This is a genomic window from Marinobacter sp., assembly GCF_048269445.1.
In the GTDB taxonomy this organism is placed as follows: domain Bacteria; phylum Pseudomonadota; class Gammaproteobacteria; order Pseudomonadales; family Oleiphilaceae; genus Marinobacter.
The window spans coordinates 286,221-400,853 of sequence record NZ_JBLXIQ010000004.1; the positions used below are offsets into that span (position 1 = coordinate 286,221).

The 114,633-nt window shown below is 56.7% G+C and carries 112 protein-coding genes and 3 tRNA genes (2 of these 115 running past the window's edge); 48 read left to right on the top strand and 67 right to left on the bottom strand.

Annotated elements, in window-relative coordinates; genetic code table 11:
* The 8 genes from prpC to ACN0XM_RS10350 all read right to left on the bottom strand — a co-directional run.
* Positions 1-7 carry the beginning of a bifunctional 2-methylcitrate synthase/citrate synthase gene (prpC, locus tag ACN0XM_RS10315; RefSeq protein ID WP_417566852.1) on the bottom strand. 1,124 nt of this gene lie to the left of the window's left edge, so 7 of the gene's 1,131 nt are visible here — the first part of the coding sequence; the start codon lies at positions 5-7; its stop codon lies beyond the left edge, outside the window.
* Between the two features lie 73 nt (positions 8-80).
* Positions 81-971, bottom strand: coding sequence for a methylisocitrate lyase (gene prpB, locus ACN0XM_RS10320; RefSeq protein WP_417567084.1), 891 nt, complete (start codon positions 969-971; stop codon positions 81-83).
* 58 nt (positions 972-1,029) lie between these two features.
* Positions 1,030-1,710, bottom strand: a complete 681-nt coding sequence (locus tag ACN0XM_RS10325; RefSeq protein WP_417566853.1) for a GntR family transcriptional regulator — start codon at positions 1,708-1,710, stop codon at positions 1,030-1,032.
* 106 nt (positions 1,711-1,816) lie between these two features.
* Positions 1,817-2,992: an AI-2E family transporter gene (locus ACN0XM_RS10330; protein ID WP_417566854.1), complete on the bottom strand. Its 1,176-nt coding sequence runs from the start codon at positions 2,990-2,992 to the stop codon at positions 1,817-1,819.
* Positions 2,993-3,047: 55 nt separating this feature from the next.
* Positions 3,048-5,180 carry a glucans biosynthesis glucosyltransferase MdoH gene (gene mdoH / locus ACN0XM_RS10335; RefSeq protein ID WP_417566855.1) on the bottom strand — a complete coding sequence of 711 codons (2,133 nt, stop codon included), beginning with the start codon at positions 5,178-5,180 and terminating at the stop codon, positions 3,048-3,050.
* Positions 5,173-5,421 carry a hypothetical protein gene (locus tag ACN0XM_RS10340; protein ID WP_417566856.1) on the bottom strand — a complete coding sequence of 83 codons (249 nt, stop codon included), beginning with the start codon at positions 5,419-5,421 and terminating at the stop codon, positions 5,173-5,175. The genes mdoH and ACN0XM_RS10340 overlap by 8 nt, the downstream gene beginning before the upstream one ends.
* Positions 5,422-5,439: 18 nt before the next feature.
* Positions 5,440-6,993: a glucan biosynthesis protein G gene (locus ACN0XM_RS10345; RefSeq protein ID WP_417566857.1), complete on the bottom strand. Its 1,554-nt coding sequence runs from the start codon at positions 6,991-6,993 to the stop codon at positions 5,440-5,442.
* A 91-nt stretch (positions 6,994-7,084) separates the two neighbouring features.
* Positions 7,085-8,260 carry a ShlB/FhaC/HecB family hemolysin secretion/activation protein gene (locus ACN0XM_RS10350; protein ID WP_417566858.1) on the bottom strand — a complete coding sequence of 392 codons (1,176 nt, stop codon included), beginning with the start codon at positions 8,258-8,260 and terminating at the stop codon, positions 7,085-7,087.
* Between the two features lie 367 nt (positions 8,261-8,627).
* On the opposite strand from ACN0XM_RS10350, the gene galU reads away from it, so the two are divergent.
* A complete protein-coding gene (gene galU, locus ACN0XM_RS10355) occupies positions 8,628-9,464 on the top strand; it encodes a UTP--glucose-1-phosphate uridylyltransferase GalU (protein ID WP_417566859.1) in 837 nt (278 codons plus the stop codon).
* A gap of 15 nt (positions 9,465-9,479) precedes the next feature.
* Here galU and ACN0XM_RS10360 read toward each other — a convergent pair whose 3' ends face one another.
* Positions 9,480-9,722: a hypothetical protein gene (locus ACN0XM_RS10360; RefSeq protein ID WP_417566860.1), complete on the bottom strand. Its 243-nt coding sequence runs from the start codon at positions 9,720-9,722 to the stop codon at positions 9,480-9,482.
* A gap of 138 nt (positions 9,723-9,860) precedes the next feature.
* Here ACN0XM_RS10360 and ACN0XM_RS10365 point away from each other — a divergent pair, with 138 nt between their 5' ends.
* Positions 9,861-10,796: a RibD family protein gene (locus tag ACN0XM_RS10365; RefSeq protein ID WP_417566861.1), complete on the top strand. Its 936-nt coding sequence runs from the start codon at positions 9,861-9,863 to the stop codon at positions 10,794-10,796.
* On the opposite strand, the gene ACN0XM_RS10370 is transcribed toward ACN0XM_RS10365, so the two are convergent.
* From ACN0XM_RS10370 to ACN0XM_RS10385, 4 genes are read right to left on the bottom strand one after another with little or no spacing between them, the layout of a single operon-like run.
* Positions 10,731-11,684, bottom strand: coding sequence for a lysylphosphatidylglycerol synthase transmembrane domain-containing protein (locus ACN0XM_RS10370; protein ID WP_417566862.1), 954 nt, complete (start codon positions 11,682-11,684; stop codon positions 10,731-10,733). The genes ACN0XM_RS10365 and ACN0XM_RS10370 overlap by 66 nt on opposite strands.
* Entirely contained in the window at positions 11,672-13,627 is a 1,956-nt protein-coding gene (locus tag ACN0XM_RS10375; RefSeq protein WP_417566863.1) for a glycosyltransferase, read from the bottom strand. The genes ACN0XM_RS10370 and ACN0XM_RS10375 overlap by 13 nt, the downstream gene beginning before the upstream one ends.
* Positions 13,614-14,012, bottom strand: a complete 399-nt coding sequence (locus tag ACN0XM_RS10380) for a 6-pyruvoyl trahydropterin synthase family protein (RefSeq protein ID WP_417566864.1) — start codon at positions 14,010-14,012, stop codon at positions 13,614-13,616. Before ACN0XM_RS10380 ends, ACN0XM_RS10375 begins: the two co-directional genes overlap by 14 nt.
* Before the next feature lie 42 nt (positions 14,013-14,054).
* A complete protein-coding gene (locus tag ACN0XM_RS10385) occupies positions 14,055-14,966 on the bottom strand; it encodes a zinc-dependent alcohol dehydrogenase (RefSeq protein WP_417567085.1) in 912 nt (303 codons plus the stop codon).
* A gap of 269 nt (positions 14,967-15,235) precedes the next feature.
* Here ACN0XM_RS10385 and ACN0XM_RS10390 point away from each other — a divergent pair, with 269 nt between their 5' ends.
* The 8 genes from ACN0XM_RS10390 (at position 15,236) to ACN0XM_RS10425 (ending at position 21,473) form a co-directional block, all read left to right on the top strand.
* A complete protein-coding gene (locus tag ACN0XM_RS10390; RefSeq protein ID WP_417566865.1) occupies positions 15,236-15,970 on the top strand; it encodes a CDP-alcohol phosphatidyltransferase family protein in 735 nt (244 codons plus the stop codon).
* Complete coding sequence (locus tag ACN0XM_RS10395; RefSeq protein ID WP_417566866.1) at positions 15,957-16,574, top strand: YceI family protein; 618 nt, start codon at positions 15,957-15,959, stop codon at positions 16,572-16,574. The genes ACN0XM_RS10390 and ACN0XM_RS10395 overlap by 14 nt, the downstream gene beginning before the upstream one ends.
* Positions 16,575-16,706: 132 nt before the next feature.
* Positions 16,707-17,780, top strand: a complete 1,074-nt coding sequence (locus ACN0XM_RS10400; RefSeq protein WP_417566867.1) for a hypothetical protein — start codon at positions 16,707-16,709, stop codon at positions 17,778-17,780.
* Positions 17,781-17,882: 102 nt separating this feature from the next.
* Positions 17,883-18,971 carry a hypothetical protein gene (locus ACN0XM_RS10405; RefSeq protein WP_417566868.1) on the top strand — a complete coding sequence of 363 codons (1,089 nt, stop codon included), beginning with the start codon at positions 17,883-17,885 and terminating at the stop codon, positions 18,969-18,971.
* A 156-nt stretch (positions 18,972-19,127) separates the two neighbouring features.
* On the top strand, positions 19,128-20,078 hold the full coding sequence (locus ACN0XM_RS10410) for a DMT family transporter (protein ID WP_417566869.1): 951 nt from the start codon (positions 19,128-19,130) through the stop codon (positions 20,076-20,078).
* A 55-nt stretch (positions 20,079-20,133) separates the two neighbouring features.
* Positions 20,134-20,210 (top strand) — tRNA-Val (locus tag ACN0XM_RS10415).
* A gap of 249 nt (positions 20,211-20,459) precedes the next feature.
* Complete coding sequence (locus ACN0XM_RS10420) at positions 20,460-20,651, top strand: hypothetical protein (RefSeq protein ID WP_417566870.1); 192 nt, start codon at positions 20,460-20,462, stop codon at positions 20,649-20,651.
* A gap of 21 nt (positions 20,652-20,672) precedes the next feature.
* The gene (locus ACN0XM_RS10425; RefSeq protein WP_417566871.1) at positions 20,673-21,473 is read left to right on the top strand and encodes a hypothetical protein; all 801 of its coding nucleotides are present in this window, start codon (positions 20,673-20,675) and stop codon (positions 21,471-21,473) included.
* Positions 21,474-21,517: 44 nt separating this feature from the next.
* Here ACN0XM_RS10425 and ACN0XM_RS10430 read toward each other — a convergent pair whose 3' ends face one another.
* From ACN0XM_RS10430 to dapA, 6 genes are all read right to left on the bottom strand, one after another.
* Positions 21,518-22,051 carry a lipocalin family protein gene (locus ACN0XM_RS10430; RefSeq protein WP_417566872.1) on the bottom strand — a complete coding sequence of 178 codons (534 nt, stop codon included), beginning with the start codon at positions 22,049-22,051 and terminating at the stop codon, positions 21,518-21,520.
* Between the two features lie 65 nt (positions 22,052-22,116).
* On the bottom strand, positions 22,117-23,124 hold the full coding sequence (locus ACN0XM_RS10435; RefSeq protein ID WP_417566873.1) for an NAD-dependent epimerase: 1,008 nt from the start codon (positions 23,122-23,124) through the stop codon (positions 22,117-22,119).
* 27 nt (positions 23,125-23,151) lie between these two features.
* Positions 23,152-23,883 (bottom strand): TIGR04219 family outer membrane beta-barrel protein, encoded by a 732-nt coding sequence (locus tag ACN0XM_RS10440; protein ID WP_417566874.1) that lies wholly within the window; start codon positions 23,881-23,883, stop codon positions 23,152-23,154.
* A gap of 32 nt (positions 23,884-23,915) precedes the next feature.
* The gene (gene purC / locus ACN0XM_RS10445; protein WP_417566875.1) at positions 23,916-24,629 is read right to left on the bottom strand and encodes a phosphoribosylaminoimidazolesuccinocarboxamide synthase; all 714 of its coding nucleotides are present in this window, start codon (positions 24,627-24,629) and stop codon (positions 23,916-23,918) included.
* A 45-nt stretch (positions 24,630-24,674) separates the two neighbouring features.
* Entirely contained in the window at positions 24,675-25,772 is a 1,098-nt protein-coding gene (gene bamC, locus ACN0XM_RS10450) for an outer membrane protein assembly factor BamC (protein WP_417566876.1), read from the bottom strand.
* Between the two features lie 35 nt (positions 25,773-25,807).
* Entirely contained in the window at positions 25,808-26,686 is an 879-nt protein-coding gene (dapA, locus tag ACN0XM_RS10455) for a 4-hydroxy-tetrahydrodipicolinate synthase (protein WP_417566877.1), read from the bottom strand.
* Positions 26,687-26,760: 74 nt separating this feature from the next.
* Here dapA and ACN0XM_RS10460 point away from each other — a divergent pair, with 74 nt between their 5' ends.
* The gene (locus ACN0XM_RS10460) at positions 26,761-27,228 is read left to right on the top strand and encodes a peroxiredoxin (RefSeq protein WP_417566878.1); all 468 of its coding nucleotides are present in this window, start codon (positions 26,761-26,763) and stop codon (positions 27,226-27,228) included.
* Between the two features lie 7 nt (positions 27,229-27,235).
* On the opposite strand, the gene ACN0XM_RS10465 is transcribed toward ACN0XM_RS10460, so the two are convergent.
* Positions 27,236-28,315: an AI-2E family transporter gene (locus ACN0XM_RS10465; RefSeq protein WP_417566879.1), complete on the bottom strand. Its 1,080-nt coding sequence runs from the start codon at positions 28,313-28,315 to the stop codon at positions 27,236-27,238.
* Between the two features lie 16 nt (positions 28,316-28,331).
* Positions 28,332-28,559 carry a sulfurtransferase TusA family protein gene (locus ACN0XM_RS10470; RefSeq protein WP_417566880.1) on the bottom strand — a complete coding sequence of 76 codons (228 nt, stop codon included), beginning with the start codon at positions 28,557-28,559 and terminating at the stop codon, positions 28,332-28,334.
* Positions 28,560-28,799: 240 nt separating this feature from the next.
* On the opposite strand from ACN0XM_RS10470, the gene ACN0XM_RS10475 reads away from it, so the two are divergent.
* Complete coding sequence (locus ACN0XM_RS10475) at positions 28,800-30,203, top strand: M48 family metalloprotease (protein ID WP_417566881.1); 1,404 nt, start codon at positions 28,800-28,802, stop codon at positions 30,201-30,203.
* Here ACN0XM_RS10475 and nadA read toward each other — a convergent pair whose 3' ends face one another.
* The 14 genes from nadA to aspS form a co-directional block, all read right to left on the bottom strand.
* Positions 30,204-31,265: a quinolinate synthase NadA gene (gene nadA, locus ACN0XM_RS10480; RefSeq protein WP_417566882.1), complete on the bottom strand. Its 1,062-nt coding sequence runs from the start codon at positions 31,263-31,265 to the stop codon at positions 30,204-30,206. It abuts the gene before it with no gap.
* Positions 31,266-31,456: 191 nt separating this feature from the next.
* Positions 31,457-31,532, bottom strand: a tRNA-Lys gene (locus tag ACN0XM_RS10485).
* Between the two features lie 69 nt (positions 31,533-31,601).
* Positions 31,602-31,677: transfer RNA gene (locus tag ACN0XM_RS10490), tRNA-Lys, on the bottom strand.
* Between the two features lie 85 nt (positions 31,678-31,762).
* A complete protein-coding gene (gene ybgF / locus ACN0XM_RS10495; RefSeq protein ID WP_417566883.1) occupies positions 31,763-32,509 on the bottom strand; it encodes a tol-pal system protein YbgF in 747 nt (248 codons plus the stop codon).
* A 16-nt stretch (positions 32,510-32,525) separates the two neighbouring features.
* Complete coding sequence (gene pal, locus ACN0XM_RS10500) at positions 32,526-33,095, bottom strand: peptidoglycan-associated lipoprotein Pal (protein WP_417566884.1); 570 nt, start codon at positions 33,093-33,095, stop codon at positions 32,526-32,528.
* A gap of 68 nt (positions 33,096-33,163) precedes the next feature.
* A complete protein-coding gene (tolB, locus tag ACN0XM_RS10505) occupies positions 33,164-34,477 on the bottom strand; it encodes a Tol-Pal system beta propeller repeat protein TolB (protein WP_417566885.1) in 1,314 nt (437 codons plus the stop codon).
* A gap of 16 nt (positions 34,478-34,493) precedes the next feature.
* The gene (tolA, locus tag ACN0XM_RS10510) at positions 34,494-35,474 is read right to left on the bottom strand and encodes a cell envelope integrity protein TolA (RefSeq protein WP_417567086.1); all 981 of its coding nucleotides are present in this window, start codon (positions 35,472-35,474) and stop codon (positions 34,494-34,496) included.
* Positions 35,475-35,553: 79 nt separating this feature from the next.
* Positions 35,554-36,000, bottom strand: a complete 447-nt coding sequence (tolR, locus tag ACN0XM_RS10515) for a protein TolR (protein ID WP_417566886.1) — start codon at positions 35,998-36,000, stop codon at positions 35,554-35,556.
* 46 nt (positions 36,001-36,046) lie between these two features.
* Positions 36,047-36,736, bottom strand: a complete 690-nt coding sequence (gene tolQ / locus ACN0XM_RS10520; protein WP_417566887.1) for a protein TolQ — start codon at positions 36,734-36,736, stop codon at positions 36,047-36,049.
* A 3-nt stretch (positions 36,737-36,739) separates the two neighbouring features.
* Positions 36,740-37,210, bottom strand: coding sequence for a YbgC/FadM family acyl-CoA thioesterase (locus ACN0XM_RS10525; RefSeq protein ID WP_417566888.1), 471 nt, complete (start codon positions 37,208-37,210; stop codon positions 36,740-36,742).
* On the bottom strand, positions 37,194-38,225 hold the full coding sequence (gene ruvB / locus ACN0XM_RS10530; RefSeq protein ID WP_417566889.1) for a Holliday junction branch migration DNA helicase RuvB: 1,032 nt from the start codon (positions 38,223-38,225) through the stop codon (positions 37,194-37,196). The genes ACN0XM_RS10525 and ruvB overlap by 17 nt, the downstream gene beginning before the upstream one ends.
* A 132-nt stretch (positions 38,226-38,357) precedes the next feature.
* Positions 38,358-38,987 (bottom strand): Holliday junction branch migration protein RuvA, encoded by a 630-nt coding sequence (ruvA, locus tag ACN0XM_RS10535; protein WP_417566890.1) that lies wholly within the window; start codon positions 38,985-38,987, stop codon positions 38,358-38,360.
* Positions 38,988-39,017: 30 nt separating this feature from the next.
* Positions 39,018-39,545 (bottom strand): crossover junction endodeoxyribonuclease RuvC, encoded by a 528-nt coding sequence (ruvC, locus tag ACN0XM_RS10540; RefSeq protein ID WP_417566891.1) that lies wholly within the window; start codon positions 39,543-39,545, stop codon positions 39,018-39,020.
* Between the two features lie 79 nt (positions 39,546-39,624).
* Positions 39,625-41,433: an aspartate--tRNA ligase gene (gene aspS / locus ACN0XM_RS10545; RefSeq protein ID WP_417566892.1), complete on the bottom strand. Its 1,809-nt coding sequence runs from the start codon at positions 41,431-41,433 to the stop codon at positions 39,625-39,627.
* 335 nt (positions 41,434-41,768) lie between these two features.
* Between aspS and fabR the strand changes: the two genes are divergently transcribed.
* Complete coding sequence (fabR, locus tag ACN0XM_RS10550; RefSeq protein WP_417566893.1) at positions 41,769-42,401, top strand: HTH-type transcriptional repressor FabR; 633 nt, start codon at positions 41,769-41,771, stop codon at positions 42,399-42,401.
* Here the strand turns inward: fabR and ACN0XM_RS10555 are convergent.
* From ACN0XM_RS10555 to tadA, 4 genes are read right to left on the bottom strand one after another with little or no spacing between them, the layout of a single operon-like run.
* Positions 42,398-42,826: an HIT domain-containing protein gene (locus tag ACN0XM_RS10555; protein ID WP_417566894.1), complete on the bottom strand. Its 429-nt coding sequence runs from the start codon at positions 42,824-42,826 to the stop codon at positions 42,398-42,400. The genes fabR and ACN0XM_RS10555 overlap by 4 nt on opposite strands.
* Before the next feature lie 20 nt (positions 42,827-42,846).
* Positions 42,847-44,190 (bottom strand): UDP-glucose dehydrogenase family protein, encoded by a 1,344-nt coding sequence (locus tag ACN0XM_RS10560; RefSeq protein WP_417566895.1) that lies wholly within the window; start codon positions 44,188-44,190, stop codon positions 42,847-42,849.
* Between the two features lie 30 nt (positions 44,191-44,220).
* Entirely contained in the window at positions 44,221-45,216 is a 996-nt protein-coding gene (gene galE / locus ACN0XM_RS10565; RefSeq protein WP_417566896.1) for a UDP-glucose 4-epimerase GalE, read from the bottom strand.
* 9 nt (positions 45,217-45,225) lie between these two features.
* The gene (tadA, locus tag ACN0XM_RS10570) at positions 45,226-45,696 is read right to left on the bottom strand and encodes a tRNA adenosine(34) deaminase TadA (RefSeq protein ID WP_417566897.1); all 471 of its coding nucleotides are present in this window, start codon (positions 45,694-45,696) and stop codon (positions 45,226-45,228) included.
* A 224-nt stretch (positions 45,697-45,920) separates the two neighbouring features.
* On the opposite strand from tadA, the gene ACN0XM_RS10575 reads away from it, so the two are divergent.
* Genes ACN0XM_RS10575 through treY form a run of 4 tightly spaced genes read left to right on the top strand, consistent with a single transcriptional unit; the run spans position 45,921 to position 52,669 of the window.
* Positions 45,921-46,613, top strand: a complete 693-nt coding sequence (locus tag ACN0XM_RS10575) for a DUF5752 family protein (protein WP_417566898.1) — start codon at positions 45,921-45,923, stop codon at positions 46,611-46,613.
* Positions 46,610-47,848: a glycosyltransferase gene (locus ACN0XM_RS10580; protein WP_417566899.1), complete on the top strand. Its 1,239-nt coding sequence runs from the start codon at positions 46,610-46,612 to the stop codon at positions 47,846-47,848. The genes ACN0XM_RS10575 and ACN0XM_RS10580 overlap by 4 nt, the downstream gene beginning before the upstream one ends.
* A 16-nt stretch (positions 47,849-47,864) precedes the next feature.
* Complete coding sequence (gene treZ / locus ACN0XM_RS10585; protein ID WP_417566900.1) at positions 47,865-49,757, top strand: malto-oligosyltrehalose trehalohydrolase; 1,893 nt, start codon at positions 47,865-47,867, stop codon at positions 49,755-49,757.
* Entirely contained in the window at positions 49,754-52,669 is a 2,916-nt protein-coding gene (gene treY, locus ACN0XM_RS10590; RefSeq protein WP_417566901.1) for a malto-oligosyltrehalose synthase, read from the top strand. The genes treZ and treY overlap by 4 nt, the downstream gene beginning before the upstream one ends.
* Before the next feature lie 33 nt (positions 52,670-52,702).
* On the opposite strand, the gene glgX is transcribed toward treY, so the two are convergent.
* The gene (gene glgX / locus ACN0XM_RS10595) at positions 52,703-54,844 is read right to left on the bottom strand and encodes a glycogen debranching protein GlgX (protein ID WP_417566902.1); all 2,142 of its coding nucleotides are present in this window, start codon (positions 54,842-54,844) and stop codon (positions 52,703-52,705) included.
* A gap of 215 nt (positions 54,845-55,059) precedes the next feature.
* Between glgX and gap the strand changes: the two genes are divergently transcribed.
* Together gap and ACN0XM_RS10605 are read left to right on the top strand one after the other, a co-directional pair.
* Positions 55,060-56,055 (top strand): type I glyceraldehyde-3-phosphate dehydrogenase, encoded by a 996-nt coding sequence (gap, locus tag ACN0XM_RS10600; RefSeq protein ID WP_417566903.1) that lies wholly within the window; start codon positions 55,060-55,062, stop codon positions 56,053-56,055.
* A 44-nt stretch (positions 56,056-56,099) separates the two neighbouring features.
* On the top strand, positions 56,100-57,134 hold the full coding sequence (locus tag ACN0XM_RS10605; protein ID WP_417566904.1) for a hypothetical protein: 1,035 nt from the start codon (positions 56,100-56,102) through the stop codon (positions 57,132-57,134).
* A 17-nt stretch (positions 57,135-57,151) separates the two neighbouring features.
* On the opposite strand, the gene ACN0XM_RS10610 is transcribed toward ACN0XM_RS10605, so the two are convergent.
* The 6 genes from ACN0XM_RS10610 to guaB all read right to left on the bottom strand — a co-directional run bounded on the left by ACN0XM_RS10610 (position 57,152) and on the right by guaB (position 63,693).
* Entirely contained in the window at positions 57,152-58,129 is a 978-nt protein-coding gene (locus ACN0XM_RS10610; RefSeq protein ID WP_417566905.1) for a ribose-phosphate diphosphokinase, read from the bottom strand.
* Between the two features lie 14 nt (positions 58,130-58,143).
* Positions 58,144-58,809, bottom strand: coding sequence for a dienelactone hydrolase family protein (locus ACN0XM_RS10615; RefSeq protein WP_417566906.1), 666 nt, complete (start codon positions 58,807-58,809; stop codon positions 58,144-58,146).
* Positions 58,806-59,492, bottom strand: coding sequence for a phosphoribosyltransferase (locus tag ACN0XM_RS10620; RefSeq protein ID WP_417566907.1), 687 nt, complete (start codon positions 59,490-59,492; stop codon positions 58,806-58,808). Before ACN0XM_RS10620 ends, ACN0XM_RS10615 begins: the two co-directional genes overlap by 4 nt.
* Positions 59,493-59,598: 106 nt before the next feature.
* Complete coding sequence (locus ACN0XM_RS10625; RefSeq protein WP_417566908.1) at positions 59,599-60,315, bottom strand: Crp/Fnr family transcriptional regulator; 717 nt, start codon at positions 60,313-60,315, stop codon at positions 59,599-59,601.
* 273 nt (positions 60,316-60,588) lie between these two features.
* Positions 60,589-62,166: a glutamine-hydrolyzing GMP synthase gene (guaA, locus tag ACN0XM_RS10630; protein WP_417566909.1), complete on the bottom strand. Its 1,578-nt coding sequence runs from the start codon at positions 62,164-62,166 to the stop codon at positions 60,589-60,591.
* Positions 62,167-62,229: 63 nt separating this feature from the next.
* Positions 62,230-63,693, bottom strand: a complete 1,464-nt coding sequence (guaB, locus tag ACN0XM_RS10635) for an IMP dehydrogenase (RefSeq protein ID WP_417566910.1) — start codon at positions 63,691-63,693, stop codon at positions 62,230-62,232.
* 192 nt (positions 63,694-63,885) lie between these two features.
* Between guaB and xseA the strand changes: the two genes are divergently transcribed.
* The 3 genes from xseA (at position 63,886) to ACN0XM_RS10650 (ending at position 67,779) form a co-directional block, all read left to right on the top strand.
* Positions 63,886-65,274 carry an exodeoxyribonuclease VII large subunit gene (gene xseA / locus ACN0XM_RS10640; RefSeq protein ID WP_417566911.1) on the top strand — a complete coding sequence of 463 codons (1,389 nt, stop codon included), beginning with the start codon at positions 63,886-63,888 and terminating at the stop codon, positions 65,272-65,274.
* A gap of 103 nt (positions 65,275-65,377) precedes the next feature.
* A complete protein-coding gene (locus tag ACN0XM_RS10645; protein ID WP_417566912.1) occupies positions 65,378-67,252 on the top strand; it encodes a propionyl-CoA synthetase in 1,875 nt (624 codons plus the stop codon).
* 317 nt (positions 67,253-67,569) lie between these two features.
* Positions 67,570-67,779 (top strand): cold-shock protein, encoded by a 210-nt coding sequence (locus ACN0XM_RS10650; RefSeq protein ID WP_099616515.1) that lies wholly within the window; start codon positions 67,570-67,572, stop codon positions 67,777-67,779.
* Positions 67,780-67,873: 94 nt separating this feature from the next.
* On the opposite strand, the gene leuA is transcribed toward ACN0XM_RS10650, so the two are convergent.
* Positions 67,874-69,568 carry a 2-isopropylmalate synthase gene (leuA, locus tag ACN0XM_RS10655; protein ID WP_417566913.1) on the bottom strand — a complete coding sequence of 565 codons (1,695 nt, stop codon included), beginning with the start codon at positions 69,566-69,568 and terminating at the stop codon, positions 67,874-67,876.
* Between the two features lie 145 nt (positions 69,569-69,713).
* Here leuA and ACN0XM_RS10660 point away from each other — a divergent pair, with 145 nt between their 5' ends.
* A complete protein-coding gene (locus ACN0XM_RS10660) occupies positions 69,714-70,211 on the top strand; it encodes an Lrp/AsnC family transcriptional regulator (RefSeq protein ID WP_417566914.1) in 498 nt (165 codons plus the stop codon).
* A gap of 1 nt (position 70,212) precedes the next feature.
* Here the strand turns inward: ACN0XM_RS10660 and ACN0XM_RS10665 are convergent, their stop codons facing one another.
* Positions 70,213-70,827: a TetR/AcrR family transcriptional regulator gene (locus ACN0XM_RS10665; RefSeq protein ID WP_417567087.1), complete on the bottom strand. Its 615-nt coding sequence runs from the start codon at positions 70,825-70,827 to the stop codon at positions 70,213-70,215.
* A 127-nt stretch (positions 70,828-70,954) separates the two neighbouring features.
* On the opposite strand from ACN0XM_RS10665, the gene ACN0XM_RS10670 reads away from it, so the two are divergent.
* Positions 70,955-72,688, top strand: coding sequence for a proline--tRNA ligase (locus ACN0XM_RS10670; RefSeq protein WP_417566915.1), 1,734 nt, complete (start codon positions 70,955-70,957; stop codon positions 72,686-72,688).
* 56 nt (positions 72,689-72,744) lie between these two features.
* Here ACN0XM_RS10670 and murB read toward each other — a convergent pair whose 3' ends face one another.
* The 9 genes from murB to ACN0XM_RS10715 form a co-directional block, all read right to left on the bottom strand.
* Positions 72,745-73,785 (bottom strand): UDP-N-acetylmuramate dehydrogenase, encoded by a 1,041-nt coding sequence (gene murB / locus ACN0XM_RS10675; RefSeq protein ID WP_417566916.1) that lies wholly within the window; start codon positions 73,783-73,785, stop codon positions 72,745-72,747.
* A complete protein-coding gene (locus ACN0XM_RS10680) occupies positions 73,782-74,261 on the bottom strand; it encodes a low molecular weight protein-tyrosine-phosphatase (RefSeq protein WP_417566917.1) in 480 nt (159 codons plus the stop codon). The genes murB and ACN0XM_RS10680 overlap by 4 nt, the downstream gene beginning before the upstream one ends.
* Positions 74,254-75,048, bottom strand: coding sequence for a 3-deoxy-manno-octulosonate cytidylyltransferase (gene kdsB / locus ACN0XM_RS10685; protein ID WP_417566918.1), 795 nt, complete (start codon positions 75,046-75,048; stop codon positions 74,254-74,256). The genes ACN0XM_RS10680 and kdsB overlap by 8 nt, the downstream gene beginning before the upstream one ends.
* 28 nt (positions 75,049-75,076) lie before the next feature.
* Positions 75,077-75,265, bottom strand: coding sequence for a Trm112 family protein (locus ACN0XM_RS10690; RefSeq protein WP_099616522.1), 189 nt, complete (start codon positions 75,263-75,265; stop codon positions 75,077-75,079).
* A 19-nt stretch (positions 75,266-75,284) separates the two neighbouring features.
* The gene (gene lpxK, locus ACN0XM_RS10695; RefSeq protein ID WP_417566919.1) at positions 75,285-76,310 is read right to left on the bottom strand and encodes a tetraacyldisaccharide 4'-kinase; all 1,026 of its coding nucleotides are present in this window, start codon (positions 76,308-76,310) and stop codon (positions 75,285-75,287) included.
* Positions 76,307-77,989, bottom strand: coding sequence for a lipid A export permease/ATP-binding protein MsbA (msbA, locus tag ACN0XM_RS10700; protein ID WP_417567088.1), 1,683 nt, complete (start codon positions 77,987-77,989; stop codon positions 76,307-76,309). Before msbA ends, lpxK begins: the two co-directional genes overlap by 4 nt.
* 92 nt (positions 77,990-78,081) lie before the next feature.
* Positions 78,082-78,507 carry an ExbD/TolR family protein gene (locus tag ACN0XM_RS10705; protein WP_417566920.1) on the bottom strand — a complete coding sequence of 142 codons (426 nt, stop codon included), beginning with the start codon at positions 78,505-78,507 and terminating at the stop codon, positions 78,082-78,084.
* 5 nt (positions 78,508-78,512) lie between these two features.
* Complete coding sequence (locus ACN0XM_RS10710) at positions 78,513-79,139, bottom strand: MotA/TolQ/ExbB proton channel family protein (RefSeq protein WP_417566921.1); 627 nt, start codon at positions 79,137-79,139, stop codon at positions 78,513-78,515.
* A gap of 72 nt (positions 79,140-79,211) precedes the next feature.
* Positions 79,212-81,644: a DNA internalization-related competence protein ComEC/Rec2 gene (locus ACN0XM_RS10715; RefSeq protein WP_417566922.1), complete on the bottom strand. Its 2,433-nt coding sequence runs from the start codon at positions 81,642-81,644 to the stop codon at positions 79,212-79,214.
* Positions 81,645-81,725: 81 nt separating this feature from the next.
* Between ACN0XM_RS10715 and ACN0XM_RS10720 the strand changes: the two genes are divergently transcribed.
* Positions 81,726-82,271 (top strand): DUF2062 domain-containing protein, encoded by a 546-nt coding sequence (locus ACN0XM_RS10720; RefSeq protein WP_417566923.1) that lies wholly within the window; start codon positions 81,726-81,728, stop codon positions 82,269-82,271.
* Here the strand turns inward: ACN0XM_RS10720 and lolD are convergent.
* The gene (lolD, locus tag ACN0XM_RS10725) at positions 82,259-82,948 is read right to left on the bottom strand and encodes a lipoprotein-releasing ABC transporter ATP-binding protein LolD (protein WP_417567089.1); all 690 of its coding nucleotides are present in this window, start codon (positions 82,946-82,948) and stop codon (positions 82,259-82,261) included. The two genes, ACN0XM_RS10720 and lolD, sit on opposite strands and share 13 nt — an antisense overlap.
* 13 nt (positions 82,949-82,961) lie before the next feature.
* Complete coding sequence (locus ACN0XM_RS10730; protein WP_417566924.1) at positions 82,962-84,203, bottom strand: lipoprotein-releasing ABC transporter permease subunit; 1,242 nt, start codon at positions 84,201-84,203, stop codon at positions 82,962-82,964.
* 121 nt (positions 84,204-84,324) lie between these two features.
* Here ACN0XM_RS10730 and ACN0XM_RS10735 point away from each other — a divergent pair, with 121 nt between their 5' ends.
* The 9 genes from ACN0XM_RS10735 (at position 84,325) to infA (ending at position 91,346) form a co-directional block, all read left to right on the top strand.
* The gene (locus tag ACN0XM_RS10735) at positions 84,325-84,912 is read left to right on the top strand and encodes a PilZ domain-containing protein (protein WP_417566925.1); all 588 of its coding nucleotides are present in this window, start codon (positions 84,325-84,327) and stop codon (positions 84,910-84,912) included.
* A 108-nt stretch (positions 84,913-85,020) separates the two neighbouring features.
* Positions 85,021-85,323 (top strand): hypothetical protein, encoded by a 303-nt coding sequence (locus ACN0XM_RS10740; protein ID WP_417566926.1) that lies wholly within the window; start codon positions 85,021-85,023, stop codon positions 85,321-85,323.
* Positions 85,324-85,430: 107 nt separating this feature from the next.
* On the top strand, positions 85,431-86,483 hold the full coding sequence (locus ACN0XM_RS10745; RefSeq protein WP_417566927.1) for an agmatine deiminase family protein: 1,053 nt from the start codon (positions 85,431-85,433) through the stop codon (positions 86,481-86,483).
* Positions 86,480-87,403: a carbon-nitrogen hydrolase gene (locus ACN0XM_RS10750; protein ID WP_417566928.1), complete on the top strand. Its 924-nt coding sequence runs from the start codon at positions 86,480-86,482 to the stop codon at positions 87,401-87,403. The genes ACN0XM_RS10745 and ACN0XM_RS10750 overlap by 4 nt, the downstream gene beginning before the upstream one ends.
* A 7-nt stretch (positions 87,404-87,410) precedes the next feature.
* Complete coding sequence (locus tag ACN0XM_RS10755; protein ID WP_417566929.1) at positions 87,411-88,322, top strand: AAA family ATPase; 912 nt, start codon at positions 87,411-87,413, stop codon at positions 88,320-88,322.
* Positions 88,323-88,462: 140 nt separating this feature from the next.
* Positions 88,463-89,416, top strand: a complete 954-nt coding sequence (gene trxB, locus ACN0XM_RS10760; RefSeq protein ID WP_417566930.1) for a thioredoxin-disulfide reductase — start codon at positions 88,463-88,465, stop codon at positions 89,414-89,416.
* 203 nt (positions 89,417-89,619) lie between these two features.
* A complete protein-coding gene (aat, locus tag ACN0XM_RS10765; protein ID WP_417566931.1) occupies positions 89,620-90,333 on the top strand; it encodes a leucyl/phenylalanyl-tRNA--protein transferase in 714 nt (237 codons plus the stop codon).
* A complete protein-coding gene (locus ACN0XM_RS10770) occupies positions 90,334-91,047 on the top strand; it encodes an arginyltransferase (protein ID WP_417566932.1) in 714 nt (237 codons plus the stop codon).
* Between the two features lie 80 nt (positions 91,048-91,127).
* A complete protein-coding gene (gene infA, locus ACN0XM_RS10775) occupies positions 91,128-91,346 on the top strand; it encodes a translation initiation factor IF-1 (protein WP_008169200.1) in 219 nt (72 codons plus the stop codon).
* A 104-nt stretch (positions 91,347-91,450) separates the two neighbouring features.
* Here infA and clpA read toward each other — a convergent pair whose 3' ends face one another.
* Positions 91,451-93,721 (bottom strand): ATP-dependent Clp protease ATP-binding subunit ClpA, encoded by a 2,271-nt coding sequence (gene clpA / locus ACN0XM_RS10780; protein WP_417566933.1) that lies wholly within the window; start codon positions 93,719-93,721, stop codon positions 91,451-91,453.
* 18 nt (positions 93,722-93,739) lie between these two features.
* Positions 93,740-94,099 carry an ATP-dependent Clp protease adapter ClpS gene (gene clpS / locus ACN0XM_RS10785; protein ID WP_117620266.1) on the bottom strand — a complete coding sequence of 120 codons (360 nt, stop codon included), beginning with the start codon at positions 94,097-94,099 and terminating at the stop codon, positions 93,740-93,742.
* Positions 94,100-94,406: 307 nt separating this feature from the next.
* Between clpS and ACN0XM_RS10790 the strand changes: the two genes are divergently transcribed.
* The 8 genes from ACN0XM_RS10790 (at position 94,407) to ACN0XM_RS10825 (ending at position 101,588) form a co-directional block, all read left to right on the top strand.
* The gene (locus ACN0XM_RS10790) at positions 94,407-94,718 is read left to right on the top strand and encodes a cold shock domain-containing protein (RefSeq protein ID WP_417566934.1); all 312 of its coding nucleotides are present in this window, start codon (positions 94,407-94,409) and stop codon (positions 94,716-94,718) included.
* Positions 94,719-94,892: 174 nt separating this feature from the next.
* A complete protein-coding gene (locus ACN0XM_RS10795) occupies positions 94,893-95,531 on the top strand; it encodes a pseudouridine synthase (protein WP_417566935.1) in 639 nt (212 codons plus the stop codon).
* Entirely contained in the window at positions 95,528-95,983 is a 456-nt protein-coding gene (locus tag ACN0XM_RS10800) for an NUDIX hydrolase (RefSeq protein ID WP_417566936.1), read from the top strand. The genes ACN0XM_RS10795 and ACN0XM_RS10800 overlap by 4 nt, the downstream gene beginning before the upstream one ends.
* Before the next feature lie 44 nt (positions 95,984-96,027).
* Positions 96,028-97,215 carry a tRNA 2-thiouridine(34) synthase MnmA gene (gene mnmA, locus ACN0XM_RS10805; RefSeq protein WP_417566937.1) on the top strand — a complete coding sequence of 396 codons (1,188 nt, stop codon included), beginning with the start codon at positions 96,028-96,030 and terminating at the stop codon, positions 97,213-97,215.
* A complete protein-coding gene (hflD, locus tag ACN0XM_RS10810; RefSeq protein WP_417566938.1) occupies positions 97,212-97,856 on the top strand; it encodes a high frequency lysogenization protein HflD in 645 nt (214 codons plus the stop codon). Before mnmA ends, hflD begins: the two co-directional genes overlap by 4 nt.
* 89 nt (positions 97,857-97,945) lie before the next feature.
* Positions 97,946-99,313 (top strand): adenylosuccinate lyase, encoded by a 1,368-nt coding sequence (gene purB / locus ACN0XM_RS10815; protein ID WP_417566939.1) that lies wholly within the window; start codon positions 97,946-97,948, stop codon positions 99,311-99,313.
* 16 nt (positions 99,314-99,329) lie between these two features.
* Positions 99,330-100,481 (top strand): JmjC domain-containing protein, encoded by a 1,152-nt coding sequence (locus ACN0XM_RS10820; RefSeq protein WP_417566940.1) that lies wholly within the window; start codon positions 99,330-99,332, stop codon positions 100,479-100,481.
* Positions 100,482-100,622: 141 nt separating this feature from the next.
* Positions 100,623-101,588 carry a GNAT family N-acetyltransferase gene (locus tag ACN0XM_RS10825; RefSeq protein ID WP_417566941.1) on the top strand — a complete coding sequence of 322 codons (966 nt, stop codon included), beginning with the start codon at positions 100,623-100,625 and terminating at the stop codon, positions 101,586-101,588.
* Here ACN0XM_RS10825 and ACN0XM_RS10830 read toward each other — a convergent pair.
* A complete protein-coding gene (locus ACN0XM_RS10830) occupies positions 101,577-102,587 on the bottom strand; it encodes a LysR family transcriptional regulator (protein WP_417566942.1) in 1,011 nt (336 codons plus the stop codon). The two genes, ACN0XM_RS10825 and ACN0XM_RS10830, sit on opposite strands and share 12 nt — an antisense overlap.
* 238 nt (positions 102,588-102,825) lie before the next feature.
* Here ACN0XM_RS10830 and ACN0XM_RS10835 point away from each other — a divergent pair, with 238 nt between their 5' ends.
* Together ACN0XM_RS10835 and ACN0XM_RS10840 are read left to right on the top strand one after the other, a co-directional pair.
* The gene (locus tag ACN0XM_RS10835) at positions 102,826-103,599 is read left to right on the top strand and encodes a hypothetical protein (RefSeq protein WP_417567090.1); all 774 of its coding nucleotides are present in this window, start codon (positions 102,826-102,828) and stop codon (positions 103,597-103,599) included.
* 56 nt (positions 103,600-103,655) lie between these two features.
* Entirely contained in the window at positions 103,656-105,683 is a 2,028-nt protein-coding gene (locus ACN0XM_RS10840; RefSeq protein ID WP_417566943.1) for an ATP-binding protein, read from the top strand.
* Here the strand turns inward: ACN0XM_RS10840 and ACN0XM_RS10845 are convergent.
* The gene (locus ACN0XM_RS10845; protein ID WP_417566944.1) at positions 105,634-106,113 is read right to left on the bottom strand and encodes a MarR family winged helix-turn-helix transcriptional regulator; all 480 of its coding nucleotides are present in this window, start codon (positions 106,111-106,113) and stop codon (positions 105,634-105,636) included. The genes ACN0XM_RS10840 and ACN0XM_RS10845 overlap by 50 nt on opposite strands.
* Positions 106,110-106,601, bottom strand: a complete 492-nt coding sequence (locus tag ACN0XM_RS10850; protein WP_417567091.1) for a glutathione peroxidase — start codon at positions 106,599-106,601, stop codon at positions 106,110-106,112. The genes ACN0XM_RS10845 and ACN0XM_RS10850 overlap by 4 nt, the downstream gene beginning before the upstream one ends.
* 254 nt (positions 106,602-106,855) lie before the next feature.
* Between ACN0XM_RS10850 and ACN0XM_RS10855 the strand changes: the two genes are divergently transcribed.
* From ACN0XM_RS10855 to htpX, 3 genes are all read left to right on the top strand, one after another.
* Positions 106,856-108,070, top strand: a complete 1,215-nt coding sequence (locus ACN0XM_RS10855) for a pyridoxal phosphate-dependent aminotransferase (protein ID WP_417566945.1) — start codon at positions 106,856-106,858, stop codon at positions 108,068-108,070.
* Positions 108,071-108,080: 10 nt separating this feature from the next.
* Complete coding sequence (locus tag ACN0XM_RS10860; protein WP_417566946.1) at positions 108,081-108,551, top strand: hypothetical protein; 471 nt, start codon at positions 108,081-108,083, stop codon at positions 108,549-108,551.
* A gap of 95 nt (positions 108,552-108,646) precedes the next feature.
* Positions 108,647-109,528 (top strand): protease HtpX, encoded by an 882-nt coding sequence (htpX, locus tag ACN0XM_RS10865; RefSeq protein WP_417566947.1) that lies wholly within the window; start codon positions 108,647-108,649, stop codon positions 109,526-109,528.
* 48 nt (positions 109,529-109,576) lie between these two features.
* Here htpX and pdxB read toward each other — a convergent pair whose 3' ends face one another.
* Genes pdxB through ACN0XM_RS10880 form a run of 3 tightly spaced genes read right to left on the bottom strand, consistent with a single transcriptional unit; the run spans position 109,577 to position 112,596 of the window.
* A complete protein-coding gene (pdxB, locus tag ACN0XM_RS10870) occupies positions 109,577-110,728 on the bottom strand; it encodes a 4-phosphoerythronate dehydrogenase PdxB (RefSeq protein WP_417566948.1) in 1,152 nt (383 codons plus the stop codon).
* 17 nt (positions 110,729-110,745) lie between these two features.
* Positions 110,746-112,035, bottom strand: a complete 1,290-nt coding sequence (locus ACN0XM_RS10875) for a DEAD/DEAH box helicase (RefSeq protein WP_417566949.1) — start codon at positions 112,033-112,035, stop codon at positions 110,746-110,748.
* Between the two features lie 6 nt (positions 112,036-112,041).
* Complete coding sequence (locus ACN0XM_RS10880) at positions 112,042-112,596, bottom strand: elongation factor P hydroxylase (protein ID WP_417566950.1); 555 nt, start codon at positions 112,594-112,596, stop codon at positions 112,042-112,044.
* A gap of 183 nt (positions 112,597-112,779) precedes the next feature.
* Between ACN0XM_RS10880 and dsbD the strand changes: the two genes are divergently transcribed.
* Positions 112,780-114,633: the 5' portion of a protein-disulfide reductase DsbD gene (dsbD, locus tag ACN0XM_RS10885; RefSeq protein ID WP_417566951.1), read on the top strand. Its footprint extends 45 nt past the window's final position; the window shows 1,854 of its 1,899 coding nt (coding positions 1-1,854); the start codon lies at positions 112,780-112,782; its stop codon lies beyond the right edge, outside the window.

Sequence of the window (114,633 nt, forward strand, 5' to 3'; positions counted from 1 at the left end):
CAGCCATTGTTGTATTCCCCCTCATCTTGAAACTTGAAGACGGAGTCAGATGAAATTTTCATCTGACTCCAATTTCATAATTAACCTTTGCTCTGCTGGAACAGCTGGTCCAGCTTCTGCTCGAAATCGTGGTAGTTCAGGAAATCGTACAGCTCCATCCGGGTCTGCATGAGATCAATCACGTCTTTCTGGTCGCCCTTCTCCAGGATGTTCTGGTAAACAGTCAGAGCGGCTCTGTTCATGGCGCGGAAGGCACTGAGTGGGTACAGCACCATATCGGCGCCGGCTTCGGCCAGCTCTTTGCGGTTATACAGCGGCGTGGCACCGAATTCGGTGATGTTGGCCAGAATGGGCACATCCAGGGCTTTGGAGAATGCCTTGTAGTGCTCCAGTTCGGTAACCGCTTCGGCGAAGATGCCGTCTGCGCCGGCTTCAATGCAGGCTTTGGCGCGCTCAATGGCCGCTTCCAGGCCTTCTTTCTGGAAGGCATCGGTACGGGCCATAATGAAGAAGTCTTTGTCTTCACGGGCATCAACGGCGGCTTTGATGCGGTCTACCATTTCTTCCTGGGAGACAATTTCTTTGTTCGGACGATGGCCGCAACGCTTCTGGGCGACCTGGTCTTCAATATGGACCGCTGCCGCGCCAGCGCGTTCCATTTCACGAATGGTTCGGCCGATGTTGAAAGCGCCGCCCCAGCCGGTGTCGATGTCGACCAGCAGAGGTACGTCAGTGGCGGCGGTGATGCGGCGAACATCTTCCACCACGTCGTTCATGGTGGTCATGCCCAGATCCGGCAGGCCGTAGGAGGCGTTGGCCACGCCCCCACCGGAAAGGTAGATTGCCTGGTGACCGACTTTTTCGGCCATCATGGCGGCGTAGGCGTTAACGGTTCCTACGATCTGCAGGGGCTGGTTTTCTTTCAGGGCCTTGCGGAAGCGGGCGCCGGGGCTGAGTTTTTTGGACATGATGTTGGCCTCTCTTCGTTATTCGTAAAGTTGTGCGTGAAGTTGGGGTCTGACCCCATTTTCAGATCGTCAGTTCGCCTTCCTCAATCTTTTTCTCGATGTTAAGGCGGGCGGCGTTTATGTGTCTTTTCATCAGGAATTCGGCGAGCTCTCCATCGCGCTGGGCAATGGCTTCGACGATACGGCGGTGTTCACCCAGCGCCCGATGGGGGCGACCGGTGGAGGTGCTTAACCGATAACGGTACATCCGCACCATGTAGTAAAGATCGCCCAGTAACATCTGGGCCAGCTTGGTGTTGCGGCTGCCAGTGGCGATCCGGTGATGGAAGTCGTAATCCCCTTCAGCCTGGTAATAGGCCTGCCCCTGGGCTTCGTCGATCATTCGCTCGTGGGTGTCGAGGGTGGCCTGCAGGTCTGCAATCTCCTGGTCGGTCATGCGTTCGGCGGCCTGGCGCGCCGCCAGCCCCTCCATCACTTCCCGGATGCGGTAGAGTTCGATCAGTTCCGAGGCGCTCACGGACACCACCTTTACCCCGGCATGGGGGCGGCGAACCAGTAATCCGCGGGATTCAAGTCGGCCAAGCGCCTCTCTCAAGGGTCCTCGGGTAAGGTTGAAGCGGGAACAAAGTTCCACTTCGCCGATTTTCTCGCCAGGGATGAGATCGCCTTTCACGATAGCCGTTTGCAGACAATCAAAGGCTTCATCGGCGCGAGTGTAGGTTTGGAGGTTAGCTTCGGACATAGCTTTGTCAACAATAGTGACTGGAATGATCCGAAATCTACGCCTGAGAGATAGTATTGTCAACAATCCGTCGAACAAAACTTGCTCAATTGTTGACATGACAGCCTCACTTACCCAGCAACTCCCCTACCACCCTCAAATTGCTGACGTGGTCGCACAGGGTTTTGATGATCATCAACAGCGGTGTCGCGATGATGAGTCCTATCGGGCCCCAGAGCCAACCCCAGAACAACAGGCCAAGGAAGATAGCCACTTCATTAAGGCTGGAAACGCGGCTGGTGAGCATCGGGAGTAGCAGGTTGCCCTGGATGCTGGTAACCATCAGCGAGGCAAGGGCGACAATGATGGCCATATCAATTGAGCCAAACTGAATGAATGCGGCCACTCCGGAACCGACCATGACCAGAAACGGCCCAAGATATGGCGCGACGCTTGCCACACCGGCCACCACGCCCCAGAAAACTGCCTGCTCCATTCCCAGTAAAAAAAACGCCAGCCAGGTGAAAAACCCGACAAACAGACCACCCAGCAGCATCACAAAGAGGAAACGTCGCACCTGGCTATGGAACTCGTTCATGATCCGCGCAGCCTTGCGCATGGCATGAAATGACGGCCCCGACAATTTGACGACTTTGCGCTTGTAGAGCCGACCCGCCGAGAGCATGAAAAACACCAGTAACAATGCGGAAAACGCCTGGGATATAAGTACCAATATCGTCGACGACTCCTGCATCAGGTATTGCCAGACTTTGAACGGCTTGTCCACCACCCGGACCCGCATCACGTCGGGCTGCTGCGCCGCCGCCTCCGCCTCTTCATCCGCGGCTGTGTCTTCGATTTTCTTGGCCACATCCTGAGCCTTCTCCATGACGCCTTCTTCCTGCGGCGTCGAGCGCGCTTCGCTGCGCTGGAACCGCTCAATGGCGAGTGGTGCCTTGTCCAGTATCGCCATGGTTTCGCGTTTCAGGGGGATGCTCGCTCCGGCAATGGCGGCTACGACAACGGTCAACACCAGTGCAGCACTGAGCGCGCGAGGAAACCGGAATTTTTCCAGCCCGGACACCAGTGGATCCAGGGCGTAACTGATGAGAATGGCCACCACCAGAGGTACCAGCACCGCCTGGGCCCAGGAGATGAAATACAGCGCCGCGACGCAGGTGAGAACGATCAGAGATGTACTGCGAACATCCACCATTGGAAGCAGGCTGCGTTCAAACTGGTCGCCATCCTCCCCGGGCTCGCCACCCCCTTCGCCCTTTTGGTTTTGTTCCTGTTTTGCCATGGCTATGCCCTTTATTGCGCCGGCGGCGGTTTGTATTGGTCCAGCCAGGTTTCTGTCAGTACCTGGTCGCCCGGCTCCAACTGGTTCTGCCTAGAAAATTGATGCGCCGGCCCCAGAAGCTGTCTGGTGGAGCCTGCCAGGCAAGTTTGTGCAGTTCCGCCAGCGACTGCCTGTCTCGGAATAACTGGCTGAGTTCGCTCCGCGACAGTGACTCGGGCCCTTCGCTGCTAAACCGCTCCACCAGGGGCGCCAGCAACTCCGCCCTTCTGGTGAGACGGACATTGCGGGCAAGGGCCTGGTGTAGCCGGTTGAGCCTGGGCCGGACCACCGCAGCTTCCACCGCCGTCAACAATGATCTTTCTTCACCATTACGCCTGGCTGCACGGGCGTCTTCCAATACCTTCACGGGCACTCGTTCTTCCGGTATCAACAGTATGCCCCAGCTTCGCAGGGCCCGGCCCGCCCCAACTCGGCTCAGTAATACCGAGGTGGGCGCTGCCAGCACCAGCGGAACAGCGACCGGCAGTGACCAGAGGAAGAACATGGGGTCCAGGCTCCAGGCAAAGGCGGACCAGCCCACCGCGACCACCATTCCAGGAAGCTGGGTCAGAAAGGCATCCCGCCAGGTGGTCTCCTGTGTGCGGTTCTGGCCGGCCCAGGTCAGCGACAAGTTCAACAAGGCACCAAGGACATAGCGGCTATGGGCCATCATCCTAATAGGCGCGAGCAGGACCGAAACCACGATTTCAGCGAGGACACTGATAAACAGCCTCAAAGCCCCGCCAAACTGTCTGGCTGTACCGTGAATAACCGAGTCCAGAATGGCCAGGAATTTCGGGATAAACAGCAGCGAAAGCGTACTTAACGCAAGCCCGAGTGCCCATTCCGGTCGCCATTCCGGCCACAGCGGGAACAACCCCTGATGCCCCTCGGGGAAGTAATCGATTCTGGCGACAGTCATCTGTACCGCTTCCACGGTGGTCAGGATCAGGAACGCCAGCCAGAGCGGCGACGCCATGTAAGCCATGACCCCGTTTAACAACGCCATCCTGTGTGCCAGTCGAAGCCGGCGCCCGAACAGCAGAATCCACAAATGCTGGAGATTCCCCCGGGACCAGCGATTGTCGCGCGAGAGTTCGTCCGACAGCGTTGGCGGAGACTCCTCGAAACTGTTGCGAAGGCCAGGCTCCAGCCAGACTTCATAACCGGCTCTGCCCATATAGGCCGCCTCCACAAAGTCGTGGCTCATGATGGGTCCCCGGAACAGGCCGAACCCGCGCAGTTTGCGCAGACCGCAATGCTCCATGAAGGGCTTGACCCGGATAATGGCGTTGTGCCCCCAGAATGCGGCGTCGCCCATCTGGATAGCGGCGAGGCCAGTGGCAAACAGAGTGGAATAAAGACGGTTGGAGAATTGCTGCACTCTGGCAAACAATGACTCACCGTTGATGATGGAAGGGGCCGTTTGCAGAATGCCAACCTGCGGCTCACGCTCCATCAGTTGCACCATGCGAACGATGGTTTCTGCGCTGAGCAGGCTGTCGGCATCAAGAACCACCGTATAGCGGTAGCGGCGACCCCAGCGGCGCAGGAAATCTGCCACATTGCCGCTCTTGAAATTGAGGTTCACCCGCCGCCGGCGATAAAACAGCCGCCCTTCCGCCCCAAGTTCACGGCACAACTGATGCCAGGTGGCCTGCTCCTCAAGCCACACATTCGGATCGCGGCTATCCGAGAGAATATGAAACTCAAACTGGCCCAGGTGACCAGACCGCTCAAGGTCCTGATAGACCGCCTTGAGCCCGCTGAGGGTCCAGTATACGGGCTCGTGATAGACCGGCATGATGATGGCTGTTCTGGCCAACGGTGTGGCCTCCAGATCCTTCCCGGCATGCCGCTTCAGCAGGCTGTAACGGTCACCCCCCACCAGCCTGAGCAGAAAACCGAAAACCGCCGTCCAGAAGCCAACGGCAATCCACATGTACAGCAGCGCGAACAGTACCAACAACCCCAATTCGACCTTTGTGCCGCCATGGTACGGTAAAATCCAGAGCAGAAAATAACAGGCGGTAAGGGTTTGCCCCAGCACGAAAATGGTCAGTAGCAAGCGCCTGAACGTTGCGACTCTGCGCCAATCGCCTGAAAGGCTCCGAGTCAGCGTAGCCTCCCTGTTGGCCATGTCACTCATAGCCGATGTGCCCGCGCTTCAGTGGTGGGTTGGCATCCGGAATGCTCTCATGAGGGAGCTCGAAATAACCGGGAATATTGTCGATACACCGGGCAGGCAGGTCCGGCCCGGCGCCCTCAGCCATTGAGGTTTCGACCAGTCGAAGGGCTTGTCTGCAGGCGTCCGCTGTCAATGCAACACCATAGTCTTCCAGGTAGGTCAGTACCCTTTCCAACGCTTGCTGACAGAGGATCTCGGGCATAATCAGGGTTCCCTCCCGTCATGGTCTGGTCTGAGCAGCCCTGGAAGCCTCGAACAACGGGTAGGTCCAGACTTCCGTCAGGGGCTTGTCATCCAGCAGTAACTGGCCGCGAAGAACCGTATCCTTTCCCTTGCCGGGCCTTACCAGCATGGACAGCCGCCAGTTGTTATCCGCCTCAACGAATTCGACGTAATGCTCAATGATTTCGGAGCCGTCGGCACCGTTGCCGGCACTGACGCTACCAATCACCGCGGCATCCGGTTTGAGTTCGTCCAGTGAGCCACCGGCAAAATCAACAATGATTCGGTAGGCATTTTCTGCATCACCACCTCCGGTGCGGTTGCCGTCCCCCACGAACGTTTCCACCACCTGCCCTGTGTCCTGACCTGCCACGTCACTGCCACCAAAGCTGAGCGTATAGGCGAATTGGTGATGAGAGCCTGCACTGGCGGCTTCCCCTGGTTTCCAGAACGCGACGATGTTGTCGTTGGTTTCGGAATCGGTTGGGATCTCAACCAGCACGACTTCACCATCAATCCAGCCTTTGCGGGGTGTTATCCAGGCACTGGGGCGCTTGTCATAGCGGGCCTCGGCATCTTCAAACTGATGGAAGGCTGTGTCTCGCTGAATAAGGCCAAAGCCTCCCAGACGGTTCACCTGCAGATATCCAAGGGTGAGTCGGGAGGGATTGACCAGTGGGCGCCACAACCATTCATCACTGCCCTCGTCGTGAATCAGCAGACCGTCTGAGTCGTGAACCTGTGGCCGCCACTCCCCGAGCGGGCGCGCCGTGTTTTCGCCGTAGTAGAACATGGAGGTAAGCGGTGCAAACCCCGGCTGATCCACTGCATTTCGGAAAAACACCTCGGCCGTGATATCAATCCGGGTCGTTGGCCCGGGTTGTATGTCAAAGCTGTAAGCCCCGGACACGCTTGGGCCGTTCAGCAACCCGTATACTCGCATACGATCACTGCCGCCGCCGGGCCGCTCAAGCCAGAATTCAATAAATGAGGGAAACTCTTCGCCGGATGGCAGGCCCGTGTTGACCGCGATGCCTCTTGCGGAGAGGCCGAACCGGTTATCCGCCCCTACTCCACGGAAGTAACTCGCTCCGGCAAAAACCAGAAACTGGTTCTGCTCCGTTCCCTCGCCCAGAGGATAGGTGAGCTTAAAGCCGGCGTGACCGAGATTGGCGGGTATTCGTTTGGCAAGGTCACTATTGGGAAAACTGTAGGCAGACTTGTCAAACGGGATGGGCTCTACACCCTCCGCGTCAATTTCATTCAGCTGCACTGTGTGGGTGTAAAAATTGCCCGGCGGCACCGTCATGACCTGAAAACGGGAACGACCTTCCCGCCACAGACTCGCCTCGGGATTGAATCGAATGGCCTGATAATTCTGGTAATCGAGGTCTCTGAGAAATCCCGGCACCTCTGTTGGCGGCTCATATTTGGCTTCAGCCAGGGCCCTGGCCTTATCGACCACATCTGAAAACTCAAAAGCCTGAGTGGCACCAGTGTAGAAAAAGCACTGCAGCGTAAGCAGCGTGAGCAATCCTGTCCCTGAGCGCATGGTTCTCCAACCTCGATCACATCCCTTAGATGTACTAATGTAGCACCTGCGATCGAAACTTACTCAAGTGACAACTTTTTAAGACGTAGCGTCAGATCCCCATGGACAGCGAGAAACGCACATCTGGATAATCGGGCACTGTGAGGGCCATGGTGGAGGCGCGGATCATCCGGCCGACGCTGACGTTGGCGGTAAAGGCCCGGCCCTGCATCTTCAGTGAGACCTGGCCAGCACTGGCGTTACCGTGGCGGTTTGCCTGGGTTCCGTAATCGGGAATCCAGCCCTGCAGCACGGCAAAGTTCACACTGGACAATACGCCGTCCAGGTATGGCATGGGCCATGCGGGGCTGGCGGTATCGAATCTCAGCCAGCCACCTCTGAACACTGAAATGGACTGGCCATTGAAACCGGTGAGCATGGACGGGCCGGCGACCGTCAGGTATTCCGACGAGGGAAGGTCTTCATCCGCAAACTGATACCGCCCGTTCACCCGCCAGTTCCACTGGAACAGTTCATGTTCAACAGAGGCGGATACGGCAACCTTATAGAATTCCCTTTCATCTGAAATGTCGTTATGAAGCGGGTAATCGGTCGCACGGAATTCTCGGCCACTCAATGCCAAAATCCGGGTGTTAGCGACCAGGCCAGCGCCCAGCTCATGACCTCCACTTGCCTTCAGGCCAACGGACGAAAGCTGGTAACGGGATTCCGATACCAGGTTGTCTTCCTCAAAGAATACGCTGTCTCTGCCCCGATGCCGGGCGATGCCATCGAAGGCAATGCCGAACCGGGAGAATAGTGGCCTGCTCGCCCCCAGACCGAGCACACGGGATTCACCACTGGCGTTAAAGCGACGGCCAGCATTGCTGGCCGCGTAATCGTAACGGGAGTTGCCCGCCTCAATCCGCACCTGACTCGCCCCTGCCGGGAAATGATAGCGGAATGACGCGGCACTGGAATCGGTCTCGTTTTTATAGGATCGGGCATCACGGTAGTCGAACCCAATGGCATCACTCTGACCGAGGAGTCTGTCTGCGGCTACGCCGACAGAGCCATCGATGCCATCATTGTTCAGTTCCGTCCTGCCGGAAAACTTCAGCCGCGACCTCAACCAGTGTTCGCGCTCTTTCTGGAACGCGTCCACACTGCCGGCAAAATTACTCGAATAGGGCTGCCAGCCAGTACGGAGCCACGAGCCACCTTCTTGGGCGTAGAGAGGCTGACTGCCTACGCACCACAAGAGTGCGATCAAAAGTGACGATTTCAATGTGATAAGTCCTGCCAGATAGCGCCGGCCACCGCATGAAAGGAAAGCCGCTTAATCTAAATAATTTTTCATGCGAGGGAATGTATGGCACCCGGGACTATAAATCCAGCAGCTGTTTCCAAACTTTACAAAGCAAATATGTCTAAAATACAGTCACTTAAAGATGTATTTGAAGGTTTTTTCTATGTAAATCAACAGGCAATCACGAAGGTGACGGATTGCCCGCTTTTACGATTCTTTACACTTCAGTACGGGGGCCTCCATTTAAACCAACAACTTGGTTACACTTGGCATGGTTAATGAGTCCCCCTTCACGGACGAATGACTGAAAACAGCGGTGACCCCAGCGAATAAAAGGACGAGCGTTATGATCAAGAAGTGTCTGTTCCCGGTGGCCGGATACGGCACCCGATTTCTTCCGGCGACCAAAGCCATGCCGAAGGAAATCCTGCCGATTGTCAACAAACCTCTGGTTCAGTACGGCGTTGAAGAAGCCGCCGAAGCCGGCATTCACGAATTTGGCTTTGTGACCGGGCGTGGCAAGCGGGCGATAGAAGACCATTTTGATATCAGCTACGAGCTGGAGCACCAGATTGCCGGTTCCGGAAAAGAAGATCTGTTGGCGTCAATCCGTGATCTCATTGATCACAACAGCTTTGCTTTTACGAGGCAGAATCAGATGAAGGGGCTTGGCCACGCCATCCTCACCGGTCGCAATCTCGTGGGGGACAACCCGTTTGCAGTAGTCCTGGCGGACGACTTCTGTATCGGCCCGGAAGGCGAAGACGGCATTCTGGCGCAGATGGTGAAGCTTTATAACCAGTTCCGATGCTCCATTGTTGCCATTGAGGAAGTGCCGGCAGACGAGACCCATAAGTACGGTGTGATTGCCGGTGAATCGATGAAGGATGGGCTTTACCGAATCACCGACATGGTCGAGAAACCGGCTCCGGAAGATGCGCCCAGCAACCTGGCCATTATCGGCAGGTACATTCTGACGCCAGACATTTTTGACATTATCGAGCGCACCCCAGCAGGAAAAAACGGGGAAGTACAGATCACCGATGCCTTGCTGGAACAGGCGAAGAATGGTTGTGTGCTGGCGTATCAGTTCAAGGGCCGCCGTTTTGACTGCGGCAGCATTGATGGCTTTGTGGAAGCCACCAACTACGTTTACGAGAATATTTACAAGAAAGGTAAGTAAGTCTTCAGGGGTGGCTTAGCGGCCCAGGATCTGAAGAATCATTCGCCGGTTTTCTGCGGTCGTTTTGCGGAACCGGCGAAGCAGTTCCACCTCCTCCACGGTCAGTTGCGCCCGCTCGAGTTCTTCCTCTAGCTCATCCAGCGACAACAGAAGATCATCGCTTTTATCGAGGGCAATCCCGGGAAGCTCAAGCTGCCCGTCGTATTCGGGCTCCTCTGGCTCCCAGTGCTGAATGGGTTGCAAGTCCTGCATGGCCATGTACCTCGTCATTCGAACCGCGGGACTGGTGTCCCGGAAAATGCCCTGCCAAGTGAATCAATCTGGAAATGTAACGTACATATAGCTTTATACACAATCTGCCTATACTGACTATGGCGACAACCGAACAGGATGTGTATGGCCGCAAGAACCCTGGATATCGACTCGGCGTGGGAGCTGGTGCTTAGCGCAGTAGATCGCAGTAATGTGACACTACCATTGCCGGGCACCGACACCGCTGCGATTACGCTCAACGGCCATGGGTCATGGCACCTGATTCAACCCGCCACCCCCGAGGCACAGGATCTCCTCTCGGTGTTTCTTCCCCTTTGTCGTCCCTTACCAGCGAATGGCAGCTCCAAAGTCATCGGTCAACTTGGCCAAAGCCTGGACGGACGCATCGCGACGGCCACCGGCCGTTCCCGATTCATTAACTGTGATGAAGGCATTACCCACCTCCACCGGATCCGGGCTTTGTCTGACGCGGTGATTGTTGGTGCCGGCACGGCTTGCGCAGATAACCCGCGCCTCACCGTTCGGCGCACCCACGGCCAGAATCCGGTTCGAGTTGTGATTGACCGCCATCGTCGGGTACCAGACGGCCATTTCATGTTCACCGATGGCGAAGCCCCAACTCTGCGCCTTGTCGCCGGCACCTATCAAAAGCAGGACCACACCGCTTTGGCGCCAGGCGTTACCGAAGTGCCCTGCCTCGGGGACGCAGGTTCGAGTGAACCCGTCAATCCCGGGCTGATTCTGGGGGTTCTGGCAGATTTCGGATTGAGAAAGATCTTCGTAGAAGGCGGCGGTGTGACGGTTTCGTCGTTCCTAAATGCAGGCTTACTGGACCGGCTGCATGTGATGGTCGCGCCCATGATTATTGGAAGCGGCCGGCCCGCCTTTTCACTCCCGGAAATCGATTTTCTGGACGATGCCCTTCGCCCACGGGCGCAGCTGGTCAATCTTGGCAGCGACATGCTGTTTGACCTGGATTTTTCGCGATCTGGCTCACGCCAAGCGCAACTTTCCAACGACTATGAAAACCATTCCCGGCAGGCTCGATACAAGCACTAGTGCGCCGTAACCTACACTGAGAGCGACCCCCTGCTCCGCCGGCAACCCCACCATAGGCCAGACCACAGCGGCGGCGCCTTCCCTGATGCCCCAGCCGGCAAGGGTCAGGGGAATGACCATGCTCAGCAGCAGAATACTGCCCAGTGCAACAATGACCGCCGCCGCTTCAAGGCTGTTCAGATACCCCGCCCCCCAGGCCAGGCACAGGAAAACGCCCAGATAACTGGCCAGCACCAGCAAGGAAGATCCAATCTGAACCGGCAGGACCGGCCAACGCAGTAATGATTGAAAAAGATCCCGGCGAAGGAGCCGAAGATAGTCTGCCAATCCTTTTAAGAGCCCCCCTGAAAGCCCCGTCCTTAGGGCCGCCCAGGCTGTAAATGCAAGGAATGCGATGCCTGTAACAACCCAGAGGCCGTTCTCGATTGCCCGGGGCGCAAACTGGCCAGCCTGAAATAGCCAGCTAACAGAGACGACAACGGCCAGGGCGAGCACGAGCTGGCCAGACAGACGCTCAATGGCCACCCCGTGCATCGCAGACAGCCGTTCGCCTGCTTCGCGCCCGTGTCTCCAGGCACGATTCACATCCCCAAGCACCCCGCCCGGCAATACCTGGTTCAGGAATGTGGCCAGATAATATTCCCGAATCGCAGCACTCAACGGCAGCGATAGCCCCAGTCGTTCCACGGTATACCGCCAGCGCCAGGCCGACAGGGCCACCTGCAACACGGTGAGAGCGAAAGCTGGCAATAGAACAAACGGGGAGATACGACCCAGCTCCTGCCACAGTGCGCTGCCGTCCACTGACCAGACCACAAGCCCGACCAGCAGAGCGGTAAATAGCCATCGAGCGGCTAATCGTGCCGTTCTGGTGTTCAGGTCGGCCAAGATGCCTCACCAGGCGGAAGTGCCAGCAAATCGATATGGTCCACCGAGACTCTCAGGCTCCCGTCCGCCAACTGGGTGTTTCGGACTTCCAGCCAGTCAGTCAGCGTTGGCCCGCAGTCAGAATCCTGCTCAATCGCCGCCTCTACCCAGCCTTCCATCAACATCCGGATCAGTTCCGCATCGCCGGCATCCAGGTGCCAGGGGGATGCGGCAAGTTCCACTTGATACCCCTGTTCGCCCAACACCTGCCGCAACACTTCGCACGCATCCGGACCCAGGGCCGCGCCTGTGCCCTTGTCGCCATGTTGATGGCGGTTTACCAGGTTCCGGAGCAACAAGTCATCGGGGTGTCCCGGGAATAGGTCAAAACGCCCGGCATAACTCAACACGATCAGCACCGCAGAATTGCGGGCAACCGCTACATCGGCCAACACCCTTAGCCAGGATTCAGGGACCAGGTCGATTAGAGCCGAGGCCGTGATCAACGAGACTTCCCGAGGTAGATGCTGCTCCATATTTTCCGGAGTCAGGAGGGCGATCTCCGTCTCAAGCGGCACATCCAGCGCTTCGACACGCTGTTTCGCTTCCCGAAGTAATCCGGCGTCCTGATCAATGGCCAGCCACACCTGAGGCATCTGCAGGGCAGGAACCAGAAACACCGCGTTGGAACCGCGCCCGGTACCGAGATCGACTATCTGCAGGGGCTTGTGCTGATTCTCGGGTTCCTGGTCTGCGTAGCGTTTACACAGCCAGCCGTTGAGAGTTTCAGTCAGCTGCCGGGAACGTGCCCGGTGGTCGGCGCTCTCTCTTGCCGCCAGCCAGGCACTGGCAAACTCGGAATGCTGGTGGCTGTCTCGCTGAAAACCTTTGAAATACCCTATCGCGGCCATGAAATCGGTGGCCGTGTCCTGCCATGACCGGATCCGTCTGGATTCCTTCCTCGCCAGCTTGCGGGCGTGTTGCAGCTCTTCCGGGGATTCCAGCCAGCATCTGATTCGCGAAGCCAGCGCTCTTACATCGCCGGCGCAATACTGAACCACACCCGGCCGCGCCCCAGTACTGGCCAAGGCCCCACCGTCCGAGGAGATAACAGGCAGGCCTGCCGCCAGGGCTTCATCGATCACCATGCCATAGCCCTCGTAGAGAGAGGGAAACACAAAAAAATCCGATTGCCGATACAGGTCCGTCAGCTCAGTTTCGCCCAGCTCGCCGGTCAGTTCGATGCGGCTTCCAAGGCCCGCTTCCCGGATCAACTTCCGCACACTCTTTCCATACACCGCATCTCGGGTGCCCGAACCAGCCAGTGTGCAGTGCCAGGGAATCGCCTTTAGGGATTTCAGCGCCTCGACCAGCTGGTGCTGGGCCTTTCTCGGCGAAAGATGAGCGACGCACAGAAGCCTGGGCACCCGGTTATGAGCCGGCTCGGTTTCAGGACTTGCCCGGGCTGCGACTCCGGTTACACCCGGCTCGGCAACTCGGACAGCTGCTGCCGGGACATCGTAATCCGCCAGCCGCGCTGCGGTAGGTCGACTGGTGGTGACAACGCCGCTTACGAAAGTGAGAGCTCGCTTTTCCGCCCCAAAAAGCCAATCCCTGTCAGCCTCACTCAGGCCGGTCTCATCCGCCAGTGGATGATGCACCAGCGCCAGCAACTGGAGCCGTTCGTGATGTTTATTAACGACCTCCGGGAGGCCGCCCATGGCAAGCCCGTCCAACACCACGCAAGCGCCATCCGGCATCGCGCCAAGTTGTTGGTCCAGAGCGTTCAGGGCGTCATAATCAGGGCGCGGGAACCGGCCCGGCAAGCCAGTCACGCGAGCCTTGTGGCCGCGTTCATTCAGCGCTTCCACCAGCTTTCGCACATAACGATAGCCGCCGGTGTTCTGTCCCGGGTCCCCCGGAACCAGAAACTCAATGAAACCCGGCGCTTCAGATTCCGGCATGGTAGCTGGCCCAGGCGACATGAGATTCAGCGAGGGTGACTTTCAGGCTGACTATGCCCTTTCCGGTCTCGCCCAGCTTGCCCTCGTGGATAGCTGCGGCCATGCGATCGAACACCATCCTGGCCATGAATTCGGTGGTGGTGTTCCGGCCTGACAGTTCCGGCAACTCATCCAGATTCTGCATGTTGAACTCGGCCAGGATCTCCTTGAGGACTTCGGAGGCCAGGCCGATGTCCACAATCAGATCATCCTTGTCGAGCTGATGGCGCTCAAAGGTAACGTCCACCACGTAGGTAGCGCCGTGGAGTTTTTGGGCCGGGCCAAAGATCTCTCCATGGAAGCTGTGGGCAATCATCATATGGTCCCGAACGGTCAGGCCAAACATAGCGTCTCCTCAGTAGGTGACAAGGTAGGTGGTCATTTCTGGTCAGTAAACGACCCGGTGGCACAGTGTCTCCCGGCCATCAATCAGAATTCGTGGCATGGATTTCGGCAGCTCATCAAACTGGCACTCACCGGTAATCAGGACGTCCAGGGCTTCGTCCTGCAGTAACTCCAGTGCGAGCGCCAGGCGTTTCCTGTAATCCCACCGAGGCACCCTGGCCGGGCTGATCTGGCCCACCTGGCTGGACTTCAGAGTCAGTCTGCGAGGGTGAAAGGCCGCACCGAGCGGCGCGGACACCGGCTGGTCCCCATACCAGCTCATTTCCACAATGGTGGCTTCCTGGCCTGCCAGACCCAGCGCCGTTTCAAGGCCGGATGGTTGCCCGCTGGCATGTATCACCAGATCGTGATCATCGGGACCAGATTCGCTGCTGAAGGTGAGCCCCAGAGCTTCGGCCACTGCCCGCCTGTCGGGATTGGTGTCGATGGCCGTAACCCGGGTGCCGGGAATACGGCTCGCAAGCCAGGCGACGAGAAGCCCGACCACCCCAAGACCAACCACGGCAACGCGGTCACCAACAGCGGGCGCACCGTCCCACAGCCCGTTGACGGCGGTTTCCATATTGGCTGCGAGTAACGCCCGCTCTGGCGGCAGGCCCGCAGGCAGCGGCGTCACTGCGGCCGCTGGCACCCTGTAGCGGTCCTGATGGGGGTAGAGGCAGAACACTACTTGCCCGAGCAGTTCGGCGGGCCCTTCGACAACACGACCGACGCTGGCGTAGCCATATTTGACTGGCCAGGGGAAGTCCCCTTCCTGAAAGGGCGCTCGCATGCGGCAGTACTCTGTTTTTGGCACCCGGCCATGAAACACAAGCGATTCGGTGCCTCGACTGATACCGGAGTAAAGTGACTCAACAGTAAGAAAATCGGCGCTGTCGCAAGTCCCCGGTGCCATTAGTGGCGTTTCCAGAATTTCGCCCTTGCCGGCACCGGTTACCCACCAGGCCCTGGCCAACTTCTCGGGGTTCTGACCATCGGAATTGGATTGCAATCGAAACTCCTTTTTTTCTGCGGCGCCGCTGCACAACCACATTGTGCCCGGCTGAACCTTGAGGTCTGAATGCGGTCTGCGCTCGTAATCACGGGAAGACATATCAACTATAGTCAGTGTACAACGCATCCGCGGTATCTGGTGCCTGCAAACCTATACGCTGGAGTTCGGTGATGGATTCTAACGGCCAATCAGCTTTAATCAGGATTCCGCTCCCGCTGGAGCTGGCCTGGGGATTTGGTCTTGTGCTCACCCTCAGCCTCGCAGCTGGCTGGATCACCGATCCACCGGCGTTGTTCTTTGCATTCGTGTTTGTGCTTTATGGCGCTGTTGCCAGCTGCGTATTTCGCTACTGGCCTCCAGCCAGGGATTTTGGCTGGGCTAACCGGGCAACCCTGCTAAGAAGCAGCCTGGTGATTATTCTGGTGGCCTTGGCCCCCTTTGCGAACCGGATCGAGGGCAGTCTCTGGCTATACGGCTGGGTGGCGTTGCTGGCCCTGATTCTGGACGGCGTTGACGGCAAGGTGGCAAGGGCCACCGGCTCCCAGAGCGAATTCGGCGCACGTTTCGACATGGAGCTGGATGCGCTGTTCATCCTTGGTCTGTGTGTCGCCGTTCTGGCTCTGGACAAAGCGGGCATCTGGGTGCTGGCTCTCGGCCTTGTGCGATACGCGTTTGTCGGCGCCGGCCGCTTTCAGGACTGGCTCAACCGCCCGCTTCCGGAAAGTTTCCGACGCAAAACGGTCTGCGTGTGGCAGATTGTGACCCTGTTGGTGGCGGTACTGCCGCCGGTAAATGACCTGTTTGCCAGTGCCACACTCGCAACGGCGCTTGCCCTGCTCCTGTGGTCGTTTTATCTGGATATCCGCTGGCTCTATCAAAGGAGAGACTCTCATGATGTTTCCTAATCGAAAAACCCTGTTCCGTTCGGCCCTCGCCCTCCCGGCAGCTCTGGCACTCAGCCCCGCAGCAATGGCAGAACCAAAAACCTTTGTGATTGACGACGAACATTTCTCCATCGTGTTCGAAATCATGCACATTGGCTATGCCCCGGTGATGGGAATGTTCCGGGAAGTTGAAGGCGAGTTCGTCTACGACGAAGAAGCCAGGGAACTCAGCTCGGGCCAGCTGGTGTTCAAAAGCAACAGTGTGTACACCAACCATGAGAAGCGGGATGACCATGTGCGCGGCACGGATTTCCTGAACAGCAAGAAATATCCGGATATCACCTATACCATCACTGACTTTGAAACCACCGGGGAGAATACGGGCACGGTTACCGGCAATCTGGAAATGCTCGGCCAGACACAGCCTGTGGTGCTGGACGTTACCCTGAACAAGGCCGCTGTTTACCCGTTCGGGCACGAGGAATACACCCTCGGCATCAGTGCTTCCACCACCCTGAAACGCAGTGACTGGGGCATGACTTACGGCATCGATAAGGCCATGGTTGGTGATGACGTCACCCTGCGGTTCGGATTTGAGGCGATTCGGGAATCCGGGATGTTCTGAGTCTCCACGCCCGAGAATGTGACTCGCATCACAACGCCGACACATTTTGTTACATGACCGGGCCTGATTATTGGGGTCCGGCTTAAAGCCCGTTATGTTTAGGAGGACAAAAAGCGAAAAGGAAACCGGCGCATGGCCCGAAAGGCACTGCTGCTTCTGACACTGTTATCCACCAGCGTGGTCGGGATGGGTTATATCCTGTCTGACGAGAATCGCTCAGCGTTTCGATGGTTTACCGACCTGGCCATCGGAGCGCCTTCCGCTATTGCAGAGAAAGCCGCCTCCGCCGCCCCTGACGTTTCACCGGCCATTGACCAGCCGCCCAAGCCACCCGCCGACAATGCCCTCGGGTTTATGCTGGCCAGTGTTGCTGAGCAGTACGAACAGTCTACCCGCTACCCGGCCTGGTCCGTCCCCCTCAGCGAAGCACAGGCGAAGGCCTACCAGGGTAACCGCTACGAGCCGGTCAGCCTTCCGCTGGAGGGTGACGGGCAGTTTACTGTCACGCTCGAGAAATACCGGTTCACCCGGGGCGAAACGATTCTTGTCGCCGCCGTCATTCAGGGCTCCCAGGTTGTTGGCCGCTCACTCACCGCAACTCTTGAAAAACCGGACAGTCGGGAGGCTGTTGCCAGTACCACCCTTGAGCAAGCCGGTTCGGCGGGCTATTTCGAGGGAACACTGGAGGCGAGCGAAGAGCCCGGCGAATACCGCCTGATCGTGGAGGCTCGCCTTGACGGGCGGCCCGTTCGTCACGCATCTCCGCTTACCATCGAGCCTTATCTCGGCGAATTCCGGGGGCTCGGTGAGCCTCACGTCAGTAACAATAATCTGATTATTCCGGTCAGGTTTTCGCCCGAGACGCCGGGTTTCTATGCACTCTCCGCCCAGCTGTACTCCGGTCAGCGCCCTGTTGCCCAGCTGCAGATGGAGCAGCGGCTGGACGGCACATCAGACACTATCAACCTCAAAGCCCACGGCACCGTATTGGCCAACAGGCCCGGGGTCGGTCAGCTCCAGCTGCGTCATATCCAGATACGCCAGCTGCCCGCCAGACCCGGCGACCGGACCAATTATGCGTTCGGACCCGAAAAAGGCTACGTATTCACACCACCGGATCTCGACGATTTGACCGATACCCCGGCGGTGGATCCCGAATCGGAACAACGGGCGGCGCTGCTCCGGCAGCTTGCCGACAAGTTCTGATGACAGGGCCCTGACCCTGCACCGGCTGACGCCGGGATGTACCGCCGCGAGCGGCGGAGAAACGTCTTGTGACAACAATAATTCAGCAAAGACGGAGCACGTATGAAAACAACAATGATCGGAAGTGCCTGTAAGGCCGCCTTGGCGGTCACCATAACGGGTGGTCTGTTTGCCGGAACCGCCCAGGCCCAGCTGGCCGGGCATAACGTCGTGCTGGTGCATGGCTTTCAACAGGAGGACCTGGCTAGTCCCCCTGCCAATCTGCAAGAGGTAAAGGACGCCGGCGAGGGCTACTGGCGAACGTTCTGGCTGTCCCGTTCGGAGGCCCGTATTGACTGGGCCAGTGACGGTCGGGTTGAGGGCAGCATCGCCCAGCAAGCCTATCAGCAACTGCGCCAAATCAGCCAGCAGGGCGTGTGCAACAACTACTGCATTATTGTCTCCCACTCCACCGGCGATCTGGTTGCCCGTTACCTACTGGAAAACCAGGCTCGCTGGCTTCAGTCTGAAGGGCTGCAACCACTGAGAATCCTGGCAGCCATAGACTACTCTGGCGCCGGCGGTGGTACTGAGCTGGCGAACCTGGCATTGAGCCTTGCCTATAACGACAGCTGGTACAACTGGCCCCTCCGCGCGGCGGTGGAGGCATTCACCGGCATCGAACCCGAACCCGGCAAACTGGGCGTGGTAAACGATCTGCAAACCAACACGGCCCGCAACCTGGCCGTGGGCCCGAATTCGATTCCGCGGTTGCGATTTGTGGCCGGTGGCTCATCCTACGGTGGTATCACCAAGCCATTTATTGCCGGGACCGACGATGGCGTGGTGCCCACACATTCTGCCTGCGGTGCCACCACCGCGGAAGGAATTGATTCCTGCTCCTCGAGCGTCAGCCTGGCCGGTAAAGTAACCAGTCAGAATGGTCCTGATGGTCTTTACTACAACCACTATCCGGTGCTGATGAACGAGGGCGTAACTCACAGTGGTGTGCTCGGATCCGAGACCGGCAACATCTCCGTACCAGTGGTTAACAACACCACCCTGAATGGACTGCGGGTGGATTTCGCCAGTCGTACCTACAATCAACGGGCCTGGTGGCAATGGTGGGGATCGGGTGACCGGTATATTGAGGTTCCGGGTTCAGACCAGACCGACATGTCGAACCTGGTGTACAGCACTCTTAACAACTGAAGCCACTGAAACAACGAATCAGCAAGGAAGGCTGGGCTCAGGGACGAGCTTTTTCCTGCCTTCGCATTTTCACCCATCTTTTCTTTTTAGTTCGCAAACTATACATTGACTCGCTTCTCCCACTGATTCACCGGTTGCCGGCAAAGCGATTACCCAATGTCTGACGCGCACAAATCCGATCTGTTACTGGTTGTCGTTACCCTGTTTGCGGCCATCAGCTGGATGTTTTCCAAAGAAGCCGTTCTGCTGATGCCGCCGCTGATGTTCATGGCTGCCAGATTCCTGATTGCCGGCGGTATACTCGCTTTCTTTGCCCGCCGTTCCCTGATGGCCCTCAGCCGGGATCAGGTCCGCCGCTGCGTCGGCGTGGGCCTGGTGTTTGGCACGGCCATGACCTGCTGGGTGATGGGTCTGTTTCATGGCACCAGCCTGGGTGAAGGCGCGTTTCTGACCAGCCTGGGTGTTGTTATTGTGCCCATCATTGCCCGGCTGGTATTTCGGGAAGCGCAGCCGCCCAGCACCTGGCTGGCAATACCCATCGCCGTTGCCGGGCTTGCCCTGCTCTCTCTGAAGAATGGTTTTCAGCCAGAGGCAGGCCAGATTTTCTTCGTGATGGCAGCGAGCATCTTTGCCCTGTATTTCACCCTCAACACCCGGGCGGCCAACCAGAGGACAGTGGTCAACCGGCGCGGCCAAACCGTGGAAAAGCACCGAGTGCCCGCCCTGCCCCTGACCGCCCTGGCACTGCTTACGGTAGGCCTGCTGACCCTTGTGGAATCCATGGTTCTTGAGCAATGGCAGCCAACTCTGAGCAACCCGGATCCTCTGTTGTTCTGGTGGGTTTTGGCCAGCGCAGTAGTTGGTACCGCCGGACGTTTCCTGATCCAGACCTTCGCCCAAAGCCTGTCCGCAAACAGCCATGGCGTAGTGATTCTGGTCCTGGAACCAGTTTGGGTAGCATTGTTCGCCGCAGGCTGGTTCGGCGAGACCATGACCGGCATTCAGCTGGCGGGATGCGGCCTGATCTTCGCAGCACTAATCGTGAACCGGTGGGCGGTGCTCAGCAGAGTCATTAAGGAAAAGCTGCGGAGCCGGAAAACCGCGTAAAAGTGGTTGACCAACATCAGAGGAATCAGTATATTTCGTCCCCGTTGCAGGAGACAGGACCATAGCTCAGTTGGTTAGAGCGCTGCCTTGACATGGCAGAGGTCGGCAGTTCAAATCTGCCTGGTCCTACCATTCCTGCAAGTAAAAAAGTCACTTAGAGCGCAAGCCGAGTGGCTTTTTTTGTGTCTGGTTACCTGCGCCCAAGACCAAATCTCATCTATCTTTGAATTCAAGAACAGACTGCTGACAAGACAAGGCACGACAACACCGCTAGTAGGCTCCGTGGATTGTATAAACTGGAGTAACCACGGGTGATCCTTTTATGCAAGTCGCAAAAAAATATGGTGTAATATAGTCAAATAATCGTGAATGGGAGGCGGTATGTCTCTGTTGAGTATGTTCTTCAGTGAAGAGGATCGTAAACTTCACCAGATGCGGAAAGAATACCCCAACCCTGATATGCACGTGGTTGGTGATGGTACGGTACGCCTAGACCCGAATAAGATTCGGGAGTCCAAGGAATACAAGGCGTTCTCTGTAAAAATGAAAGAGTTTGCCGGAACCGCGAATTAACATGCGTCCAGGGAGGGCCGGGTGCTTTTTCTTCTCATCTTTCCGGTCCTCGTAGCTGGCTACCGTGCCAGCCTGATCCATCCCGTAGAAAGCCTCGCTAACGCCCGCCATCAGGGCCAACGTCTATACCTATCCAGTGCCACAATGGGCCTCAAATGCTTTGCGTTGGCCGGAATAATCGTCTATCTCCTACACGAATGCCTGCCGGACGCAATCAGCTTTTGGGGATGGCACCTTTCACTCTCATTGGCTGATTATATCGGTAAGTCCATTGCCTCGATGGGGGTGGCTTCGACCGAGGTTGCCATGAATTGGACGTGGTTCATATTGCTGAGTATCGCCACTTGGTTTGCCGGAGATCTGCTCAAGATCCGGGCGTACCTATGGCAGGCGCTCTGGCACGGCACTTGGAACATCAAGGTGCCAGTCACCGGCAAGCTCCTCGCCGACTCGCCAATGGACTACCTACTGTTTAAGGCCATGCATTCGAGAAAAGCTGTAATGCTATCAATGAACGACCGAAAGGTTTACGTGGGTTACGTTGCAGCCTGTGCCGAACCATCCCAGAATGGCGGTGCATACCAGGAAGTGACCCTGGTGCCAATGATGAGCGGCTACCGGGATGAGAAAACACTGAAAGTTAACATCACTACCTACTACGAAGATGCCGATGAGTCCGTAGAGCTCATTGTGCGCCAGGACACAATCCTCTCGGCGGGAGAGTTCAACTGGGAGGCGTTCGAGAAGCTTCAGCCGAGAAAGCAAGCACCCACCAGAGTTCACATCGGAAGAAATCAGTTACAAAAGACACCAAACGCGTAATATCCTGGCTCCGTAAAGAACAGGCTTTTCGATGCGTGCAAGGTTTACTCTACCCGATCCTGTTCCACCATTATCAGCTCTTCCAGATCAAATCCCTCTGCCCTGGCCCGCTGCCTGAATGCCTCAATAGCTTCTTCACTGACCTCCGGGGTACGTGACAGGAACCATAAATATTCCCGGTTGTAGCCTGTTACGAAGGCATAGGAATAGTTTTCCTTGTCCAGCTCAAAGACGACGTAAGAGGCATAGAACGGCCCAAAGAACGACACTTTCAGGTGGCCGGTGTTTTCATCTTCCACGAACACCGCTCGACCGTCAGCTTCTTCCCATTTGCCCTCTTCGGCGTTGTAACCTCGATTGATGACTTTGATACTGCCGTCGTCGTTACGACTGTATTTGGCACGCACATTACTCAGGCCGCGTTCAAAAGAATGGTCCAGACGGGCAATCTCATACCAGGTTCCAAGATAGCGCTCCGCGCTAAAACCCGTCACCGGCTTGATCCCCTCAGGAACGCTGGTACAGCCGGCCAGACCGACGAGCAACCCAATCAGGAACCAGTTTTTTGCGACATGCATATCGTGAGTTTCTCCGTGACCGGGTGAAACATAAGCAAAGGGCCAGCGATTGCTGGCCCTTTGCTTTAAACGTTGTAGAAGTCCCGATACCAATCCACAAACCGGGCGATACCTTCGTCCACCGTCGTGGAGGGCTTGTAACCGACGTCATCAATCAGATCATCAACGTTGGCATAGGTGGCCGGAACATCCCCTGGCTGCAGGGGAAGCAGATTCTTCCGCGCTTTCTTGCCCAACCTTTCTTCGATGATCTCGATGAAACGGGACAGCTCCACGGGGTTGTTGCTGCCAATGTTGTAGAGACGGTATGGCCCCTTGCTGGTGCCCGGATCCGGTTTTGCGCCACTCCAGTCCTGGTTTGGCTCGGCCACGTGATCCAGGGTGCGGATCACGCCCTCGACGATGTCATCAATGTAGGTGAAATCCCGGCGGTGGTGGCCGTGATTGAATACATCAATGGGTTCACCTGCCAAGATTTTCTTCGTAAAAATGAACAACGCCATGTCCGGCCGGCCCCAGGGACCGTAGACCGTGAAAAACCGAAGACCGGTGGTCGGCAGGTTATACAGGTGGCTGTAGGTGTGGGCCATCAGCTCGTTGGCCTTCTTGGACGCCGCGTAGAGGCTCAGAGGATGGTCTACATTGTCATGCACCGAGAAGGGCATGGTCTCGTTGGCGCCGTACACGGAGCTGCTGGACGCGTACACCAGGTGCTTCACGCTGTTGTGACGGCAGCCCTCAAGGATGTTCATGAAACCAACCAGATTGGCGTCTACATAGGCGTTCGGATTCTCGATGGAGTAACGCACGCCGGCCTGCGCTGCCAGATGCACGACCCGCTCCGGCTTGTGCCTGGAAAAGAGCGCTTCCATGGCAGCCCTGTCAGACACATCCTCACGGACTTCGGTGAAGCCCGCTTTGCTGATCAGACGTTCCAGGCGGGCTTCTTTCAGGTTCACATCATAATAGTCATTGACGTTATCAACGCCGATCACTTCATCACCCCTGTCCAGCAGGCGGTGAGCCAGATGTGATCCGATAAAGCCCGCGGTACCGGTTACGAGAATCTTCAAGTGTCTCTCCTTAGATCAAAACCAGCCTCAGAATGCCACACCCGCGCTCACGAATGGACCGCCAATCTCGACATCCAGGCGGTCATTGCCGTCTTCGAAATCAATCGCCATCTGACGGTAGCCTGCCCGGAACTGGACCAGGGCAATCTCGTACTGGCCGAAGGCATTGAAATCGTGCATGGAATCGCCGTCGTAGCTGATGAAGTTGCCTTCTGCGCCGACGGATACACCGGTGAATGGCAGATCGAAGCGAGCGGCCACGTAGCCCATGGGAACGACGCCATCTACCTTGGTTTTGCTGACCTGCTGACCGCCTCCAATTTCCTGTACCAGCAGCTCACCAGAGAGATCCCGGGCAGTCAGACCCAGATCCAGATTGACCCAGTTATCGAGTACTTCGTAGTACAGGGTCAGGTCGAGCTGTTCCAGGTCAAGATCGGACTGAACATCACCGGTAACGCCGTCGAAGCCCGCCAGGCCAACTTCACCCCGACCACTTTGCTGAACCAGTGTGTAGTTGATGCGAACATTGGGCAACACCGGTACCGGATGCTCCAGATACAGTGAAGCGTTGGCATTGGAGTCGCTGTCCAGGTTCAGATCATTCTCGACATCAACCACGTCGTTGTTGGTTCCGGCCTCACCGGACAGATCAGAATCCCAGTAACTTACGCTGGCACCCAGGCCCACTACATCTGCCTGGGACAAAGGCGTCACCAGAATCAGTGAACCGCCTACAGCAAGCATCAGTTTACGCATTACACACCCTTATGATTTGTTGTCAGTTTCAATTAGTCGAACTGGATTCCCAGTCGACGGCCCACTTCCTCGTAGGTTTCGATAACCTCACCGAGGCCCTGCCGGAAGCGGTCCTTGTCCATTTTCTTGCGGGTTTCCTTGTCCCAGATCCGACAGCCGTCCGGGCTGAACTCGTCACCCAGAACAATCCCGCCGCCGCTGCGGCCAAACTCGAGTTTGTAGTCCACCAGCAGCATCCCGGCTTGGTCAAACAAGGCTTTCAAAACATCGTTCACTTTGTAGGTTAGCGCTTTCATCTGAGCCAGTTCTTCAGCGGTTGCCCAACCAAAGCTGATAGCCAACGACTCGTTGACCATCGGGTCATGTAGCGCATCATTTTTCAGAAACAGCTCATAAGTGGGCGGATTCAACTCCTGGCCTTCTTCCACGCCCAAGCGGCGGCACAGACTGCCGGCGGAGATGTTTCGAACCACACACTCAACCGGAATCATGTCCAGTTTCTTGACCAGTGATTCGGTGGAAGACAGCAGCCCTTCAAAGTGGGTGGGAACCCCAGCCGCTTCCAGCTTTTCCATGATGAAGGCATTGAACTTGTTGTTCACCATGCCTTTGCGGTTCAACTGTTCCTTTTTCTCGCCGTCAAAGGCAGAGGTATCATCGCGAAATACCATCACGAACCGTTCGGGGTCGTCTGTACGATAGACGGATTTCGCCTTGCCGGCATAGAGTTCTTCACGTTTTTCCATCAGGGGTCTCCGAAAAGCGGCCGCATCAGGCGGCCCCTTTCTGAATCAGTATAGGTAATCGAATAGTTGTAAGAGCAGATCCGGCGTCGTCCGGCTGCCAGTGTAACCCGATGCAGGTTCCGCAGAGACCACGATCGCCCCGTTTCGCTGGGTAAGGTTCACCGTATGAGTATGCTTGGGTGCATCCTTGTCGCTGAACCAGCTGAACCAGCCGGGATCCCGTTCGTCTTCAGTACGGAAATCCACCTGGAACCACCCCTCACTGCGATTCAGATCCACAACGGGGATGTCGGAATCCGTGAGCGCCCGGCTCACTTCCGCCCAGGAGCGACCGTAATCCAGCTCCATTCGAATAGCGACGGCCTCGTCGTTCTCCGAAATCAGCCGAACAAGCGGATCGCTGACCATCCCGGATGCGGCTCGGGAAAAGGATTTGCTCTCTTCCCGGGCCCTGAGAAACTCACCCATGTCGGCCAGAAGGCGTTTCTGCAAAGTCAGCGCCTGATCAGAAGGGTCAGAAACGCCGGTCCAGGGCATCAGGTCACCTGGCTCGTCCGCAACGTCGAGCTTCCGCACCTGTATTTCCGTGGTCTTGCGCCGAACCCCAGGCGCAATGCGAACCTGGACAACCACCTTCTGCTCTTCAGCGGAAGGATCATCGGGCAACTCCACCAACTGACGGGCTCGTTTGCTGAAGTTTGCCAGTTCACTCTGCAGAATGCCCAGTTGAGGACTTTCCAGGGCCACGCCAAGGCCGCGCTCGGCCATGTAGGCATTCACGGCCGGCCAGATCCGCCCAGGCACATCGTTCACCAGGAGCCAGGCTCTGCCATCAAGCTCTTCGATTACGTAGTTTTCATCAAGGATGTCGGACGTCATGTCCGGCGGACGCGGAATATCAGACGGATACATTTTGCTGGCATCAGCCGGTTTGACCTCACGGATCGGCATAGTCTGGCTGAACCGGGAATCATCAGCTGATTTCGGCAATTCGAGCGGCTGCCCCTCCTTCGCGCTTACATAACGCTCGGATCGGTCTTCAACCATACTGCATCCGGAAACTGTTGCCACCAGCAACAGCCCGGTCAATACAACAACGGGTTTCAACATCAAGGTATTACCGGTTCCTTGTAGAACCTGCATCAGGTTACTCCGGGTCGGGGACGATTTCAGCAAACTCAGAGTACACCTGAGGCCTTGAGGGCATCTTCCACTTCGCTGTGGAACTTTTCACTGAGCGGTGTCAGCGGCAAGCGGATGCCTTCTCCAATCATTCCCATGCGGTGCAGGGCCCACTTAACAGGAATCGGATTTGCCTCAAGGAACAATTTCCGGTTCAGAGGCATCAGCAACTCGTTGAGTCGTTCTGTTTCCTCACGATTGCCGGCAATCGCCGCCTCGCACATCTGCGACATGCCCTTTGGAGCAACGTTGGCGGTAACGGAAACATTGCCTTTGGCGCCGGCAAGCATCAGTTCAGCTGCTGTGGCGTCGTCGCCGGAGTAGACTGCAAGGCGCCCATCCAGAGCTTCAATCAGTTCGGCACCCCGGGGAATATTACCGGTGGCATCTTTGATGCCGACAATATTCGGGATGTCTGCCAGGCGCAGCACGGTCTCATTGAGCATGTCACAGGCGGTCCTGCCGGGTACGTTGTAGAGCATCTGGCTCATGCCCGGGACGGCTTCGGCAATGGCCTTGAAATGACGGTACAGGCCTTCCTGGGTCGGCTTGTTGTAGTAAGGCACGACCAGCAGGCAGGCATCGGCGCCCAGCTTGTGGGCTTCGGTAGTCAGTTCGATGGCTTCACGGGTGCTGTTACCACCGGTACCGGCGATAACCGGAATCCGCCCGTTCACACGTTTGATGATGTGCCCGATAACCCGGCAGTGTTCTTTCGGGTCAAGTGTTGCGGACTCGCCAGTAGTACCCACAGCTACGATACCGTGTGTGCCGTTTTCTAGATGGAAGTCTACCAGCTTGTCCAGATCCTCCCAGTGAATTTCACCGTCTGGATGCATGGGCGTGACCAGTGCGACAAGGCTACCCGTAATCATAAAAGCTCCGTCCGAATAAAACCGATATGGTAATGTTGGGCACGAACTGACACAAGAGAATTAAAGGAGATGTCATGCCATCCGTCGAGTTAAACAAACCTGTTCCGGATTTTGAAGCCGCCGCGACGGGCGACCAGACCATTCGCCTGGACGATCTCAGAGGCCGGAATGTCGTTATTTATTTTTACCCGAAAGACAACACGCCCGGCTGTACCACCGAAGGCGAGGACTTCCGGGACCGGATGAAACAGTTTGAAGAACTGGACACCGAGATCCTTGGGGTGTCACGGGATGGTCTGAAAGCACACGAGAACTTCAGGGCAAAGCATGAGTTTCCTTTCCACCTGATTTCCGATAAGGACGAGACGTTGTGCAAACTCTTTGATGTCATCAAACTCAAAAAGCTGTATGGCAAGGAATATATGGGGATTGACCGCAGCACCTTCCTGATCGATCAGGAAGGTGTGCTGAGAGCTGAATGGCGCGGCGTCAAGGTGAAGGGCCACGCGGAGGAGGTGCTGGAGGCTGTGAAGGCGCTGTAAGCGCCTTTCAGACCTTTCCGGGATCCGGCGGAGGAAGGGAGTCCTTCACCGGCCAGGCGGAAAACACGGCCTTGAGCATGGTGGCGAGCGGAATGGCAAAGAAGACGCCCCACAGACCCCAGATGCCCCCAAAAAAGAGAACTGCGACAATGATAGCGACCGGATGCAAATTGTTCACCTCCGAAAACAGCACCGGGACCAGCACATTGCCGTCCAGAGCCTGGATAATACCGTAAATGGCCATCACCCAGATAAAGTGGCTGCCCCAGCCGAAGGCAAACAGCGCAATCACCGCCACGGGAATAGTTACCACTGCCGCCCCGATGTAGGGAATTACCACACTCAGACCAACCAGCAAAGATAGCAATGCCGCATACGGCATGCCCAGCAGCTTGAAGGCAATATAGGTTGCGCCGCCGACAATGAGAATCTCCAATGCCTTGCCGCGGACATAATTAGCACACTGCAGGTTTACCTCGTGCCAGATGGTCAGCATCATCGGGCGCTGCGGCGGGAGCAATTTGGCGATCGCGCCAAGAAGCACCTCCCGGTCTTTCAGGAAGAAAAACACCAGGATGGGTACCAGCACCATGTAGATCAGTAATGCCACCAGATCCGGGATACTGGACAGCGAAAAGGACACCAGCCATTGAGTGAACTGACCCACTTCGGTGCTGACCTGCTGATAAACCGTACCGACAGCCTCAGCTGAAATTAGATGAGGGTATTGCTCCGGCAACAACTCAAGGTAGGACTGCAGTTCGCGGATAATCCGTGGCGCCTCGCCAGCGAGCGCACTGAGCTGGGCCCAGATCAACGGCAGCAGGCCAAACAGGAAACCGACAAGCACGCCAAGGAACACCAGGAACACCCCAAGGATGGAGACCGCCTCGGGAATTCCCAGCTTGTTAAGCTTGGTAACCAGCCCCTGCAGAATAAAGGCGATGATTAACGAAGCAATGGCCGGGGCCAACATGGCACCAAACCAGATGACGAAGACCGTTCCTGTTACCAGAATCAGGAACAGAATGACCGCCTCTTCATCCGAGAAATATTTATGCGCGAGACCGCGTAACGTCCTGATCATTTACAACTCCGAAAAATTAGCCGCCGCACTTTATCACAAACCGGTACTGCCCGGCGGTTTCAGAACTGCTCATCAGTGTATGCCGGGACAGCTGCAAAAACGCAGGGATGTCCCTGGCAGAACCAGCATCGGTCGCAATGACCTCAAGCTCCTCGCCGGGGGCCATGGTATTCAGTTCCAGTTTGGTTTTCAGCAGCGGCATGGGGCAACGCAGCCCGGAGGCATCAAGGTATCGGTCAACCATACAAACAAGGCACCATCACAGTAACTATAAGCGGATTTAACAGGCAGGCATTATGCCGACAGTGATAATGTAATGCATTACAATCCTCTTCAAGGCGGGAATCAGAACTTTTTACCGTAACCCGCTGTCAAACCGGCGATTCAGACCAAAGGCAACCGGCATTACATGATTGTTAACCAATTCCGAGCTCGGACACTCCCAGGATTACTAACCGCGATCTCACTGACGTTTGCGCTGCTGATGACCTCCCTGACCGTTCAGGCACAGGACAGCAGCTTGCCGAGCATTGGTGGCAGTGGCGGAGGCCTTATCGCGGGTCAGCAGGAATCAGACATCGGCCAGCAGGTGATGGTGTCCATTCGCCGCTCTGCGCCGCGCATCACCGATCCCCTGGTTTATGATTATCTGAGTGCCATTACCTATCGGCTGGTGCCCTCTGCCCCACTTCAGAACCGGGACCTGACTCTCGCACTGATCGACAGCCCTGCCATCAACGCTTTTGCCGTGCCCGGAGGCATTGTCGGGGTTAACGGTGGACTCTTCCTGAATGCAGCAACTGAACAGCAGTTTGCGTCTGTGCTGGCCCACGAACTCGCCCACCTCAGTCAGCGGCATTTCGCCAGACGCATGGAGCAGCAGGAAGCCAGCGCTCCCCTGACGCTTGCGGGGATGATTGCGGGCATCGTGCTCTCGGCTGTCACCCAGTCTGACATAGGAATTGCCGCCATTGCGGGAACCCAGGCGCTGGCGGCTCAGAATATGCTGGCCTACAGCCGGGCCCACGAACAGGAAGCAGACCGTGTCGGCCTGGACATTCTGGCCAATGCAGGTCTGGACCCTCGCGGCATGCCGGAAATGTTCGAAATCATGATGCGCCAAAACCGTATGCAGGGAAACCGCCTGCCCGAGTACCTGTCCACGCATCCCCTGACCCAAAGCCGCGTGGCAGACACCCGCAACCGGGCCGAGCAATACCCGGATGAGAAGATCCGGGACGGGCAGGAATATCACCTGATGCGCAGCCGTCTGCAGGTGCACTACGCGCCCTCACCCGAAGTCGCCGTCGAAACCTTCGAAGCCTACCTTGAAAAGCCGGACACACAGCAAAATGAAGCCATCCGCTATGGCTTGTCGGTTGCCTATCTGGAAGCCCGACAATATGAAAAAGCCGCCAATATCCTGAATGATCTGCTAGCGAAAAACCCGGGACGAATTACCTTCCAGGTGTCACTGGCGGAAGTTCGGCTTGCCCAGAACCGGCCAGACGACGCCAGGGCAATCCTCAGGGATGCCTTGGCAAGAAACCCGGGCAATTACCCGATTACCTACACCCTCGCCCAAACGGAAATTGCCGACGGCAATGGATCCGCGGCGGCCGAATACCTCAGGCAACTCACCCGAACCCGACCCGGCCAGGAAGACCTCTGGCTCAAGCTCGCAGAGGCTGAGGGCATGGCAAGGAACATCGTAGGTGTTCACCGGGCACGCGCCGAATACGACGTACTGATGGGCGATCTGGAGTCCGCTCAGCGGCAACTCAGACAGGCTCAGGAGAAATTGCCCGCTGGCGCACCCCAGAGACAGATCGTGACCGAACGGCTCGCAGAGATCACCAGCCGGTTACACGCTCGGGCCAACAGCTGATCAGGCGTTGCCGGCCGCTTTCAGGTTCATGTTGGCGGTGAAATCGAGCATACGCTGCAGTGGCTTCAATGCTCGTTCTCTGAGCGCAGGATCCACAAGTACTTCCTGATCCCCCTGCTCCAATACGTGCAGCAGGTTTTCGAGGCCGTTCATCGCCATCCACGGACAATGGGCGCAGCTACGACAGGTAGCGCCATTGCCGGCCGTTGGTGCTTCAATCAGCGTCTTGCTTGGTGCCAGTTGCTGCATCTTATAAAAGATGCCGTTGTCGGTGGCAACGATGAACTTTTCATTTGGCAGCGTCTGGACCGCACGGATCAACTGGGACGTTGAACCCACCACATCGGCCATTGCCACAACTGCATCCGGCGACTCCGGATGCACCAGTACTGCCGCATCTGGATAAAGCGCCTTGAGATCTTCGAGACCACGGTACTTGAATTCCTCATGGACGATACAGGAGCCATCCCAGAGCAACATATCGGCACCGGTCGTCTTCTGGACATAATGCCCCAGGTGTTTGTCCGGAGCCCAAAGGATCTTTTCGCCGCGGGCATCAAGATCTTCGACAATGGCCTGGGCACAGCTTGAGGTAACCACCCAGTCTGCCCTCGCCTTGACCGCGGCAGACGTGTTGGCATAAACCACCACGGTACGATCCGGATGCTGATCACAGAACTCCGAGAACTCATCCTCCGGACAACCGATGTCCAGCGAGCACGTCGCCTCAAGCGTAGGCATCAGCACTCGCTTCTCAGGGTTCAGGATCTTGGCGGTCTCCCCCATGAAGCGAACACCGGCCACCACAACCGTCGACGCTGGATGCTGATGACCGAACCGGGCCATTTCCAGGGAATCGGCGACACAGCCGCCGGTCTCTTCGGCGAGGCGCTGAATATCCGGATCCGTATAGTAATGCGCCACCAGCACCGCATCCTGCCTTTTCAGGGCGGACTTAATACGGGCTTCCAAGTCAGCCTTTTCGCTAGCGCTGAGGGGCTTCGGCTCGGCGGCATGGGCCAGGTGTTCCTGGACAAGGATACGGTCTTCAGCGTGTGTCATTCCAGCATCTCTGTGTTGCGTTAACGGGGGAAGTATACCATTTCAAACCCCGCTTTAATGATTCTGAAACAGGGGTGTCACAAACTTGAAGTGGCTTTCCTGTTGCCTGTTTACCTAGGTATGAACGTATACGCAAAAAAAAAGAGCCCGAAGGCTCTTTTTTCCACAAAAACCCGGAGGTTTCTGTTATTTGGTGGGTCGTGAAGGATTCGAACCTTCGACCAATTGGTTAAAAGCCAACTGCTCTACCAACTGAGCTAACGACCCATAACTGCCGATCAAAGCCTGTGGCCTCAATCCATACCGAACGATTCATCCCACCCGGTATTTCGTAATTGGTGGGTCGTGAAGGATTCGAACCTTCGACCAATTGGTTAAAAGCCAACTGCTCTACCAACTGAGCTAACGACCCAAACGAGGCGCATATAGTAATGATTTTTGGCCGCTGATCAACCCCTTTTTTTCAGGTTTCTCAACATTTTTCCCGTATCGAGGTCTCAGACGTTTCCGGACTCAAGATACTTCTTTGCCAGGTTTGCCGCGCTGCTGGCGGGGTAATCTTCGATCACCATTTTCATACGGCGCTGTGCTTCCGCCTTTTCACCCAGGCGATCATGCGTCACACCGAGCTTATAAAGTGCATCCGGCGCTTTCCGATGATCAGAAAACCGGGTGGCCACAATGGTGAATGCCTGCTTCGCCTGTTCCAGCTGCGGCTTGACCAGATAAACTTCGCCCAGCCAGTAATAGGCGTTTACGGTAAGGTCGCCTTCCGGGTACTTATCGATAAACTCGTAAATCCGGCTGATGGCCTCATCGTATTTTTTCTGATTGCGGATCAGATCCTGAATCTGTTCGTAGGCCTTGCGCTCTTCGGGACCGGGCTGGCGATATTCCTTGACTGCCGGCGCCGAGCTGGACGCGGCCGAATTCGAGCCTGCCGAGGTCTCAGGAGCTGGTTGCGAAGACAACTTCTCTGACAGGTCCAGGATACGCTGATCCAGGTCGATATACCGGTCGCGCCCTTGTTCCTGCAGGCGGTTAATCAGATGCCGTTGCTCCTCTACTTCACCCTGGAGCCGCCTGACTTCACCCTGAAGCTGCTGGATCATGTAGAACAGCTCCGCCGTAGCCTGGCTGTTATTGCCACTACGCTGAGCATCCTGAGCTGATTGCGCCAGCGCTGACCCCGCCTGCCCGAAGGCAAGCGGGAGCAACACTGTCGCCATGAGTGTTTTTCTCATGGACATTCCTGTGTGATTACTCAAATACGAGTTCGACACGGCGGTTCTGGGCCCACGCACTCTCGCTGGAACCCATCACTGCCGGCTTTTCTTCGCCATAGCTTACGGTCTCAAGCTGACCACGTGAAGCTCCATTCACGATCAGGAAGCGCTCAACCGCGTTAGCGCGACGCTCACCGAGGGCCAGGTTGTATTCCTTGCTGCCACGCTCGTCGGCATGACCTTCCAGACGAACATTCTGGCCCGAATTGTTGGCCAGGTAGCGGGCGTGGGCTACCAGAACGTCACGGGCTTCCGGCTTGATTTCCGCGGTATCAAAATCGAAATAGAACACCCTTACCTCACGCAGCGCTTCCCGCTCCGCCTGCTCACGAGCCGCCATGCGCTCTTCTTCTGTCATGGCTGAGGAGGAAACGCCACCCTGATCATCACCGCCATAGACGGTAGAGCCACCTTCCTGATCCACAGCCCCTACATCGGAGCCATACTGACCGTCTTCCGCGGTGCCGCCGGTCGAGCTACAGCCGGCGAAAAGGCCTACGGAGAGCAAAAGTGCAAATGCCTTGGATTGAGCTGAAAACTTCATAATCTTTTCCTTTCAGTTGATTGATGTTTTTTCCTGAACAATTACCGAAGCCTGTCGGGCTTCAGCAATCAGCGAACCAGAGGTCCCCAGACCGGATCCCGAACCTCGCCCTCAGAACCCGGAAGACTGTACGCTGCTCCACCGTCCGCCGATATGACGGTAAGTACGCTGATGCCATTCTGGTCGGTTGCATAGATCAGCATTCTTCCGTTAGGGGCAACACTTGGAGATTCGTCAGACTCCGTTCGGGTGAGAATGGTTTCCTCACCGGTTTCAAGGTCTGTACGGGCAATGTGAAACGCCCTGTCCCGTTGGTGCACGTAATAGACAAATTTTCCCTTGCTACCGGCCCGCGGGCGGGCGTTATAACGGCTGCCAAAGGTAATGCGCCGCGGCTCAGCGCCGGGCTTCGCCATGTAATAGATCTGGGGGCCACCCGAACGGTCGGAAGTAAAGAAGATCCCTTCGCCCCTGGCGTCCCAGTTCGCTTCGGTATCAATTGCCCAATGATTGGTCAGCTTGGTCAGCTGACTGGTCTCCAGGTCCATTCGGTAAATCTCGGCGTTACCATCCTTGGAAAGGGTCATCAACAGGGACCTGCCATCATCGGACCAGGCGGGCGCCGAGTTGAGTCCGGGAAAATCCGCAACCTTGGTGCGTTTGCCCGTGGAAAGTTCATGCACGAATATCACCGGCTTTCCGGTTTCGAAGGAGACATAAGCCAGTCTCTTTCCATCCGGTGACCAGGCCGGCGACAGGATCGGTTCCTTGCTTTCCAGCCGGATGCGGGCGCGCTTACCGTCCACATCGCTGACCTGCAAACGGTAGCGTGGCTTGCCATTGGCGGTATCCAGAGTCACGAAGGCAAGCTGAGTCGAAAATACTCCGGGGACTCCGGTAATGGCCTCGTAGACCTTGTCGCTGATGTGGTGGGCCAGGGAGCGCATATTGGAGGCAGGCGCTGCCGCCGTTTCCCCGAGAATGCGCTCTTCACGGTTTACGTCAAAAAGTTCGTACCGGGCCTGAACCCGATCGCCATTGCGTGTCAGCGATCCCACCAGAACATAACGCTGCCCCAGCAGCCGCCAGTCCCGGAAATACACTTCCTCCCGTCTGGACGGCAGGCTCAGCATTTTCTCAGGCGAAAGTGTGCGGAACTCCCCACTCATGGCGAGGTCCGCCTGCACGACGCTGGCAACTGTGTCGCCTGCCGGCATCTGACCTGATTCGGCGAACGGAACGACTGACACGGGTATGGCGGAATCCGCGCCTTCGGTGATCCGGATCAACAGTTCCGCTCGCACACCGGTAACCATCACAAATACAAGAGTGATGGCTGCCAGGAGTGTTCTTGACGGTTTGTACCAAATCCGCTGTGTCATGGTGTTATCCGTATCCTTATCTCAACCTGCGAGGGTTGAATTCAATCGTAAACTGCCGGAAATAGCGTTCAAACGTATCCCGGTCGCTTGGTATCGGGTAACGGCTCAGCGAGCGCACCGCGCCAAGAGCTGAGTTGTCAAAGGCCGTGTTACCACTGCTACCGACCAGCTTAACACTTGCCAGCTCCCCCGTTGGCAACAGGGTAATCTGAAGCCGGGCGGTCATCTCCTCTGTCGCCGAGGAGGGCGGATACCAGGCCTGACTCAGCCGTTCCCGGATCAGCGACTGATACTTCTCACTTTCCGACAGCATCTGCGCCTCTCTGGCCTTTGCGGCAGCAGCCTCCTGTTGGCGGCGGGCTTCTTCCTCACGGGCCTGGCGAGCAGCATCTGCCTGAGCCTCAAGCTGCTGCTCACGAAGCTTGCGTTCCGCCTCAAGACGCTTACGCTCCGCTTCCTGGCGCGCCAACTCTTCCTGCCGTTTGCGCTCCGCTTCTTGCTGTTTTTTCAGTTCTTCCTGTCGGCGTTTTTCTTCTTCCGCCTTCTGCCTGGCCTCTTCCTGTCGGCGCTTTTCTTGCTCGGCTTTCTGACGTTCGCGCTCTTTGGCTTCAGCTTCAGCCTTTTGCCGGGCGGCTTCCTCTTCACGAGCCTTGCGGGCTTGCCGCTCCTTCGCCTCGGCTTCCTGTCGCTCCCGTTCCTTTTGCTGCTGAAGCTTCTTCTGTTCTTCCTCACGCTTCTGCTCGGCGATACGTCGCTTTTCCTCTTCCAGACGACGCTGCTCCGCTTCTGCCTGCTGCCGCTGCTCCTCAGCCTTGCGCTCATCATCACGCTTTTGCTGGTCAACAGGATCCACCACCGGGCTTGGCTCAGGTTCCTGCTGCGTGATCAATCGGGCCGCTATGCTTCTGGGCGGCGGTTCATGTTCCGGCGAGGTCCAGGACCAGCCCGCCAGCGCAACGCCCAAAATCAGCACATGGAGCGTTACCGAAAGCATCACTGGCGACTTCCAGGGCGGCACTCCGGTTGTGGTTACTTCGCGCTGGTTATCTCTCACAACACTCCTGCCTGCACCGGCGTCACTTGTTGTCCCGGGGTGATTCAGTAATCAGGCCAATACTGCTGGCTCCGGCACCCTGCAATTCCGCCATCAGGCGCACAACCGTGCCGTATTCAACGTATTCATCGCCACGCACCAGAATTTCACTGGAGGAACGCTGAGACAGAATCTTGGCGATCTGCTCCCGGACTTCGGCCAGCGACATCGGATCGCTGCCCTTATCACCCACCTCTACGTAATAGGCACCGTTGGCGTCCACCGACACGATCACCGACTCGACGTCTTTGTCCGCCTGAATCGGATCAGAGGTGGTCTGTGGCAGGTCGACCTTAACGCCCTGAGTCAGCATCGGCGCGGTAACCATAAAAATAATCAGCAGCACCAGCATCACGTCAATGTACGGAACCACGTTGATTTCCGACATTGGCTTTCGCCGCTGTTCCGGCATCATTCCCGTGCCTTTCATAAGCTATCGCTCCTGCCCTGACTCCTGCCCGTAAAAGGTGCGGCCATCACGCGGCGCCCTTGTCAGTCTGGTGAACGCGGCGATGAAGAATACTGGAGAACTCATCCGCAAAGGTGTCATAGTTCTTCAGCAATACATCCGAAATAGCCGCGAAGCGGTTATAGGCAATAACCGCCGGAATGGCCGCAAACAGACCCATGGCGGTTGCAATCAGGGCTTCGGAAATACCTGGGGCAACGGTTGCCAGAGTCGCCTGCTGGACCTGGGCCAAGCCGCGAAATGAATTCATGATGCCCCACACGGTCCCGAACAGACCGACATAGGGGCTTGTGGAACCGACCGTTGCCAGAAACGGAAGATGGGCTTCCAGGCGTTCCTGTTCGCGGGAGAAGGCAACACGCATGGCGCGCTGGGTACCTTCCATGACCGCATCGGCATCACGGCTTTGCTGACGCAGACGGGAAAATTCCTTGAAGCCGGCCCGGAACAGCGCCTCCATTCCTGAAAATGGTGTCGGTTCGGCATTCACCTCCCGGTACAACTGACCGAGATCCATGCCGGACCAGAAACGCTCTTCAAACGCTAGCTGCGCCCGCTTGGCTTTTCGGAATACCTGAATACGCTGGAAAATAAGCGCCCAGGACATGATGGATGCCAGGGCCAGCAAAAGCATGACCAACTGCACCAATACACTGGCGTTTGCAATCAGGTACCAGACTGATAGTTCTGAATCCACCTCTTACTCCTGGCTCATTCTGTTTGTCGTTTCAGGAGACTGGACCTTTCTGGCCAGCAATTCCTGCATATTGTCCGGTAGGCGGCGAGGCCGACCGGTGTCCAGGGCGACACAGGCAACCCGCACATCGCCTTCACAGAGCAGTTTCCTGTCCGCCGCACGAAAGACTCTCTGCCTGAAATCCATCCACACCCGGCCGAAGGCCACCGGCTCCGCGGTTACCAGCAACTCGTCGTCAAGCTTCGCCGCCACGGTGTAGTGGATGGACAGTCTCTGCACGACATAGCTGATATTGTCGGCAAGACCCGCTCTCAGCCCGACGCCACAACTGCGCACCCACTCGGTCCGGGCTCTCTCCATGTAATGCAGATATTTGGCATGGAATACGATGCCGCCGGCATCCGTGTCTTCAATGTAGACACGAACCGGTAATCCAAAACTTGCGTCTGCCGCCTGGTCAACCAAAAAGATCATCCTCCCTGCCCGATTTCGGCGGGACAACCCCGAAATGCTGGTAGGCATTGGAGGTGACCATGCGGCCTCTGGGCGTACGCAACATGAAGCCCTGCTGAATCAGGAAGGGTTCCAGGACATCTTCGATCGTGCCCCGCTCCTCACTGATGGCCGCTGCGAGGCTCTCGACCCCCACCGGACCACCATCAAACTTTTCAATCATCGCCATCAACAGCCGGCGATCCATATGGTCGAACCCCTGGCTATCAACCTTCAGCATATTCAGGGCCTGATCGGCGATATCCGAGGTGATACGGCCATCCGCGCGGACTTCGGCAAAATCGCGGACCCGACGCAACAGACGGTTGGCAATCCGCGGGGTGCCCCGTGACCGGCGGGCAATTTCAAACGCACCAGCGTCATCGATTGAAACGGAAGACAGACGGGCAGACCGGATGATAATGCTGGTGAGATCTTCAGTGTTGTAGAACTCAAGACGCTGAACAATGCCGAAGCGGTCCCTCAATGGCGATGTCAACAAACCCGCCCGCGTAGTGGCGCCTACCAGTGTAAACGGTGGCAGATCCAGCTTGATGGAACGAGCGGCCGGCCCTTCACCGATCATGATGTCCAGCTGGTAGTCTTCCATGGCCGGATACAGCACTTCTTCTACGGCAGCGCTGAGGCGGTGAATCTCGTCGATGAAGAGAACGTCGCCTTCTTCGAGATTGGTCAGCATTGCCGCCAAGTCCCCGGCCTTCTCCAGAACCGGGCCCGAGGTTGTCTTGATGGACACCCCCATCTCGTTGGCAATGATATTGGCGAGGGTGGTTTTACCGAGACCGGGAGGACCAAAAATCAGGACATGGTCCAGTGCTTCCTGGCGGCCACGGGCAGCGGAGATAAATATGTCCATCTGCTCACGAACCGCAGGCTGACCAACGTATTCGGCCAGCAAGGTCGGGCGAATAGCCCTGTCATACACTTCTTCGTATTCACCGGCCCGGGCCGAAATCAACCGGTCGGATTCGATCATGGCATCACCCATAGTGTGGGAATCAACATCGTGCCTCGCCTTCTACCTGCTGTTCCAGGCTGCCCCAATTGTACAAAGGGGTTTGAGGGTGTCACGTTACGCTCTCTACAGGTTCGCGACAGGTATCGGTGATCAAGCCGGTATCATGTTGCGAAGGGCCAGCCGAATCAAGGCCTCACTGGTCATCCCATCCTCTGCCACCTTGCTTATGGCCTTGGCCGCTTCCTGAGGTTTGTAACCCAGAGAAATCAGAGCGGCTTCCGCCTCCTCTGTCGCCGCTGGCGCGCCAGAGACGGAACGTCCACCCACCTGGCCCGAGCCTGTCGTTTCAGGCGACGTTGGCACAAATTGTCCCTCAAGTTGCCCTATCCGGTCGGTCATTTCAATAAGAAGCCGTTCGGCCGTCTTCTTGCCGACCCCGGGCAGTTTAACCAAAGAGGTCAAGTCCCGGCCTTCCACGCAGCGGATAAACTGCTGGGCATCGAGGCCGGAAAGAATGCCCACGGCCAGTTTTGGCCCCACGCCATTCACCTTGATCAACTGGCGAAACAGATTGCGGTCCAGCCGAGAGGCAAAACCGTACAGACTCTGGGCATCCTCCCGGACGGCAAAATGAGTGTGAAGGGTAACTTCCTCGCCCGTTTCAGGCAGATGGAAGAAGGTGGTGTAGGGAATATCTATTTCGTAGCCAAGGCCGGCGCACTCTACCAGCGCCTGGCCCGGAGTCTTTTCAACCAGAATACCTCGGATACGACCAATCAAGGGGTATCTCCTGTGGCTCTTGTGAGCTGTTTACTGTTGTCGCACGCGACCGCTTCGAACCTTCCCGGCGCCGCCAGCGACCCGCAGGATACTCTGACTCATGTGGGCATGGCACATCGCAATGGCCAGGGCATCCGCGGCGTCCGCCTGGGGTTTGCGGGAAAGTGCAAGCAGCACCTGGACCATATGCTGAACCTGGGACTTGTCTGCCCCACCCTTACCAACAACGGCCTGTTTGACCTGCCGGGCGGAATACTCGTGAACCGCAAGGCCGCTGTTGGCAGCACTGACAATCGCTGCCCCCCGGGCCTGGCCCAGCTTCAGGGCTGAATCGGGATTGCGCGCCATGAATACCTGCTCAATGGCAAATTCTTCCGGACGATACTCGCCGATCAGCGTGGCCAGACTCTGAAAAATAGTCTGCAGGCGCTCGGCCATGGGCTTCTCACCCACGCGAATGCAGCCACTGTCGAGGTATTCGATGTGTCGGCCTTCCACACGGATGACGCCGTAACCGGTAATTCTCGATCCGGGATCAACGCCCAGAATTATCGCCACATCAGTGCCTCTGTCTGGTTGCAGCAGCGCTATTGACCACCCGGACGCAGCGCGACTGCCCTGGCCCGGTGCTCACGACTTACTCCTTTGCCTCACCAGCCTCAGCCTTGTTGCCTTCCACAGGTTTCGCCGGCTTGCGCAGGCGGATATGCAGCTCGCGCAGCTGTTTCTCGTCCACTTCGCCCGGGGCCTGAGTCATCAGACAGGTAGCGCTCTGGGTTTTCGGGAAGGCAATTACGTCACGAATGGACGTGGCACCGGTCATCAGCATCACCAGGCGATCCAGACCGAAGGCCAGGCCACCATGGGGCGGGCAGCCGAACTTTAAGGCATCCAGCAGGAAGCCAAACTTGGCCCGGGCTTCTTCTTCGCCGATACCCAGGATGCGGAAAACAGTTTCCTGCATTTTTTCATCATGGATACGGATCGATCCGCCACCCAGCTCGGTACCATTCAGGACCATGTCGTAGGCGCGGGACAATGCGTTGGCCGGATCCGCCGCCAGATCTTCCGGGCTGCAGGAAGGCGCCGTGAACGGATGGTGAATCGCAGTCAGGCCGCCGTCCGGAGTTTCCTCGAACATCGGAAAATCCACGACCCACAGCGGCGCCCAATCACAGGTCAGCATGTTCAGATCGTGACCGACCTTGATACGCAGCGCACCCAGGGCTTCGTTGACCACGGTTGTCCTGTCGGCACCGAAAAAGACGATGTCGCCGTCTTCTGCGCCCACCCGCTCCATGATCGCCAGGGCCACATCGTCGCCCAGGAACTTGATGATCGGAGACTGCAAGCCTTCCACGCCCTTGGCCAGGTCGTTGACCTTTATGTAGGCCAGGCCTTTCGCGCCATAGATACCGACGAACTTGGTGTAATCGTCGATCTGTTTGCGGGTCAGTTCACCACCTTTCGGCACGCGCAGGGCTGCAACACGACCTTTGGGATCCTTGGCGGGGCCAGCAAAGACTTTGAAGTCCACACCGGCTACCAGATCACCGACATCCAGCAGTTCCAGGGGGATACGCAGGTCCGGCTTGTCACTACCGTAACGCTGCATGGCCTCGGCATACGGCATTTGCGGGAATGACGGCAGTTCTACATCCAGCACATCCTTGAATAGGGAGCGAATCATGTCCTCATTCAGGCCCATCAGGATCTCTTCATCGATGAAGGAGGCCTCTATGTCTACCTGGGTAAATTCCGGCTGGCGATCCGCGCGCAGGTCTTCATCCCGGAAGCACTTGGCGATCTGGTAGTAGCGATCAACGCCAGACACCATCAGCAGCTGTTTGAACAACTGGGGCGACTGGGGCAGCGCAAAGAAGGAGCCTTCGTGGGTACGACTGGGCACCAGGTAATCCCGGGCGCCTTCCGGGGTCGCCCGCGTGAGGATGGGGGTTTCCACATCCATGAAGCCGTTGCTGTCCAGATAGTTCCGGATATAGCTGGTCACCCGGGAGCGGAAACGCAGACGATTGATCATCTCCGGGCGACGCAGGTCCACATACCGGTAACGCAGGCGAACGTCCTCACCCACATCGACGTGTTCGTCCAACGGGAACGGCGGTGTCGCTGCGGCGTTCAGGATGCTCACTTCCTTGCCCAGCAGCTCAACCTGCCCGGTAGGCATGTTGTTATTCTCGGTACCGGCAGGACGGCGGCGTACGCGGCCGGTGACTTTGATAACGAATTCGCTGCGGACTTTCTCTGCCAGGGCGAAGCTTTCAGGGGTGTCCGGGTCGACAACCACCTGAGAAATGCCATCCCGATCCCGCAGGTCCAGGAAGATTACCCCACCATGGTCTCGGCGACGGTGGACCCATCCGCAGAGTGTGACTTCCTGATCAATGTGGGATTCGTTGATCCCACCGCAATAATGACTGCGCATACCGGTTCCCGTTACGTTAAATGTGTTCAAATTTGGTGCTTTAAGTGCCGCGCCGAATGTGGTGAGCTTTTCCGAAACACGCTGTAAATACGTCCGTGTACGCTCTGCTCCGCCATCCATGGCTCCGCAAGGTTTCGGAAAAGCTCACCACACCCGGCGCTATGCTGTTCGTGCCCGCTCAAAAAATGTTGCGACCATAGCGGAAAAGGCGCCCATTATAAACACAATGGCTCTGAAAATCAGGCGTCCTGGAACGCAAATCACTTGGCCGGATGACTGAGGGTTGGCAGCCAGCTAGAATGCTCCCTTTTCTACCACCAGAGGGAGTCCTGAACTTGGCCACCAGAGCGGAGCAGAAACTGAAGACACGGCGTGCCCTGATGGATGCAGCCCTGGCTCAGTTAAGTGCCGATCGGGGCTTTGGCAGCCTTAGTCTCAGGGAGGTTGCCCGAGAGGCCGGTATTGCACCTACTTCGTTCTATCGACATTTCTCGGAACTGGATGAACTGGGCCTGGCTCTAGTGGACGAAGGAGGCGTTGCCCTGCGGCAGCTCATGCGGCAGGCGCGCAAACGGATTGCCCGGGACGGTGGCAGTGCCATTGCAACGTCTGTGGAGACTTTCATGGAGTATCTGGGCAACAACGCGAACCTTTTCCGGCTGATGCTGCGTGAACGAACGGGCGTTTCCACAACGTTTCGAACAGCGGTAAAAGCGGAAATCGATCATTTTGTGACCGAACTGGCCGATGATCTTCGGCGGATCGCGGAGGAACAGAACAAGCCGCTCTCTGAGGCGAAACTGGTGGCCGAGGCGATGGTCACGCTGGTGTTCAACCAGGGTGCGGAGGCGCTGGACGCGACTCCGAAGGAGCGAGAGGAACTCAAGGTCAAGCTGAAAACGGAGCTACGTATGATTCTGGTCGGTTCCCAGACGCTGGCAAAATACCAGTCTCGCTCAGGACGCTAGACGCCCGCCTTGAGCTGCTCGAGCACCGGACCAAGCTGTTTCCTGACCTGCTCCAGCCCCAGATCGGTATAGGGCACAGGAGCCTGCTTGCCCCATACCGGGCCTGGCCAGGCCGGGTCTCCCTCGAAGCGCACGATATGATGCAGGTGCAGCTGGGGCACCATGTTGCCCAAGGCGGCGACGTTCATCTTGTCGCCCCCGAACACGTCCATCATGGCCTGACTGAGCGCCGAGGACTCCCGCAAAAGTTGATGCTGCTGATCTGCCGACATCTGGTAGATCTCCCGAATTCCGGTAACGGCCGGCACCAGCAGCACCCAAGGCCAGGTGCTGTCGTTCATCAACCGGATCTCACACAACGAGCTGGAGCCGAGGCTGATGGTGTCGGCGCTCAGACGGTCATGCAACTCGAAATCCCCTGGCATGTTCACGATCGCTCCCCTAATTACTGCGAATGGAACTGAGTACGACCACGACCAATGGCGTAGTAGATCATCCCGTAACGCTCAAGCATTTCTGGTTCGTAAAGGTTGCGGCCATCAAACACCACAGGCTCGCGGATCGTGGCTGCAATCGATTCGAAATCTGGCGAGCGGAATTCCTTCCATTCAGTGCAAATTGCCAGCACATCCGCGCCCTTGAGCGCCTGCTCCTTGGTGCCGCAAAGGGTCAGGCCCGACTGGTCTCGGTAGATTCGCTGGGTCTCTTCCATGGCCTCGGGATCAAACGCCTGGACGACCGCCCCGGCTTTCCAGAGGTCTTCCATCAGGGTACGGGACGACGCCTCGCGCATGTCATCGGTGTTGGGTTTGAAGGCCAGCCCCCAGAGCGCGACCACCTTGCCCTTGAGATCACCACCAAAATAATGGCTGATCTTGTCGAACAGGACGTGCTTCTGAGCGTAGTTTACCGCCTCCACCGCCCTCAATAGTGGCGCGTCATAGCCACAGTCACTGGCCGTCCGGGCCAGCGCCTGAACATCTTTCGGGAAGCAGGAGCCACCGTAACCGCAACCCGGATAGATGAAGTGGTAACCAATCCGGGGATCGGAACCGATACCGCGCCGGACGGCCTCAATATCCGCCCCCAGCCGCTCGGCCAGGTTAGCAATTTCGTTCATGAAGCTGATCTTGGTGGCCAGCATGGAGTTGGCCGCGTATTTGGTCAGCTCCGCGGACCTCAGGTCCATGAAGATCATCCGGTCGTGGCTGCGGTTGAACGGGTAATAGACTTCCCGCAGGAGTTCCGCGGCTCGCTCACTGTCGGTACCCACTACGATCCGGTCCGGCTTCATGAAATCATTGATGGCCGCCCCTTCCTTGAGGAATTCCGGGTTGGATACCACGTCAAAGTCCAGCTCCAGCCCTCGATGATCAAGCTGTGCACGAACGGCAGCTCTGACCTTGTCGCCGGTGCCCACCGGCACAGTAGACTTGTCGACCACCACTTTGTAGTCGTCCATGTACTCACCGATTGACCGGGCAACAGCAGTCACGTACTGAAGGTCGGCAGAACCATCCTCGTCCGGGGGCGTGCCTACGGCAATAAACTGGAGGGTACCGTGCTGAACCGCCTCTTCTGCGTTCGTGGTAAACGACAGACGTCCAGCGTCAACAGTGTGCGTTACGATGTTTTCGAGGCCCGGCTCGTAGATAGGAATCTGGCCGTTCTTCAGCTTCTCGATCTTGTCCTGATCAACATCCATGCACAGAACGTTGTGACCAACATCCGCAAGGCATGCGCCGGTCACAAGGCCCACGTAACCGGTTCCAAAAATCGTAATTTTCATCCGTTAAATCCCGATACACATACAAAAAGATTATTGGGTGTTGCCCGCTTTTTTCCTCTGCCAGATCGCTTCCCAGGCCAGCGCCGTTCCAACAATGGTGTCCAGATTATCGTAATCCGGTTGCCAACCCAGGGTTTGCCTGATCAGGGTGTTATCCGCCATCAACGCTGCCGGGTCGCCCGCACGCCGGCCGGTTTCGGTAACCGGAAAATCGACACCGGACTGTGCCTTTACAACATCAATCACTTCCCGCACCGTAAAGCCACGACCATAACCGCAGTTCAGGACCTTCGAAGGACCACCATCTGCCATGTAATCCAGCGCCATGACATGCGCCTTGGCCAGATCCTCCACATGGATATAATCCCGGATGCAGGTACCGTCTCGGGTGTCGTAGTCGGTACCAAAGACGCTCATGCCTTCACGTTGGCCAGTAACACATTCAGAGGCCACCTTGATCAGATGGGTCGCCTCGGGGGTGGCCTGGCCGAGCAGTCCGTCCGGGTTGGCGCCAGCCACGTTAAAGTACCGAAGAATGACATAATGGAGGCTGGAGGCGGCGGCCAGATCCATGATCATCCGCTCGCTCATCATCTTGGAGGCACCATACGGATTGATGGGCGCCAGCGGCAGATCCTCGGTCAGCACCGTCTGCTCCGGCATGCCATACACGGCTGCCGTGGAGGAAAACACCATGTAGGGCACGCGGTGTTTCTCGACGGCTTTGAGGAGGTTCAGGGTGTTGCGGGTGTTATTGCTGTAATACTTCAGGGGATTGGCGACGGATTCAGGCACGACGATATTCGCAGCGAAATGAAGCACCGCTTCAAACCGGTGACCGGAGAACAGGTCCTCAATCGCCGCCTCATCTGCCAGATCCCCGACCACCAGTTCACCGGCCGTTACCGCCCAGCGATACCCAGTGGACAGGTTATCGAAAACCACAATATCGTGACCGGCCTGGCCCAACTGACGCACTACATGACTGCCAATATATCCGGCACCGCCGGTAACAAGTATTTTCATGACTGAAGTTTACCCCTTCCCTGATAGTTGCTTCCGCTGACGCCGGAGGTCTTCACGGCGCTGACTGAAAAAATCGCTTATTATCTGGCCACACTGCTCCTGGAGGAGGCCTGAAACAGCTGTCACGTTCCAGTTAAGGTATGGCTCCTCAAGCGTCCTCCGCGCCGACTCCACAGCACCCGCTTTTGGCTCAGGGGCACCGTAAACCAAACGACTTACGCGACTGTGAACAATGGCTCCCACGCACATGGTACAGGGCTCAAGCGTTACATAAAGAGTCGCCCCGGATAAACGGTAGTTGCCCACGCGCGCGGCTGCGTCTCTGATCGCCCGGATTTCAGCGTGCGCTGTCGGATCGCAGCCGGTAATGGGGGCGTTGAAACCGGCACCGACCTCGCGCCCGTCAAGAACCACAACTGCTCCAACCGGCACTTCTCCAATACTGGCCGCCTGCCCCGCCAGCGCCAGTGCCCGGCTCATCCAGTATTCATCTGACGCAAGAACACGATGTATCGTGGAATGACCACCCATACCGGAAACCCGTTAAAAACCGGAACTATAACAAGTGAGGTATCAGATCGTCACGGAATAACCGCCGGCTGGACCACGGTTTGACAAATTTCAATGCCCGAACCCGCGAGCCATGTCAGCGTTTAACCAAAGGTTAGCAAGGAAAGTATTGGGCAACAGGGAGGCGCTATCCGATGGCTCAACCCGAAACAACAGACACGGCGGAAAACGGGACGGCCTTTCGCATAAAAGATTGCGCTTTGGTTGTTCTGGCCACCGGAAGAAAAGCGAGAATGTTACAGGAGTTCCGCAGTGAGCTGGCCAGTATAGATACGGCGAGCATATACCATCATTTTTGGGGCGGATTACTTCAACCGCGCTTTGAAGAGCGTGAATATAACAACGACTTTGCCGCCTGGGTTAAACACGGCATTCACGACGCGGTACTTGCAGAACGACTCTCAGCTTTGGCGCCCACGAGCTTTTCTGATCTTGACACCCTCCGGCAGGAAATTAAGGAACTTGTCGATATCCGACTGGACGAAGTTGAATACTTGTTATGGGCCCGCGCCACCCAGCAATTTGAATTCGTCCGTTCCCAAATCGTCGTATTCAATACCGAAAAACAGTTGGAGGAGCCGCACGAACTGTCGTCCGCCATAAAAGACCTCTCCATAAGCAGTGTTTTTTACCATTTTATTGATGCCCGGCGACGGACCTCTGATGGTCGTGACGACTTCAGTGACTGGTTGACTGTTTTTGGTGACGAATTCACGCCACTGCAAGAACAGCTCGCGGGCATCGATCCCTATTTTGGTTCTCTAAGCGAATTACGGGATCAACTTGGAAGCCTGTTTACCTCGTATTTCGAGGGGGAATCACCATGAGTCTATTAGAGGACTATTCGGGCGTTGTCGGGCCAGATGTTATTGCCCATCTGCGGCAACTCGCCCGTCCCCTGGCGGGCGCGAAAGTCGTTCATGTCAATTCAACCCGTGTTGGCGGTGGCGTTGCAGAGATCCTGACCAAACTGATTCCGTTGACCCGTGAGTTGGGCATTGATGCTCACTGGGAAGTCATATCCGGAGAGGAGCAGTTCTTCGAGTGCACCAAGGGCTTTCACAATACCCTGCAAGGCAACCGCACTCCGATAAGTGACAGCCTGCTCAATGTCTTTGAAAAAACCAATGAACGTAATGCGGAAACGTTAAGGCCCACCCTGGAGGATGCGGATTTCGTGTTCATTCACGATCCGCAACCAGCGCCACTGCTGACATACTGCCCCGACCGAAAAGGTAAGTGGATCTGGCGCTGCCATATCGACGCAAGCCACCCTTACCGGCCCGTCTGGAAATATCTTCGGAATTTCGTCGCCCCTTACGATGCCAGCATCTTTTCCTTGGCAGCGTTTGCCCAGGAATTACCGCACCCGCAGTACCTTATACCGCCAAGTATTGACCCGCTGAGCGAGAAAAACATGGCGCTGGAAGCGGAATATATCCAGAGCATCTCAGCCCGTTACCAACTCGATCCACAGCGGCCCCTATTAGTTCAGGTCTCACGTTTTGATCGATTCAAGGATCCGTTAGGCGTCATCCAGGCCTATCAGCTGGCGAAGCGATTCCTGCCATCAATTCAGCTGGTACTTGCCGGCGGCGGTGCGTCGGATGACCCGGAAGGGAGCGCGGTTCTCAGCGAGGTGCAAGCGGCTGCCCAGGGTGACCCGGACATTCATGTTCTGTTGTTGCCCTCAGATGCCAACCTTGAGATCAACGCATTGCAGCGATCCGCCGACATCGTTTTGCAGAAATCGATCCGTGAAGGATTTGGCTTGACCGTCACCGAAGCCATGTGGAAAGGAAAGCCCGTTATTGGAGGAGATGTCGGTGGCATTCGACTTCAGGTCATCAATCATCACACAGGTTTTTTGGCGAACACTCCGGAGGGTACCGCCCTGAGAATCCGGTACCTTCTGCACCAGCCTCAGAAAATTCAGGCAATGGGTGAAAAAGCGCAGTCGTTTGTTCGCGACCATTTTCTTATCACCCGCCATCTGCGGGAATACCTGACGCTAATGGCGGCTCTGTTTTATGGCTCCTGGGACCGCATCGAGCTTATTTGAAAAGCACCCTCTTTTAATGAGTGAGACAAAGCAGCAGTCACATTACATGCCATTTGGCGCAGAGCTACGGGAAGACGGACTCGTCCGGTTCCAACTGTGGGCGCCGGCTGCACAGCGAGTCGAGGTGTATCTGAACGTTCCTGCTACGGGTAGCGAGCGCCTCCCTTCCCTGTCGGAGGCAATCTTGTTGCCAATGGAAGCCAAACCCGGGGGCTGGTTCAGCATTATCACCGAGCTGGCCTGTGTCGGCAGCCTTTATTACTTTCGCATTGACGAAGACGTTTTGGTGCCAGACCCGGCCTCGCGATTTCAACCGGGCGACGTGCATGGACCCAGCGAAGTGGTTGATCCCGCAGCCTGGGCTTGGCGAAATCCAGGCTGGTGCGGCCGCCCTTGGGAGGAGGCCATCATCTACGAGCTGCACGTTGGCTGCTTCACCAGGGAAGGCAACTTTGCAGCGGCGATGGACAAGCTCGACTATCTGGTGGAACTGGGCATCACCGCGATCGAACTCATGCCGGTGGCGGATTTTCCCGGCAGCCGTAACTGGGGCTATGACGGCGCCTACCCGTTCGCCCCCGACAACCAGTATGGACGCCCCGACGACCTGAAAGCGCTCATTGATGCCGCTCATGGGCGCGGCCTGATGGTTTATCTGGATGTGGTTTACAATCATTTCGGGCCTGAGGGCAACTACCTCATGCACTATGCGCCCCAGTTTTTCTCTGATCGACATGAGACTCCCTGGGGCGCGGGCATCAATTACGACGGTAATGACAGCGAGCCGGTGCGGCAGTTCTTCATCCACAATGCGCTCTTCTGGCTGGAAGAATACCACCTCGATGGGTTACGCCTGGATGCTGTTCACACCATGACGGACGATTCAACACCGGACATTCTTACTGATCTGGCACAGCGAATTCGCAGTCATTTTGGTGGCTCCCGACATATTCATTTGATCCTCGAGAATGATCACAACGCAGCACACTTTCTGCCGCGCGACAGGGACGCAAGACCACAATTTTACAACGCTCAGTGGAACGACGATTTCCACCATGTCCTGCACCTGCTGCTAACAGGTGAGTCGACGGGTTACTACATCGATTACACCCATGAGCCAGTTCAGCTTCTGGGAAGATGCCTGACCGAGGGATTTGCCTATCAGGGAGAGCCTTCGGCTTATCGCGGGGAGCGCCGCAGAGGTGAGCCCAGCAGCCATTTACCGGCCTCCGCCTTTGTCTCATTTCTGCAAAACCACGACCAGGTGGGCAACCGGGCTTTCGGCGAACGCATAGCTTCTCTGGCCAGTCCGGAGCAGCTCCGGGCAGCGACGGTCTTACTCCGGCTTGCCCCCTCGACGCCTCTGTTATTCATGGGTGAAGAGTGGGGCTGCATTCAGCCATTCACCTTTTTCTGTGACTTCGGGCCGGAGTTGGCAAAAAGTGTCATTACCGGTCGCCAGCAGGAGTTCGCCCGATTTGCACAATTCAGTGCCCCCGAATCACGAGAATGCATCCCCAACCCGATGGCTCCGGAAACCTTCAATCGGTCTGTCCTCGACTGGGCCGCCTGCGACCTGAAAGAGCACACACACTGGCTGGAGTTAAATCGGGAACTTAACGCCGTACGACAGCAAGAACTGATTCCCCGACTTGATAAAATGGCAGGCCACCAGAAACCTTTCCTGAAACTGGGTGATCGAACTTTGGCAGCAAGCTGGGTGCTGGGCGACGGCTCCGAGCTTTTCCTAATCGCCAACCTTGATAGTCAAGGCATCGCAGGCATCAAGTGGCCACCGGGCAAGATTCTTTACGCCACTCACAACGCCCTGACCGGGAAACATGGCGACGTGGAGCTACCCCCTTGGTCAGTGGTCTGGTTACTGAAGGCCGGAGGCACCTCTGCATGAGAGCGCCTGTGACACCCTCTGCGACCTATCGCCTGCAGTTCAATCGTGACTTCACCTTCGCCGATGCCACCAAAATCATCCCTTATCTCCACCTCCTCGGCATCAGCCACATTTACGCTTCACCCTTTCTGAAAGCACGGGCCGGCAGCCCTCATGGCTACGACATAGTCGATCACAATGCTCTGGACCCGGAGCTCGGAGACGAAGCCAGTTTCGCCACCTACGTTCAGGCGTTGCAAGAACATGGAATGAGCCAGATACTGGATATCGTTCCGAACCACATGGGCGTTGGAGGTGACGATAACGCTTGGTGGCTCGATGTTCTGGAAAACGGCGAGTCTTCCGCCTACGCCCGGTATTTCGACATTGACTGGCACCCTGCCAATGCTGCTCTGCGCAACAAGGTCCTGCTCCCCTTTTTGGGTGATCACTATGGCGCCACCCTTGAGCAAGGCGAATTGACGCTCGTATTGAATGCTGACGAAGGCACCTTTGGCGTACGCTATTACGAGCACCTGTTTCCGGTTGACCCTCGCAGCTACCCGCAAATCCTAAGCTTTGGAATCGAGCTGCTAGAGCACCAACTGAGCAAAGAGTCTCAGGTTTTCAATGCGTTTTCAGCGCTTATTGCCGATTGCCATGCTCTGCCACGGCGGACCGAGTTATCCACCGCCCGGCGAACAAAACGGACCAGGGGTATCGCTGCGTGCAAGGGTCATCTAACTGAACTATACCGCCATCACCCCGAAATCCGGGCCCATATGAACAGGAACCTCAGACACTTCAACGGCACTTTGGGCCAACCAGAAAGCTTCGACCCGCTTGACCGCTTGCTGGAGAAGCAGGCGTATCGACTAGCGTACTGGCAGGTGGCATCAGACGAGATCAACTACCGTCGCTTTTTCGATATCAATGAACTGGCAGGCATCCGAATCGAAGATGACGATGTGTTTAGCGCCACTCATCGCCTTGTCCAGAGGCTTATCGATAATGGTGAGATCAGCGGTTTACGCATTGACCATCCGGATGGTTTGTCTGACCCCTTCAAATACTATGGCGACCTTCAGGCCATGATCGCCAGCACGTTGGACGCCAGGGGGCAAAAGCCGACCGTAGCCAACTATTATGTGCTGGTAGAAAAGATACTCACCTACCCGGAACACCTGCCTGTTGATTGGCCAGTTTCCGGCACCACAGGATACGAAGCCGCCCATCTGCTCAACGGCTTGCTGATCTGTCCGGATTCAGAGCATGCACTTAGCCGGTTCTACCGACAGTTCACGGGCCAGAGTGACGACTTCAGCGAGTTGTTATACAAGCGGAAAAAACTCATCATTCACGGCGCGCTGGCGAGTGACCTGACTTCCCTCGCCAATCTGGCCAGTAGCATTGCACAGACTGACCGTCACACCCGCGACTTCACCTACCAGGCCCTCCGTGCAGCCACCGCGGAGATCGCCGCCTGCTTTCCGGTCTATCGGACGTACATCACCCGGGAGCGAAGCTCCGAGACAGATTATCGTTACATCCATCAGGCCATCACCCAGGCCAAGAAGCGCAGCCCTGCACATGACATACAGATCTTCGATTTTCTGGAAGAGTTAATAACCCTTGGCAAGGTAAACAGGTATAGCCCGGAAATAAGGCAGGAAGTGGTAAGGTTCGCCCTGCGTTTTCAGCAGTACACGGCTCCGGTTATGGCCAAAGGCCTGGAGGACACCGCACTCTACAGTTACAACCGGTTGGTTTCGATGAATGACGTTGGTTTTGACCCGCGAGCATTCGGTGTGTCCGTCGAAACATTCCACCAGGAAAACCAACGCCGTTTGTCGGCATGGCCTCAATCGATGGTCACGACATCCACCCATGATAGCAAGCGCGGCGAGGATGTCCGTACCCGCATCAACATCCTCTCCGAATTGCCCCGTGAATGGCGCCAGCACGTGTCTCGCTGGAGCCGAATGAATCGCCACAAGAAACGCCTCGTCAATGATATCCCAATGCCCTCCCGCAATGATGAGTATCTGCTCTATCAGATTCTGCTGGGCGCCTGGCCAACGGGAACAACACCCGCGTCTGACCTGGCGGTAATCAGAGACCGTATCGAAGCTTATATGCTCAAGGCAGTCAGAGAAGCCAAGGTCTTCACCTCCTGGATCAATCCGAACCCTGAATATGAAAGTGCCATACAATTTTTTGTGCGCGCATTGCTGGACAATTCAAGGAACAATGAGTTTCTAAAGGACTTTATTCCCTTTCAACAACGTTTGGGGCGGTTCGGTTTGCTCAGCAGCCTGTCACAAACGCTGCTTAAACTCACGATCCCTGGCGTTCCGGACATCTATCAGGGTAATGACCTCTGTGCTTTCAATCTCGTTGATCCCGACAATCGAGCCCCTGTCGATTTTCATCGTCGGCAGCAAGCACTGCAGGCGCTATCAACCGAGTATCGGAACAACTCGGACCCTCGGGCCCTTTTGCAGGATTTACTGACCCAAATCGAGGATGGTCGAGCCAAGCTGTTTCTTACATGGCGGGCACTGACCTTGCGGCGCCTGCAATGCTCCCTGTTCATTGAGGGTAAGTATTTTGAACTGAAAACCCGGGGGCACAGAGCTAACCACATCTGCGCTTTCGGCCGGCGCCTCGGAGATAAAGAGGTTATAGTTGCGGTTCCACGCTGGTTCGCGAGGCTGACTGACGGAAACGACAGCATGCCACTTGGCAGTCCTACGTGGGATGATACGTGGATTGAGGCTGGGGGAGATGCCAGCGCAGGTAGTTTCTGCAATGTGCTTACTGATGAGGTTCCGCAGGTCTTCCGGAACGACAGTGGCCTCTGGTTCAGGGCTGCCGATCTTTTCGGATATTTCCCCGTTGCCTTACTCACCAGAAATTGTGCGCCACTGTGACTGGCCCAGTGCCGGACCGGTTCCTGCTAATAGTCAGCCGGCTTCAGACACATACTTGATTAGAGCCAGCGAGCGGGGCTTTGCGAAAAACGGGCTTTTAACCTCTCGCTCAACAATCCCGCCCTCTTCACCCTTAGACGCAGTGTCTATTACGACAGTCTGGTGGCTAAAGTGCTTCACCTCCGGTAAGGCGAACTCCACAGTTTCGGCCAATGCATTGAGGACGAGCAGAAAAGTGTCATCCGGTTCCCTCTCACCGTGTTCCGTCAGGTGATATTGACCCGCCTCACCACTGATCAACACTGCCACAGACTTTTCTGTTTCCGATTCCCAGTTTTTCTTATCCATCTCCTCGCCATTCGGCATTAGCCATGTGATGTCTTTGGTCTTGGTCCCAGGAATTTCTTTACCGTGGAAAAACCGGTGCCGATGGAAAACAATGTGCTGGCGCCGCAATTGAATCAGGCTCTGAACAAAGGCCATTAGTGCACGCCCCTCAGCATCAATTCCCGTCCAATCCAGCCAACTGATCTCATTGTCCTGGCAATACGCATTGTTATTGCCGTTCTGGGTATGCCCAAACTCATCACCGGCCAGGAGCATTGGCACGCCTTGCGAGAGCATCAGCGTTGCAAGTAAATTACGCTTTTGTTGTTCTCTCAGTTGTATGACCTCAGGGTCGTCCGTCGGCCCCTCGACACCACAATTCCAGCTGTAGTTATGCTCATTACCGTCTCGGTTGCCCTCCTGATTAGCCTCGTTGTGTTTTTCGTTATAGCTCACCAGGTCATGTAACGTGAAGCCATCGTGGGCGGTCACAAAGTTGACGCTTGCCCAGGGGCGTCGCCCGCGACTGTCATAAATATCACTGGAGCCGGATAACCTCGACGCAAGCTCCGGCAACTGGCCAGGATCACCACGCCAGAACTTTCGCACGCTGTCACGATAGCGATCATTCCATTCCGCCCAGCCGGGAGGGAACCGCCCGAGTTGATACCCCGCGTCACCAGCGTCCCAGGGTTCGGCTATCAATTTAACCGTGGATAGGAGTGGATCCTGGGCTACGGAGTCAAGAAAGCTCGCATGCTCATCGAACTCGCCATTGACTCTGGCCAGCGTGGTCGCCAGGTCGAAGCGGAAACCGTCCACGCCCATTTCGCGGATCCAATAACGAAGCGAGTCAGTGACCATGCGAAGTACGGACGGGTGGCGCAATTCCAGTGCGTTGCCAGTACCGGTGAAATCGTTGTAATAACGGGCCTCACCTTCCATCAAATAATAATAGGATTTATTGTCGATGCCCCTGAATGACAAAGTCGGCCCGAGATGGCTTCCCTCCGCAGTGTGGTTATAGACGACATCCATAATGACCTCGATACCCGACTCATGCATCGTCCGGACAAAGGTCTTGAATTCATCGATACGGCCACTGCCCAGGAACTCCGGGTGCAACGCGAAAAAACCGATCGGGTTGTAGCCCCAATAGTTGCGAAGCTCATTCTCAACCAGGTGGCGATCATGCAAAAACGCATGGATGGGTTGCAGCTCGATGGCGGTCACACCGAGCTCCTTTAGATAGCCAACGACCTGCTTGTCAGCGAGGCCGCGAAAGGATCCTCCGGCCCCCTGTGCCACACCAGGATGGCATATCGTGAAACCCCGCACGTGCAACTCATAGATAATCGATTCATGCCATGGCCTCGCAAGCGGCCGGTCCAGACTCCAGTCGAATGAGGGGTCGATAATCTCGCATTTTGGCATATACGGAGCGCTGTCACGCTTATCGAATGACAGGTCCGCTTTGTCATCCCCTACGACATAGCCGAAAAGCGCATCATGCCAATCAAGCGCACCGGACAGCGCTTTTGCATAGGGGTCCAGCAACAATTTGTGATGGTTAAACCTGTGCCCTTCCTCGGGGTCATAGGGGCCGAAAGCTCGGTAGCCATAGAGTTGGCCGGGGCCCAGGTCGGGAAAATAGCCATGCCATACCTCATTGGTATACTCAGGAAGCGCGATGCGTTCGAGCTCGTGCCTTCCCTCACGGTCAAACAGGCATAACTCCACTCTTTCCGCATGGGCGGAAAAAAGAGCGAAGTTGGTTCCCGAACCGTCCCAGGTTGCACCCAAAGGATAGGGATGGCCAGGCCATACCCGCTGTTTTTGGCGTCCCATTCTGCCCTCACTCGGTCGGTCGGTGATGCAAGGCTACTGCTTCCGACAATAGACACGACGGGCCCTCTCTCCTCATTGAATTTTGTCAATGACATTACTCCCCTGCGATCTAACATGATTGTTAACTGATCAGATTTGCGGGGTTCTCTTCAGGGGTTCGCCTCCAGGAAAGATACCGATTCCCTGATGAACTAAACGAGCTTAACGAGGCTTTAATGATAAACGTGGCAATCAATGGGATGGGGCGGATCGGCCGGGCAGCCCTGAAAGTGCTGGAGCAAACGGGTGATTTCGAGGTCGTGGCTATCAATGATCTGACGCCTCTGGATAATCTGGTCTACCTCCTTCGCTACGATTCGGTATACGGCCGGTTCGAAAGAACCATCGATACGTCAGATAACGACCTCTTGATTGATGGTCGCCGAATTCGCGCTTTTAATGAGAAAAATCCAGGCAATTTGCCTTGGAGGGACATGGGTATCGATGTCGTTTTTGAATGCACCGGAGCCTTTCGGCAACGAGATGATCTGGTCAAACACCTCGATGCAGGCGCTCGCCATGTGATTTTATCGGCTCCCGGCAAAGGTGGACATCTGCCTTCCGTCGTTTTTGGTGTCAACGATCTCGACGAAGAAAACTCATCTGTCTTTTCTACCGCGAGCTGCACAACCAACTGCATTGCCCCGGTCGCAGAAATCATGGCCAGGCGAATCGGTGTGCGAAAAGCGGTAATGACCACCATCCACGCCTACACATCAAGTCAGGGAATCGTGGACTCTCCCAGCAAACAACCAGAACGTGGTCGCGCCGCCGGAGTGAACCTGATCCCCACATCCACCGGAGCAGCTACTGCCACCGCTGAGGTCCTTCCAGACTACAAGGGACATTTCGACGGAATGGCCGTGCGCGTCCCGATACCAGTGGGCTCTCTTGCTGACATAACATTCGTCACGGAACGCAGTACCACGGTGGACGAAATTACCTCCATCTTCAGCGAAGAAGCCCGGTCTGATCGTTATCACAAAGTGTTGGGAGTGTCCTCTGAGCCGATTGTTTCATCGGATATTATCCAGGATCCCAGAGCGTCTATCGTAGATTTGACCGCGACCAAGGTGGTGGACGGAGATCTGGTCAAGATTATGAGCTGGTACGATAATGAATGGGGGTATGTTTGTCAGATGGTGAGGCAGGCTCGCGAATTGCTCCGATAACACCGGCACAAAAGAGCTTATTCAGTACCACTCGGATGCTCACAATGCCTATGCGTGTCAAGCCTGACTCCGGGCGAGAGCCTGAACTGGAAGCCAAAGTCGCCTTTTTGAGTCGGCCGGATAGTTACGTCGAGCATCCGGCGAACGTGGAAACACTTGAAACGCATATGTCCTGGGTATTTATGACAGAGCGTTTCGTTTATAAGCTGAAAAAGCCTGTAAAACATAGCTTTCTTGATTTCAGCACCCTGGATGATCGCCGTCGTGACTGCCTGGAGGAAGTCAGGCTTAATCGCCGGCTGGCGCCGGATGTCTATCTAGGCATTATCTCGATAACCCGGGATTCCCAAAATAAGCTTGAACTTGATGGCGACGGTGAAATAACTGAGTGGCTGGTGAAGATGCGACGCCTGCCCGCTGACCGCATGCTTGATCATCTTCTCCGGGGGCAACGCATACCTGATCAGGAAATTCGGCGATTTTCCTGCAAGCTTGCGGACTTTTACCGGAACGCACCCCCTGTCCTCATATCAGCCCATGACTATCGTCAGCAATTCCTTACTGATATTCACAGCAATCGCGAGGAACTTCTGGATCATAATTACCGGCTGCCCGCCGACCTGCTGGATCGAATCACCAACTCTCAACTTGACGTAGTTTGCAATCAACCAGAACTGCTTGATCAACGAGTGAAGGAACGCCGCATCGTTGAGGCTCACGGGGACCTCCGACCCGAGCATATCTGTCTGACCGAGGAACCGGTCTTCATTGACTGTCTGGAGTTCAATCGAAAACTCCGAATCCTTGACCCGGCCGATGAACTCGCCTACCTGGCAATGGAGTGTCAGCTGGGGGGGGGTGAATACATTGGCCCGATCGTATTTGCGTGCTACGCCCGGAAGACCGGTGACGACCCACCGCAACCACTAATATATTTCTACAGGGCTTACCGGGCAACGCTCAGGGCCAAGCTGTCCATCTGGCATATCAAGGATCATTCAGCCGACCAACATCACAAATGGATAAACCGTGCCATGGCCTATCTTCACCTCGCCGACAGCTACCGTTCAATGTTGTGACATACCGCCGCGAGCCTTCAGGACTCCAAAAGCTCGACGACAGAGCCACCCTCATGGATGTTTCGAATCGCTTGGGCAAATAGCGACGTGGCCCCCAACACAACCAACTTATTCTTCAAGGCATCTGATTTCACTCGAAACGGAGGGATCGTATCGGTAATAACAAGTTCCTCCAGCGCAGGATCGGCCAATTGTTCATCGGCGCCAGCTACAAATACGCCATGTGAAGCCGCGGCCGATATGCGGCTGGCGCCTGCGTTTTTGCATGCCCTGACGGTGCGCGAAAGGGTACCACCACTGCTGATCAGGTCGTCAATGATGATCACTGAACGACCTTCGACCTCCGCAACCAGCCGTTCCCCGGACACCGTGCCGGCGCTGCGATGTTTTTCCATGAAGCCACTGCCCACAGGCCTCCCCAGAGTCTTTTCCAGCGTCTGTCGAAATAACTCAGCGCGTTTCACGCCGCCCACGTCTGGCGAGACCACGACGATGTCCTCATTCCCGCGTTGACGCGAGAAGTGGCTTGCAAATAACTTCCTGGCATCAAGGTGTTCATTGTTGATGCGAAATGCATTCTGATAAGCGACCAGGTTATGGACGTCCAAGGTTATTACGCAATCTATACCCACCGCCTCTAACACCGCGGCCATGTATCGAGTGGTTACAGGATCGCGAGGCTTGGTTTTGCGGTCTTTGCGCGCGTAACACAGGTAAGGCAGCACGGCTGTAATCCGCCCGGCGGCTGCATCTCTCAGGGAACCAATAAACCACAAGAGCCGCATGAGCTTGTCATTCACACTGCAGTCGTCATCGCTGTAAAGGGACTGGATGACATAAACGTCCCGGCCCCGGACATTCTCCAGGGGACGGCTTTTGTGTTCACCATCCACAAACTCACGTTCTTCATGAAGACCCGGAGTTATGCCCAACTCCTCCGCGACCTTTATGCCAAAGTTGTGGCTGGCATTCAGAGTGAAAAGGCTAAGCTCCATGGCCATACCGGACCTCAAGTGAGGAACTTCAGGAACCAGTCTCGCGTCAGGGCGCAGACCTCTTCGAGCTTTCCGGGCTCCTCGAACAAATGAGTTGCCCCGGGGACAATTTCCAGGCTGGGTTCCGTCTGCATCTGCCGGCTTGCGTCCCGGTTCATCTGAATCACGACCTGATCAAGACCACCAACAATTAACAAGGTCGGTGCTTTCACAGACGGCAATGCCTTTGCGGCCAAATCCGGGCGACCGCCCCTTGAGACAACCGCAGCCACAGAGCCCGGGCGTTCTGCCGCCGTAATCAGAGCAGCCGCCGCCCCCGTACTGGCGCCAAACAGGCCTATGCTCATTGCCTCGGTGTTCGGCTGTTCGCCAAGCCAATCCACCGTAGATACCAAACGACGGCTCAACAGATCGATATCAAACCGGAATTCACGGGTTCGAATGTCGATCTCATGTTCTTTCGGGGTCAACAGGTCAAAGAGTAGGGTAGCCAACCCTCCCTCGTTAAGGAAAGATGCAACCAGCCGATTTCGGGGGCTAAAACGACTGCTGCCACTTCCGTGGGCAAACACCACAATCCCTCGGGCACCTTCCGGGATAACAAGATCACCCTCAAGTTCAGCGTCTCCGGCGCTCACCTGGACATTGAATTCAGCGCTATTCCTGTCGCTTCCGCTCATCGAAATCGCTCCCAGGCTTTGTTTAACGTCTGTTTTACTTCCTCATCTGAAACCTGGGTGAAATCTCGGTACCAGTTACCAATTGCCATGAAAGGTTCGGGGGTGGCAAGACAGATGACATCATCAGCCTCTCTCCTCAGCTTTCCAACCGTGTCTGGAGGTGCGACGGGCACGGCGACAACGATGCCGGAAGGATTCTGACGGCGTAAGGCCTCAATGGCAGCGCGCATGCTGGCCCCGGTCGCGAGGCCATCGTCTACCAGGATAATGCACTTTCCCTCGATTTCGGGTCTCGGTCGATCGCCGCGGTACGCTCGCTCCCTGCGCTCCAGTTCCTGTTGCTCTTCCGATGCCACCCTCTCAATGGTCTCATCGGAGATCCCCAGAGCTTCCACAATCTCCCTATTCAATACCCGGATCCCGCCACTGGCAATCGCCCCCATGGCCAACTCCTTTTGCCCTGGCGTGCCGAGCTTACGGACCAACATTAAATCCAGTTGAGCATTGAGGTCTGCAGCTATCTCGTAAGCTACCGGAACACCGCCACGGGGAAGACCGAGTACCAGAATATCCTCGCGCCCCCGGTAGCGCGGCATCGCCAAGGCCAGAGCCCGCCCCGCCTTTATACGATCGTCGATTGGAAGTTTCACCATTTCATACTGGTACCAGGCCAACGCTCCCATACGCTTCCCGGTTTCCCCCTCCTGTTCCTTTCTTACAGCCTGTATGGAGCTGGCGCGGGGGTCATTGAAATTCGTCAATCTCTATTTCGGGTCTCCAGGCCCTGGCCTACTGTCTCGCATCCTGCTGCAAGCGATACGAATCAATTTCGTAAAGTCCGTCCGAATAACTCTCCAGCTTGTGCAAGGTATGCGTGCGCTTGAATTCGGCGAGGATACGGCTGACGCTCTCTGGGGTTACGCCTAACATATCGGCCATCTCATGAACGGTTAACAGTTCGACCCTGGTAGATGATTCGCCATATTCGAGTTTGGCCAGAAAAGCGACCAATCGCGCCACGCGAGATTTAATGGCGCCAGTCGAGAAATCGGCAATCCACCGATCTGCCTGCGCCAGATACTTGTACCCTTGTTTCAGAATCTGACAGTACTGGTGCGGATTTTCCCGCTCAAAGGCGGAAAACTTTTCCAATGAAATATAAGCCACCTCGACCTTATCCACTGCGATGGCAGTGTGCTCGTAGAACGGACCGACTGATCCTTCAAGGCCGAGCCAATGGTTATGGCTGTGTAGCCTGACGATTCGCGCGCGTCCGTTGGGCAAATAGCTGAGCAGCTCCACCATGCCGCTGAGAATCATGAAAACCCTGTCAACGCGTTCGTTCTGGCGATAGATAACTTCCTTGGCGGAAAAGCGCCTTTTCTTGCTTCCTTTGAGGGTTTCCGGGAATGAAAATCCGCTAGATTCGTTGCGAACCAGATTTTTGACAGCGACATTGGCAATATTGCCGTTGAAGCCGTCGTTTTCTCTCTTCCATGTCGGCATAAGCCACTTCCTCACCGGTACCGGAGCAGACACTGCCAAGAGCGCGCACCGCTTGCATGAGAGTTCCTTTCAAGTCCGCCTTTATACGGCAGGCAGAGTTATGTAGATATTACACCCCCCTTTAAGTGTCAAGGGTTCCCTCCCGTCTCCAATGCACCAGGGGTGGTCCAGCCTCTTTCCGGAAGAGTCCACAGCAACGGGATAGAACCCCAAAAAAAACCCATCAATGACGATGGGTTTTTTGAGTTAATACTTTTGGGTACCAGACGTGAATCATTCCCACTCTATCGTTGCAGGCGGCTTGGATGAGACATCATAGGTAACCCGAGAGACACCGGTGATCTCGTTAATGATCCGGTTGGAGACCGTTTCAAGCAGTTCATACGGCAGGTGTGCCCAGCGGGCTGTCATAAAATCGATGGTCTCAACGGCTCTGAGGGCCACTACATATTCATAACGTCGGGCATCGCCCACCACGCCCACAGATTTCACGGGCAGGAACACGGCAAATGCCTGGCTGGTCTTGTGATACAGATCGGCACGGTGGAGCTCTTCGAGGAAAATAGCGTCTGCCTTGCGGAGGATGTCGGCATATTCCTTTTTCACTTCGCCGAGGATACGTACACCCAGGCCCGGCCCCGGGAAGGGGTGGCGATAAACCATGTCGTAAGGCAGGCCCAATTCAAGACCGATCCGTCGCACTTCATCCTTGAACAGTTCTCGCAACGGCTCTACCAGCTTCATTTTCATGGTTTCTGGCAGGCCACCCACATTATGGTGCGACTTGATGACATGAGCCTTGCCGGTCTTGGAAGCGGCAGACTCGATCACATCGGGATAGATGGTGCCCTGGGCGAGCCAGTTTACGTCGCGGATGTTGGCCGCTTCGTCGTCAAATACATCGATAAAGGTGTTACCGATGATCTTGCGCTTATGCTCAGGATCATTGATACCTTTGAGCTTGGACAGAAACAGGTCTTCCGCATCCACTCGAATGACTTTCACGCCCATATTGCGGGCAAACATGTCCATGACCTGATCGCCTTCGTGGAGACGCAAAAGGCCATTGTCAACGAACACACAGGTCAGCTGCTCACCGATCGCCCGATGCAGCAGCGCCGCCGTCACAGAGGAGTCGACACCGCCAGACAGGCCCAAAAGCACCTTGTCGCCGCCCACCTGCGCCCTAATCTGGCGCACTGCGTCATCAACGATCTTTGCCGGCGTCCACAGCGCTTCACAACCACAGATATCGAGGATAAAGTGCTCGAGAATCCGCTTACCCTGAAGTGTGTGGGTGACTTCCGGGTGAAACTGAACCCCGTAGAGATTTCGGCTCAGGTCCTGCATGGCGGCGATGGGCGCGCTCTCGGTCGAAGCCAGCAGCTCGAAGCCTTCCGGCATGGCCACCACCTTGTCACCGTGACTCATCCAGACATCCAGCAGTGAATCGCCAGTGGCGGTCAGATGGTCGGTGATATCCCGGAGCAGCGGGCCAGCGGCGCGCACTTTCACCTGGGCATAGCCGAATTCCCGCTTCTCGGAACTAGCCACGCGACCGCCCAATTGCTCGGCCATGGTCTGCATTCCATAGCAGATACCGAGAACCGGAATCCCGCGATCAAACAGGCCTTCCGGAGCCCGGGGACCACCCAGCTGTGTAACCGACTCAGGCCCACCCGCAAGAAGGATCCCTTTCGGGTTGAACTCGTTAAGCTCGTCATCGGTAATATCGAACGCCTTGATCTCACAGTAGACGCCAATCTCCCGTACACGGCGAGCAATAAGCTGGGTGTACTGGGAACCGAAATCGAGAATCAGAATGCGGTGGTCGTGAATGTTCTGGGCCATGGAGTCCTCGGAGCTAAATGAACAACGCGGCCCTCAGGGGAGCCGCGTCTGGTATGGCGATGGTTAACCGATACGGTAATTTGGCGCTTCTTTGGTAATGGTCACATCATGAACGTGACTCTCACGCATGCCGGCGTTGGTGATGCGGACAAATTCCGGCTTGGTACGCATCTCTTCCATTGTGCCGCTCCCGGTGTAGCCCATCGCAGCACGAAGTCCGCCAATCAGCTGGTGAACAATGTTTCGCATTGGCCCCTTGCACGCGACACGGCCTTCAATGCCCTCGGGCACCAACTTTTCGATTCCCTTGCTGGCATCCTGGAAATAACGGTCGCTGGAGCCCTGCCCCATGGCGCCGATTGAGCCCATACCACGGTAGGCCTTATAGCTGCGGCCCTGAAACAGCTCGACTTCGCCTGGAGCCTCATCAGTACCCGCCAGCAGGCTGCCGATCATGACGCAATGAGCACCGGCAGCGATGGCCTTGGCGATATCACCGGAGAATCGTATGCCACCGTCGGCAATCAACGGCACACCGCGTTCCTTCAGGGCGGCCGCCACATTCGACACCGCCGAAATCTGTGGCACGCCGATCCCGGCGACTATACGGGTGGTACAGATAGAGCCGGGGCCAATACCCACCTTCACCGCGTCAGCACCTGCGTCCGCCAGAGCGATAGCCGCCTGGGACGTCGCGATGTTACCGCCAATCACCTGAACCTCCGGAAAGTTCTGTTTGACCCAGCGAACACGCTCGATCACACCCCTTGAATGACCGTGGGCGGTATCAACCACGAGTACATCCACGCCGGCCTCTGCCAGCGCGGTAATCCGCGCCTCTGTGTCTCCGCCAGTACTGACAGCGGCGCCGACACGCAACCGGCCCTGGTCATCCTTGCTGGCCAACGGGTAGTCCTTGGCCTTCTGGATGTCCTTGACGGTGATCAGTCCACGCAGCTCGAAATTGTCATTGACTACCAGAACCTTTTCAATGCGGTGGCGGTGCAGCAGTTCCTTGACATCATCAAGGCACGCCCCTTCTTTCACAGTAACCAGCTTATCCTTGGGCGTCATGATGTCCTGCACCGGGGTATCCATTCGGCTTTCGAAGCGGATGTCCCGGCCGGTGACGATGCCCAGCAAATCGCGACCATTGACCACTGGCAGGCCAGAAATATTGTTCGCCATGGTGATATCCACCAATTCGCGGACGGTGGTATTCGGTGTCACGGTGATCGGATCTTTGACCACGCCGCTTTCGAACTTCTTGACCTTCCGAACCGCTGCTGCCTGCTGCTCAACAGTCATGTTCTTGTGCATGATGCCAATTCCGCCTTCCTGGGCCATGGCGATAGCCAGATCTGCCTCAGTAACCGTGTCCATTGCAGAAGACACAAGCGGAATGTTCAGGGTAATTCCTTTGGTCAACTGGGTCTTCAGGCTGACCTCATGGGGAAGAACTTCTGAATATCCGGGAACCAGCAGAACGTCATCAAATGTGAGGGCTTCTTCGGCAATTCGCAGCATTGGGATCCGCCTTTTGAACGTGCTAAGTTGGGAATTTCCGTGCTGTACCCGCGGCGGTACAACAAAGCAAAATCCTTAATCGATCTATTATAAAGGGGCTCTCTGGGACAGTAAACCGCGCTGTTTTTAACGTGCGATTGCATCTTTTTGAAATTTCGCTATTTTTACCCTCCCACTTTTCGGCTATTGCGTATGCAAAACGATGGAGCCAGACCGGTGACACCCGCCTTTCAGGACACTCGCCCTCGGGCACTCAGCGTCAGCGAACTCAATCACCAGGCCAGGCACCTGCTGGAATCCAGCTTCATGCAGGTGTGGGTGGAAGGTGAACTGTCAGGATTTTCCCGCCCCTCCTCCGGGCATTGGTACTTTTCCCTCAAGGACCGCAAATGCCAGGTCCGTTGCGCCATGTTCCGCGGTTTGAACCAGAGAATCCGTACCTTGCCCAAAGAAGGTGACCAGGTACGCATTCGCGGCAAAGTCACGCTCTACGAGAACCGGGGCGACTTCCAGATTATCGTCGAGCATATGGAGCCGGCCGGTCTCGGCGCACTGCAGCAGGCCTTTGAAGAACTCAAGCGCAAACTGCTCGCCGAAGGCCTGTTCGATAACGCCCGGAAAAAACCGCTGCCCTCACTACCGAAGCACATTGGCGTGGTTACCTCGCCGACCGGCGCCGCCATCCACGACATCCTCACGGTACTGGCACGTCGCTGCCCGGCCATTCCGGTTACCCTGTATCCAACCGCCGTTCAGGGCAAGGCAGCAACCGCCGACATTGTCCGCGCCATTGAACGGGCCCAGACCCACGGCGTTGCCGATGTACTGATCATCGGCCGGGGAGGCGGATCGCTGGAGGACCTCTGGTGCTTCAACGAAGAAGCCGTGGCCCGGGCTATTGCCGCCTGCACCATCCCCACCGTCAGCGCGGTTGGTCACGAAGTGGATGTCACCATTGCCGACTTCGTCGCCGATCTGCGGGCCCCGACGCCCTCCGCCGCCGCCGAAAAGATCTCACCGGATCAGTCTGACTGGCTGAAGCAGCTCCGTGAACGGGAATTCCGGCTCTCCAATGCCGTGGGACTTGCCCTGAAACGCCTCGGTACCCAGCTCGCACACCTGAGCGCGCGCCTTCGGGATCCGAGGCGGGAGCTGCTTGAAAAGGCCCAGCGTATGGATGAGCTTGAGTTGAGGCTTGAAAAGGCCATCCGCCAGCGCTTGAACACGGTAAGTATCCGGAACGACCACCTGCGCCAGAGGCTGGTGATGCAATCACCTCGCCGACAGCTCTCGCAAAGCCAGGAGGCGACGAAGCGCATCACGGAGCGCCTGGTCTCGGTGATGCAACAAGGCCTCCGATATCGCCGGGAAAATCTTGAACACGCGGCCCAGACCCTCAACGTTGTAAGCCCTCTGGCGACTCTTGGCAGAGGCTACGCCATCGTTCGGGATGCGGATGGCAGGATCGTCCGGGATGCATCGGTTATCAGCGCCGGGCAGACCATTTTTGCGCGGGTTGCCAGGGGTGAGTTGACGGCAAAGGTGACGTCGGTCAAATCTTCTGAGGAAACTGGCCCATAAACGCGCCAGACTAAGCCAATGGTCTACTAGTCCATGATTTCAAACGGCCTAAAGTTGTCAAGAAACGTATTAAAACAACAACAGGCACGATGAGGTGGAATTTATGGACTACCACTCAGAGTTCCGGCGGTCGATACACAACCCGGACGACTTCTGGCGTGAACAGGCGGAAAAAATTGACTGGATCGAACCGCCGAAGACCATCTGGCAGCCGACTGACAATGGCCACGGGCAGTGGTTCCCCGACGGCACCCTGAACACCTGTGACGTGGCGCTGGATGCCAACATCCGGGCTGGCCGGGGTGATCAGAAAGCTCTGATCTACGACTCACCGGTCACCAACACCACCCGTTCCTATACCTACAGCGAACTCACCGACGAAGTGGCCCGTTTCGCGGGCGCCCTCAAGGATCGTGGCATCACCAAAGGCGACCGGGTGATCATCTACATGCCGATGATTCCTGAAGCCGTTATTGCAATGCTGGGCTGCGCACGTATCGGGGCCATTCACTCGGTGGTGTTCGGCGGTTTCGCCGCCCATGAACTGGCGGTTCGCATTGATGACGCCACACCGAAAGCGGTTATCACCGCGTCCTGCGGCATCGAAGTGAGCCGAGTCATCGAATACAAGCCCCTTGTTAACAAGGCCATCGACGAGGCGAACCACAAACCTGAAACGTGCATAGTCTACCAGCGCCCCCAGGCCACGGCCGATCTCATCCAGGGCCGTGACTTCGACTGGAATAGAGTGATGGCGGCTGCAGAACCGGCTGACCCGGTGCCCGTCAAGTCAACTGATCCTCTCTATATCCTCTATACGTCAGGCACCACCGGCAAGCCGAAAGGCGTGGTTCGGGACAATGGCGGCCATGCCGTTGCCCTGAACTACAGCATGAATCTGGTGTATGACGCGAAGCCTGGCGATGTCTATTGGGCCGCCTCGGATGTGGGCTGGGTCGTCGGCCACAGCTATATCGTTTATGCCCCGCTTTTTGCCGGCTGTACCAGCATTCTCTACGAAGGCAAACCGGTAAAAACGCCCGATGCCGGGGCATTCTGGCGAGTGGTTCAGGATCATAAGGTAGACATGCTGTTCACCGCACCGACGGCATTCCGCGCAGTTCGCAAGGAAGACCCTGAGGCGGACCAGCTGTCCCGCTACGACATCAGCTCGCTGAAGCGATTGTTCCTGGCCGGTGAACGGCTTGATCCGGCGACGTACGAATGGCTCAAAGAACATACTGGCCTGCCCGTTCTCGATCACTGGTGGCAGACCGAGACCGGCTGGGCTATTTGCTGCAATCCGGTCGGCATCGAAATGATGGCCACCAAGCCGGGCTCCGCGACTGTGCCGTCACCCGGTTACAACGTTCAGGTGGTAGACAGGAACGGCAGACAGATGCCAGCGGGCGAACAGGGGCAGATTGCCGTGAAGCTGCCTCTGCCACCTGGCTGCATGATGACAGTGTGGGGCGACGACGAACGCTTCCGAAAAACCTATCTGGAGCCCATTTCCGGATTTTACAGTTCCGGCGACGGCGGCTTCATTGATGACGATGGCTATGTATTCGTCATGGGGCGCACGGATGATGTGATCAACGTCGCCGGCCACCGCCTGTCTACCGGTGAGATGGAAGAAGTGGTGGCTTCCCACCCGGCCATTGCAGAATGCTGCGTGGTGGGGGCCCACGATGACATGAAGGGGCAGATCCCCGTCGGTCTGGTGCTGATCAAGGATGGCGCGACGATCGACCACGATGAGCTGGAAGACGAACTGGTGGAAATGGTGCGCGACAAGATCGGCGCCATTGCCTGTTTCCGCCGGGCTCTGGTGGTTGATCGCCTGCCGAAAACCCGCTCTGGCAAGATTCTGCGGCGGGTGATCCGGCAGATTGCAGATGGTGAGGAATACGCCATTCCCAGCACCATTGACGATCCGGCCATACTGGAAGAAATCAGCGAGCAATTCCGCCACTAGCGGAATTACCTGCAACCAATACCCGTCCCCGGTCAAACCGGGGACGGCGGCTTTTTATGCCCTGAACCACAAACCTTTGTTTTTACGCAGATTTAAAGCTACTTGAAAGGTTTAAAAATTTCGTTGACGCCCCCCAATCTCGGTCTATACTGAAATTGCTGTGAAAATACAGCGGTATTTGGTGAATGCGTTTCAACGTCCTGCCGAAGTGCTCTTCGTTGCCCCTTTCCTCAGTACTCTCTGGATTTCTCAGCACCGGTTCCACATGGAATTTGAAGGTCCCGTGAGGGCAAATTACAGAAAGACAGGAAAGATCAATGTCCGATACTAAAACTGGCCACGTTAAGTGGTTTAACGAGTCCAAAGGCTTTGGTTTCATCGCTCAGGACGGTGGCACTGACGTGTTTGTTCACTACAGCGCAATCAACTCAAGCGGTTTCCGTACCCTGACCGAAGGCCAGCAGGTACAGTTCACCGTGACCCAGGGCCCGAAAGGTCCCCAGGCGGAAAACGTAACCCCGGTCTGAGGGGGAACGCTCCGTCCTTTGCCCCTCACGGGCATCGGAAAAGTAACAAGCCGGCACTCGTGCCGGCTTGTGTCGTTTTAGCCACGGGCATCGCTCAAGCGCCCGCAACCTCAGCTTCCCTTGCCGGCTCCGGCATTTCGATTCCCACCGCCTGCGCTACGGCCGAGAACAGCGCCTGCAGGGTCGCGGAGGTGGTATCTTCCGCCAATGCCGCCGCACTGCAATGCTCGCCATTCGCGGTCAGCCGGATACAGGCCAGGGCATTGGCGTTGGTACCTTCGCCCAGGGCAAACTCGTCATAGGCTTCGACGGCAATCGAGATACCGAACCGGCTTTCGAGGGCTTCCGACACTGCCTCCACGGCACCCAGGCCGCGGCCGTCCAGGCGCACCGGTGCAGACTCACTGCCAACGGAGACTTCGGCGCGAACGCCCTCTTCATCCCGGTGCAGATCATAGGACCTCAATGCCCAGTCCGTATGAACCTTCAGGTAACGGTCCTCGAACAGCCGGTGAATGGTCAGTGAATCAATCTCACCACCATTGGTTTCCGCTTCTCTCTGCACCACCTTGCTGAACTCAATCTGCAGCCAGCGCGGCAGACTGATGTTGTAATCCCGCTCCAGCACATAGGCGACACCGCCCTTGCCAGACTGGCTGTTAATGCGCACAACCTCCTCGTAGCGACGGCCAACATCAAACGGATCAATGGGCAGGTAGGCCACATTCCAGGTCTCACCCTCCTTCCTGCGCGCCAGACACTTGCGAATAGCGTCCTGATGGCTGCCAGAAAAGGCGGTGAACACCAGCTCGCCGGCGTAGGGGTGTCGGGGATGGGTGGAGATTTCGGTACAGGCTTCGACAACCTCACTGATCTCTGCCATTCCGGACAGATCCAGAGTCGGATCAATACCCTGGGAATAGAGGTTCATGGCCATGGTGACCAGGTCCATGTTACCTGTACGCTCACCGTTACCCATCAGGGTACCCTCAACCCGGTCAGCACCGGCCATGACCGCAAGTTCGGCGGCTGCCACCGCGCAGCCACGGTCGTTGTGGGTGTGCACGCTGATACTGATGTGTTCCCGACGCTTGATGTTGTCGCAGATCCATTCAATCTGGTCGGCAAACACATTGGGAGTCGCCATTTCAACGGTCGCGGGGAGGTTGATGATCATCGGCTGGCCCTGGTCCGGGCGCCAGACGTCGCTCACTGCATCAATCACTTCGGCGGCAAAGTCCAGCTCGGTTCCGGTGAAACTTTCCGGGGAATACTGGAACGTCCATTCCGTTTCCGGATGGCGTGCCGCTATGTCTTTGACCACCTTCGCGCCGCTCACCGCAATGTCACGGATACCATCCCGATCCAGCCCGAATACCTGCTCCCTCTGGACGGTGGATGTGGAGTTATAGACATGCACGACGGCTTTGCGGGCGCCCGCAAGCGCTTCGTAGGTCCGCTCGATCAATTCCGGACGGGCCTGGGTCAGCACCTGGATTTTCACATCCTCGGGGATTCGGTTTTCTTCGATCAGCTTGCGGCAGAAATCAAAGTCCGGCTGACTTGCGGCCGGAAAACCGATTTCAATTTCCTTGAAGCCCAGTTTGACCAGCAAATCGAACATCCGCTGCTTCTGGGCAACTGTCATGGGCTTGACCAGCGCCTGATTGCCGTCCCGAAGGTCTACCGCACACCAGGTCGGTGCTTTCTCGATGACCTTGTCGGGCCACCGGCGATTCGTTTTGGCAACAGGTTTGAACGCAACGTATTTGCGATGATCGAAAGCCATGCGTGTGATTCCTTGCGGTTTCGGGGGTGAAATTCTCAATGCATACAGCCTAACGCGATAAGGCCGATATTTGATTGCGAAGTTTTGGTGGAAAGCGTAATTTCTAACTCATTAATTGCCAATATTTTATGAAATTTGGAATTTTATGTCGACCAATCAGAAAACCCTCATCAAAATTGACAAAATCGACCGGCGAATTCTCGAGCAGGTCCAGAACGACGGCTCTCTGACCAACCAGGAACTGGCGGAAAAGGTTGGACTATCTCCCTCGCCCTGCCTTCGCCGGGTTCGGGCCCTTGAGGATGCGGGCATAATCGTAAGGACAGTCACCGTTCTGGACCACAAAAAGCTAGGCCTGTCGCTGACGGCAATCATCCTGATTGGCATGGACCGCCACACGCCCGAGCGCTTTGCGGCCTTTGAAGAACAGGTCGCTGAGTACCCGGAAGTTCAGGAGTGCTACCTCATCACCGGTCAGGATGCCGATTACATGCTCAAGGTTGTGGTTCCGGATATGGATCACTACCACCACTTCCTGCTGAACCGGATCACCCGTATTCAGGGGGTCAGCGGGGTGCATTCAAGCTTTGTGCTTCGACGGGTGATAGACAGTACCGCCCTGCCCCTGGGCTACCTGTCCTGAATCAGGACACCAGCTCGCGAACATAGGCTCGGGCCATGCACTTGAGCTCTTCCACCAACTGCCGGGCCTGATCTTCGGGCAGGGTCACGGCCAGGCGTAAAATGGTCCCGGCAGCCCTCGGTAAAAGCAGGCTTGCGGTCCAGCGTCGGTCATCTGGAATCTGCGGGCACTGCTCTTTCAGGCGCGCGTCCAGATCCTTGGCGTTGCTGTAAAGCTCTCTCAGGTCCAGGTCCCGCAGTTCCGGCATGGCCTCCACCCCGCTCCAGATCGCCGAGTAGGCCGGTTCGGTGCGGTAGAACTTGTAAAACTCGTCAATCAGAACGTCCACCGCGTCGATCAGGCCCAGCTGCTGAAGCCGCTCCCGAAGGGCCCGTTCCATCTTCTCCACATGCTGTTCAGCGATGGCATGAACGATCGCCGCCTTGTTGGGGAAATACCGGTACAGGGAGGCCAGGGACATGCCCGACTGGCGGGCAATGGCAGACATGCTGGCGGCATCCACGCCCACCTCGTGAAAAATCGCAGCAGCGTGACTGAGAATGGTATCGACCCGTTCGCGGCTGCGAGCCTGGACCGGCCGTCGCCGCGGTGCAACATCAATAGATTCGACTGTCATCATCTGTACCTTGTGCAGCAGGCTCCGTACAATAAAGGCCACTTTACGACAAATAAAGGCTACGGCGGGCCAACCGCCGACTGTCCATTAGTCTAACACTTCAGATTTCTGACAAACGGAAGAAACGATGCGAGCAAGCCGTTACCTGATTGCCACCCAGAAAGAGACCCCCGCCGACGCAGAAATCATCAGCCATCAGCTGATGTTGCGTGCCGGCATGATCCGCAAACTGGCTGCCGGGTTATACACCTGGCTGCCGATGGGGCTGCGGACCCTGCGCAAGGTTGAACGGATTGTTCGTGAAGAGATGGACAAGAGCGGTGCCCAGGAAGTGCTGATGCCGGCTGTTCAGCCCGCAGAACTGTGGCAGGAATCCGGCCGCTGGACCCAGTACGGCGGCGAACTGCTGCGGATGAAGGACCGTCACGGCCGGGAATTCTGTTTTGGTCCGACCCATGAAGAGGTCATTACTGACCTCGTCCGCAACGAGCTCAGCAGCTACAAGGAACTACCGGCCAACTTCTATCAGATCCAGACCAAATTCCGGGATGAGCGCCGCCCCCGGTTCGGCGTAATGCGTGCCCGGGAATTCATCATGAAAGACGCCTATTCTTTCCATATTAACGCCGAATCGCTGGAAGAGACGTACCAGCTCATGCATCGCACCTACTGCGCGATCTTCGACCGCCTGGGGCTGGATTACCGCCCTGTACAGGCAGACTCGGGCGCCATTGGCGGCAGCGCCTCCCATGAATTCCACGTGCTTGCCTCTTCCGGTGAGGACGACATCGTCTTCAGCACCGATAGCGACTACGCTGCCAACATTGAAAAGGCAGAAGCTCTGGCACCCGCCGGCGAGCGCCCTGCACCTGCAGAAGAAATGAAAGAAATTGCCACTCCGGATCAGAGAACCATTGAGGCCATCTCTGCCCTCCTGGATATTGATGCCACACGCACCGTCAAGACACTTCTGGTCAAGGCTGAAGCTGACAAAGAAGGTCACTCAGGACTGGTGGCACTGATTCTCCGGGGAGACCACTCTCTGAACGAGATCAAGGCCGAGAATCTTTCAGGTGTTGCCGAGCCTCTCACCATGGCCACAGACGAGGAAATTGAACAGGCCATCGGCTGCAAAGCCGGCTCCATTGGCCCGGTCAAACTGAACGTGCCAGTGATTGTTGATCGCAGTGCCGCTCACCTGGCGGACTTTGTCTGTGGTGCTAACCGGGACGGTTTCCACCTGACCGGCGTAAACTGGGAAAGAGACACTCCGCTGGGCCGCGTGGAAGACCTCCGCAATGTCGTCGAAGGCGACCCAAGCCCGGACGGCAAGGGCACCCTGGAGATCCGCAGGGGCATTGAGGTCGGCCACATTTTCAAGCTAGGCAACAAATACAGCACGGCCATGAACGCCACGGTTCTTGATGAGAACGGCAAGAGCGTGATCATGGACATGGGTTGCTACGGTGTCGGTGTATCCCGGATCGTCGCCGCTTCCATTGAACAGAACCACGACGCCAAGGGCATCATCTGGCCAGATGCCATTGCCCCGTTCCAGGTTGCCATCGTCACGCTCAATGCCCACAAATCACCCACCGTGGCCGAAGCCGGTGAGAAATTGTATGAACAGCTGCGCCAGGCGGGTTACGACGTACTGCTGGATGACCGGAACGAACGCCCGGGTGTGAAATTTGCCGATATGGAACTGATCGGTATTCCGCACCGGTTCGTGGTTTCAGAACGAGGCCTTGCCGCGGGCACCCTTGAATACAAGGGCCGTAGGGATGAGGAAAAACAGGATATTCCGGTGGCTGAGGCGCTGTCTTTCCTGGTGAATGCTTCGCCTCGTAAAGGGCTTTAATCAAAGCCCGCCAGGCGGCGGACTGACACTCTGGCGGCGCTCCTAATCCGTTTCCATCAGGGGCTCTCGGACCCGGCAACAATGCCGGGCTCCATTTCCAGAATAACGCCGAACCGCGTCTCAACAGATCTCCGGATCTCCTCTGCCAGTGCCAGAATGTCACTCCCTCTCCCGCCGGAGTGATTGATCAGAACCAGCGCCTGACGGTTGTGAACACCCACCCGGGCGTTCCGGAAACCTTTCCAACCACACTGGTCAATCAGCCAGGCCGCCGCCAGTTTAACGCCGTGCTCCTGAGGATAACCGACAATATCCGGGTGGCGGGTTCTGAGTGCTTCGAACTGCACCGTATCCACCACCGGATTCTTGAAGAAGCTGCCTGCGTTGGGAATGATGGCCGGGTCTGGAAGCTTTCGCCTCCGGATTGCCATAACTGCCTCGGCTACATCCAGGGGGTCCAGCTCAGATTCCGGGGTATCGCCCAGGTATTCCCGAAGATCTCGATATCCGAGCGTCAGCGGCTTGTTACGAGACAGACTCAGACGGATTTCGGTAATCACGAAACGGCCGGGGGTGTGCTTGAACAGGCTATCGCGATAGGCGAAACGACACTCGGCGTTGTCGAGAGTAACCAGCTCACCGGTGATGCGATCCAGTGCCCTTACCGATTCCAGACAGTCGCACAGTTCAACCCCATAGGCGCCGATATTCTGGACCGGGGCAGCACCTGCCGTTCCCGGAATCAGCGCCAGGTTTTCTATACCGCGATAACCGGCTCTGGCAGCATACAGGACTGCTTCGTGCCAGTTTTCTCCGGCTCCCAGAACCAGCGTGGCCCGATGATCAACCACCCGCTCCCAGCGGCGCGCCCGAATGGCCATACGAATAACCAGCCCTTGGAAATCACGGGCAAACACCAGATTGCTTCCACCGCCGAGAATCAGGGGCTCATGATGTCTACTTGCTACCCAGTCCAAAGCCGTGGCCAATTCGGCGGCACTTTCAACCTCCACATAAAAACGGGCCCGGGCAGCCACATGAAGCGTGTTCAGCGCCTCAAGCTCGACGTTCTCTCGGATCTCCGGCTTCTGTTTCAAGCCAGACGCCTCCGGATATCGGCCAGCAATCCCTCTCCGGCTTCATGAATCAGATCCAGAACCACCTCAAAGCCGTCTGCGCCACCATAATAGGGATCCGGCACTTCATCCTGTAACGAGCTACCATACTCCAGGAACAACACCGGCCGGGTTCCACCGTTCTGGTGCCAGACATCCTTGATATCCGCTAGATTCTGGTGGTCCATTACCAGCACGTAGTCGAAACGGTCCAGATCCTCGGGGCTGAACTGGCGCGCCCGCAAGCCGCTGATATCAATGCCACGCCGTCGCGCCGCTTCCTGGGCCCGGGCGTCCGGGCTTTTTCCAATGTGCCAGTGGCCAGTACCGCAGGAATCGATGTCTATCTGGTCAGCCAGGCCCGCCTGCTCAACCAGGGTACGAAAGACGCCCTCGGCACTGGGAGAGCGACAGATATTGCCCAGACAAACAAATAGTACCCTCACCGGATCAGCCATTGTCGTTGCTCCTCCTTGCCAGCCATTGCCTCAACCGTTGCAGATCGCTCTCGGTGTCCACGCCGGCGGGCGGTTTCACCGACGCCACATCCACGTGGATCCTGGCGCCGTTATACAGAGCTCGCAGTTGTTCAAGCGACTCGGCCATCTCCGTGGGCGCAGGCGCCCAATTGACAAACTGCCCCAGTACCGAGACCCGATAACCGTAGATGCCGATGTGCCGGAAATAACCGATATTATCAGGCATGGAAACGTCGATACCGGTTAACGGTGTACCATCCTGCCAATGGTCCCGGGCCCAGGGGATGGGCGCGCGGCTGAAATAATGGGCCATGCCCTGACGATCAAACACCACCTTCACGACGTTGGGATTAAAAACCTGCTCCGGGTCGTGGATCCGCTCACACAGGGTCGCAATTGCGGCTTCCGGGTAGAGCTCCAGATTGTCCGCCACCTGGTTGATCAGTTCCGGCGGAATCAGGGGCTCATCGCCCTGCACGTTAACGACACGATGGTCCGGCTCAAAACCGAGCTCCCGTGCTACTTCTTCCAGCCGGTCGGTACCGCTGGCATGGTTTGGCGATGTCATGACCACTTCAGCACCGAAGTCCTCGCAGACGCTCCGGATACGCTCATCATCGGTGGCGACAACAACCCGATCTGCCCGGCTTTCGCCGGCACGCTCACAGACATGCTGAATCATGGGCTTTCCGGCGACATCCGCCAGCGGCTTCCCGGGAAGGCGGGTAGAGGCATATCGGGCCGGAATCACAACGGTAAAAGACATGATGTAGCTATCCTGATGACCTTTGACTTTAACGCTTGTGCAGGCGCTCGTCGGTAGAGAGAGTTCGGGCCTCACTGGCCAGCATCACCGGAATCCCCTCCCGGATCGGAAAGGCCATGGCATCCTGATAGCAGACCAGCTCGGTTCGGGCATCATTAAGTTTCAGATCTCCCTTGCAGACCGGACAGGCCAGCATCGCCAACAATTTTTTATCCATGGTGCTTACTCACTCGATATCAAGAAGTTAACTGTTCGGAGCACTGGCGAACCCGTGCCAATAGAGCGTCCCTGAACCGGTCAGGCAACCTCGCCTCGACCGTCAGGCTCCAGGCGTTGTCAGGCGCAAAGTCACGGCATTTCACCGCGTCTTTCGCAGTCATTACGATCAGCTCATTCTCGCCGACATTTAGGTCGGCAGCGCGAAAGCGGTGATGATCCGGAAAAGCTGCCTCGTTAACCACAGCGCCCAGTGCCCTGAGTGTATCGAAAAAGCGGGACGGATTGCCGATTCCCGCCACAGCCCTTACGCGCTTACCTTTCAGGTCAGAGATAGGGCGGGATTTTCCAGTCCTGACATCAACCAGGGCTCCGGGCTCGAGTACCATCGAATAAATCTCCGGGTGCTCTATACCGGCAAAAGTCTCAATGGCCTGGTCGGAATACTCTGCTCCGTTAACAATAACAAAATCCACGGAGGCGAGCCGGGAGATCGGTTCCCGCAATGGTCCGACCGGAATCAGGGCACCGTTGCCAATTCCCCGTTTGCCATCGAACACCGCCAGCTCTAGATCCCGGGGTAACTTATAGTGCTGGAGACCGTCATCGCAGACCAGCAAGTTTCCAAGATTTTCTCCCAGGGCAAAGTCCGCCGCACGCCGGCGCTGGGGGTCCACAACAACCGGGCACCCGGTGCTGATAGCCAGCATTACAGGTTCGTCACCGGCCTCCATGGGACTGGTCCCGGCGTTCACTTCCAGGGGGTAGTTAGCAGCCTTGCCGCCATAGCCGCGACTGAGAATTACCGGGCGCCACCCGTCTCGGACCAGTTCAGAAACCAGCCAGGCCGTCAGGGGCGATTTCCCGGTACCACCTGCGGTGATGTTGCCGACAACCACAACCGGAACCGGCAGCGAGGCATCACGGGCCGCCCACGCAGAGCGGCGGCGGGCTTCCGATAGGTTGCGGTATAGCCAGGAAAGAGGTGCAAGAAACCCCAGAGGACGATTTCTGCCATACCAGAGACGATCTACCAACGAGCTCATGACTGCTCGCTGAACTGCATCTGGTGCAATTGAGCGTAGGCGCCACCAGTGGCAAGAAGTTCCTCATGACGGCCAGATTCAGCAATACGGCCGTTTTCCATCACAAGAATCCGGTCTGCCTTTTCGATGGTGGACAGTCGGTGAGCGATAACCAGGGTGGTACGTCCCCGCATCACAGTTTCAAGTGCGTCCTGGATGTGGCGTTCGGATTCCGTATCCAGCGCAGAGGTGGCCTCATCCAGGATCAGAACAGGCGCATTTTTGAGCAATGCCCGGGCAATGGCGAGCCTCTGGCGCTGGCCGCCGGAAAGCATCACACCGTTATCACCGATCATGGTGTCCAGGCCTTCGGGCATCCGGTCAATGAACTCAAGAGCATGGGCCTTGGCCGCCGCTTCACGAATTTCCTCGCGACTACACTGCCGAAGGGCGCCATAGCCGATATTGGCGGCAATGGTGTCATTGAAGAGCACCACGCTTTGGGTGACCAGCGCTATCTGGGCCCGCAAGGCCTTCAGCGAGAACTCCCGCAGCGAATGACCGTCAATTCGGATATCACCACCGGTAAATTCATAGAACCTCGGCAACAGACTCACCAGGGTGGATTTGCCGCTTCCGGAGCGGCCGACCAGCGCGACGCTCTGCCCCGCAGGAATCTTCAGTGAAATACCTTCCAGTACATTGTCGAGCTGGTCGCGATAGCGAAAAGACACATCATCAAATTCAATCTCACCTTCGACTCGGTTCGGAGAATAGGAACCCGGGTCCTGCTCCGGTGGCTCATCAATCGTTTCGAACACATCGTAAGCCGCTGCCACACCTTTCTGTATCTTGGCGTGGACAGACGTCACCTGCCGGATGGGTTTGGCCATGGTGGTGGCTGCCGTGATGAAAGCCACAAGCTGACCGGTTGTCATTTCACCCCGGATTTCCGGGGCCAGCATCATCCAGACCAGCCCGGCAATGGCGATGGCCACCAAAACCTGTATGACCGGAATACTGATCGCCTGGGTCGAGGCCATCTTGAGACTTTGTTTGAGGTTTTTATTATTAACCTCTTGGAAACGCTCGCGCTCGTAGTCTTCACCGCCAAAAGTTCGAACGACCCGGTATCCGGAAATAGACTCCGACGCCACATGGGTGATGTCGCCCATGGAACCCTGAATACGCTGACTGATCTTGCGAAAACGCTTGCTGGCATAGCTCACCACCGCGCCAATAAGCGGGCCGACGGCCAGGAAAATCAGCGTGAGTTTCCAGTTGGTGTAAAACATATAGCCCAGCAGGCCGATGATAGTCAGGCCTTCACGGAGGGTGATGGTCACCGCGTTGGTGGTGGCCTCCGCTACCTGCTCCACGTTAAAGGTAAGTTTGGATACCAGGCGCCCGGCCGCGTTGTCATCAAAGTACCGGGAAGGCAGTGTCATCAGGCGATTGAACACATCATTGCGCAGCGCATTGATCACTTGGCGGCCAACATAGCTGATGAAATACTGGCTCAGAAAAGTGCCGAGCCCCCTGAACGAAAAAACCCCGACGATGACCAGGGTAAGCATCAGGCGGTTCTGTTCGGTGGGGTTCTCAATGGCCGCAATCACGTATTCCATAGCAGCAGCCATACCGGTTGATGCCGCGGCGTAGATAATGTTGCCGAGCACCGCCAGAGAGAACGCCAGCATGAAAGGTCTCACGTAGGCCAGCAGACGTTTGTAGGTTTCCCAGCTCCCGGCCGGCGTCACTGCAGATGGATCAGGCAAAGGCTCGGTTACCCTCACTGACTTTCAGCCTCCCGCTCTGTGGTAATGCTCAGCTTGGCAAACCCGAGGCGGCCGGCGACGTCCATGGCACGAACCACAAATTCGTGGGGGGTGCGGGCATCTGCCGTGATAATAAACGGCATCGAGCTGTCACCTTCAGCCAGCTCACGCACACCTCGCTCGAGAGTTTCACGGCGGTTATTGACCAACGTGCGGTCATTCAGGATGTACTGCCCTTCGGCATTGATTACCACGTCAATCTGCTTCACCTCCGAGGCCTCTGCGGGTTCGCCGCTTGCCTCCGGCAGTTCCACCTGCAGGTGGCTCTCCCGGGTAAAGGTTGTGGAAACCATAAAGAAAATAAGCAGCAGGAACACCACATCGATCAGTGGTGTCAGGTCAACCCCGACTTCCTGGCTTCTCTGGCGCTTGAACTTCACGGTGTTCAGGCTCCTTCCACGTCGATTTCGCGGTCTCCGTGCACAACCTCAACCAGCTTGATGGCTTCCTGCTCCATGCCGACCACCAGCTCATCTACCCTGCGGATAAAGTAGCGGTGACAGATCAACGCCGGGATGGCCACGCTCAGGCCGGCGGCCGTGGTAATCAGCGCCTCGGAAATACCACCGGCCAGGTTGCCGGCGTTGCCGACACCGGCAAGCTGAATCTCGGCAAACACCTTGATCATACCGATGACCGTGCCCAGAAGCCCAAGCAGAGGTGCGATGGTGGCCACGGTGCCCAGCGGATTCAGAAAGCGCTCCAGATCATGGATCACCTGACTGGCCTCGTGTTCAATACTCTCTTTCATGATTTCGCGGCCATGCTTGGCATTGATCAGGCCGCCGGCCAGAATCCGACCCAGGGGAGAGGATCCCTGCAGGGCTTTCAGCTTCCTGCCATTCAGTTCTTTTTTCTTGATCCAGCGCCACAATTCGTTAATGGTCTGCGGCGGTGCAACTCTGGTAGGACGAAGCGTCCAGAAACGTTCCAGGATGATGGCAAGCGCCAGAATGGAACACGCGACAATTGGCACCATCAGAATGCCACCGGCTTTCAACAGCTCGAACACGCTTGGTCTCCCTGATTGTTTGCAAGCCGCGCTACTTTAGCATAGCTACCCGTGGAGGCCACACCTGGAATGTCACGGTATTTTACATTGGTCACGGGTCAGCCCCGGGCCGCTGATCCAGAACGGCCCCTCATTCCTCATTTCCTTTAATGCCAACCGGTTATCGGTGATGGTCATCAATACGCTGCCCGAACAGGCGGTGTTCAGCGAGGCGGCACCTGAACGCCTGTAACGGGCGGTGACCGTTGGGTGAGGATGACCGTAACGGTGTCGGTATCCGGCGGCGTAGATTACCCAGTCAGGATCAAGCTCCTGAACCCACGCTTCGGAAGAGGATGTTTTGCTACCGTGATGGGGAGCGAGGACCACTCGACTACCCGAACGACGCAACGTCCCGCTGGCAGAAAGATAGGCCAGGTACTGGGATTCCATGCGGCTGGTGATATCGCCGGGCAGTATCCATTCGGTACCCGATTCGGAATGATAGATCCGGATTACACAGGACGCATCGTTGCCTTCAGAAGCACCCTGCCCCTGCCAGTGGTCGATGGTCAGATCGCCAAGGGTCTCGGTTTCCTGATCACAGGGTGCGGTGGGCACATCGGGAATTCGACTTCTCATTACGTCAATTTCACCGGCCACAACACGGCCAATTTCGATCTGCTCCGCGAGCTCTGATACGCCGCCGGCATGATCATTGTCGGCATGGCTCAAAACCAGGGTGTCGATTCGCTGGACGCCCTCCGCCTTAAGATTTGGCAACAGCGTTGATTCAACGGCTGAGAAAATCCCGGGCACAGCCGGTCCTGTGTCGTAGACAAGGACCTGCCGGCCATGACGAACAAGCACAGACAAACCCTGCCCGACATCCCAGACCCGGATTTCCGGCTGAGCCACGCGTGGATTCTGCGGTACCGACGAAGGAGAAAATCCCAGCCACACAAGTGCCGAGACGACCGCCACCAGCCGAAACCCGGTGAATGGCGCAAACACCATGAAGACCAACAGCATCGACAAGGCCACGATTTCCTCGGCGCTGGCAGAAATTTGGGGCAACTGCCATCGGGCAAGCCAGCTCAGGAAACGCCAGAGCAGATCCAGAACCAGGTCAAAGGCGGGTCCTAAGATGTTCGCCGCATCCGGAAGAACGCCGGTAATCAAACCGCCCGCAATTAGAAGAGGCATAACCACCAGGGACACCCAGGGGATGGAAATCAGGTTTGCCACTAGCCCCACCAGAGGCTGGCCCTGCCCGAAGGCTTCGAGAACTGGCCATAAACCGGCAAATACCGAGATCTGGGCAACCAACAGGCTACCCAGCCAGCCGGCTCCTGTCAGCCGCGCTGAGAACACGGCGATGAGTACCGCAACGGCAGCAAACGATAACCAGAACCCCTGGTCCAGGGGTGCGAAAGGGTCCAGCAGCAACACCACCGCCAGAGCAACCAGAAACGGTTGCCAGGCCGGAGACTGCCGCGCCAAAAGAAGCAACCAGCCGCCCGCGATCACCATTACCAGTGCCCGTCGGGTGGGCACGGTAAAACCGGCCGCGAGCGCGTAGGCGAGGCAACAGACCACCACCGAAACAAAGACAATGCGGCGGCCCTTGCGCTCGTTCACGCATCGGGCCGGCCAGGTCAGCAAGAGGCGCCGACACAAAAAACCGACTCCAAGAGCAACCAACCCCAGATGCAAACCTGAGATCGCGACCAGATGAATGGTTCCCGTTGCTTTCAGAACGTCCCAGTGCTTCTGTGTCATGAACCCGCGATGACCGATCAACAGCGAGGAAACCAGTGCGAAGTGCTCGGTACCGCCGAACCGGTTCCGCACCCAGTCGCCCAGTGACCGGTGCGCACTGCGATACTGGCAATGCAGGGAGCACTTCACGGTTGGATCCGACTGAACACTGCGAACGCTTCCAGTGGCCCGGTACCCTTTCCGGAACAACCAGTCTTCATACCGGAAGCCTACCGGATTGAGGTTTCCATGTGGCCTTTTGAGCTTGACCTCCAGGCGCAAACGGTCGCCCGGCAACCCCTCTGCTGCATGACCATACCAGGCCAATCGAAGCAACTCGGGTGGGCGCGTGCCCGGAACGTTAACGGGGGGAAGGTTATGCCAACGGGTAACACAGAAACTGAAACGCAAACTGTCGAAACTCCCGGGTGACGGAATATCACACAGGTAACCGGATACCGACAGACGTTTCCCTTCGGCTTCCGGCGGCAACACTTCTGAAAGCCGGCTCCGGGCATGCCATGCTGCCCAGGAAAGCCCCACCAACAAGCCAAGTGCCAGCACTGTCAACTGGCGGGTCACCGCAGACTTTGTACGGCAAAGGGCCAGAAAAAGCAGAAGTCCGGACACAGCCAGCCATTCTGGAGGTGGCAGTATCGACAGCCAATACAGTAAGATAACGCCACAAGAGAAGGCGATAACGCCCAGGGCTGCGGCCCCGCGCCTTCCTGGCGGGTACGGCGAGCGATTCAGACTTCCGGACAATCCTTGTCCTCCTGTATGTCACATTCACCGGCGACATCCGATGTGCCGGGATTTTAACTCCGTCTAAAGGCAGAACTTCCAATGCCGAAGAAGTTCATGAAACGCTATCTGCCCTCACCAGAGAAGGTGCAAGCGATGCAGTCGCTGAGCTTTCTGGGCGATATCCTTCACGAACCCAATCTCTGGCATATCAATCGCCACAGTGTCGCCCGCGCCTTTCTCGTCGGCATCTGGTTCTGCTTCATACCCATGCCCTTCCAGATGCTTGCCGCGGCATTTTTTGCGATCTGGTTCAATGCCAATCTGCCGCTATCAGTTGTCCTGGTCTGGATCAGCAATCCAGTTACCATGCCGCCGATTTTCTATTTCAATTATAAAGTCGGGGCCTGGGTCTTGAGCCGTCCGGTTCTCAGTTTCGAGTTTCAGTTGTCATGGTCCTGGATCAGTGAACGGCTCATGGACATCGGCATCCCCCTGTATCTCGGGTCCCTCATCGTTGCCACCGTGTCAGCCTGCGTCGCTTACCTGATCATCCAGTTTCTGTGGCGCCGGAAAATTCGCACAGACTGGCAGGTGCGGCGGTCCAATCGCCGGAAGCGTCGCCGGGCGGCCGATCAGGCTTCCTGAATAAGCCGGCCCTGTTCAAGCCGTAATACCCGCCCCAGACTCCGGGCCATTTTCATATCATGAGTCACCATGACAAAGGCAATACCCAACTGATCCCGTAGCGATTCAATCAGCGACCGGACCCCTTCTCCCGTATGCTCATCAAGATTGCCCGTTGGTTCATCCATCAGTACGCAATCCGGCTCGTTAACGAGCGCCCGGGCGATGGCAACCCGCTGGCGCTCACCGCCCGACAGTTCTCCAGGCTTATGGCTCAGGCGTTCTGCGAGGCCAACCCGGCTCAATATCGATTCCGCTTTGTTTCGGGCATCCCCGACCGACATACCACCCAGTACGCAGGGCATCATGACGTTTTCCAGTGCCGAGAATTCCGGTAGCAAGTGATGAAACTGGTACACAAACCCAAGGTAACGGTTACGGAACCTTGCGCGGCCGGCCTCGGAAAGCCGGTGGATGTCCTTGCCACAGATGGAAATCTGGCCCGATGACGGCTTGTCCAACCCGCCGAGCAGGTTGAGCAGGGTGGTTTTACCGGCGCCACTGCTCCCTACAATGGCTACCGTTTCTCCGGGTGACACTTCCAGGGAAATATCCGAAAAAATTGTCAGCTTTTCGGGACCCTCACTGTAGGTGCGGGTCACCTGCCGACAGTCAATCACCAGGGGGGAATCCGCCATAACCGAATGTTCCTTACTCATAGCGAAGCGCCTCCGCGGGATCCACTCTCGAAGCCCGCCAGGCCGGGTAGATGGTCGCCAGAAGACTCATGGCAAGGCCGGCTCCGCTGATTATGAAAACGTCCTGCCACTGCAGCTGCGAAGGCAGGTAACTGATGAAATAGACGTCGGCACTGAGAAACTTGTGCCCCAATGCGCCTTCAAGCCAGGAAATGAAGGCACTGATATTGAGCGCACCAAACACACCCAGTGAGGTGCCTATGACCGTGCCGAAGATACCAATCACTGCACCCTGAACGATAAAAATTCGCATGATCCGGGCCGGGGTCGCCCCCATGGTTCTGAGAATAGCAATATCACCGGTTTTGTCGGTGACAACCATCACCAGCGTGGACACGATGTTGAACGCAGCCACGGCGACAATAAACATAAGCAGCAGACCGATCATGGTTTTCTCCATGCGGATCGCCTGGAACAGATTGCCGTGGGTTCGGGTCCAGTCCGAAACGTAGTAACGCCCCGGAAGCTTCTTCGCGACCTCTTCAGCCACCCGGGGGGCCGCAAACAGGTCATCCACCAGCAAGCGGATTCCTTCCGCCTTGCCGCCGGTACGCAGAAGTTTCGAGGCATCGTCCATATGGATCAGGGTGTAATTACCATCCAGCTCGGCTCCGACACTGAACACACCCTTTACGGTAAATCGCTTGAGCCTCGGCAGAACACCGGCAGGTGTCACGGAGGCCTCGGGTAGCACCACGGTTACTTTGTCACCCAACTGGAGTCGCAGACTGGCCGCCATCAGCCGACCGACGATAATTCCGAACTCACCGGACACCAGATCATCAAGCCGTCCCTCGATCATGTGATTTTCGATGATGGAGACGGTTCGCTCTTCCTCCGGAAGAATGCCATTCAGCACCACGCCGCGGACATTTCCACCGCCGGTAACCATGCCCTGCCCCTGAATAAACGGAGCCGCTGCCAGCACGCGAGGATGTTCCTCGACCTGCGCGTCCAGGGTTTGCCAGTCATCCAGCGGGCCTGTGCCCTGAATCGTGGCGTGGGGCACCATGCCGAGAATTCTCTGCTTCAGCTCCCGGTCAAAGCCATTCATCACCGAAAGAACGATAATCAGAACCGCCACACCCAGCATCAACCCAATCATCGACGTCAGGGAGATAAAGGAAATGAAGTGATTCCGGCGCTTGGCCGCCGTGTACCGCAAGCCTATATAAAATGATAAGGGTCTGAACATGGAGAGGAGCCTGTTGCTACCTTCAGGTCTATCGTGGTCTGGCTTTCCCTGATGCTTCCAGCACAGAGGGAAACTGCTAAACTATTCTGTATCAATAAAAATTCAGTGTTCCGGAGCCTAGATGCAGTCACCTAACATCCCCAGCGAACCGGTGAATTCCTCACCCGAGCGCCGGGACTTTTTCCGCATTGAAGACCGTATCGGCCTGGAAATCCGCAAGCTGGCGCCCGACACCCCTCTGGATGCAGATCTTTTCGACGGCGACCATCTTGAAAGCCTGAAAGCGGAGTTCAGGCGGCTGGATCAGGACGTTAAGTCCCAGCTTGCCAGCCTTGCCGAGAGAGACCGGCTACTTACCGGACTCATCAAATCCCTGAACGGCAAGCTGGATACGCTTGCGCGCATTATGACCTTTGAGCAAAATCCGTTGCAACCGGAGGACTGGCAGGATGTGACCCTGAGCGAGGGCGGCCTGTCATTCTCAAGCAGCACGCCTGCCTGGCAACCGGGGGACCGGCTAGCCATTCGTATGACACTTCCGCCAGAACTTTTCCAGCCTCAAGCTATCGCCGAGGTACTGGAGGTACACCCCGACTCTTCAGGTGGGGCAAGGGTCCACACCGAATTTACCCGGATCGATGACAGCGATCGCCAGCAGATCGCTCGGCATGTGATGCGGTGGCAGATTCGCCAGCGACAAAAAGAGTAGAGTGGGGAAAAATGGATGACTTTTGCTAATCTTTTTCGGATATTACGCTTTATCCATGTCTTCCAGAACGAATTTTCGGTGGACAACAGCATTAATGGAGATTGATCAATGAGAAAAAACAGGATTCTGCTCGGCGCACTGGCTCTGTCTACCGCCCTGAGCCTTGTTCCGGCTGTATCGGCGGTTGCAGAGGAAATCCGCGTCCCGGTGGGAACCCAGGCAGACCGCGACCAGGCACACGTCCCTGGCACTGGCATGAGCCAGGCTTCGGTCCGAGCCTCCTGGGGCTCCCCTCTGGAGACTCGAGGTCCGGTTGGCCAACCTCCCATCAGTCAGTGGGACTACCAGAATTTCGTGGTTTATTTCGAAAATGATCGGGTAATCCATACCGTTCTCAAGCACAATCGCTGAATAATCGATAGCGGCCCGCGAAGGCCTGAAATTCCCCGCTCATGTCCTGACGTTCAACCGACCGTTGGTTAGAATAGCGTCTTTTGTGATGTTAAGGTGGCAGTGAAGTGACAACCAGACGCGTATTGCCCGCCGAATGGGCTCCCCAGAGTGCCGTATTGCTGACCTGGCCTCACCCCGGGACAGACTGGGCAGATATACTTGATGAGGTCGAGCCGGTATTTCTCGACATTGCCAGGGCCATACTTCGCTATGAGAACCTGGTGATAAGCTGCGAGTACGTCGCCCGTCTGCAGGAGCTAGACAGGGATTTGAACCAGTACGCTGAGGAAAACGGCTTTCCGGGTCGGGTACACACAGTTCCGGCGCCAGCAAACGACACCTGGGCCCGGGATCATGGCCCGATTACCATCGCAACCGATGACGGTCCGGCGCTGCTAGATTTCCGCTTTAATGCCTGGGGAGGGAAATTTCCCTTCGAGAAAGACGACGCCCTCAACCAGCACCTGGCCAACGCCGGCGTATTCGGCACCACCCCGATGCAGCAGGTCGACTTTGTTCTGGAAGGTGGCTCCATCGAATCCGATGGCCTGGGCACCCTGCTAACCACCTCTGAGTGTCTGTTGACCCCCACCCGAAACCCTTCTGTGGACCGGACCGCAATCGAGCAGTTGCTTGCCGAGGTTCTTGGCGTTACTCGTATTCTCTGGCTTAACCACGGATTCCTCGAAGGAGACGACACCGACAGCCACATAGACACGCTGGCCAGATTCTGCGCCCCGGACCACATCTGCTATGTGGCTTGCCCGGATGTCGCGGACGAACACTACAGCGCTCTGGCTGCCATGGAGGAAGAGTTGCTGGAATTCCGCCAGTCGGACGGTACACCCTACAAGCTGACAGCTCTGCCCTGGCCGGAGGCAATCCGCGATGAACGCGGAGAACGCCTGCCTGCCACCTATGCGAACTTTCTGATCATTAACGACGCGGTTCTGCTTCCGGTCTACGGAGTTGCCCAGGACGAGGAGGCAATTGCGGTCATGAAGAAGATTTTCCCTTCCCGTGACGTTGTGCCGATTGATTGCCGGGCCCTTATTCATCAGCATGGCAGCCTTCACTGCGTTACCATGCAAATTCCGGCCGGAGTCGTCACTCCATGAGCAACAAGACGACCGGCAACCAGATCGCGATCGCCGCCATCCAGCAAGCGTGTAGTCCAGACAAAGCTGCCAGCCTGGCCGTCACGGAAAAGCTGGTACGGGAAGCCGCGGCAAACGGGGCCGACCTGGTCATTCTGCAAGAGCTCCATGCCACCCTGTATTTCTGCCAGACCGAATGCACCTCGGTTTTCGAACTGGCAGAGTCCATACCCGGGCCCACCAGCCAGAGACTCTCTGATCTCGCCCGTGAGCTGGGCATTGTCCTGGTAGGCTCCATCTTTGAACGCAGGATGAACGGTGTCTACCACAACACCGCCGTGGTGTTTGAGAAAGATGGCTCCGTGGCAGGAATTTACCGGAAAATGCACATTCCGGATGACCCCGGCTTCTACGAAAAGTTTTACTTCACTCCAGGTGACGCGCAGTTCAACGATGGCCGCAGCGGTTTTACTCCCATTGATACCTCCGTGGGCAGGCTGGGCGTCCTGGTGTGCTGGGACCAGTGGTACCCGGAAGCCGCCCGACTTATGGCCCTTGCCGGCGCCGAGATACTGATCTATCCCACTGCCATCGGCTGGGATGTCACTGACGACCCCGACGAACAGGCGCGGCAGCTGGAAGCCTGGGTAACCGTGCAACGAGGCCATGCGGTGGCCAACAACCTGCCTGTCGTCGCGCCAAACCGCATTGGCACCGAACCGGACCCTTCCGGGCAGAGCGATGGCATCCGATTCTGGGGTAACAGTTTCATTTGCGGGCCTCAGGGCGAGTTCCTTGCCCGGGCCGATGATAGTTCCGAATGCATTCTGGCGGTAACACTTGATCGCAACCGAAGTGAATCGGTTCGTCGCATCTGGCCGTATCTGAGAGATCGCAGGATTGACGCTTACAGCGATATTCTCAAACGCGTGAGGGACTGAGCCCGGAATGAGACATCTGGTCGATACCGTTGTCAGTGAACTGAACCAGATACTTCTGGGCAAGGATCAGCAGGTGCGCCTCGCTCTCTGCGGCCTTCTGGCCCGGGGCCACCTGCTGATTGAAGACATTCCCGGCATGGGTAAAACCACCCTCTCCCACGCCCTGGCCAAAGTGATGGGGCTGAGTTATCAGCGGATTCAGTTCACCAACGACCTGCTCCCTGCAGATGTTCTCGGTTACTCAATGTATGACAAACAGGCAGGAAGCCTCGTATTCCATCCCGGACCGATCTTCGCCCAGGTGGTACTGGCCGATGAGATCAACCGGGCATCACCGCGCACACAGAGCGCCCTGCTTGAGGCCATGGAAGAACGCCAGGTATCCATTGAGGGGGAAACCCGGCCACTGCCCCACCCGTTTTTCGTGATTGCCACCCAGAATCCTATCGAACAGGGCGGCACCTATCCTCTACCGGAGTCTCAACTGGACCGGTTCCTGATGCGGTTACGCCTTGGTTATCCGGACCCGAGGGCCGAGCGTGAATTGCTCGAGGGTGAAGACCGTCGCGTCATGACCGAAAAACTCCCGACCCTGCTCTCCCAGGCAGACCTGAAAACCCTTCAGGAAGGCGTAACCCGAATAACCGCCAGCTCCGCGCTGCTTGATTATGTTCAACGGCTACTGGAACAAAGTCGCAGAATGCCCGGCCTTCTTTACGGTCTTTCACCCCGGGCCGGACTGGGACTGGTTCGTGCCGCCAAGGCCTGGGCCCTGATGGATGGCCGCCATCACGTTTTGCCCGATGATATTCAGGCCGTATTTCCGACAGTAGCGGAACACCGCCTGGAACAGGGCGAGACCGGTAAAAGCGCAGAAAGGGTCCGACAGCTACTGGCAACCGTTTCAGTGCTTGAGTAAATAGCGAGGTTTTATAAGCGGAATTGGCCAAAACGAATGGCAGACCGCTGCATTCATGTTAGCCTTTCCACCTTTCCCCGAAGCGTCTGGCCCTGAAACCGGGCTCGGCAACGTACGGTTTTTTAGTGAGAGATTTTTCAATGAGCGACACCAAACATTCCCGACTGATCATCCTCGGTTCCGGTCCCGCAGGCTATACCGCAGCTGTCTATGCAGCCCGCGCCAACCTGAACCCGACCCTGATTACCGGTATTGAAGTCGGCGGCCAGCTCACCACCACCACCGACGTGGACAACTGGCCCGGCGACAACGACGGCGTACAGGGCCCAGAATTGATGCAGCGCATGCTCAAACACGCCGAGCGCTTTGAAACCAGCATCGTTTACGACACCATTAACGAAGCCGATTTGCGGAACCGGCCCTTCCGCCTCAAGGGCGACGGCGGCGAGTACACCTGCGACGCCCTGATCATCGCAACCGGCGCCTCCGCCATGTACCTCGGCCTCGAATCCGAAGAAAAATTCAAAGGCCAGGGCGTCTCCGCCTGCGCCACCTGTGACGGCTTCTTCTACAAGAAACAGAAAGTCGCCGTCATCGGCGGCGGCAATACCGCCGTTGAAGAGGCGCTCTACCTCTCGAACATCGCCGACGAAGTCACTCTGGTACACCGCCGCGACAGCCTGCGCGCCGAAAAAATCCTCCAGGACAAGCTGTTCGAAAAAGCCGAAAACGGCAACGTCAAGATTGTTTGGGACCACACCCTCGACGAAGTCCTGGGCGACGGCACCGGCGTAACCGGAATGCGCATCAAAAGCATGAAGGATGGTTCGACGCAAGACGTGGAACTGGCTGGCGTGTTCATTGCCATAGGTCACAAGCCAAACACCGACCTGTTCCAGGGCCAACTGGACATGGAAAACGGCTACATCCGCATCCGCTCCGGCCTTGAAGGCATGGCCACCCAGAGCAGCATCCCCGGCGTCTTCGCCGCCGGCGACGTAGCCGACCACGTCTACCGCCAGGCCGTCACCTCCGCCGGCTTCGGCTGCATGGCGGCACTCGATGCCGAAAAGTTTCTGGATCAGCAAGATTGATCTAGTCTTTCAGAAGACAACACGGAAGCTGATCGAGGCCGGGAGGGCCAGCCTTCTGAAACTGTGCGGAGCCATGGATGGCGGAGCCAAGCGTACAGGGAAGTATTCACAGCGTGTTTCAGAAGGCTGACCCTCCCGGGCGCGACTCCAAAGTCCGATCATCACGAAATCAGTTTGAAAATCTGAGCAAATACCGGATATGGATGACCTCACTACCCTGGCTAGACCCTGACCAACTCTGGTTCCCCCCTGCCAGCGAAGCCCTGGACGATCCGGACGGCCTCCTGGCGCTCGGCGGCGACCTCTCCACAGACAGACTTATACTCGCCTACCGAAACGGCATCTTCCCGTGGTACAGCGACGAGCAACCCATACTCTGGTGGTCCCCCGACCCCCGATGCGTGCTGTTCCCAAACGATATCCACGTATCCCGAAGCCTCCGCCGCACCCTGAACCAACAACACTTTCAGGTAACTGCCGATCAGGCCTTCGGCCGGATTATCCGTCTATGCGCCTCCACCCGCGCCGAGGGCACCTGGATCACCGAAGAAATGATCGCCAGCTACGCCGAACTGCACCGAATGGGGGTGGCCCACTCCATTGAAATCTGGAACCATCGGGGTGATCTCGCCGGCGGGATGTACGGCCTCGGCATAGGCCTGTGCTTCTTTGGCGAGTCCATGTTCTCCCTGGAAACCAACGCCTCCAAAGTCCTTATGGTCCACCTTGCACATCAGCTCGACGCCTGGGGCTACCGGGTTATGGACTGCCAGGTGGAAAGCCGCCACCTACTGACTATGGGTGCCAAAACAATTCCCCGGGAAGAGTTTTTATCTATACTCAGGGGGAACATCGATCAGAAGCCGGATCAGACTGACTGGACCTTCCACTGGCAATGGCCCGGGCCGGAGGAGTGAATGAGCAATCTCAGAACCCTGGTGTTCTTTGCAACCCCGCCTCACGATTGCAGTTACCTGCCAGACCGCGAGGCAACCACCATGTTCGTGGACCCGCGAGCCCATATCGACAAAAAACTCTACAGCCAGCTCACTGCCCTCGGCTTTCGCCGCAGTGGCGGCCATTATTACCGCCCTCACTGTGAGCACTGCAATGCCTGCATCCCCGTACGCCTTAAAGTAGACGATTTCGAACCCGACCGCAGCCAGAGACGGGTTCTGAAGAAAAACGATGACCTGGAGTGCATGCTTGTACCGGCTACCTTTACCGAAAGGTATTATCAACTTTATGCCACCTATATCGAGAAACGGCACAAAGACGGCGATATGTACCCGCCGTCCCGGGAGCAGTTCACCTCGTTCCTGGTAGACGGTGCCACCGATTCGTGGTTTCTGGAAATTCGTAAGGACAATAATCTGGTGAGTCTGGCAGCCGTAGACTTGCTGGATGACGGCCTGTCTGCCATCTATACTGTTTTCGAGCCTGAAATGGAGGATCGCAGTCTTGGTACATTTGCCATCCTTTGGCAAATTGAGGAGGCCCGCCGAAGGGGCCTACCACATTTGTACCTCGGGTATTGGATCAAACAGTGCCGGAAAATGAACTATAAAACCCGTTTCCGACCCATTGAAGCCCTCCGCGACGGCCAGTGGCGTGAGCTGGATGCGGGCTGACTTTGCCAAACGCGGATAAATAAGGCAGAATTGCGCAATTTAAAATCACGAGAACCATACCCTAACGAGGTTTCTACTGAATGCCGAAATCAGATGCCATTGAAATGGAAGGCGTTATTATCGACACCCTTCCAAACACTATGTTCCGAGTTGAGCTGAGCAACGGTCATGTTGTGACGGCTCACATCTCTGGCAAGATGCGCAAGAACTATATCCGCATCCTGACAGGCGACAAGGTCAAGGTTGAGCTGACTCCTTACGACCTGAGCAAGGGCCGCATTGTGTACCGCGCCCGTTAAGGCGCATGTGACATCTGAAAATCCCCTTCTGGGTTTTTAGGCCATAAAAAAACCGCCGCCCGGTTACCCGGACGGCGGTTTTTCTTTACGTCATCGCCTCATACTCAGACGGCTTCCGCCGGCTCGTCCTCGTACTCGAACACCAGCTCGTCGTCACGGAGATGGATATATACATCCCCGCCCTTCTCCGACAGGCGCCCGAACAGGATCTGCTCAGCCAGTGGCCGCTTGATCTTGTCCTGAATCAGACGGGACATTGGACGGGCACCCATGGTGACGTCGTAGCCTTTGTCTGCCAGCCAGGATTTCGCAGCATCATCGACATGCAACACAACATGCTTCTCGTCCAGCTGCGCCTGCAATTCGGTCAGGAACTTGTCCACCACATGGGTGATGGTTTCCTTCTGCAGGTCGCCGAACTGGATGATACCGTCCAGACGGTTGCGGAACTCCGGCGTGAAGGTCTTGGTGATAATCTCCATGCCATCGGTGCTGTGATCCTGCTCACTGAAGCCAATCGAACGACGGGCCATGCTTTCTGCCCCGGCATTGGTTGTCATCACCAGGATTACGTGGCGGAAGTCCGCCTTGCGGCCGTTGTTATCAGTCAGGGTACCGTGATCCATTACCTGCAGAAGCAGGTTGAAGACTTCCGGATGGGCCTTCTCGATTTCATCCAGCAACAACACACAATGGGGGTGCTTGGTGACAGACTCCGTCAGCAGACCTCCCTGGTCATAACCGACATAGCCCGGCGGCGCACCAATGAGTCTTGAGACAGTATGGCGCTCCATGTACTCGGACATGTCGAAACGCACCAGCTCGATACCCAGAACCTTGGCAAGCTGTTTAGTCACCTCGGTTTTACCGACACCCGTCGGCCCCGCGAACAGAAACGCACCTTCGGGTTTCTCGGGCGCCTTCAGGCCAGCGCGAGCCAGCTTGATGGAAGTAGAAAGAGACTCGATGGCCGGATCCTGACCAAACACCACCATTTTGAGATCCCGCTCGATATTCCGGAGCAGGTCCTTGTCACTGGTAGAGACGTTCTTCGGCGGAATACGGGCAATATTCGCAACCACATCCTCGATATCAGTGACATCGACGGTTTTCTTGCGCTTGCCCTCCGGCTGCAATCGCTGCCGGGCACCTGCCTCGTCGATCACATCAATGGCCTTGTCCGGCAGATGGCGATCAGTGATATACCGGTCCGCGAGCTCTGCGGCAACCCGCAAAGCCTTGTCCGTATACTTCAGATCGTGGTGCTTCTCGAAGTTCGGCTTCAGGCCTTTGAGGATCTGGTAGGTATCCTCGACGCTGGGCTCGTTGACATCAATTTTCTGGAAGCGACGAGCCAGAGCGCTGTCTTTCTCAAAGATACCCCGGAACTCCTGGAACGTGGTGGAGCCAATGCACCGGATCTCTCCGGAACTCAGCATCGGCTTCAACAGATTGGAAGCGTCCATCACGCCACCGGATGCAGAACCGGCACCGATAATTGTGTGGATCTCGTCGATAAACAGAATGGCGTGGCTCTCCTTCTTGAGTTCCGCCAGCAGCCCTTTCAGGCGCTTCTCGAAATCACCGCGATATTTGGTGCCCGCCAGCAATGCACCCAGATCCAGCGAGTAAACCACCGCATCGGAAATGATATCCGGCACCTGACCATCCACAATTCTCTTGGCAAGCCCTTCAGCGATGGCGGTCTTGCCTACGCCGGCCTCCCCGACCAGCAATGGATTGTTCTTGCGACGACGCACCAGGATCTGTACTACCCGCTCAACCTCGTGCTCGCGGCCAATGAGCGGATCAATCCGGCCCTGACGGGCCTGCTCATTGAGATTGGTTGCGTAGCTTTCCAATGGCTTGGAATGGCCGCCTTCCTCTCCGGCTTCATCATGAGACGCCTGATCATGGCTCTCCTGATCCTCGGCGCCCTGAACCCGGGAGATTCCATGAGAGACGAAATTGACCACATCAATGCGGGCAATGCTCTGTTTCTTGAGCACATACACTGCCTGACTTTCCTGCTCGCTGAAAATAGCGACCAGTACATTGGCCCCGGTTACCTCTTTCTTGCCCGAGGACTGCACATGGAACACCGCCCGTTGCAGCACTCGCTGGAAGCCCAGCGTGGGCTGGGTCTCCCGCTCACTGTCGCTGCTCGGAATCAATGGTGTTGTTGAGTCAACAAACTCGACCAGTTCCTCCTGAAGTCGCTTGAGGTCTGCACCACAGGCCTTCAGAACGCCCACTGCCGATTCGTTATCGAGCAGGGCCAGCAATAAATGCTCCACCGTCATGAACTCATGACGTTTATCGCGGGCATTCTTGAAAGCCGTGTTCAGCGTAATTTCCAGATCTTTACTCAGCATGGGCCACCCCAACGTCTTTCAGTCCGCACGTTCAATCTCGCAAAGGAGCGGATGTTCGCATTCCGAGGAATACTGGTTCACCTGTGCCGCCTTTGTTTCCGCGATGTCCCGGGTAAATACCCCGCATACAGCTTTTCCCTGCGTATGGACGAGCAGCATCACCTGCGTCGCCTTTTCCTCGTTCATTCCAAAGAACGTCATCAGCACATCCACAACGAAATCCATGGGTGTGTAATCGTCATTCAGGAGCACCACCCTGTATCGCGCCGGGCGCTTGAGAGCTGGCTTTTCGGGAGCAACGCTGAGGCCATCTTGCCGCCCCGGCTGTTCGTCCTCCCCCTGATTTAATACTAGTAGAGAATTTTCGATAGTCCGCATCATTCCTAACCGGTTTATCGGTGCTCCTGTCTATCTAAAGGTGGATGTCGGCCCCCGGGTTTTCAAGCAGGGCATGAGATATTTATCAATACGAACATGATACCGCTTCCAGACTGCGTTCAACCACACATTCCCGGCATAGAAACTATTGACTCGACGCAACGATTGGCCGAAAGTTAACCTGCATTGTAAAATAATGTAAATCCATGCAATGTTTGTGTAACGGGATTCGGACCGAAAGTGCGACGGCCGAAAGGCAAACACCACGAACAAGAATAGTGACAGCAAAAGAACAGGGGAGTTCATCATGCCAAGAGGCAAAGTCAAGTGGTTCAACAATGCCAAAGGGTACGGGTTCATCATCGAGGATGGTTGCAGTGACGATCTGTTTGCTCACTTCTCGTCGGTCCAAATGGAAGGCTATAAGACCCTGAAAGCAGGTCAGGCCGTATCCTTTGACAAAAAACCAAGCGACAAGGGCATTCACGCAGTCAACATCATTCCGGATGAGCAGCCCGCCAGCAAGGCCGAGACAGGTGCCGAAAGCGACTCTGCAGAACAATCGGAGCGACAGGAATCCGGCCGGGACGGTTATCCGCCCCGAGCAGTAAACGGCTGACCTGTTCTGACATCTGGAGCCTGACACCCACCGGCGGAAGCTGGTGGGGGTTATTTTTATCCCTGAAAAGCTGACCTCTCTGCTAACGACGGCAATCAGGCTTTGTCAGCCCTCGCCGTTGAAGTACCCTACTCTCTCTTAAGCACACTGCAACTTCTGGAAATCTGTAATTGCATGGCTGAGCTCATTCTTTTTAACAAACCTTTTCAGGTCCTGAGCCAGTTCACCGACGACGGCGCTGCCGGAGGGAGTTCGCCGCGTGCCACGCTGGCCGACTACCTGAAAATTCCCCGGGTGTATCCGGCCGGTCGACTGGATTACGATTCTGAGGGCCTGCTTCTGCTGACATCCGAAGGTGCCTTGCAGCACCGTATTGCGTCGCCGGCACTGAAGATGCCCAAGACCTACTGGGTACAGGTAGAAGGCGAGATTTCAGATGACGCCCTGAAACGTCTGGCGGAAGGTGTCGAACTGAACGATGGCCCCACCCGGCCAGCAAAGGCAACAAGAATGCCCGCTCCGGCCATCTGGCCCCGGGTACCTCCTGTAAGGCACCGCGATACCATTCCAACCAGCTGGCTGGAGCTGACCATTACCGAAGGCAGGAACCGTCAGGTTCGGCGAATGACTGCCGCGGCGGGCTTCCCGACACTGCGGCTGATCCGTTACCGCATCGGTGACTGGACCCTGAATGGTCTGAAATCCGGCGAATACCGGAAAGTCACCGTTAACCTGCCGGCCGGCTCAAATACCAAATCCCGCCCCGGTCAAACCGGACCCGGGGCCCGATCCCGGAGAACCAGAAAGTCATGACCTGGACACCCCATGCCACTGTAGCGGTTATTGTTGAAGATCAGGCCGGACGATTTCTCATGGTGGAGGAACTCAGCGGTGGCAAGGTTGTGTTCAATCAGCCCGCCGGCCATATCGAGGAAGACGAGGCCATTCTTGACGCCGTTCGCCGGGAAGCTCTGGAAGAGACCGGCTGGGAGGTTGACCCGATACATTTCTTGGGCATCTACACCTACAAGGCGCCGGCCAATGGCGTTACCTATTATCGGTTCTGTTACGCGGCCCAAGCCGGAGCGAAGATTTCAGACCGTCTGGACGACGGTATCATTGCCGCCCACTGGCTGACCCTTGACGAAATTCGTGGCCTCGGCGAAAAACTTCGCAGCCCGCTTGTCCTGCAGTGTATAGAAGATTACCGAAATGGCCGCCAGTTCCCGCTGGACGTGGTCGTCGATTCAAAGACGGCGTACTAGGAAAATGGTAAACTCGCGGTTTTTTAACCGGTAGCGACGCTGTCATGACCAACGCCTTTGAAGCTCATTCTTCAACCAGTCCAACCACCACCCGCGTGATCGTCGGCATGTCCGGCGGTGTGGATTCTTCCGTGGCCGCCTGGCTGCTCAAGGATCAGGGTTATCAGGTTGAAGGCCTGTTCATGAAGAACTGGGATGAGGACGACGGCACCGAATACTGCACCGCCATGACTGACTTGGCGGACGCCCAGGCCGTCGCCGATGTCATTGGCATCAAGCTGCATACTGCCAGTTTCGCCGCCGAGTACTGGGATCGGGTGTTTGAGCATTTCCTTTCGGAATACCAGGCAGGCCGCACCCCGAACCCGGACATTCTATGCAACAAGGAAGTCAAATTCCGCGCCTTTCTGGACTACGCCATCACCCTGGGCGCCGACTATATAGCCACCGGCCACTACGCACGCCAGCGCCCCCTTGCAGGTTCACAGGGCAAGGCCCAGCTGCTGAAAGGACTGGACCCGAACAAAGACCAGAGTTATTTCCTGCACGCGGTCTCAGGCGACCGCATCGCACGAACTCTGTTCCCCGTGGGCGAGCTGGAGAAGCCGGAAGTGCGCCGTATTGCCGAACAGCAGGGCTTCGTGACCCACGACAAGAAAGACTCCACCGGCATCTGCTTTATTGGTGAGCGCAAATTCCGGGACTTTCTGAAACAGTACCTGCCCGCTCAGCCCGGCGATATCGAAACCCCGGATGGCCAGAAAATAGGCCGCCACCAGGGCCTGATGTACCACACCATTGGCCAGCGCCAGGGCCTCGGCATCGGTGGCCTCAGCGAATTCAGTGATGAACCCTGGTATGTGGCGGAAAAGGACCTCAGCCGCAATGTGCTCATTGCCGTTCAGGGCAAGCATCATCCCCTGCTGTTCTCCCGAGGCCTGGTATCCGGCCCGGTAGACTGGATCGCCGGCCAGCCTCCCGCTGAGTCCTTCCGCTGCAGCGCGAAAACCCGCTACCGGCAGCCGGATCAGGACTGTCAGGTTTCGGTCATTGACGGTGGCGCACGGGTCGATTTTGGTGATGCCCAACGGGCAGTCACGCCGGGACAATCCGTTGTCTTTTACGACGGGGAGGTGTGTCTCGGCGGGGGTGTTATAGAGGAAACCTGGCGTGATGGCGATCCCCTCCCTGCTCGCCTCACCGGAGCGCAGACTCAGGAAGAAGCCGTATGAGCCGCTCTCTAAAAGACCAGACCCTCGCCCTGGCCGGGGTCTTCCAGGCCGCCAACCTGGTTCAGCAGATTGCGCACAGTGGCCAGTGCAATCTGTCCAGTCTGGAAACGTCCATTCGCTCCCTGTTTGCAACGAATCCGGAGAACACCCTGGATGTGTATGGCGGAGAACTCAGGGATATTCAGGAAGGTCTGGTAACGCTTTCTTCCGTGCTCAGCCAGCAGAGCAAGCAGCAGGAAATTGAAGTGCTTCGCTATGCCCTCAACCTGATTCAACTGGAATCCAAGCTGAATCGCCGGTCAGACATGCTGGACGTGATCGGCAGCCGAATCGATCAGGCCCGGCACACCGCCAGCCACTTCGGCTATACCCACCCCAACCTGATCAGCAACCTCGGCTCGGTTTACGCCGATACCATCAGCACCTTCCGGATGCGCATCCAGGTTAGTGGCAACCCCTCGATCCTGCAGCAGGAGGAAAATGCAGCGAAGGTTCGGGCCCTTCTACTCGCGGGGATACGCTCGGCAGTGCTCTGGCGCCAGACTGGCGGGCGACGCTGGCAACTGATTTTTTCCCGCAAGAAGGTTATCCGGCTCGCCCAGGAACTGGTCGAGGAAGCGAATCGCTCCCTGTACCACTGACAGCGCTGATTCAGTGCCTGCGCTGGTGTATGATATGCACCCCCTATATTTCTTTTGACCCGATTCTTTGATGACTTGAGAGGTTTTCGATGGAACTCAACGCCCTGACCGCCATTTCCCCGGTCGACGGACGCTACGGCAGTAAGGTCAGCGTCTTCCGAGAAATCTTCAGTGAATATGGCCTGATCAGGAACCGCGTGACCGTCGAGATCCGGTGGCTGCAGAAACTGGCGGATCATCCCGGCGTCACCGAAGTGCCTGCTTTTTCAGCCGAGGCCAATGCCGCGCTTGACCGCATGGTGAGCGAATTCAGTCTGGAGGACGCCGAGCGCATCAAGGAGATCGAACGCACCACCAATCACGACGTGAAAGCGGTGGAGTATTTCATCAAGGAAAAAATCGCCAGCGTTGCGGAGCTGCACGCGGTTACCGAGTTTGTTCACTTTGCCTGCACCTCCGAAGACATCAATAATCTGTCTCATGCCCTGATGCTGCGGGAGGGCCTGGATCACGGCATGCTGCCCGCCATGGATCGGGTCGTCGACAAGCTGGTGCAGCTGGCCCACGATCACGCTGAACAGCCCATGCTCTCCCGAACTCACGGACAGACTGCATCCCCCACCACCGTCGGCAAGGAACTGGCCAATGTCGTCCACCGACTACGTCGGCAGGTCAAACAGGTTCGTGAGACCGAACTGCTGGGCAAGATCAACGGTGCAGTCGGCAACTACAACGCCCACCTTTCGGCCTACCCGGAAATCGATTGGGCGCAGAACGCCAAGGAATTTATCGAGAGCCTCGGCCTTGACTGGAACCCATACACCACCCAGATCGAGCCACACGATTACATCGCCGAACTGTACGATGCCATCGCCCGTTTCAACACCATTCTGATCGACCTGGACCGGGACATCTGGGGCTACATTTCCCTCGGCTACTTCAAGCAGAAGACCGTAGAAGGCGAAGTCGGCTCCTCGACCATGCCCCACAAAGTCAACCCGATCGACTTCGAGAACTCCGAGGGCAACCTTGGCATTGCCAATGCGCTGTTCAGCCATCTGTCAGCCAAACTGCCGATTTCACGGTGGCAGCGGGACCTGACCGATTCCACGGTGCTCCGCAACCTGGGCGTCGGCTTTGCCCACAGCCTGATCGCCTATGAGGCCAGCCTCAAGGGTCTTGGCAAGCTCGAAATCAATCCATCCCGTCTTGATGACGATCTCGACCACGCTTGGGAAGTGCTCGCCGAGCCAATTCAGACGGTGATGCGCCGCTACAACATCGAAAAGCCCTATGAAAAGCTCAAGGCATTGACCCGTGGCAAGGCGATGACGCCGGAACTGATCAAGAATTTCGTAGAGAGTCTTGATATTCCAGAGCAAGCCAAGGCGGAGCTGATGGCGCTGACACCGGGCAGCTATATCGGCAACGCCATTGCTCAGGCACAAAACATCTGAAACCGGGAGCACACCCATGGACATGCTTGGCGGACTGACGCCCTCTGAATTTCTGCGGGATTACTGGCAAAAGAAGCCCCTTGTCATCCGTCAGGCATTTCCCGGATTCCAGTGCCCGGTCAGCGCAGATGAGCTCGCGGGCCTTGCCTGTGAAGAAGGCGTGGAGTCCCGAATTGTCATTGAAAACGACGATGGCAAACCCTGGCAACTCCACAACGGCCCGTTCTCTGCCGACCGGTTCAGCGCGCTACCGGAGCAGGACTGGACGTTGCTGGTTCAGGGTCTGGACCATTGGGTTCCGGAGATCGCCGACCTGTTGGAGCACTTCCGCTTCATCCCCAACTGGCGAGTGGATGACATCATGGCCAGCTACGCCCCTAAAGGCGGCAGCGTTGGCCCTCACTACGACCAATACGATGTTTTCCTGCTGCAAGCTCAGGGCAGCCGACGCTGGACTTTTGGCGGCCACTGCGACCACACCTCGCCAAGAGTGGAAGGTACCCCGCTCCGGATTCTGAGCAGCTGGAGTGGTGAAGAAACCGTCACCCTGGCACCCGGCGATATGCTGTATCTGCCGCCGGGCATCGGACATCACGGTATTGCAGAAGATGATTGCATTACCCTGTCAGTAGGGTTCCGCGCGCCGACCATTGACGATGTGCTAACCGGTTTCACTGACTTTCTGTGCAGTCAGTCAGATGCCGCGGACCACCTCAACGACCCGGATCTGCAGGTTCAGGACAACCCGGGCACAATCCTGCCCGACGTTGTCGACCGCCTGGAAGGCGTTATCCGGGAGAAACTTGGCGATCGCCAGCAGCTAACGCTATGGTTTGGCCAGTATTCCACCGCACCGAAGAGTATGGATATTGTGGTTCCGGCGGACGAACCGGCCGATGCCGGGGATATTGCTGAAGCGATTCATGCCGGCGAACAGCTGCGCTGGAACGAAGGCTCCCGCTTCGCCTATTACGATTTTGACAGCGAGACGGCGCTGTTCGTGGACGGAGAGCAGTTCCTGCTCAAAGGGGATGCCCGCCCTCTCGCCCCGCTGCTGTGTTCCGCCGCCCGAATCAATATGCCGGCCCTGGCCCGCTTTGCCGGCGACGAGGCATTGCTCGGTCTTCTGACCACGCTTTACAATCAGGGTTCTGTGTACTTCGAGTAAAACTGAACATTGGCGGGTTACGGCGAGTGGATGGGCCCTGACAAAATACGCTGTAAATACGTCCATGTACGCTCGGCTCCGCCATCCATGGCTCCGCACGATTTTGTCAGGGCCCATCCACTCGCCTTCTCAGGCTTGGGTATGAATATCCGATTCAGAAAATACAGTTGGCAACTGGCCCCGGCATCGATCCAGGATATCCGGCAAAAGGTTTTTATCGACGAGCAGAAGGTTCCTCCAGAGCTGGAGTGGGATGAAACCGATGAAATTGCGGACCACTATTTGGCAGTTCTGCCAGATAACACACCCGCAGGTGTGGCCCGATTGTTCTCAACTCTGGAAGAGACCGGCCATATCGGGCGCATGGCGATCCTGCCTGAATATCGTGGCCGAGGCATTGGTGAGGCCCTGCTCCGGCATCTGATTGCCGAGTCTGCTGGGCGCTTTTCCGAACTCAGACTCTCCGCCCAGGAGCACGCGATTCCTTTTTACCAGCGTTCAGGCTTTCACGTGTGTTCGGATGTCTACGACGATGCCGGCATCCCCCACTACGGCATGCGCTGCCTGGCACCGGAACTGGCCAACGATGTCCTTCCCAGGAAGACGGCGCCCATGATCCTGGGCACTGACGAGGACTCCTGGCTGTTTGACAGCGAAAGGCGGCTAATCAGCCTGATGGATTCGGTGGTTGGCCAAGCGGGTCAGCGCATCTGGTTGTATGATCGCCTGCTGGAGCATGATCTTTACGATCGCCACCGCTTCCGGGAGCTGGTCTCTGCGCTCGCCCGCCGCCATCGGCTCAGTGAGGTGCGCCTGCTGATTCACGATGACAAGCCGCTGGTGAAGCGCCGCCACAAGCTGGTCGAACTCATGCGCCGGCTGCCAAGCCGGATGGAGCTGCGCCTGGTCAATGACGATTACCCAGTGGAAGATCGGCCGTTCATCCTCGCAGACCGGGAGGGTGTGGTTTACCGGCATGATTTCGACAAACCAGAAGGTTTCGCCAAGTTCTCCGACAGTGGCAGGGTAAAACTGCTCGCTGAGAATTTCCAGCGCATGTGGGATGCTGCCCGCCCTTCCCTGGAGTTACGGGAATTACCGCTCTGAGTGATGGGCCTGCAGCGTATCCGGCGCCTCAAATCTCGCCCCGAACGGGGCAAATTCGGTATCTACGTCACTGGCCACTTCGGCTATCAATTTGCGTAGCCACTGATGGTCCGCGTTGTGTTGCAACAACGGGCTCCAGGCCATTTTTAACTCGAATGGCGGAATTTCGAACGGCGGCACCTTTACCACCAGGTTCGGATTGTCTCTCTGCAGCCAGGCTGCTCGGGAGGGTAAGGTGGCAATCAGGTCATGCTGTTCCGCCAGCAGCATGGCTACCTGATAATGCCGGGTGAACACGGAAATCTGGCGCTTGCGTCCCATTCTGGACAGGGCTTCGTCAACCCAGCCAAGGCGCTGGACATCCTTCGGGTTGACCCCTACACCTACCCCGAAACCAGTCTTGCTGACCCAGATATGACTGGCATCCAGATAGGTATCCAGCGTGAACGGCTCTCTGAGCAACGGATTGCGAGCATTCATCAGGCAGGCAAAATACTCTATCCAAAGGGTTTTCTGGTGAAAGGACTGGGGGATCTTGTCGAACCGGTTAATAGCCATATCCAGCCTGCCCTGCTCGACATCTAGGAAGCTGACATCGCTCGGGGTCAGCACGTCCAGGGTCACGTGTGGCGCTTCCTGCCGGATGCGCCTGAGCACCCGGGGCATCAGACATGACTCGGCGTAATCACTGGCCATAATCCTGAACACTCGCTGGCTGTCCAGGGCCGAGAACGGGGTCTTCTCCTGAACCGCCTGCTCGATATCGGATAGAACCCTCCGTACCAGCGGTTGCAACTCTCGGGCTCTTTCCGTGGCTGTCATACCCTCACTGGTTCTCACCAGCAACGGATCGCTGAACAGATCACGCAACCGTCGTAACCCGTTACTCATTGCAGGCTGGGTAATGCCTAGGTGGTTGGCCGCCTTGGTAACATTCCGCTCCCGCAACAACACGTCCAGGTAAACAAGCAGGTTCAGATCAACACGGGAAATATCCACAAACAACTCCGGAACACCATATTATCGGGATAAAATAACCCTCATTCACGAGGATAATATATATGATACGGTAAATTCACGTAATCAATAAGCAATACGAACGTTCACATTTCAAAACGGATTCAACGCCGTATTTCTGCTAGTCTTTCGGATACTTGCTGAATAATATCGGTATGTTGAGGCCGGGCTTGCTCACCCGCCGTCTTTTGATCCTGCAGCCGGAGTTGTGACTGACAAAATGGATACCACTACCATTGTCCTTTTACTGGCGGCCATTGTTACCGTCTCGATTATCATTATTGTCCTCAGTCAGATGCGGGAGCGCGCCCGAATTGAGCGGGCCCGGAAAATCACCGCACAGGAGGACGCATACAACCGCGCTTTTCGTCTTCTCTCCGAGATTCCCGGCCAATACCTGACCGCCGACCTTAAGCTCCTGCTGATCAAACGCATGGAAGAAGCCTGTGCCGAGCTTGCGGGGCTCAAGTCCAACCTTCCGGTCCAACAGTGGCAGGAGTCTGCCGCAGATCTGAAAAATCAGATCCTGGAAAAACGGGACTCAACAACACCGGTCAAGATCGACTCTCCCGAGAAGTCCAATTACGTCAAAGAATTGCTTCAGAACCTCTTCAAGATGATCGAGGGAATGCACAAAAGTGGCAGGATTGACGCTGGCTCAGCGAAAAAGAACCTCAAGTATGTCCTGTTTCTGGTTCACAAGACCCACGCCGACCTGCACGTGTTCCATGCCCGGGATTATGTCCGCCAGAACCAGATCCGCAAGGCGATCCATGCCTACCATCTGGCCAGCACCGAAATGGGAAAGTCCCGGGACAACCCCCTTGCCATGAAAGCGGTCAAGAGCTTCCGGACCCGCATCAAGGAACTGGAGGCAATGAGCGCAGAAGGCAAAGACGGCCAGCATCAGGAATCCCAGTCCAAACTGGACCGCGAATGGGACACCTTCCTCCACGATGATGAGTGGCGGAAGAAGGCCGACTACGACGACTGAAGGCACAGATCGGGCCGTTGCTATAACAGGCCCGCCAACAGAGACATTGAATACCCGTGAGCAAACGCTTCAAGCAGCGGCTTTCCTACCGACTCACCCGTGACACCGTTCTGGTTGCCATGGCCCTGGGACTGGTGCTCAATGTAGTCCAGATCACCCTGGATTATTACAGCGCCCGGGAATCCATGGGAAGCGAGATCCATGCTCTGGTCGATATCAGTAACAGCCCCGCCTCCCAGATTGCCTACAACATCGACGTGCGATTGGCGGAAGAGTTGCTGGATGGCCTTCTCAGGCACCCGGCAACGATTGATGCCCGCATTGTCGATAACGATAACCAGACCATGGCTGCCTCCAGCAAGAGCAGTCCGGAATCTCCCTACCGCTGGGTCAGCGACCTTCTGTTCGGCTCAGACCAGGTTTTCAGGCAAGAGCTGAGGGTCCCTCAGCTTGAGGACCTGCCGCTCGGAGAACTCGTTCTCACCATCGATACCTTTCACTATGGCTCTCAGTTTCTTTGGCGGGCCGGTTACACTCTCATGAGCGGGCTCTTCAAAAGCCTTATTCTGTCCGCCGCACTGCTCATGATTTTCTATTTCGTGCTCACCCGCCCCATGCTCAACGTGATCAGCGCACTCAGCCAGGTGCGCGCCAGCTCTCCGGAGAAAGTCAGGTTACCGATACCACGCAACCACCGGGACGACGAGATCGGAAGCATGGTTGGCATTATCAACCAGCACCTCGAAACCATTGACTCCAGTCTGGCGCAACTGCGCCATGCCGAGAGCGCCATGAAGAATTATTCCGCTCAACTTGAGCAAGAAGTGGAAGACCGTACCCGGGAAATTTCCGAAAAAAATCAGGCTCTGCAAAAAGGTAACCGTGCCCTGGTAAAAGCCAAGGAAGACGCCGTACGCCGCGCCCGAGCCAGGGCCAACTTCCTGGCAAGCATGAGCCACGAAATTCGTACTCCTCTGAATGGCGTACTGGGTATGCTTGGGCTCGCATTGGAGGGAAATCTTGATGCCGCTGAGCGGAACCGGCTGCAGATTGCACTGACGGCCGGTGAGAGCCTGCTGGAACTTCTGAACGACATCCTCGACATTTCAAAGGTCGAAGCTGGCAAGCTGAGCCTCGAAAACATCCCGTTCAGTGTCCGGCAGCTGACGGAGGAATGCGCAACGCTCCATGCCCAGCAAGCTCGGCTTAAGGGCATCTACCTGATTAACGAAATAGATCCGGACCTCCCGGAGAGCTTTCTGGGCGACCCGACTCGGGTGCGGCAGGTGCTCAACAATCTGTTGAGCAACGCCATCAAATTTACGGAAGAGGGCGGCGTCCGAATCCGGGCAGGTTATTCTGGCGGCAGTCTCAGAATCGAGGTGGTAGATACCGGGATTGGCATGTCCAAAGAGGGCCTGCACAGGATATTCTCACCTTTCTCACAGGCCGACGCAGACACCACCCGGCTTTATGGCGGGACCGGCCTGGGTCTGACCCTCTGTCGCCAGTTGGTGGAACGAATGCATGGCCAGATCCTCGTGGACTCACTCGAGGGCAGCGGCACCCACTTCACCGTTACCCTGCCGCTGCCGGTTCATCTTGTCGGGCCCGCGGATGCAGAAGGTGCGGTTTCAAGGAACAATCGCATTGGCATCACTCCGGAGCCATCGCAATCCGAAACTGATCAACCACTGTCGATCCTTCTTGTAGAGGACAATCAGGTCAATCAACTGGTAGCCAGTAGCTTGCTCAAAAAGCTCGGCCACCGGACAGATCACGCAGAGAATGGCCAGAAGGCCATCCAAGCGCTGAAGCAAAGGCACTATGACATGGTGCTGATGGACTGCCAGATGCCGATAATGAATGGCTATGAGGCAACACAACGGATACGGCAGAACCCGACCTGGAAGAACCTCCCCATCATTGCCGTCACCGCCAACGTAATGCAAGGCGACAGGGAGGACTGCCTGGCATCAGGAATGAATGATTACATCACCAAACCCTATAAACGTGACGAACTCAGGGCTGTGATTAATCGCTGGCGGCCACCTGCTGCTCAAGAGCACTCAGGACCTGCCTGAGCTCATCACGGAGCGCAACCAGCCGGTCCGGCTCGACCTCAATGCTGCACAAGAGGCGCCCGGGAATCTGCTCGGCTTGCTCTCGCAAGTCCCGCCCGGCTTCGGTCAGCGCTACTGTTACCACCCGCTCGTCATCCTGGCTCCGTTGCCGGATGGCCAGTCCACGGTCCACCAGGCGCTTCAACAGCGGGGTCAGGGTGCCCGAGTCCAACCGAAGGCGCGCCCCCAGATCAGAAACCCTGGTTAGCCGTCCACTTCTTGCCTGCTCCCAAAGCACCAGCATCACCAGATACTGCGGGTATGTGAGGCCTAGGTCCGCTAGCAACGGGCGGTAACGAGCCGTTACCGCCCGGTTTGCAGCGTACAATGCGAAGCAGATCTGGTTATCAAGATCCAGCCTATCGCTCAATGGGTCAGTCTCTGCTGTCATGCTGGCAATAATTTCTCGATGTCAGCCCGGATATCCTCGGGTTTGGTTGTGGGTGGGTAGCGACGGACTACTTTGCCATCAGGGCCCACCAGGAACTTGGTGAAGTTCCATTTCACTTTTTCCGATCCCATCAGACCTTTGGCCTCGCGCTTGAGAAACCGGAACAGCGGGTGGGCTCCATCGCCATTGACTTCGATCTTGGAGAACATCGGGAAGTCGACGCCATAGTTGAGGCTACAGAACTGGTTGATCGCGTCGTCATTGCCCGGATCCTGATTGAGGAACTGGTTGCAGGGAAAGCCGAGCACTTCGAAACCCTTATTCCCCAGTTCCTTGTGGAGCGATTGAAGACCCTCGAACTGCGGTGTGAAGCCGCACTTGCTGGCGGTGTTCACAATCAGGAGTACCTTTCCCTTATAGTCCGCCATGCCTTTCTCATTGCCCTGGATATCCCGCACTTCGAAGTCGTATATCGTGTCACCAGCCATCATTTTCTCCTATGAGAGATTTATATTTTGCACAATTCCATTGTGCACAATCAGGTTAAGAAAAACCATGTCCTGCAGGCCTTCCAGGAGGCACTTTTACAAACCGGTTCAGCTTTGCACTGTAAATCTGCCTGAACACGACACAATTCATCATAATTCCCCTGTTGCCGCCGCCCTCCGCTCCGCTAGAATAAAGGGCTGTCGTTTTGGCAGGTGTCATGTTCCGATCTCACAAAGAAGGAAGCCCGGGTCCTATGCAGAACTACCATAAATCCGCCAAGCTGGATAACGTGTGCTATGAAATACGTGGCGTAGTTCTGCGGGAAGCACGCCGACTGGAAGAGGAAGGCCACCGGGTCCTCAAGCTGAACATCGGCAACCCCGCTACATTTGAGCTGGATGTGCCGGAAGAAATCCAGCAAGACGTTATCTACAACATGCACCTTGCCCAGGGCTATGTGGAATCAAAGGGCCTGTTTTCCGCCCGCAAGGCTGTAATGCACTATTGCCAGCAGCGGGGTATCGACAAGGTCGATATTGACGACATCTACCTTGGCAACGGCGTCAGTGAACTGATCGTCATGACCATGCAGGCCATGCTCAATACCGGCGATGAAGTATTGATCCCGGCTCCGGATTACCCGCTCTGGACAGCAGCTGTGACCCTGTCCAGTGGCAAACCGGTGCACTACCGCTGTGACGAACAGCAGGACTGGTTTCCGGACATCGATGATATTCGGAAGAAAATTACCCGTCGTACGCGGGCGATTGTGCTGATTAACCCGAACAATCCGACCGGTGCCGTCTACTCAAAAGAACTGCTTGAACAGGTGATCGAGCTTGCCCGAAAGCACAGCCTGATCGTTCTGTCCGACGAGATTTACGATAAAATTCTCTACGACGGAACCCAGCATATTTCCACCGCTTCGCTGGCCGATGATGTTCTGTTCTTCACCTATAATGGACTGTCAAAAAATTACCGGGCGGCTGGTTACCGCTCGGGCTGGATGATTATCAGTGGCGCCAAACACCGCGCCAAAGACCTGACTGAGGGAATTGAGATGCTCTCAAACATGCGCCTGTGTGCCAACGTGCCGGCCCAGTTGGCCATTCAGACAGCACTGGGTGGTTACCAGTCCATCAATGATCTGGTAGCCCCGGGCGGTCGGCTCTACGAGCAACGGGAGACGGCCTGGCGGATGCTCAACAATATTCCGGGCGTAAGCTGCGTTAAACCCCAGGGCGCCCTCTACTTGTTCCCGAAGCTGGATCCCAAGCGCTTCCCCATCGTTAATGATGAAAAGCTGGTACTGGATCTGCTTCTGCAGGAAAAAATCCTTCTGGTGCAGGGCTCGGCGTTTAATATCGATGACAAGCAGCACCTCAGGGTGGTTTTTCTGCCCCGGGAGGACACGCTGGAAGACGCCATGGGCCGGCTCGGAAACTTCCTGGGCAAGTACCAGCAATAAGGGGAGCACCATGGCTGATCTTCATGTCGAGGAGTTCTACAAGGATGCAGCAATTGCCCTCGTGCAGCTTTACAACACCTTTCCAAGGCGAATAAACGTTTTTGTCGAGGATATCGCCGGACCGGACGACCCCGATGAGTTCGGCCTGCACAGCGCGCGGCACATGGCCTGTTTTGGCGCCCTGCTCTGGCTGGCGGAGGAAGGGCTGCTGCGTTATGTGGATACCATTCGCCAGGAAGCGCTTGATCAGGCAGTTTTGACCCGGCATGCCTTCATCCGCCTCAGTGCTCCGGCGCCAGCATCTCTGACCCAGCCATTGGGGATTCCGGATGAAAAATCTGCCGAAACCCTCCCTCCATCGGTTCAGGAAGACCTCTCCACCCATATCCACCTGGTTCGTACCGCCCTCAGAAGCGGCAACTCGGCGCGCATCAGCCAGATCATGCGGGCGACGTTTTTCGCCGACCACGGCAATGATTAAATCGACGTAAGATCGTTGATTGATTGAACCGGGGCCTCATATATTGGTCTGAACTCCGGTTTTACTTTCCGTGACGGACTGAACAGGGACCTGACATGCGCATTCTGCTGTTTCTGGCAACCAACCTTGCCGTGATCATTGTCGCCAGCTTCACGCTGCGACTGCTGGGGGTAGACAGCTACCTCGCCCAGAACGGTATTCAATATGGCTCGTTACTGGCTTTCGCCGCTGTCTTCGGGTTCGCCGGTGCCATCGTTTCATTGCTTATATCTAAGCCCATGGCAAAGTGGAGCACCAAGGCGAAAGTCATTGAATCTCCGAGAACACCCGCAGAACGCTGGCTGGTGGATACAGTGGCGGAAATGGCTAAAAACGCGGGTATCGGCATGCCGGAAGTGGCCATATTTCCGGCGTCACAGTCGAATGCTTTCGCCACGGGGTGGAACAAGAATGACGCGTTGGTAGCGGTCAGCGAAGGCCTGTTGCAACGCTTCAATAAGGACGAGATCCGGGCAGTCCTTGGGCACGAAATTGGCCACGTCGCCAACGGGGATATGGTGACCCTGGCGCTGATTCAGGGAGTGGTGAACACCTTCGTGATATTCGCGTCCCGGGTGATTGGCTCTTTCGTTGACCGCGTGGTGTTCAGAAATGAGAGCGGGCACGGTCTCGGCTTTTTCGCAGTCAGTATCGTGGCGGAAATCGTGCTGGGAATCCTCGCCAGTACCATTGTGTTCTGGTTTTCACGCCGCCGGGAGTTCCGGGCCGACATCGCTGGCGCACAACTGGCCGGGCGGTCAGCGATGATTAGCGCACTGGCGCGTCTCAAGCAGGAGAGCGAGATCCCGGACCAAATGCCCGATACCCTTCAGGCATTTGGCATCAATCGCGGCGCCCGGGGCGGATTGAGCGCACTCTTTATGACGCACCCTCCGCTGGAAGACCGCATACAGGCCTTGCAGAGCGCAAAGCTCTAACAAGAAACCGGGGCGCTGCCCCGGTTTTTTTCACGCTAACACAACTGATCAGATCTTCAGCTTGAATCCGATCGCCCGAAAACTGTCCTGCAGGGATTTACTTGTTCCCTTCAACTGAATCTTGAGACTGGAGCACTCGCGACGCACCGGATAGTCACGACGAAGCCGGTCAAACGCCGCTCCTCGCCCCTCAACCGAACCGCTCATGACGTTCCGCAATCGGAGATCGTCCCGGCGGGGGTCGTAGCTTGCCCTCAAAGCAATACGGATGGCGTCTTCCTCCTCCGCAGAGCTGGTGAACGAAATTTTGCTCAGAGCCGGCTCCGGCAGAAACTGGCCCGCTTTTTTGCGAACCGGCAAACCAAGAAACTGGCTCAGTGCCTGGTAAATCATTTCCGTGCCCTGAACTTTGCCCTCCAGGCTGTACCCGGCGATATGCGGGGTTGCAAGCCATACCTGGTCAACGAGTTCGGGATGGATTCTTGGCTCATGCTCCCAGACATCCAACACCACAGTGGGCGGATTGGCCTGGTTAAGTCGCGCCAGCAGAGCTGACGAGTCGATAACCTCGCCTCTGCCGGTGTTGATAAGCAACTGACTTGCACCCAGACTATTCAACTCCTGGTCGCCAATCATGTGGAAGGTCGGATGACTGCTCTCGCGGGTTAGCGGTGTGTGCAAGGTCACCACGTCGCACTTCATGGCGTCTTCGAGGGACACGAACTCCTGGCCCTCTTCGTCCCGGTCAGCTCTTGGCGGATCGCAGAGCCGAACGTCAAAGCCAAGGCGTTCCAGCTTGCGCACCAGCTCGCCACCAACGTTGCCGACACCGACAATACCGACACTGAGCTGCGACCAGTCGCTCAGGCCCCGCTTCTCGGCATAAAGAGACAAAACAGACAGCACGTACTCGGCAACACTGTTGGCATTACAGCCGGGCGCTGCAGAAAATCGGATACCCTTCTGTTTGAGCCAGTCCAGATCCACGTGGTCGGTGCCAATCGTGGTCGTACCCACAAAGCGCACACGGCTGTTTTCAAGCAGCTCACGGTTTACCCGGGTAACGGAACGGACCAGCAGAATGTCTGCATCGCGAACCTCTCCGGCAGTCAGTAAACGACCAGACACACGTCGAACCTCACCGATATCGCCAAAAAAGGAGTCCAGTAACGGAATGTTTTCGTCTGCTACGATCAACATAATGATATCTGGCCCTGTCAGCTACGACGCTGACGTTGATTGCGACCGCCCTGACCGCCGCGGCCACCCTGTCCGCCCTGAGGACGGCGACCACGTTTGCGGGTGATCGGCGGGTTGTCCATGGCCACCATGAGCTCTTCATCGGGCACAGTGGTTTTCAATTTCTGGCTGATGTAAGTCTCGATGGCGGGCAGGGAGAAAGAGTCATCCTCACCCGCAAAACTGATGGCAACCCCATGCTTGCCTGCCCTGCCGGTGCGACCAATACGATGGACATAGTCCTCGGCACTGTCGGGAAGATTGTAGTTGAAAACGTGGGTAACACCGTTCACATGAATACCACGGCCAGCAACATCGGTGGCAACCAATACCTGAATGCTGCCTTTCTTGAACTGGTCCAAGGTTTTCAGGCGTTTGTTCTGGGCAATCTCTCCGGACATGAGGGCCACTTTCACGCCCTGGTTCCTGAGATCCTCTTCGAGGTCCCTGCACTGATCACGCCGGTTGGCAAACACGAGGGCTTTTTCCACTTCCGGGCGCTTGAGGAAATTCACCAACACCGGAAGTTTTTCGTCATCGCCCACCAGATAAACTGTCTGCTTTACCCGCTCGGCCGTCTTCTGCTCAGGCTCGATTTCCACAAATTCGGCGTTACTGGTCCACATGGACGCAAGATTAAGAACGTCCTGATTGAAAGTGGCACTGAACAGAAGTGTCTGGCGATCGTCCTTGGGCGTACACTTGCGGATAATCCGCTTCACATCCGGAATAAACCCCATATCGAGCATACGATCGGCTTCATCCAGGATCAGGATATCGATCTGATCCAGGAACACATCCTGGGAACCCAGGAAATCAATAAGCCGGCCGGGGGTGGCGACGAGAATATCAACGATTTCGTTCTGCAACTGATCGCGCTGTTTATCATAGTTCATGCCGCCCACTACCGTTACTACGTTGTGGCCCGTGTGCTGGCACAACTGCTCCGCGTCCTTGGCAATCTGCATGGCCAGCTCGCGAGTTGGTGCCAGGGCGAGAACCCGGGGCTCAGAGGCGCACCGGTCCGCATCTGGAATCGGAGTTTCGAGAAGGCTCTGGATCGCGGTGATCAGGAAGGCGGCTGTCTTACCGGTACCCGTCTGGGCCTGGCCGATCAAGTCTTCACAGGCCAGCGTCCAAGGCAGTGTTTCTGCCTGAATCGGGGTGCAAAATTCAAAACCAATGGCCGTAATCGCATCCAGCAAACGCTTGTCGAGGTTCAGATCACTGAATCTCAGATCGCCGGTGTGTTTTGGGTCAGATGTCATAGAGTCTCAGTTTTCCTGCAAATGTCCTGATTCAGAATATAACGGAGCGATGCGCCGGGCATCTTCATGCCAGCGCTCCCTGAGGATTTCTCCGGTTCCATAAAATGTTGCCAGCGCGTCAAAAAAAGCCTGTGCACGGGCCGGCAGACCGCGTTCCAGAAACTCGCCCGCCTGCGCCCGCACATTCCGGCGGAATCGCTCTTCATTTGCGGCTCCACCTCCGGAGAGGTTGTCCACGCTGATATGGAAGCGTGATCCTGAGGCCAGGGAAAACAACCATTCGATGGCCTGGGGTTTCACTTCCACCTGCTCGAATGCCTGCTGTTGCTGCGGTGTACGGCCATCCGGACAGTACCAGTAACCATAGTCGTGAAGAGTGCGCCGGTGCCCACCAGCAATACACCAGTGGCTTATTTCATGCAAAGCGCTGGCATAATAGCCGTGAGCAAAAACAACCCGCGCCGGCCGGTTCGGCCCGCCCGCCGGTAAGTATTCAGGTTCATCAGTGCCTTTAACCAACTCGGTCCGGTATGCTTCCCGGAACAGGTCATTAAACAGCATGATAAGATCATTTGGACTGTGGTTCATTGGCTCGCTATTGTGCGGCTTTACCGCCTCCAATACCAGAGGGAACTTTGGCGGGAGCCCCGTGTCCCTTGCAGGAGCAACAAACCGGCTTGCCAGTGGCAATTGCACCGAGACAATCCGACCAAACCAGACACTAACCGGGAATTTCTACGATCAATGACGGCTTTCTCTGTACTAACGAAGGTGAAACGCTCCTGGGCACTCCCCCTAACTCTGATCCTGGCGTTCGCCCTGCTTATATCAGCCGCCAACACGGCCTGGGCGCTGGGCAGCAACGGAAGTTCCCTGTTCGGCGGTCAGGGCAAGGAATTTCTCCCAGTAGACGAAGCACTTCCATTCAGTTTCACCACCGATACAGACAGTGTGGTCCTGGCCTGGGATATTACCCCCGGTCACTATCTCTACCTCGAACGGATCAACATCGAAGCCACTGACCCTGGCATCCGTATTGGTGAGCCGATTTACTCCAGCCCAGGCACGGACATTGAAGACGAGTTTTTTGGTAAATCCACCGTGTTTTTTGACCCGGTAGAAGCCCGGGTTCCAGTGGCACTGCCCGAGGGCGTTCGGGAAGCCCAAATTCAGGTAACTTATCAGGGTTGCGCAGAAGCCGGATTATGTTATCCGCCCCAGACCCGGGACGTCCTGTTTTACCGAGGCAGTGGTGGCGCCGGATCCCAGACGGCTTCGGCAGGCGACGTCAACGACAATGAAACCCAGGGACCGGTGAACACCGAGACCGCAACGGGCCTTGCGGGCTTCCTCGCTCGGCAGTCGACCCTGGTGATTGCCGGCGTCTTTCTGCTCCTTGGTCTGGGGCTGACTTTTACGCCCTGCGTTCTGCCCATGGTACCGATTATTTCGTCGCTGGTTTCTGGCAGAAACACCCCTACAACGGGCCATGCCCTGTTCCTTTCAGGCAGCTATGTTCTGGGCATGGCGTTGACCTACGCCGCAGCCGGAGTGCTGACCGGTTTGCTTGGGGCCAGCTTTAACCTGCAGGCGCAACTGCAGTCACCCTGGGTGTTGAGCATATTCGCCCTGATGTTCGTGATATTTGCGCTCTCCATGTTCGATCTGTTCGAGATTCGGCTTCCCCGATTTATCCGCGAACCTCTCAACGATGCCAGCCACCGTCTCACTGGCAGCCGAGTGATCAGTATATTCGGCATCGGTGCATTGTCGGCATTAATCGTCTCTCCATGCGTGTCGGCCCCGCTAGCGGGCAGCCTTCTTTATATTTCAACCACTCAGGATGCGGTGATAGGCGGTATTGCGCTTTTCTCCCTTGGCCTCGGGATGGGAATTCCACTGATTCTGGTCGCAGTGGGAGGGCGAAAATTGCTGCCAACTACGGGGCACTGGATGACTGCAGTGAAGCACTTTTATGGCGTAATGTTGCTGGCGGTTGCAATCTGGCTGGTTGAACGACTGGTGCCGGGCTGGCTGGCGCTGACGTTGTGGGGGCTGCTGATCGCCGTCACCGGTGTTCAGCTCGGGGCATTTGACGCGGCAAAGGCAGGCTGGGAACGCACACGCAAAGGCCTCGGTCTGGTTCTCTTTGCCTATGGCCTGGCGTTGCTTGCAGGCGCGGTTAGCGGCGCCAACGACCCACTCCAGCCACTGGCAGCCTTCACGACGGCGAGCACATCCACAGGATACGATGGCACAACCAAGGCGCGGCATGCAGATTTCCAGCGGGTGGAACAGCCTGCTAAATTAAGGGCCATGCTCAGGCAGGCCTGGGAGCAAGATCGCCCGGTGGTACTGGATTTCTACGCGGACTGGTGTATCTCCTGCAAGGTCATGGAACGCAATGTCTTCAGCAAGCCGGATGTTGTCCAGGCTCTGGCCCCCTACACGCTGTTGCAGATCGACATGACGGACAACACCCCTGAGCAGCAGGCCCTGCTGAACGAACTGGGTCTGTTCGGGCCGCCTGCCATCCTGTTCTATGGCAGGAACGGAGAAGAATTACCTAAGATGCGGGTGCTGGGTGAGATGAACCGC

Coding starts and splice junctions, on each gene's coding strand:
- ACN0XM_RS10400 (WP_417566867.1), top strand. CDS start 16,707: ATGGCCCGAAAGGCACTGCTGCTTCTGACACTGTTATCCACCAGCGTG.
- ACN0XM_RS10395 (WP_417566866.1), top strand. CDS start 15,957: ATGATGTTTCCTAATCGAAAAACCCTGTTCCGTTCGGCCCTCGCCCTC.
- guaA (WP_417566909.1), bottom strand. CDS start 62,166: ATGGCCCAGAACATTCACGACCACCGCATTCTGATTCTCGATTTCGGT.
- ACN0XM_RS10475 (WP_417566881.1), top strand. CDS start 28,800: ATGACCTCCCTGACCGTTCAGGCACAGGACAGCAGCTTGCCGAGCATT.
- mdoH (WP_417566855.1), bottom strand. CDS start 5,180: ATGAGTGACATGGCCAACAGGGAGGCTACGCTGACTCGGAGCCTTTCA.
- ACN0XM_RS10325 (WP_417566853.1), bottom strand. CDS start 1,710: ATGTCCGAAGCTAACCTCCAAACCTACACTCGCGCCGATGAAGCCTTT.
- htpX (WP_417566947.1), top strand. CDS start 108,647: ATGCGCATTCTGCTGTTTCTGGCAACCAACCTTGCCGTGATCATTGTC.
- ACN0XM_RS10650 (WP_099616515.1), top strand. CDS start 67,570: ATGTCCGATACTAAAACTGGCCACGTTAAGTGGTTTAACGAGTCCAAA.
- tolR (WP_417566886.1), bottom strand. CDS start 36,000: ATGAAAGGCACGGGAATGATGCCGGAACAGCGGCGAAAGCCAATGTCG.
- bamC (WP_417566876.1), bottom strand. CDS start 25,772: ATGCAGGTTCTACAAGGAACCGGTAATACCTTGATGTTGAAACCCGTT.
- aat (WP_417566931.1), top strand. CDS start 89,620: ATGACCTCACTACCCTGGCTAGACCCTGACCAACTCTGGTTCCCCCCT.
- lpxK (WP_417566919.1), bottom strand. CDS start 76,310: ATGAGCTCGTTGGTAGATCGTCTCTGGTATGGCAGAAATCGTCCTCTG.
- ACN0XM_RS10720 (WP_417566923.1), top strand. CDS start 81,726: ATGCCGAAGAAGTTCATGAAACGCTATCTGCCCTCACCAGAGAAGGTG.
- tolB (WP_417566885.1), bottom strand. CDS start 34,477: ATGACACAGCGGATTTGGTACAAACCGTCAAGAACACTCCTGGCAGCC.
- ACN0XM_RS10660 (WP_417566914.1), top strand. CDS start 69,714: ATGTCGACCAATCAGAAAACCCTCATCAAAATTGACAAAATCGACCGG.
- ACN0XM_RS10410 (WP_417566869.1), top strand. CDS start 19,128: ATGTCTGACGCGCACAAATCCGATCTGTTACTGGTTGTCGTTACCCTG.
- ACN0XM_RS10610 (WP_417566905.1), bottom strand. CDS start 58,129: ATGGAGCTTAGCCTTTTCACTCTGAATGCCAGCCACAACTTTGGCATA.
- ACN0XM_RS10755 (WP_417566929.1), top strand. CDS start 87,411: ATGAGACATCTGGTCGATACCGTTGTCAGTGAACTGAACCAGATACTT.
- ACN0XM_RS10850 (WP_417567091.1), bottom strand. CDS start 106,601: ATGGCTGGTGACACGATATACGACTTCGAAGTGCGGGATATCCAGGGC.
- ACN0XM_RS10800 (WP_417566936.1), top strand. CDS start 95,528: ATGACCTGGACACCCCATGCCACTGTAGCGGTTATTGTTGAAGATCAG.
- ACN0XM_RS10340 (WP_417566856.1), bottom strand. CDS start 5,421: ATGCCCGAGATCCTCTGTCAGCAAGCGTTGGAAAGGGTACTGACCTAC.
- ACN0XM_RS10845 (WP_417566944.1), bottom strand. CDS start 106,113: ATGACAGCAGAGACTGACCCATTGAGCGATAGGCTGGATCTTGATAAC.
- pal (WP_417566884.1), bottom strand. CDS start 33,095: ATGAAGTTTTCAGCTCAATCCAAGGCATTTGCACTTTTGCTCTCCGTA.
- ACN0XM_RS10390 (WP_417566865.1), top strand. CDS start 15,236: ATGGATTCTAACGGCCAATCAGCTTTAATCAGGATTCCGCTCCCGCTG.
- galU (WP_417566859.1), top strand. CDS start 8,628: ATGATCAAGAAGTGTCTGTTCCCGGTGGCCGGATACGGCACCCGATTT.
- ACN0XM_RS10855 (WP_417566945.1), top strand. CDS start 106,856: ATGCAGAACTACCATAAATCCGCCAAGCTGGATAACGTGTGCTATGAA.
- xseA (WP_417566911.1), top strand. CDS start 63,886: ATGCAAAACGATGGAGCCAGACCGGTGACACCCGCCTTTCAGGACACT.
- ACN0XM_RS10620 (WP_417566907.1), bottom strand. CDS start 59,492: ATGGGAGCGTTGGCCTGGTACCAGTATGAAATGGTGAAACTTCCAATC.
- ACN0XM_RS10560 (WP_417566895.1), bottom strand. CDS start 44,190: ATGAAAATTACGATTTTTGGAACCGGTTACGTGGGCCTTGTGACCGGC.
- ACN0XM_RS10345 (WP_417566857.1), bottom strand. CDS start 6,993: ATGCGCTCAGGGACAGGATTGCTCACGCTGCTTACGCTGCAGTGCTTT.
- ACN0XM_RS10665 (WP_417567087.1), bottom strand. CDS start 70,827: ATGACAGTCGAATCTATTGATGTTGCACCGCGGCGACGGCCGGTCCAG.
- ACN0XM_RS10770 (WP_417566932.1), top strand. CDS start 90,334: ATGAGCAATCTCAGAACCCTGGTGTTCTTTGCAACCCCGCCTCACGAT.
- ACN0XM_RS10860 (WP_417566946.1), top strand. CDS start 108,081: ATGGCTGATCTTCATGTCGAGGAGTTCTACAAGGATGCAGCAATTGCC.
- trxB (WP_417566930.1), top strand. CDS start 88,463: ATGAGCGACACCAAACATTCCCGACTGATCATCCTCGGTTCCGGTCCC.
- ACN0XM_RS10825 (WP_417566941.1), top strand. CDS start 100,623: ATGAATATCCGATTCAGAAAATACAGTTGGCAACTGGCCCCGGCATCG.
- ACN0XM_RS10645 (WP_417566912.1), top strand. CDS start 65,378: ATGGACTACCACTCAGAGTTCCGGCGGTCGATACACAACCCGGACGAC.
- ACN0XM_RS10740 (WP_417566926.1), top strand. CDS start 85,021: ATGAGAAAAAACAGGATTCTGCTCGGCGCACTGGCTCTGTCTACCGCC.
- ACN0XM_RS10375 (WP_417566863.1), bottom strand. CDS start 13,627: ATGCCGGAATCTGAAGCGCCGGGTTTCATTGAGTTTCTGGTTCCGGGG.
- ACN0XM_RS10380 (WP_417566864.1), bottom strand. CDS start 14,012: ATGTTTGGCCTGACCGTTCGGGACCATATGATGATTGCCCACAGCTTC.
- ACN0XM_RS10465 (WP_417566879.1), bottom strand. CDS start 28,315: ATGATCAGGACGTTACGCGGTCTCGCGCATAAATATTTCTCGGATGAA.
- hflD (WP_417566938.1), top strand. CDS start 97,212: ATGAGCCGCTCTCTAAAAGACCAGACCCTCGCCCTGGCCGGGGTCTTC.
- ACN0XM_RS10735 (WP_417566925.1), top strand. CDS start 84,325: ATGCAGTCACCTAACATCCCCAGCGAACCGGTGAATTCCTCACCCGAG.
- ACN0XM_RS10730 (WP_417566924.1), bottom strand. CDS start 84,203: ATGTTCAGACCCTTATCATTTTATATAGGCTTGCGGTACACGGCGGCC.
- ybgF (WP_417566883.1), bottom strand. CDS start 32,509: ATGAGAAAAACACTCATGGCGACAGTGTTGCTCCCGCTTGCCTTCGGG.
- dapA (WP_417566877.1), bottom strand. CDS start 26,686: ATGATTACGGGTAGCCTTGTCGCACTGGTCACGCCCATGCATCCAGAC.
- infA (WP_008169200.1), top strand. CDS start 91,128: ATGCCGAAATCAGATGCCATTGAAATGGAAGGCGTTATTATCGACACC.
- ACN0XM_RS10680 (WP_417566917.1), bottom strand. CDS start 74,261: ATGGCTGATCCGGTGAGGGTACTATTTGTTTGTCTGGGCAATATCTGT.
- ACN0XM_RS10525 (WP_417566888.1), bottom strand. CDS start 37,210: ATGATCTTTTTGGTTGACCAGGCGGCAGACGCAAGTTTTGGATTACCG.
- galE (WP_417566896.1), bottom strand. CDS start 45,216: ATGAAAATACTTGTTACCGGCGGTGCCGGATATATTGGCAGTCATGTA.
- ACN0XM_RS10750 (WP_417566928.1), top strand. CDS start 86,480: ATGAGCAACAAGACGACCGGCAACCAGATCGCGATCGCCGCCATCCAG.
- ACN0XM_RS10430 (WP_417566872.1), bottom strand. CDS start 22,051: ATGCATGTCGCAAAAAACTGGTTCCTGATTGGGTTGCTCGTCGGTCTG.
- ACN0XM_RS10360 (WP_417566860.1), bottom strand. CDS start 9,722: ATGGCCATGCAGGACTTGCAACCCATTCAGCACTGGGAGCCAGAGGAG.
- ACN0XM_RS10670 (WP_417566915.1), top strand. CDS start 70,955: ATGCGAGCAAGCCGTTACCTGATTGCCACCCAGAAAGAGACCCCCGCC.
- purB (WP_417566939.1), top strand. CDS start 97,946: ATGGAACTCAACGCCCTGACCGCCATTTCCCCGGTCGACGGACGCTAC.
- ACN0XM_RS10875 (WP_417566949.1), bottom strand. CDS start 112,035: ATGACATCTGACCCAAAACACACCGGCGATCTGAGATTCAGTGATCTG.
- nadA (WP_417566882.1), bottom strand. CDS start 31,265: ATGACACACGCTGAAGACCGTATCCTTGTCCAGGAACACCTGGCCCAT.
- lolD (WP_417567089.1), bottom strand. CDS start 82,948: ATGGCGGATTCCCCCCTGGTGATTGACTGTCGGCAGGTGACCCGCACC.
- guaB (WP_417566910.1), bottom strand. CDS start 63,693: ATGCTGCGAATTGCCGAAGAAGCCCTCACATTTGATGACGTTCTGCTG.
- ACN0XM_RS10405 (WP_417566868.1), top strand. CDS start 17,883: ATGAAAACAACAATGATCGGAAGTGCCTGTAAGGCCGCCTTGGCGGTC.
- leuA (WP_417566913.1), bottom strand. CDS start 69,568: ATGGCTTTCGATCATCGCAAATACGTTGCGTTCAAACCTGTTGCCAAA.
- ACN0XM_RS10470 (WP_417566880.1), bottom strand. CDS start 28,559: ATGGTTGACCGATACCTTGATGCCTCCGGGCTGCGTTGCCCCATGCCG.
- ACN0XM_RS10440 (WP_417566874.1), bottom strand. CDS start 23,883: ATGCGTAAACTGATGCTTGCTGTAGGCGGTTCACTGATTCTGGTGACG.
- ACN0XM_RS10880 (WP_417566950.1), bottom strand. CDS start 112,596: ATGCTGTTTAATGACCTGTTCCGGGAAGCATACCGGACCGAGTTGGTT.
- msbA (WP_417567088.1), bottom strand. CDS start 77,989: ATGCTGGCGTTCTCTCTGGCGGTGCTCGGCAACATTATCTACGCCGCG.
- ACN0XM_RS10605 (WP_417566904.1), top strand. CDS start 56,100: ATGCCTATGCGTGTCAAGCCTGACTCCGGGCGAGAGCCTGAACTGGAA.
- ACN0XM_RS10615 (WP_417566906.1), bottom strand. CDS start 58,809: ATGAGCGGAAGCGACAGGAATAGCGCTGAATTCAATGTCCAGGTGAGC.
- ACN0XM_RS10820 (WP_417566940.1), top strand. CDS start 99,330: ATGGACATGCTTGGCGGACTGACGCCCTCTGAATTTCTGCGGGATTAC.
- ACN0XM_RS10625 (WP_417566908.1), bottom strand. CDS start 60,315: ATGCCGACATGGAAGAGAGAAAACGACGGCTTCAACGGCAATATTGCC.
- treY (WP_417566901.1), top strand. CDS start 49,754: ATGAGAGCGCCTGTGACACCCTCTGCGACCTATCGCCTGCAGTTCAAT.
- ACN0XM_RS10555 (WP_417566894.1), bottom strand. CDS start 42,826: ATGCCAGGGGATTTCGAGTTGCATGACCGTCTGAGCGCCGACACCATC.
- clpS (WP_117620266.1), bottom strand. CDS start 94,099: ATGCGGACTATCGAAAATTCTCTACTAGTATTAAATCAGGGGGAGGAC.
- purC (WP_417566875.1), bottom strand. CDS start 24,629: ATGGAAAAACGTGAAGAACTCTATGCCGGCAAGGCGAAATCCGTCTAT.
- ACN0XM_RS10580 (WP_417566899.1), top strand. CDS start 46,610: ATGAGTCTATTAGAGGACTATTCGGGCGTTGTCGGGCCAGATGTTATT.
- ACN0XM_RS10690 (WP_099616522.1), bottom strand. CDS start 75,265: ATGGATAAAAAATTGTTGGCGATGCTGGCCTGTCCGGTCTGCAAGGGA.
- ACN0XM_RS10420 (WP_417566870.1), top strand. CDS start 20,460: ATGTCTCTGTTGAGTATGTTCTTCAGTGAAGAGGATCGTAAACTTCAC.
- ACN0XM_RS10575 (WP_417566898.1), top strand. CDS start 45,921: ATGGCTCAACCCGAAACAACAGACACGGCGGAAAACGGGACGGCCTTT.
- ACN0XM_RS10835 (WP_417567090.1), top strand. CDS start 102,826: ATGGATACCACTACCATTGTCCTTTTACTGGCGGCCATTGTTACCGTC.
- gap (WP_417566903.1), top strand. CDS start 55,060: ATGATAAACGTGGCAATCAATGGGATGGGGCGGATCGGCCGGGCAGCC.
- ACN0XM_RS10795 (WP_417566935.1), top strand. CDS start 94,893: ATGGCTGAGCTCATTCTTTTTAACAAACCTTTTCAGGTCCTGAGCCAG.
- ACN0XM_RS10460 (WP_417566878.1), top strand. CDS start 26,761: ATGCCATCCGTCGAGTTAAACAAACCTGTTCCGGATTTTGAAGCCGCC.
- treZ (WP_417566900.1), top strand. CDS start 47,865: ATGAGTGAGACAAAGCAGCAGTCACATTACATGCCATTTGGCGCAGAG.
- tadA (WP_417566897.1), bottom strand. CDS start 45,696: ATGAGCCGGGCACTGGCGCTGGCGGGGCAGGCGGCCAGTATTGGAGAA.
- aspS (WP_417566892.1), bottom strand. CDS start 41,433: ATGCGCAGTCATTATTGCGGTGGGATCAACGAATCCCACATTGATCAG.
- mnmA (WP_417566937.1), top strand. CDS start 96,028: ATGACCAACGCCTTTGAAGCTCATTCTTCAACCAGTCCAACCACCACC.
- pdxB (WP_417566948.1), bottom strand. CDS start 110,728: ATGTTGATCGTAGCAGACGAAAACATTCCGTTACTGGACTCCTTTTTT.
- glgX (WP_417566902.1), bottom strand. CDS start 54,844: ATGGGACGCCAAAAACAGCGGGTATGGCCTGGCCATCCCTATCCTTTG.
- ACN0XM_RS10365 (WP_417566861.1), top strand. CDS start 9,861: ATGGCCGCAAGAACCCTGGATATCGACTCGGCGTGGGAGCTGGTGCTT.
- ACN0XM_RS10385 (WP_417567085.1), bottom strand. CDS start 14,966: ATGGCACCGGGGACTTGCGACAGCGCCGATTTTCTTACTGTTGAGTCA.
- ACN0XM_RS10330 (WP_417566854.1), bottom strand. CDS start 2,992: ATGGCAAAACAGGAACAAAACCAAAAGGGCGAAGGGGGTGGCGAGCCC.
- ruvB (WP_417566889.1), bottom strand. CDS start 38,225: ATGATCGAATCCGACCGGTTGATTTCGGCCCGGGCCGGTGAATACGAA.
- kdsB (WP_417566918.1), bottom strand. CDS start 75,048: ATGTCTTTTACCGTTGTGATTCCGGCCCGATATGCCTCTACCCGCCTT.
- ACN0XM_RS10790 (WP_417566934.1), top strand. CDS start 94,407: ATGCCAAGAGGCAAAGTCAAGTGGTTCAACAATGCCAAAGGGTACGGG.
- clpA (WP_417566933.1), bottom strand. CDS start 93,721: ATGCTGAGTAAAGATCTGGAAATTACGCTGAACACGGCTTTCAAGAAT.